Source organism: Acinetobacter sp. YH12120, assembly GCF_013418795.1.
In the GTDB taxonomy this organism is placed as follows: Bacteria; Pseudomonadota; Gammaproteobacteria; order Pseudomonadales; family Moraxellaceae; genus Acinetobacter; species Acinetobacter towneri.
Map to the genome: position 1 here is coordinate 57672 of NZ_VPBI01000004.1, position 115343 is coordinate 173014.

The 115343-nt window shown below is 40.3% G+C and carries 112 protein-coding genes, 3 tRNA genes and 3 pseudogenes (1 of these 118 only partly in view); 46 read left to right on the forward strand and 72 right to left on the reverse strand.

Going from position 1 to position 115343, the window contains the following annotated elements; genetic code table 11:
* Nucleotides 1-539: 539 nt before the first annotated feature.
* From FTU58_RS03945 to FTU58_RS03960, 4 genes are all read left to right on the forward strand, one after another.
* Entirely contained in the window at nucleotides 540-1271 is a 732-nt protein-coding gene (locus tag FTU58_RS03945) for a Fic family protein (protein WP_180062069.1), read from the forward strand.
* Between the two features lie 153 nt (nucleotides 1272-1424).
* Nucleotides 1425-1769, forward strand: a complete 345-nt coding sequence (locus FTU58_RS03950; RefSeq protein ID WP_180062070.1) for a DUF4236 domain-containing protein — start codon at nucleotides 1425-1427, stop codon at nucleotides 1767-1769.
* Nucleotides 1770-1844: 75 nt separating this feature from the next.
* Nucleotides 1845-3506, forward strand: coding sequence for an ATP-dependent RecD-like DNA helicase (locus tag FTU58_RS03955; RefSeq protein WP_257222325.1), 1662 nt, complete (start codon nucleotides 1845-1847; stop codon nucleotides 3504-3506).
* Between the two features lie 2 nt (nucleotides 3507-3508).
* Complete coding sequence (locus FTU58_RS03960) at nucleotides 3509-6082, forward strand: ATP-dependent helicase (RefSeq protein ID WP_180062072.1); 2574 nt, start codon at nucleotides 3509-3511, stop codon at nucleotides 6080-6082.
* 32 nt (nucleotides 6083-6114) lie between these two features.
* On the opposite strand, the gene FTU58_RS03965 is transcribed toward FTU58_RS03960, so the two are convergent.
* Nucleotides 6115-7764: a hypothetical protein gene (locus FTU58_RS03965; protein WP_180062073.1), complete on the reverse strand. Its 1650-nt coding sequence runs from the start codon at nucleotides 7762-7764 to the stop codon at nucleotides 6115-6117.
* Between the two features lie 145 nt (nucleotides 7765-7909).
* Nucleotides 7910-9083, reverse strand: a pseudogene (locus FTU58_RS03970) (IS3 family transposase).
* A 240-nt stretch (nucleotides 9084-9323) separates the two neighbouring features.
* On the opposite strand from FTU58_RS03970, the gene FTU58_RS03975 reads away from it, so the two are divergent.
* The gene (locus FTU58_RS03975) at nucleotides 9324-10043 is read left to right on the forward strand and encodes a hypothetical protein (protein WP_180062074.1); all 720 of its coding nucleotides are present in this window, start codon (nucleotides 9324-9326) and stop codon (nucleotides 10041-10043) included.
* Nucleotides 10044-10468: 425 nt separating this feature from the next.
* Here the strand turns inward: FTU58_RS03975 and FTU58_RS03980 are convergent, their stop codons facing one another.
* The 11 genes from FTU58_RS03980 to FTU58_RS04030 all read right to left on the reverse strand — a co-directional run bounded on the left by FTU58_RS03980 (nucleotide 10469) and on the right by FTU58_RS04030 (nucleotide 25105).
* Entirely contained in the window at nucleotides 10469-11488 is a 1020-nt protein-coding gene (locus FTU58_RS03980) for an Eco57I restriction-modification methylase domain-containing protein (RefSeq protein WP_180062075.1), read from the reverse strand.
* Nucleotides 11488-14745: a DEAD/DEAH box helicase family protein gene (locus tag FTU58_RS03985; RefSeq protein ID WP_180062076.1), complete on the reverse strand. Its 3258-nt coding sequence runs from the start codon at nucleotides 14743-14745 to the stop codon at nucleotides 11488-11490. Before FTU58_RS03985 ends, FTU58_RS03980 begins: the two co-directional genes overlap by 1 nt.
* Nucleotides 14742-15653, reverse strand: coding sequence for a restriction endonuclease (locus FTU58_RS03990; protein ID WP_180062077.1), 912 nt, complete (start codon nucleotides 15651-15653; stop codon nucleotides 14742-14744). The genes FTU58_RS03985 and FTU58_RS03990 overlap by 4 nt, the downstream gene beginning before the upstream one ends.
* Before the next feature lie 369 nt (nucleotides 15654-16022).
* The gene (locus tag FTU58_RS03995) at nucleotides 16023-16253 is read right to left on the reverse strand and encodes an AlpA family transcriptional regulator (RefSeq protein WP_179989423.1); all 231 of its coding nucleotides are present in this window, start codon (nucleotides 16251-16253) and stop codon (nucleotides 16023-16025) included.
* A gap of 79 nt (nucleotides 16254-16332) precedes the next feature.
* On the reverse strand, nucleotides 16333-17217 hold the full coding sequence (locus FTU58_RS04000; protein WP_179989422.1) for a hydrolase or metal-binding protein: 885 nt from the start codon (nucleotides 17215-17217) through the stop codon (nucleotides 16333-16335).
* A gap of 194 nt (nucleotides 17218-17411) precedes the next feature.
* Nucleotides 17412-18470 carry a YqaJ viral recombinase family protein gene (locus FTU58_RS04005; protein ID WP_180062078.1) on the reverse strand — a complete coding sequence of 353 codons (1059 nt, stop codon included), beginning with the start codon at nucleotides 18468-18470 and terminating at the stop codon, nucleotides 17412-17414.
* Nucleotides 18471-18656: 186 nt separating this feature from the next.
* Entirely contained in the window at nucleotides 18657-19691 is a 1035-nt protein-coding gene (locus FTU58_RS04010) for a DUF932 domain-containing protein (RefSeq protein WP_179990636.1), read from the reverse strand.
* A 22-nt stretch (nucleotides 19692-19713) separates the two neighbouring features.
* Complete coding sequence (locus FTU58_RS04015) at nucleotides 19714-19992, reverse strand: hypothetical protein (RefSeq protein WP_179990634.1); 279 nt, start codon at nucleotides 19990-19992, stop codon at nucleotides 19714-19716.
* A gap of 104 nt (nucleotides 19993-20096) precedes the next feature.
* Nucleotides 20097-20966, reverse strand: coding sequence for an inovirus-type Gp2 protein (locus FTU58_RS04020; protein WP_180062079.1), 870 nt, complete (start codon nucleotides 20964-20966; stop codon nucleotides 20097-20099).
* Nucleotides 20967-21254: 288 nt separating this feature from the next.
* Nucleotides 21255-23519, reverse strand: coding sequence for a hypothetical protein (locus tag FTU58_RS04025; protein ID WP_180062080.1), 2265 nt, complete (start codon nucleotides 23517-23519; stop codon nucleotides 21255-21257).
* A 353-nt stretch (nucleotides 23520-23872) separates the two neighbouring features.
* Complete coding sequence (locus FTU58_RS04030) at nucleotides 23873-25105, reverse strand: integrase arm-type DNA-binding domain-containing protein (protein WP_120367211.1); 1233 nt, start codon at nucleotides 25103-25105, stop codon at nucleotides 23873-23875.
* 357 nt (nucleotides 25106-25462) lie between these two features.
* Here FTU58_RS04030 and FTU58_RS04035 point away from each other — a divergent pair, with 357 nt between their 5' ends.
* Both FTU58_RS04035 and FTU58_RS04040 read left to right on the forward strand, forming a co-directional pair.
* Nucleotides 25463-26449, forward strand: coding sequence for a site-specific integrase (locus tag FTU58_RS04035; RefSeq protein ID WP_180062081.1), 987 nt, complete (start codon nucleotides 25463-25465; stop codon nucleotides 26447-26449).
* Nucleotides 26450-26500: 51 nt separating this feature from the next.
* The gene (locus tag FTU58_RS04040; protein WP_180062082.1) at nucleotides 26501-27073 is read left to right on the forward strand and encodes a hypothetical protein; all 573 of its coding nucleotides are present in this window, start codon (nucleotides 26501-26503) and stop codon (nucleotides 27071-27073) included.
* Nucleotides 27074-27105: 32 nt separating this feature from the next.
* On the opposite strand, the gene FTU58_RS04045 is transcribed toward FTU58_RS04040, so the two are convergent.
* From FTU58_RS04045 to FTU58_RS04255, 43 genes are all read right to left on the reverse strand, one after another.
* Nucleotides 27106-28053 (reverse strand): hypothetical protein, encoded by a 948-nt coding sequence (locus tag FTU58_RS04045; protein WP_180062083.1) that lies wholly within the window; start codon nucleotides 28051-28053, stop codon nucleotides 27106-27108.
* A 2-nt stretch (nucleotides 28054-28055) separates the two neighbouring features.
* Entirely contained in the window at nucleotides 28056-28586 is a 531-nt protein-coding gene (locus FTU58_RS04050) for a Panacea domain-containing protein (RefSeq protein ID WP_257222326.1), read from the reverse strand.
* 429 nt (nucleotides 28587-29015) lie between these two features.
* On the reverse strand, nucleotides 29016-29597 hold the full coding sequence (locus FTU58_RS04055; protein ID WP_180062085.1) for an N-acetylmuramidase family protein: 582 nt from the start codon (nucleotides 29595-29597) through the stop codon (nucleotides 29016-29018).
* On the reverse strand, nucleotides 29578-29865 hold the full coding sequence (locus FTU58_RS04060) for a hypothetical protein (RefSeq protein WP_180062086.1): 288 nt from the start codon (nucleotides 29863-29865) through the stop codon (nucleotides 29578-29580). The genes FTU58_RS04055 and FTU58_RS04060 overlap by 20 nt, the downstream gene beginning before the upstream one ends.
* The gene (locus FTU58_RS04065; protein ID WP_180062087.1) at nucleotides 29862-30230 is read right to left on the reverse strand and encodes a hypothetical protein; all 369 of its coding nucleotides are present in this window, start codon (nucleotides 30228-30230) and stop codon (nucleotides 29862-29864) included. Before FTU58_RS04065 ends, FTU58_RS04060 begins: the two co-directional genes overlap by 4 nt.
* A 58-nt stretch (nucleotides 30231-30288) precedes the next feature.
* On the reverse strand, nucleotides 30289-30519 hold the full coding sequence (locus FTU58_RS04070; RefSeq protein ID WP_004973696.1) for a hypothetical protein: 231 nt from the start codon (nucleotides 30517-30519) through the stop codon (nucleotides 30289-30291).
* Nucleotides 30512-32590, reverse strand: a complete 2079-nt coding sequence (locus FTU58_RS04075; RefSeq protein ID WP_180062088.1) for a hypothetical protein — start codon at nucleotides 32588-32590, stop codon at nucleotides 30512-30514. The genes FTU58_RS04070 and FTU58_RS04075 overlap by 8 nt, the downstream gene beginning before the upstream one ends.
* Before the next feature lie 17 nt (nucleotides 32591-32607).
* On the reverse strand, nucleotides 32608-32994 hold the full coding sequence (locus tag FTU58_RS04080; protein WP_180062089.1) for a hypothetical protein: 387 nt from the start codon (nucleotides 32992-32994) through the stop codon (nucleotides 32608-32610).
* The gene (locus tag FTU58_RS04085; RefSeq protein ID WP_180062090.1) at nucleotides 32991-33302 is read right to left on the reverse strand and encodes a hypothetical protein; all 312 of its coding nucleotides are present in this window, start codon (nucleotides 33300-33302) and stop codon (nucleotides 32991-32993) included. The genes FTU58_RS04080 and FTU58_RS04085 overlap by 4 nt, the downstream gene beginning before the upstream one ends.
* The gene (locus FTU58_RS04090) at nucleotides 33299-34591 is read right to left on the reverse strand and encodes a hypothetical protein (RefSeq protein WP_180062091.1); all 1293 of its coding nucleotides are present in this window, start codon (nucleotides 34589-34591) and stop codon (nucleotides 33299-33301) included. The genes FTU58_RS04085 and FTU58_RS04090 overlap by 4 nt, the downstream gene beginning before the upstream one ends.
* 55 nt (nucleotides 34592-34646) lie before the next feature.
* Nucleotides 34647-36263: a hypothetical protein gene (locus FTU58_RS04095; protein WP_180062092.1), complete on the reverse strand. Its 1617-nt coding sequence runs from the start codon at nucleotides 36261-36263 to the stop codon at nucleotides 34647-34649.
* 11 nt (nucleotides 36264-36274) lie between these two features.
* On the reverse strand, nucleotides 36275-38245 hold the full coding sequence (locus tag FTU58_RS04100) for a hypothetical protein (protein WP_180062093.1): 1971 nt from the start codon (nucleotides 38243-38245) through the stop codon (nucleotides 36275-36277).
* Nucleotides 38245-38646 carry a hypothetical protein gene (locus FTU58_RS04105; RefSeq protein WP_075315823.1) on the reverse strand — a complete coding sequence of 134 codons (402 nt, stop codon included), beginning with the start codon at nucleotides 38644-38646 and terminating at the stop codon, nucleotides 38245-38247. Before FTU58_RS04105 ends, FTU58_RS04100 begins: the two co-directional genes overlap by 1 nt.
* Nucleotides 38646-42158: a tape measure protein gene (locus FTU58_RS04110; protein ID WP_180062094.1), complete on the reverse strand. Its 3513-nt coding sequence runs from the start codon at nucleotides 42156-42158 to the stop codon at nucleotides 38646-38648. The genes FTU58_RS04105 and FTU58_RS04110 overlap by 1 nt, the downstream gene beginning before the upstream one ends.
* 67 nt (nucleotides 42159-42225) lie before the next feature.
* On the reverse strand, nucleotides 42226-42852 hold the full coding sequence (locus FTU58_RS04115) for a hypothetical protein (RefSeq protein ID WP_180062095.1): 627 nt from the start codon (nucleotides 42850-42852) through the stop codon (nucleotides 42226-42228).
* A complete protein-coding gene (locus FTU58_RS04120) occupies nucleotides 42849-43136 on the reverse strand; it encodes a hypothetical protein (RefSeq protein WP_180062096.1) in 288 nt (95 codons plus the stop codon). The genes FTU58_RS04115 and FTU58_RS04120 overlap by 4 nt, the downstream gene beginning before the upstream one ends.
* A gap of 51 nt (nucleotides 43137-43187) precedes the next feature.
* Nucleotides 43188-43757: a hypothetical protein gene (locus FTU58_RS04125; RefSeq protein ID WP_180062097.1), complete on the reverse strand. Its 570-nt coding sequence runs from the start codon at nucleotides 43755-43757 to the stop codon at nucleotides 43188-43190.
* 72 nt (nucleotides 43758-43829) lie between these two features.
* A complete protein-coding gene (locus FTU58_RS04130) occupies nucleotides 43830-44591 on the reverse strand; it encodes a hypothetical protein (protein WP_180062098.1) in 762 nt (253 codons plus the stop codon).
* Nucleotides 44591-44758 carry a hypothetical protein gene (locus FTU58_RS04135; RefSeq protein ID WP_180061106.1) on the reverse strand — a complete coding sequence of 56 codons (168 nt, stop codon included), beginning with the start codon at nucleotides 44756-44758 and terminating at the stop codon, nucleotides 44591-44593. The genes FTU58_RS04130 and FTU58_RS04135 overlap by 1 nt, the downstream gene beginning before the upstream one ends.
* A 9-nt stretch (nucleotides 44759-44767) precedes the next feature.
* Nucleotides 44768-45190 carry a hypothetical protein gene (locus FTU58_RS04140; RefSeq protein WP_180052050.1) on the reverse strand — a complete coding sequence of 141 codons (423 nt, stop codon included), beginning with the start codon at nucleotides 45188-45190 and terminating at the stop codon, nucleotides 44768-44770.
* Complete coding sequence (locus FTU58_RS04145; RefSeq protein ID WP_180062099.1) at nucleotides 45165-45662, reverse strand: phage virion morphogenesis protein; 498 nt, start codon at nucleotides 45660-45662, stop codon at nucleotides 45165-45167. The genes FTU58_RS04140 and FTU58_RS04145 overlap by 26 nt, the downstream gene beginning before the upstream one ends.
* Nucleotides 45663-45669: 7 nt before the next feature.
* The gene (locus FTU58_RS04150) at nucleotides 45670-46110 is read right to left on the reverse strand and encodes a gp436 family protein (RefSeq protein ID WP_180062100.1); all 441 of its coding nucleotides are present in this window, start codon (nucleotides 46108-46110) and stop codon (nucleotides 45670-45672) included.
* A 5-nt stretch (nucleotides 46111-46115) separates the two neighbouring features.
* Nucleotides 46116-46295: a hypothetical protein gene (locus tag FTU58_RS04155; protein WP_180062101.1), complete on the reverse strand. Its 180-nt coding sequence runs from the start codon at nucleotides 46293-46295 to the stop codon at nucleotides 46116-46118.
* Between the two features lie 10 nt (nucleotides 46296-46305).
* The gene (locus FTU58_RS04160; protein WP_180062102.1) at nucleotides 46306-47385 is read right to left on the reverse strand and encodes a major capsid protein; all 1080 of its coding nucleotides are present in this window, start codon (nucleotides 47383-47385) and stop codon (nucleotides 46306-46308) included.
* A gap of 3 nt (nucleotides 47386-47388) precedes the next feature.
* Nucleotides 47389-47754, reverse strand: a complete 366-nt coding sequence (locus FTU58_RS04165) for a hypothetical protein (RefSeq protein ID WP_004973656.1) — start codon at nucleotides 47752-47754, stop codon at nucleotides 47389-47391.
* Nucleotides 47755-47757: 3 nt separating this feature from the next.
* The gene (locus FTU58_RS04170) at nucleotides 47758-48720 is read right to left on the reverse strand and encodes a hypothetical protein (RefSeq protein ID WP_180062103.1); all 963 of its coding nucleotides are present in this window, start codon (nucleotides 48718-48720) and stop codon (nucleotides 47758-47760) included.
* Nucleotides 48721-48773: 53 nt separating this feature from the next.
* Nucleotides 48774-49979, reverse strand: coding sequence for a phage minor head protein (locus tag FTU58_RS04175; RefSeq protein ID WP_180062104.1), 1206 nt, complete (start codon nucleotides 49977-49979; stop codon nucleotides 48774-48776).
* Nucleotide 49980: 1 nt separating this feature from the next.
* Nucleotides 49981-51468, reverse strand: a complete 1488-nt coding sequence (locus tag FTU58_RS04180) for a DUF935 family protein (RefSeq protein ID WP_180062105.1) — start codon at nucleotides 51466-51468, stop codon at nucleotides 49981-49983.
* 10 nt (nucleotides 51469-51478) lie between these two features.
* A complete protein-coding gene (terL, locus tag FTU58_RS04185) occupies nucleotides 51479-53041 on the reverse strand; it encodes a phage terminase large subunit (protein ID WP_180062106.1) in 1563 nt (520 codons plus the stop codon).
* A complete protein-coding gene (locus FTU58_RS04190; protein WP_004973644.1) occupies nucleotides 53019-53495 on the reverse strand; it encodes a DUF2280 domain-containing protein in 477 nt (158 codons plus the stop codon). The genes terL and FTU58_RS04190 overlap by 23 nt, the downstream gene beginning before the upstream one ends.
* Before the next feature lie 46 nt (nucleotides 53496-53541).
* On the reverse strand, nucleotides 53542-54171 hold the full coding sequence (locus FTU58_RS04195; RefSeq protein WP_373886000.1) for a putative metallopeptidase: 630 nt from the start codon (nucleotides 54169-54171) through the stop codon (nucleotides 53542-53544).
* Nucleotides 54172-54350: 179 nt separating this feature from the next.
* Nucleotides 54351-54554, reverse strand: coding sequence for a hypothetical protein (locus FTU58_RS04200; RefSeq protein ID WP_257222327.1), 204 nt, complete (start codon nucleotides 54552-54554; stop codon nucleotides 54351-54353).
* A 472-nt stretch (nucleotides 54555-55026) separates the two neighbouring features.
* Nucleotides 55027-55103 (reverse strand) — tRNA-Arg (locus FTU58_RS04205).
* Between the two features lie 544 nt (nucleotides 55104-55647).
* Complete coding sequence (locus FTU58_RS04210; protein WP_075174457.1) at nucleotides 55648-56202, reverse strand: hypothetical protein; 555 nt, start codon at nucleotides 56200-56202, stop codon at nucleotides 55648-55650.
* The gene (locus FTU58_RS04215) at nucleotides 56199-56603 is read right to left on the reverse strand and encodes a DUF559 domain-containing protein (RefSeq protein WP_180062153.1); all 405 of its coding nucleotides are present in this window, start codon (nucleotides 56601-56603) and stop codon (nucleotides 56199-56201) included. The genes FTU58_RS04210 and FTU58_RS04215 overlap by 4 nt, the downstream gene beginning before the upstream one ends.
* On the reverse strand, nucleotides 56596-56946 hold the full coding sequence (locus FTU58_RS04220) for a hypothetical protein (protein WP_180062107.1): 351 nt from the start codon (nucleotides 56944-56946) through the stop codon (nucleotides 56596-56598). Before FTU58_RS04220 ends, FTU58_RS04215 begins: the two co-directional genes overlap by 8 nt.
* A gap of 2 nt (nucleotides 56947-56948) precedes the next feature.
* Nucleotides 56949-57185 carry a hypothetical protein gene (locus tag FTU58_RS04225; RefSeq protein ID WP_180062108.1) on the reverse strand — a complete coding sequence of 79 codons (237 nt, stop codon included), beginning with the start codon at nucleotides 57183-57185 and terminating at the stop codon, nucleotides 56949-56951.
* Nucleotides 57182-57469 (reverse strand): hypothetical protein, encoded by a 288-nt coding sequence (locus FTU58_RS04230; RefSeq protein ID WP_373886001.1) that lies wholly within the window; start codon nucleotides 57467-57469, stop codon nucleotides 57182-57184. Before FTU58_RS04230 ends, FTU58_RS04225 begins: the two co-directional genes overlap by 4 nt.
* Nucleotides 57470-57542: 73 nt before the next feature.
* On the reverse strand, nucleotides 57543-58898 hold the full coding sequence (gene dnaB, locus FTU58_RS04235) for a replicative DNA helicase (RefSeq protein ID WP_180062109.1): 1356 nt from the start codon (nucleotides 58896-58898) through the stop codon (nucleotides 57543-57545).
* Nucleotides 58891-59688 (reverse strand): helix-turn-helix domain-containing protein, encoded by a 798-nt coding sequence (locus FTU58_RS04240; RefSeq protein WP_180062110.1) that lies wholly within the window; start codon nucleotides 59686-59688, stop codon nucleotides 58891-58893. Before FTU58_RS04240 ends, dnaB begins: the two co-directional genes overlap by 8 nt.
* Nucleotides 59685-59846, reverse strand: a complete 162-nt coding sequence (locus FTU58_RS04245; RefSeq protein WP_165492556.1) for a hypothetical protein — start codon at nucleotides 59844-59846, stop codon at nucleotides 59685-59687. The genes FTU58_RS04240 and FTU58_RS04245 overlap by 4 nt, the downstream gene beginning before the upstream one ends.
* A gap of 43 nt (nucleotides 59847-59889) precedes the next feature.
* Nucleotides 59890-60156: a hypothetical protein gene (locus FTU58_RS04250; protein ID WP_180062111.1), complete on the reverse strand. Its 267-nt coding sequence runs from the start codon at nucleotides 60154-60156 to the stop codon at nucleotides 59890-59892.
* A gap of 12 nt (nucleotides 60157-60168) precedes the next feature.
* Nucleotides 60169-60387 carry a hypothetical protein gene (locus tag FTU58_RS04255; RefSeq protein WP_180062112.1) on the reverse strand — a complete coding sequence of 73 codons (219 nt, stop codon included), beginning with the start codon at nucleotides 60385-60387 and terminating at the stop codon, nucleotides 60169-60171.
* A gap of 127 nt (nucleotides 60388-60514) precedes the next feature.
* On the opposite strand from FTU58_RS04255, the gene FTU58_RS04260 reads away from it, so the two are divergent.
* The 15 genes from FTU58_RS04260 to FTU58_RS04330 all read left to right on the forward strand — a co-directional run bounded on the left by FTU58_RS04260 (nucleotide 60515) and on the right by FTU58_RS04330 (nucleotide 69248).
* Nucleotides 60515-61183, forward strand: a complete 669-nt coding sequence (locus FTU58_RS04260; protein ID WP_180062113.1) for a LexA family transcriptional regulator — start codon at nucleotides 60515-60517, stop codon at nucleotides 61181-61183.
* A gap of 21 nt (nucleotides 61184-61204) precedes the next feature.
* Nucleotides 61205-61408 (forward strand): hypothetical protein, encoded by a 204-nt coding sequence (locus FTU58_RS04265; protein ID WP_180062114.1) that lies wholly within the window; start codon nucleotides 61205-61207, stop codon nucleotides 61406-61408.
* Between the two features lie 65 nt (nucleotides 61409-61473).
* Nucleotides 61474-62406, forward strand: coding sequence for a hypothetical protein (locus FTU58_RS04270; RefSeq protein ID WP_180062115.1), 933 nt, complete (start codon nucleotides 61474-61476; stop codon nucleotides 62404-62406).
* An 8-nt stretch (nucleotides 62407-62414) separates the two neighbouring features.
* Entirely contained in the window at nucleotides 62415-63326 is a 912-nt protein-coding gene (locus FTU58_RS04275) for a hypothetical protein (protein ID WP_180062116.1), read from the forward strand.
* Between the two features lie 198 nt (nucleotides 63327-63524).
* Complete coding sequence (locus FTU58_RS04280) at nucleotides 63525-63965, forward strand: hypothetical protein (protein WP_180062117.1); 441 nt, start codon at nucleotides 63525-63527, stop codon at nucleotides 63963-63965.
* On the forward strand, nucleotides 63962-64495 hold the full coding sequence (locus FTU58_RS04285; protein ID WP_180062118.1) for a hypothetical protein: 534 nt from the start codon (nucleotides 63962-63964) through the stop codon (nucleotides 64493-64495). The genes FTU58_RS04280 and FTU58_RS04285 overlap by 4 nt, the downstream gene beginning before the upstream one ends.
* A 2-nt stretch (nucleotides 64496-64497) precedes the next feature.
* The gene (locus FTU58_RS04290; RefSeq protein ID WP_180062119.1) at nucleotides 64498-65619 is read left to right on the forward strand and encodes an ATP-binding protein; all 1122 of its coding nucleotides are present in this window, start codon (nucleotides 64498-64500) and stop codon (nucleotides 65617-65619) included.
* Nucleotides 65616-66290 carry a 3'-5' exonuclease gene (locus FTU58_RS04295; RefSeq protein WP_180062120.1) on the forward strand — a complete coding sequence of 225 codons (675 nt, stop codon included), beginning with the start codon at nucleotides 65616-65618 and terminating at the stop codon, nucleotides 66288-66290. Before FTU58_RS04290 ends, FTU58_RS04295 begins: the two co-directional genes overlap by 4 nt.
* Before the next feature lie 4 nt (nucleotides 66291-66294).
* Complete coding sequence (locus FTU58_RS04300) at nucleotides 66295-66483, forward strand: hypothetical protein (RefSeq protein WP_180062121.1); 189 nt, start codon at nucleotides 66295-66297, stop codon at nucleotides 66481-66483.
* A gap of 139 nt (nucleotides 66484-66622) precedes the next feature.
* Complete coding sequence (locus FTU58_RS04305) at nucleotides 66623-67375, forward strand: hypothetical protein (protein ID WP_180062122.1); 753 nt, start codon at nucleotides 66623-66625, stop codon at nucleotides 67373-67375.
* On the forward strand, nucleotides 67375-67740 hold the full coding sequence (locus tag FTU58_RS04310) for a hypothetical protein (RefSeq protein ID WP_180062123.1): 366 nt from the start codon (nucleotides 67375-67377) through the stop codon (nucleotides 67738-67740). The genes FTU58_RS04305 and FTU58_RS04310 overlap by 1 nt, the downstream gene beginning before the upstream one ends.
* Nucleotides 67741-67746: 6 nt before the next feature.
* The gene (locus FTU58_RS04315) at nucleotides 67747-68004 is read left to right on the forward strand and encodes a hypothetical protein (RefSeq protein ID WP_180062124.1); all 258 of its coding nucleotides are present in this window, start codon (nucleotides 67747-67749) and stop codon (nucleotides 68002-68004) included.
* Nucleotides 67997-68584, forward strand: coding sequence for a hypothetical protein (locus tag FTU58_RS04320; protein ID WP_180062125.1), 588 nt, complete (start codon nucleotides 67997-67999; stop codon nucleotides 68582-68584). Before FTU58_RS04315 ends, FTU58_RS04320 begins: the two co-directional genes overlap by 8 nt.
* Nucleotides 68581-68985 (forward strand): hypothetical protein, encoded by a 405-nt coding sequence (locus tag FTU58_RS04325; protein ID WP_180062126.1) that lies wholly within the window; start codon nucleotides 68581-68583, stop codon nucleotides 68983-68985. The genes FTU58_RS04320 and FTU58_RS04325 overlap by 4 nt, the downstream gene beginning before the upstream one ends.
* Nucleotides 68982-69248, forward strand: a complete 267-nt coding sequence (locus FTU58_RS04330) for a hypothetical protein (RefSeq protein WP_180062127.1) — start codon at nucleotides 68982-68984, stop codon at nucleotides 69246-69248. The genes FTU58_RS04325 and FTU58_RS04330 overlap by 4 nt, the downstream gene beginning before the upstream one ends.
* 81 nt (nucleotides 69249-69329) lie before the next feature.
* Here the strand turns inward: FTU58_RS04330 and FTU58_RS04335 are convergent.
* Nucleotides 69330-69405 (reverse strand) — tRNA-Arg (locus FTU58_RS04335).
* 179 nt (nucleotides 69406-69584) lie between these two features.
* On the opposite strand from FTU58_RS04335, the gene FTU58_RS04340 reads away from it, so the two are divergent.
* The 7 genes from FTU58_RS04340 (at nucleotide 69585) to FTU58_RS04370 (ending at nucleotide 75719) form a co-directional block, all read left to right on the forward strand.
* Nucleotides 69585-70520 carry an ABC transporter ATP-binding protein gene (locus tag FTU58_RS04340; RefSeq protein WP_096902394.1) on the forward strand — a complete coding sequence of 312 codons (936 nt, stop codon included), beginning with the start codon at nucleotides 69585-69587 and terminating at the stop codon, nucleotides 70518-70520.
* The gene (locus FTU58_RS04345) at nucleotides 70517-71290 is read left to right on the forward strand and encodes an ABC transporter permease (protein ID WP_004972812.1); all 774 of its coding nucleotides are present in this window, start codon (nucleotides 70517-70519) and stop codon (nucleotides 71288-71290) included. The genes FTU58_RS04340 and FTU58_RS04345 overlap by 4 nt, the downstream gene beginning before the upstream one ends.
* The gene (queF, locus tag FTU58_RS04350) at nucleotides 71290-72105 is read left to right on the forward strand and encodes an NADPH-dependent 7-cyano-7-deazaguanine reductase QueF (RefSeq protein WP_004972810.1); all 816 of its coding nucleotides are present in this window, start codon (nucleotides 71290-71292) and stop codon (nucleotides 72103-72105) included. The genes FTU58_RS04345 and queF overlap by 1 nt, the downstream gene beginning before the upstream one ends.
* An 18-nt stretch (nucleotides 72106-72123) precedes the next feature.
* Nucleotides 72124-72774, forward strand: a complete 651-nt coding sequence (locus FTU58_RS04355) for a hypothetical protein (RefSeq protein ID WP_168461179.1) — start codon at nucleotides 72124-72126, stop codon at nucleotides 72772-72774.
* Between the two features lie 353 nt (nucleotides 72775-73127).
* A complete protein-coding gene (gene mltB / locus FTU58_RS04360) occupies nucleotides 73128-74129 on the forward strand; it encodes a lytic murein transglycosylase B (RefSeq protein WP_168418071.1) in 1002 nt (333 codons plus the stop codon).
* A gap of 294 nt (nucleotides 74130-74423) precedes the next feature.
* Nucleotides 74424-75032, forward strand: coding sequence for a septal ring lytic transglycosylase RlpA family protein (locus FTU58_RS04365; protein ID WP_004972798.1), 609 nt, complete (start codon nucleotides 74424-74426; stop codon nucleotides 75030-75032).
* A 231-nt stretch (nucleotides 75033-75263) separates the two neighbouring features.
* Complete coding sequence (locus FTU58_RS04370; protein ID WP_004972797.1) at nucleotides 75264-75719, forward strand: DUF962 domain-containing protein; 456 nt, start codon at nucleotides 75264-75266, stop codon at nucleotides 75717-75719.
* Nucleotides 75720-75753: 34 nt separating this feature from the next.
* Here the strand turns inward: FTU58_RS04370 and FTU58_RS04375 are convergent, their stop codons facing one another.
* From FTU58_RS04375 to rpsB, 3 genes are all read right to left on the reverse strand, one after another.
* Nucleotides 75754-76275: a DUF3465 domain-containing protein gene (locus FTU58_RS04375; protein ID WP_104852266.1), complete on the reverse strand. Its 522-nt coding sequence runs from the start codon at nucleotides 76273-76275 to the stop codon at nucleotides 75754-75756.
* A 192-nt stretch (nucleotides 76276-76467) separates the two neighbouring features.
* Entirely contained in the window at nucleotides 76468-77343 is an 876-nt protein-coding gene (gene tsf / locus FTU58_RS04380; protein ID WP_004972793.1) for a translation elongation factor Ts, read from the reverse strand.
* A 143-nt stretch (nucleotides 77344-77486) separates the two neighbouring features.
* Nucleotides 77487-78233, reverse strand: coding sequence for a 30S ribosomal protein S2 (gene rpsB / locus FTU58_RS04385; RefSeq protein WP_004972791.1), 747 nt, complete (start codon nucleotides 78231-78233; stop codon nucleotides 77487-77489).
* A 208-nt stretch (nucleotides 78234-78441) separates the two neighbouring features.
* On the opposite strand from rpsB, the gene map reads away from it, so the two are divergent.
* The 5 genes from map to FTU58_RS04405 all read left to right on the forward strand — a co-directional run bounded on the left by map (nucleotide 78442) and on the right by FTU58_RS04405 (nucleotide 82759).
* Nucleotides 78442-79269, forward strand: coding sequence for a type I methionyl aminopeptidase (gene map / locus FTU58_RS04390; protein ID WP_004972787.1), 828 nt, complete (start codon nucleotides 78442-78444; stop codon nucleotides 79267-79269).
* Nucleotides 79270-79609: 340 nt separating this feature from the next.
* Nucleotides 79610-80686: an OmpW family protein gene (locus tag FTU58_RS04395; protein WP_179991606.1), complete on the forward strand. Its 1077-nt coding sequence runs from the start codon at nucleotides 79610-79612 to the stop codon at nucleotides 80684-80686.
* A 241-nt stretch (nucleotides 80687-80927) separates the two neighbouring features.
* Entirely contained in the window at nucleotides 80928-82139 is a 1212-nt protein-coding gene (locus FTU58_RS04400) for an MFS transporter (protein WP_180062128.1), read from the forward strand.
* Nucleotides 82132-82266, forward strand: a complete 135-nt coding sequence (locus tag FTU58_RS14035; protein ID WP_019836563.1) for a hypothetical protein — start codon at nucleotides 82132-82134, stop codon at nucleotides 82264-82266. The genes FTU58_RS04400 and FTU58_RS14035 overlap by 8 nt, the downstream gene beginning before the upstream one ends.
* 67 nt (nucleotides 82267-82333) lie before the next feature.
* Nucleotides 82334-82759 (forward strand): VOC family protein, encoded by a 426-nt coding sequence (locus FTU58_RS04405; RefSeq protein WP_180062129.1) that lies wholly within the window; start codon nucleotides 82334-82336, stop codon nucleotides 82757-82759.
* 131 nt (nucleotides 82760-82890) lie between these two features.
* On the opposite strand, the gene sthA is transcribed toward FTU58_RS04405, so the two are convergent.
* Nucleotides 82891-84306, reverse strand: coding sequence for a Si-specific NAD(P)(+) transhydrogenase (sthA, locus tag FTU58_RS04410; RefSeq protein ID WP_042068765.1), 1416 nt, complete (start codon nucleotides 84304-84306; stop codon nucleotides 82891-82893).
* 287 nt (nucleotides 84307-84593) lie between these two features.
* On the opposite strand from sthA, the gene lipA reads away from it, so the two are divergent.
* Complete coding sequence (lipA, locus tag FTU58_RS04415) at nucleotides 84594-85607, forward strand: lipoyl synthase (protein WP_096902386.1); 1014 nt, start codon at nucleotides 84594-84596, stop codon at nucleotides 85605-85607.
* A gap of 211 nt (nucleotides 85608-85818) precedes the next feature.
* Nucleotides 85819-86205, forward strand: a complete 387-nt coding sequence (locus FTU58_RS04420) for a carboxymuconolactone decarboxylase family protein (protein WP_004972770.1) — start codon at nucleotides 85819-85821, stop codon at nucleotides 86203-86205.
* 77 nt (nucleotides 86206-86282) lie between these two features.
* Here FTU58_RS04420 and FTU58_RS04425 read toward each other — a convergent pair whose 3' ends face one another.
* Entirely contained in the window at nucleotides 86283-86543 is a 261-nt protein-coding gene (locus FTU58_RS04425) for a hypothetical protein (protein WP_004972768.1), read from the reverse strand.
* A 205-nt stretch (nucleotides 86544-86748) separates the two neighbouring features.
* On the opposite strand from FTU58_RS04425, the gene FTU58_RS04430 reads away from it, so the two are divergent.
* On the forward strand, nucleotides 86749-87261 hold the full coding sequence (locus FTU58_RS04430) for a tetratricopeptide repeat protein (protein WP_131261573.1): 513 nt from the start codon (nucleotides 86749-86751) through the stop codon (nucleotides 87259-87261).
* An 89-nt stretch (nucleotides 87262-87350) separates the two neighbouring features.
* Here FTU58_RS04430 and FTU58_RS04435 read toward each other — a convergent pair whose 3' ends face one another.
* Entirely contained in the window at nucleotides 87351-87857 is a 507-nt protein-coding gene (locus FTU58_RS04435) for a cysteine peptidase family C39 domain-containing protein (RefSeq protein ID WP_178319510.1), read from the reverse strand.
* A 220-nt stretch (nucleotides 87858-88077) separates the two neighbouring features.
* On the opposite strand from FTU58_RS04435, the gene ahcY reads away from it, so the two are divergent.
* The 6 genes from ahcY to FTU58_RS04465 all read left to right on the forward strand — a co-directional run bounded on the left by ahcY (nucleotide 88078) and on the right by FTU58_RS04465 (nucleotide 98049).
* On the forward strand, nucleotides 88078-89460 hold the full coding sequence (gene ahcY, locus FTU58_RS04440; RefSeq protein ID WP_004972762.1) for an adenosylhomocysteinase: 1383 nt from the start codon (nucleotides 88078-88080) through the stop codon (nucleotides 89458-89460).
* 183 nt (nucleotides 89461-89643) lie between these two features.
* A complete protein-coding gene (metF, locus tag FTU58_RS04445) occupies nucleotides 89644-90480 on the forward strand; it encodes a methylenetetrahydrofolate reductase [NAD(P)H] (RefSeq protein WP_004972760.1) in 837 nt (278 codons plus the stop codon).
* A 42-nt stretch (nucleotides 90481-90522) separates the two neighbouring features.
* Nucleotides 90523-91239: a 16S rRNA (uracil(1498)-N(3))-methyltransferase gene (locus tag FTU58_RS04450; protein WP_180050823.1), complete on the forward strand. Its 717-nt coding sequence runs from the start codon at nucleotides 90523-90525 to the stop codon at nucleotides 91237-91239.
* 188 nt (nucleotides 91240-91427) lie between these two features.
* Complete coding sequence (locus tag FTU58_RS04455) at nucleotides 91428-94304, forward strand: EAL domain-containing protein (RefSeq protein ID WP_180062130.1); 2877 nt, start codon at nucleotides 91428-91430, stop codon at nucleotides 94302-94304.
* 139 nt (nucleotides 94305-94443) lie between these two features.
* Entirely contained in the window at nucleotides 94444-96723 is a 2280-nt protein-coding gene (locus FTU58_RS04460; RefSeq protein WP_179996087.1) for an NADP-dependent malic enzyme, read from the forward strand.
* Nucleotides 96724-96813: 90 nt separating this feature from the next.
* Nucleotides 96814-98049: a multifunctional CCA addition/repair protein gene (locus tag FTU58_RS04465; RefSeq protein WP_004972751.1), complete on the forward strand. Its 1236-nt coding sequence runs from the start codon at nucleotides 96814-96816 to the stop codon at nucleotides 98047-98049.
* Between the two features lie 170 nt (nucleotides 98050-98219).
* Here the strand turns inward: FTU58_RS04465 and epmA are convergent, their stop codons facing one another.
* Together epmA and FTU58_RS04475 are read right to left on the reverse strand one after the other, a co-directional pair.
* Nucleotides 98220-99200, reverse strand: coding sequence for an EF-P lysine aminoacylase EpmA (gene epmA / locus FTU58_RS04470; RefSeq protein ID WP_096902381.1), 981 nt, complete (start codon nucleotides 99198-99200; stop codon nucleotides 98220-98222).
* On the reverse strand, nucleotides 99197-100264 hold the full coding sequence (locus FTU58_RS04475) for a 4-phosphoerythronate dehydrogenase (protein ID WP_004972744.1): 1068 nt from the start codon (nucleotides 100262-100264) through the stop codon (nucleotides 99197-99199). Before FTU58_RS04475 ends, epmA begins: the two co-directional genes overlap by 4 nt.
* Nucleotides 100265-100315: 51 nt before the next feature.
* Here FTU58_RS04475 and FTU58_RS14040 point away from each other — a divergent pair, with 51 nt between their 5' ends.
* Nucleotides 100316-100447, forward strand: a complete 132-nt coding sequence (locus FTU58_RS14040) for a hypothetical protein (RefSeq protein ID WP_256732322.1) — start codon at nucleotides 100316-100318, stop codon at nucleotides 100445-100447.
* A gap of 26 nt (nucleotides 100448-100473) precedes the next feature.
* On the opposite strand, the gene purL is transcribed toward FTU58_RS14040, so the two are convergent.
* The 4 genes and pseudogenes from purL to FTU58_RS04495 all read right to left on the reverse strand — a co-directional run.
* Entirely contained in the window at nucleotides 100474-104310 is a 3837-nt protein-coding gene (purL, locus tag FTU58_RS04480) for a phosphoribosylformylglycinamidine synthase (RefSeq protein ID WP_180062131.1), read from the reverse strand.
* 331 nt (nucleotides 104311-104641) lie between these two features.
* A complete protein-coding gene (locus tag FTU58_RS04485) occupies nucleotides 104642-105409 on the reverse strand; it encodes an OmpA family protein (RefSeq protein WP_180008701.1) in 768 nt (255 codons plus the stop codon).
* Nucleotides 105410-105411: 2 nt separating this feature from the next.
* The gene (gene tagF, locus FTU58_RS04490; protein WP_180062132.1) at nucleotides 105412-106371 is read right to left on the reverse strand and encodes a type VI secretion system-associated protein TagF; all 960 of its coding nucleotides are present in this window, start codon (nucleotides 106369-106371) and stop codon (nucleotides 105412-105414) included.
* Between the two features lie 37 nt (nucleotides 106372-106408).
* Nucleotides 106409-109228 (reverse strand): annotated as a pseudogene (locus FTU58_RS04495) (ImcF-related family protein); the annotation flags it as partial.
* Nucleotides 109229-109329: 101 nt separating this feature from the next.
* Here FTU58_RS04495 and FTU58_RS04505 point away from each other — a divergent pair.
* A pseudogene (locus tag FTU58_RS04505) lies at nucleotides 109330-109983 on the forward strand (IS66-like element ISAba25 family transposase); the annotation flags it as partial.
* A 727-nt stretch (nucleotides 109984-110710) separates the two neighbouring features.
* Here the strand turns inward: FTU58_RS04505 and FTU58_RS04510 are convergent.
* Together FTU58_RS04510 and FTU58_RS04515 are read right to left on the reverse strand one after the other, a co-directional pair.
* Nucleotides 110711-110800, reverse strand: a tRNA-Ser gene (locus FTU58_RS04510).
* Nucleotides 110801-110929: 129 nt separating this feature from the next.
* Entirely contained in the window at nucleotides 110930-112963 is a 2034-nt protein-coding gene (locus tag FTU58_RS04515) for an NADPH-dependent 2,4-dienoyl-CoA reductase (protein ID WP_004972684.1), read from the reverse strand.
* Between the two features lie 611 nt (nucleotides 112964-113574).
* Here FTU58_RS04515 and argG point away from each other — a divergent pair.
* The gene (gene argG / locus FTU58_RS04520; RefSeq protein WP_004972682.1) at nucleotides 113575-114918 is read left to right on the forward strand and encodes an argininosuccinate synthase; all 1344 of its coding nucleotides are present in this window, start codon (nucleotides 113575-113577) and stop codon (nucleotides 114916-114918) included.
* Nucleotides 114919-115027: 109 nt separating this feature from the next.
* Here the strand turns inward: argG and FTU58_RS04525 are convergent, their stop codons facing one another.
* Nucleotides 115028-115343 carry the end of a GGDEF domain-containing protein gene (locus FTU58_RS04525; protein WP_180062133.1) on the reverse strand. The gene runs 944 nt beyond the window's last position, so only the last 316 of its 1260 coding nucleotides appear in the window; its start codon lies beyond the right edge, outside the window; the stop codon is at nucleotides 115028-115030.

Sequence of the window (115343 nt, forward strand, 5' to 3'; positions counted from 1 at the left end):
CTTTTATATATGAATATTCGAATATGCGCAATATGGAATATATGATTAACTACAAGTACCAATAAATAAAAAAAAGCTCCTGAATCAATCAAAAACCTCCCATTTAGGTATTTCTGAAACGGTGTCAATTAAATTAAGAAGCTAAAGCTTCTTTTCGGATTCTCAACTCACATTAGGAACATCCCTCATCTAACAAACTGAATATCTTAAGGACTTTTTTAATTATATTTCTCTTAATAAAAGTCAATAAGTTGATAAGAGCGAAATTGAGATGGTGTCGATTGAACTCAGAATCTAAACTCATGTTTTTAAATATTAATTTACATAATAGATAAATTTTGTACCCAATTTTTACCCAAATCAGATTTAGTGCATTGAATACTAGAACTAATTTTTGTTCAAATCCACCTTCAGGATTTGAACTTGACTACCGATATCAACACCTGTGAACCCAATATAAAATGATATGTTATATCATTACTTTCATATGTTTCTTTTTTTCATGTATCATTCAATAGTACAATTTCAGGGACAAGGTTATGTTTGAAAATATTGATGCTTTAAAAACGAAATTAGATCAGCATCGTCCTCTTTCCCCTGCAATTGTAAAAAATCTACAAGAAGACCTTATTGTTCGTTGGACATATCACTCAAATGCAATCGAAGGCAATACACTTACATTGCTAGAGACCAAAGTGGTTTTAGAAGGCATTACGGTTGGTGGAAAAGCATTACGAGAACATTTCGAGGCAATCAACCATAGAAATGCTATCTACTACGTTGAAGACATTATTCGAAAAGAAGAACCATTTTCTGAATGGCAGATTCGAAATATCCACCAGCTCATTCTAAAAAATATTGATGATGACAATGCTGGACGTTATCGCCAGCAAAACGTATTGATTTCAGGTGCTACGACTACCCCACCCGACTATACATCACTAAATGACAAAATGGCTCAGCTAGTTGATTGGTACAGTTCGGAAGCACATAAGCTTCATCCGATTGAACGTGCTGCTAAAGTACATGCTGATTTTGTTGGCATTCATCCATTTATTGATGGCAATGGACGTACATCTCGTCTCTTGATGAACCTTGAGTTGCTTAAAGCTGGATACCCTCCTTGCGTTATTACTGTCGAAAATCGCTTAGCCTACTATGAAGCATTGGATCAATGGATGGCTTATGGCGAAACTGAGGCTTTTATTCAATTAGTTTCAGAGGCCGTTCTAGAAGGGTTTAAACCATATCAGGTTGTATTAGGTATTTAGTAAGCTTGTACAAAATATATAAAAACCTTATGTTTGAACAAATATTTATATCCAATAAAAAAGGGACTAGAATTTTTACAGTTCTTTAATTTTCGGATTGTTCATTCAAGATAGGATAAAATCCTTAAAATTTATACTTTGTTAGATAGAATCATGTCATTCCGATTTAAAAAAAGTCTTAAAATTCTTCCAGGTATTAGGCTAAATATTTCTAAAAATGGGCTTAACAGTGTAACCATTGGAAAACCAGGAGCATCTGTCAATATTTCAAAAAAAGGGAAACAGGCTACTGTTGGGATTCCTGGTACAGGTCTATCATATTCACAGAAATTACCTTCTCGCACAGATACACGTTCAAGATCTCCTTCTACTCCTTCTACTCCTTCTACTCCTTCATCCGTAGAACCGAACTCTAAACAGACAATTAGTCCAACAAAAATAATTGTGATTGGCCTTCTAGTAATATTTGCTTTCTTAATAGGTGCTGTTTTTTTCTAATAATGAGTTAACGACTAGTCAAAATTTACCGTTAACCATAAACTAATTCGATACTTCATTCGCAAAATTAAGAACATGCATATTCAAAATCAGATAAGAGACTTTTTGACATCAACCACCGCAAAAACACTGGTTATTACTGGTAGTGCAGGAACTGGAAAAACTTCTCTAATTAAAACAATTGTCACTCATCTAAATAACCAACACTCAGAATACTACTTACTATCAACAACTGGCAGAGCAGCACACAATTTACAAAACCATGTGTTTGAAGTGGCTAAGCTTTCCCCGACTACTATTCATTCTTTTTTATATAAAAAAGATGATGAGTCAACTCAAGAGATTCCTGAAATTTTAAAATTTTCAGTAACAGAAGAAAAAATAGAAGACGATGCAGTAATCATTATTGATGAGGCTTCCATGCTTTCACATGAGGCAATGAGTGAAAAAGACTTTCTCCAATTTGGCTCTGGAAATCTATTTAAGGATTTAACTAATTATTTAGATTTATCAAATTCTAACCGTAAATTAATCCTCGTTGGCGATCCATGCCAACTTCCACCCATTAATGTATCGCAGGCTGAAGTACTCAATATAGACTATCTAAAACAGTATTTTGAGACAAATCATATAGAACATATACACTTAAACGAAGTTCATCGCCAACTTAAAGATAGCGCTATTTTAAAATCTGCAACAGCCTTAAGGGATAAACTAGAAGATAAAGACTTTTTACAACTGCCGATTGACATAGATCATGATGAAATTCATCACTTAAATATGGATGATGCTTTAGATAAATATCTATGGGTGTATGGAAAAAACTCAATATTTTTATCTTATACCAATAAAGATGTACATAACATTAATCTTGAATTTAGAAAACTTCTAAACCTCAACCCTAGAAAATTAGAGAAAAAAGAACGTCTCATTTTAATGAAGAATTCTTGGGTCAATTCTCAATATCTATATAATGGTGATTTGTTTATTATTGAAAATTTGGGAGCTATAGAAAGTTTTACAATCAATGTTCCTCAAAAACAAGAAAGTCCTATTTCTATAACTTTAGAATTTCAAGATATTGAGTTAAGAAAAGAAGATTCATTTTCTAGTATCAAATGTAAAGTTTTACATGACAAAATTTGGAATGAGGAAAATGACACTTCTACTAAAGAGCTTCAAGCCTTAGTGATTCACTTTAAACAACGCTATCCTCATTTAAAACGTGGAACTCCTGAATATAAGCAAGCGATTCAAAATGATCCTTATATAAATGCCTTATATCTACGTTTTGGCTATGCTATGACTTGTCATAAAGCTCAAGGAGGTGAATGGGAAAATGTATATATTAATTTAGCTCGTCCTCAAAATGACTTAAAAACATTAAATGGATTCAAGTGGACCTACACAGCTTTAACACGGTCAAAGAAGTATGCTTATTTAATCAATTGCCCTGTTAATAATAAGGCCTTTGATCCTCAAAAACCTTTCGACATATTAATAGCTAAAATCCAAAGTCAATTAAATCAGAATGGCTTTCAACTGATATCAACCAAACCTCTTGAATATGAACTTCAGCTCTTTATCCAAAAAGATAATATCAATACTAGTTTTAAAATCTATCGGAATGGCAAAATGAAAATTACTCGTCTCATGGCTATGCAACATTCCATTCATTCCAAAGAATTAGAAGTTTTATTGAATACTTTTGTTGATACGTCTTTGGTGGAGAATTAAAAATGAATACTAGCTTTTTAGATGAACTTAATGAATCACAGCGCAAAGCCGTTGAAACCACTGAAGGGTATATTCGCTTAACTGCAGGAGCTGGTTCAGGTAAGACTCGTGCATTGGTTAGTCGCTATCTTTATCTCACTGACATTGATGGTATAAGCCCTGACAATATTTTATGTATTACTTTTACTCGTAAAGCTGCTGATGAGATGAAGAAGCGCATTAGAGATATCAGTACTACCAATCTAGAAGGTGCTTTAATTAGTACATATCACGGTTTTTGCTACAAAGTTATTCGTGAAGATGCTCATCGCCTACACCTGAAAAAAGAATTTGAGATTATTGATGATAATAAATTAGAAAAAACCTTTAGGGATATTTATAAAGAGTTAAATCTCACCATAAAAGATGGTGAACTAAAACTGTTACAAAAAGCACTCTTCGAATATAAATCAAATTTTTCTTATGTCACTAAAATGACAGGATTAAGCAATTATACTTATGCAGAAAATGTCTTAAATTTTAATAATCAATTAACCAATTTATTATCCCAACCAAATTATCGCTACCTAGCGGATGAAATCTCACGTTATTCAGGTGTTTTAGGTCATTATTTAGCTCGACAAGTCGAGTATGCGAATTACGACTTTTTTGATTTACTAGAATTTACTTTACACCTATTTGAAACTGACCCCTATGTATTAGATAAATGGCAAACTCGCCTTGAATACATTATGGTAGATGAGTTTCAAGATAGCAGTCCTCGTGAAAACACCTTAATTTCTTATTTAGCTGGTAAACATCAAAATCTTTTTGTCGTAGGTGATCCTGATCAGTCTATTTACTCGTTCAAGGGTGGAGACATTTCTGTTTTTTTAGATTTTAATAAAAACTATCCTGATGTCATAGATTTGCAACTCTATGAGAATTATCGATCAACTCAGCAAATTGTTGAAGTTTCAAATCAACTCATTTCAAAAAATGAGATACGTATAGATAAATCGAGCATTCCCAAACGTGGTAAAGGTGAAGATGTCACACATTTTCATTGCAAAAAAGATAAACAAGAAATGCAATTTATTGTTGATGAAATTAATAAAATCATTAAGGAAAAAACATATCAAGCAAAAGATAAAAATATTCCATATTCATGGAAAAATATTGCTATTATCGTCCGTTCACATCGTTCAAAAAAACCTATTGAAAGTGCTTTTGTTAAAGCTGGATTCCCCTATACCATTGCTGATGGTATAAAGTTCTATGCGAAAAAAGAGATTCAAACAGCAATTGCCTATATTAAAATGTTAGACAATGATTGCAATGACTCATTTCTAAAAACTATTAAAGAACCCAAAAGACGTGTAGGAGAAATCTTACTTAAAAAAGTTGAGCATACCTCAGATCTAAAACTTTGTAGTTATTACGAAGCTCTTAAATACTTACAACAGACCAATGATCCTGATTTCAATAAAACTTCAGCTAGAGAATATATTGAAGTCATAGAACTAATGCGCAGTAAAAAAACATCAACAAAACTTTCGACCCTAATTCATGATGTATTAAGAGCATCAGGATATCTCAACTATTTAAGAGAAGGTACTAACGAGCAACGCATTATTAATGTAGAAGATTTAATTGATTCAGTTTTACAACTCGAAATTCGCAGGCAGCAGGATGTGCCATTATCAGAATACATCGATATTCTTAATGAGCATACCCATGAAGCTGATGAAGATGAAGAGAAAGATGAAATCCAAATTATGACCATCCATTCTTCCAAAGGCTTAGAGTTTAAAGCTGTCTTTTTACCTCATTTTAACGATGGATCTTTACCAAATGCAAAATCTCTTTCAGATAGAATCAAACTAGAAGAAGATCGCAGATTGGCTTATGTTGCTTTTACACGTGCTGAAGACTTATTGTACATCACTGAATCTGAAGGTCTTACTGAAAGAGGATCGAATAAAATCCCTTCACGTTTCTTGTTTGACTTTGATCGAAGTTTATTAAATGAACCCTACCCTCTACCGCAAAAATTTATCGAATCATTGCTTAAAGAGTTCTCGCAGTCATCAGGAGATGTAATAGCTCAGAGTGAATTAAATATTGGGGATCAAGTCAAACATCATAAATTTGGACTAGTAACAATTAAGGCAGTGACTGATGCAAATTATATTATCCAATTTGGTGATTCTCCTGTTAAAGAAAGAACTATCAGTAAAAACTATCAATTTTCTACAGGTGACGTAGCAGCGGCCAATTTCAGCTTAGAGAAAAACTCAACTAATAACATACTAGATGTATCAGATGTATCAGATGTATCAGATGTATCAGATGTATCAGATGTATCAGATGTATCAGATGTATCAGATGTATCAGATGTATCAGATGTATCAGATGTATCAGATGTATCAGATGTATCAGATGGTTCTGCCATACATCAAAATTCAGTACAACATCCATTATGGGGTATAGGTTTTATCACCTCCTCGAATGAGTCTTACTTTCAGATCAGATTCCCCGAGATTAATGAAACCAAAGAAATTCCTAAAAACTCTAAAGCTATAAAATATATTTAAATAAAAAAAGCCACTCTATCCGAGTGGCTTTTTTATGAAATTGATATTGCTTTCCAACTATAAGTATCTTTATCTTTTTGCTTACTAAAGATAGCCTGTACATGGATGAGTGCTTTATCTTCGGTATCCTTGATAAGATTTGGTGATATAAAGATATCGTTAACAAAACCAAATCCTTTTGGATTTTTACGCAACTCCCCTTTTTCTTCCTTCACATCAGTAATTTTTGCACTACTAGCCCATTCCACATGTGAAATTTCAATCCGCTGAGATTTTGCATTAAGTGTCGAAAAGCATTTCAATTTAGAGCCTATCGATATCTGATCTTTTAAGCCCCTTAATATATTTGGATCTAACTTCAATTCTTTGTCTTTATTAAGAAAAACTTTCACATTCTCATAATCATCACTGATATAACTAATGATACCAAACTGCTGGTGAGTACACTCCCATTCACACCCATCCATTCGCTCAACAACGTTTACGACTAAATTCTGATTGGAGTCTTCTTGAATACCTAAAGTAACCAATGCTGGAGCACCTCTCTTCATTTTGAGATGATTAAAACCATTAGCAAGTAATGACTCAAAATTATTACCTTTTTTAATAGAAAATTTGGCAAACTCTTTCGGCTTTTTACCATCTCTTTTTATTTTTAACTGACCTAGATATGTTGCTGAAACTTTCCTAATTTCATCAAAACATAAAGATAAGGCATCTGATGCATGCTCTTCATAAAATTCTTTAGCTGCCTTTAAGTCATTCTTATTAGGATCAAACCAATTGTTTTGTGTTAAACGATTTAACTCTTCCGGTAATTTCCATTGATTCTCATTTCTAATTTTAATTGATTGATTGATTTCAAAACTAGCTTCATCAAACATCTCAAGACTAATTAAAAGTTTGGCAAAATCAAGATGAGTAGTAACTAAAAATTTTTCTTCTGTTTTACAAAGCATAGCTTTACAAAAACATGCTAAAGCTAAATCTTTCTGATCAAATTGATAGATCCTAGCAGCTTCAGCCCATACCCAAAATTCAGATTTTTTCAACTTTAGAACAGATGATAGAACTTGACTTGCATTTTCATAATTTTCCATACGTCTTAAGACAGCGACAGCATCCCAATCTAACCAAATGGCATCCTCATCTGATAATCTAGATCGCGCCTGATTAGCCCACTCCAAGCAAAAATCTGCTTGTTCCTTCTTTAAATCTTGAGTATTTTTCGCCCACTTACATAGACCTCTAGCTACTTCATAAGCTATAGGAAGGTTGCGACGCTCTTTACCTTGCTTATCTACATAAGTAGTAACTTCCCAATCTTCTGCCCTCAATGCAGTTTTGCCAAACCAATGTACATAATTATAAAAATCAGGAAAATGTATTGCATATGGACTGATCAATTGCAAAATCATTGAAAATGCCATTTCTGGGCGACGCGTTTCCCCTTTAATATAATCTTCATATGTTTTTATTAATTGTTGTACAAGTCTTTGATCCACAGGCTCAGACTGTTTTAATTTAGTGGTAATTTCTTTTATTTCAGAATAATACGTCCACTCAATTTGGCTTTTGAGTTGAAGAGAATTTGGGAATTTCTGCAATTCTACTCTTGCTAAATCTCTAGCTCGTAGATAATCACCATTCTTTCTAATTTGACTAATTTCTTGCCAATTCATCTTAAACATCACAATTGATCAATATTTTTAAATTATATTCTAATATTTAAAACACTTCTTTCAAAAGTAATTTTTATTACATTCTACCAATGCAATCTAAATTGGCACCGCCAACCTTATAGAGAGTTTACACAGCACACTGATCCTAGACAGTATCGTGGACAATCGATCCCTCTAAACTTTTAATATATTTCTGTTCAAAGGCTTCTGGACTTAACCAACCGTTTGCAGAATGCCTTCTGACCCGATTGTAATAAATCTCAATATAGTCAAACAAGACCGCATTCGCCTCTTTTCGAGTGACAAACACACTGCCATGCACCACATGGCCTTTCAATGTATGAAAGAAGCTTTCAGTCACGGCATTATCCCATGAGCAGTATACTGCGCAAGGCCGCGTCTAGACATACTTTGAATACAATCATTTGTCAGCAAGAGTGCTCTAAAATCACGACTACAATACTGACTGCCTTGGTCCGAATGAACCATAACACCTGTTGGATAGCCCTGACGAGCCATTGAATAATGAAACGCATCACACACCAATTGGCGGTCTATTCGATGGCTGGTTTGCCATCCCACGATACGACGACTAAATAGATCCAGCATCACACATAAATACAGCCAACCTTGCTTAGTACGGATATAGGTAATATCCGTTGTCCAAACCTTGTTAGGCTGCATGACTGTAAATTGGCGATCTAACAAGTTTGGTGCTGTAGGCAAACGATGGGTTGAATCAGTCGTATGCTTGTATTTACGTGCAATCTTGCTCCGTAGACCAAGTTTTTTTAGCATTCTTCCAACGGTTCGTTCGCTCATGGTGTACCCTAAATCATGCATGTCATGTACCAATGAAGGTGCACCCAATCGTGCATGATGCTGCCAATATACGGCTTTTAAATCATTATATTTCTGCGCTGGATTGGCCTGGCGTTTTCGCCAGGCATAATAGCCTGAAGTGCTGACACCCAGGCATTTACAGGCAGAAGATACAGTGACTTCATTCACATCCAGATCTTGAATTACCGTGTACTTTTCTTGGCATGATCTGTCAGAAAGTACACATGCGCTTTTTTTAAGATGTCATTGGCTTCCCTGAGCTGTTTGACTTCTTTCTCTAATTCTAAAATCCGCTGTTGTTCTGGTGAAAGTTGGCGTTTGCTTGAACCCGCCGGATTGATTTCACGAATCCATTTATCCAATGTTGAATAACCAACACCTAATTTCTGGGCGATTGCAGCTAAAGATTCGTGCGAGTTTGAAAGTGCATAATCAATTGCTTGCTGTTTAAATTCAGGACTAAAACGTTTAGCCATTTCTTGAATCTCCAAAGATTAAAGTTACGTTATCTTTAGAGGGACGTGCTGTCCATTATTTTGGCTAGGATCACACTGATCAATGGATCATAGTATTCCCATTTCTGTAAAATACATCTGAAAGCATATGGGGATTACTCATTTCTATAATAATGAGTGATCCCCATATACTTTTTAAATTGAAAAATAAATTATTTTAGTATATAAATGGTTGATAAATCTAAATATTATGGGTGAACTTTGTTTTTTATTATTTTTATCGCTATTATTATTTATATTATCTATACTATTACTAACACTAGTAATAGTACTACAGATGTTGTTTCCCCCTCAAATATAGATTCTTCTCAAAATTTAGACAAATATGAACTACTCTATGAAGATGAAAAGCAAAAAATTTGTTTAAATAAAGATCCAAGAAAACTTATACATTACAACAAATCCACAAAAATTATTCAATCAGAGTACGCATCGTATCCATCGGGTTTAATTGATAAATATTACATTCCTAATATTACTCAATATCCTAACTACGACACTAAAACAGCTGAAATAGTCGATCGCTTCATTATCCTGAAACAATTATTTTCATTAGAGTATGTGGAATGTTATGGCTTCACTGATAGCTATAAAAATAATAAGGTTAAGTACTTTGAAACTTGGAGTCAACGTTGGGATAACTCAGGTGATGTTATAGATGAGGGACCTGATACACCTATTTTAGTCTTTTATCAAAAAGAAATTTATTCACTCTCTGAATACTACTCTCTCTATCTTTTAGAAGATCAAACCTTACTTTCTGTATTCAACCTAGATCGTACAGGTTACGATAAATGCGCTTACCATTTAGATAAAGATCTAAAATTATTAAATTATGAAGAAAATACTCTTAGTCATCGTGATGCACATGCTCTAGAAATTCTTAGAAAATTAATTACAGAAGATCTGCTCTATCCCTGAGGTGGTGGCAATTGAACTCACCCAAATTTTTTAATGAAATCTAGTTGTTAAAAAAATTTAAACTTTAGAATCTTACCCAATATTACCCACACAATAGAGAAGACTATGGCTAATGCCATAGTCTTCTCTATTTATTTTTAATTCGCTGATAATTTACTAGCTTAGACTGCTCAGGATCAAAAAACACTGTTTTAATTACTTATCCCTTCACATATTCTATAACTTCATTAATTAAATCAATTAAAAGTAACAGCCATTCTTTTGGTCTAATCGGTTTTTCAAATCAGTGAATATTCGACACAATTAAAATCATACTAAAAATAACTATGCGAAATTTTAGTAACCTATTCCTGTAAAAATTATTCCGAATACCATACTACCCATTTAAGTAAAAGATATTGAAAATTAATCTGCTTTGAAATTAATTATTCCATTTGCTTTACATTTGTCTCAATAAAATCAATTTCATCTTGCGAAAGACCATATTTCACATAAAGCTGTTGATCAATTTCAGGAATTGATTGATTCCAATCAATATCTGAGTTTTCAGTAAAATCTTGCAAAGGAACCTTAGACCATGTTTCTTTTGACATGTTTTGAGTAATTTTCAAAACACCCAACATAGTACGTGCAAATTTAGTTTTTATATATTTTAGAGTATTAATAGCTTCTATTTCTGTCTCAAAACTTCCAATAGAAATAAAAGTTTCTGTAAATCCAATATATGGCTCACCTATAAAGGGATTACTAATTACTTCTCCCAACTTACCAGAACCACTTGCTTTAGGAATTACTACTTTAAATTTTTCAAAAGATTGTGGCGCTACTAAAAAATCTTTTCTAAACCATCTGTATGCACGCTCATTTGATATACGACCACAAATTTGTACATACTCAATTTCATTACAAGGCTTGTTTATAGTAAAAAATTCTGGAAATCTATCAAAAGCACTTGGCGCAATCCTACGGTCTGACGTCCTTTCCATTTCGTTGGGATATTGATTATATATTAAATCAGAATATCTGTATTGACCACGATTCGTAACAATAGAGTCAATTGTTTCAAATATTCTTTCCACAACTTTTTTAATAATAGATCTTAATGTTTCAGAACTTACAAATATTTCTATTTTTCCAAACTCATAATTATTATCTCGGTATAAGATAGCAACCCCGCCTTTAATTTCCGTAGTTGGAAAAATTTTCTGAGAAATCTGCTCAAAATGAATAACCTTTAAATGTTTATCATTCAACATTTTATTATTCCATTCCTCAGGCGTCTTTCCAGCCTTAAATAGAAATCGAGCAGGAGAAATTAAACAGTATTTATTACTAATTTTTTCAGCTAACTCATAAAAATGATGATAAATTGAACCATCACTAAAATTATCACCAACAGATTCTTCCTGATATGGAGGATTTCCAACAACAACATCAAATTTCATTATTTCTTCACTCCAAACAATTCATCACATTTAGCTGCAAAATCACCTTCCCCTTTTGCAAAAGGTGTCGTGTCTAAACAAACAATATGTGAATCATTAATATTTTTAGCCTGTTCATCAAAACCAAAGATAAAGTTACGAGCAATACGGTAAATAATCTCAGTTGGGGCAAAACCATAAATTTGGTTTTCCAAGATATGCTTTAAACGTTGCTGTGGATTTGGAATTTCATCCTCCAACCCCACATACAATCGTTTTACAATTTCTGTTAAATATAAACCTGATTTCACATACAAATCAGCAAAGGTTTTTTCAGAACTTTTAAATAAATTTGGAGATTCTGCCTGCAATTGATCCACCATCATTTTCACCACCTTTTTAGGTGTAAAAATTTGGTTGTTCTTTTGTGGTGGGATATAGTCAAAAATATCTTCGGTTTGCGTTTCATCAAAATAATTTGCGAGTTCACGACGTTTTTTTAAAAACTCTTGTATCGAATGATTAAACACCATGGCATCAAAGAACTGATATGTATCCCTTAAGGTTCTAAACTGCTCTAGAGTAATTCCTGTTACTTCTTTAAATACCTTGTCTTGGATAGTACTATCAAAATTTTCTAAGGTCGTGCTCTCCTCTCCATACGCCATTAAAAATGAAGGAATTGTTCGAGCAAATCCACGTAAACGAGCACGAACATCATCTTCAACATGGTTTTTCTTTTTCTCTTCCGCTTTTTCAAGAATTACCTGTGTTGTTTGTTGGGCTAATTCCTGTGTCTTGGTTGCAACAGTTTGTTGAACCTCTTGTTTAAATGTTTCTTCGATTTGTTGCTTTTTCTCCTCATATTCAGCTTTCGCTGCTTCGACTTCCACAAAATTATTTTGAGATTGAGACACTACTTTGGCGTACTCAACTTCCGCTTCTCTCAGCTTAATTTCTGCATGTTTTTGTACAACTTCAACTTCACGAGCAATAACATTGGCTGATTGTTGAACCACTGCTTCAGCAACTTTTGCAGATAATCCCTGCTCTTTGGCAAGTTCTTTGACAGCATCTTGTGCATTATCCTTAAAAGCATTTGCGACTGTGCTAGCTAAATTCGGACTTGCCGTATTGGTAATATTTTCGACACTCGCTGTAACGTCAGCATACACTTTTTCACCAAAATGTGCTTCCGTTTTTGCAACCACGATTTCATGTGAAACAACAACATCACCTTCTTCATCTACTTGAACATCTTGTGTATTAATAGGTTCATCAGTCTGACGTGGCATAACCTTGCCTGTATCTACAGGATTGAGTTGCTCTAAAATTTCTCGTACCTCATGTGAAGCAAAAATACCCGACACATTTTGGAATAGGAGATTAGACATAAAGCCACGTTTAACAACCTCCTGTGCTTTTAGAGTTTTAGGTATCGTTAAAACTTGCTCAACATCTAACTCAACCATTTTCCCTGCATGATCTTCTGCAATAACAGGGAAAAAGTTGAGTAAAATTTTGATGTTATTCTTACGATCATCACTTGTACCACCACCATTCGTGGTTTGATTCGATAAATTATTTGCAAACTCATCGTAAATAATCAAAGTACGTTCAGGCGCAAAGTCAAATACATAGGCATTTTCTTTTTGCCTTACTTCTCCATCTACTGTATATGTCCATGGATTTTGTGCCCGAAATGCAGCTTGCATATATAAACTAGGTGATTTCATATTGGATAACATAAGTACAGCTGTCCACTCTGGAACAGTTACACCTGTGGTTAATTGCCCAACAGATAAGGTGATCGTTTTTTCTTTAGTCTTGATTGCTTCACGCACACGGTGAAGTGAATTTTGGTTGATGGTTTGGTCATCCTCATCACTATTACGCCCATCACCAGCAGCCAATATAATTTCGTAGTTCTCAAAGACTGGATGTTGCTTAAGTAACTTTTGTAAAGCTTTAGCACTTGCAACCCGATTTAACAACCAAAAGGTATGTTTTAATTCATCTCTTAATGCTTTAGTTGAAAATGGATACTTTTCATTGCGAGTAAGTGAATCTAACCATTTATTCACATCAGCTTCATGAACAAATTTACCTTTTTCATCCGTTTCAAAGAACTCATTAAGATCAAATGCAAAATCTATATTCTGACCATCGATATCAGCGCCTTTATTGACTGTATCGCTAATCATTTGACTCATTTGGTACGAGAACAAATTTAAGCGAGGTAGTTTTTCGTATGGGTTATTTTCCTCAGGATCATCCCATAGAGCCTTAGCTTGCTGCTCGTCACTATATGTCCAGTTATAGATTTCTTCCTCGGTAAATTTACCCGAGGCAACTGCTTTAAATGGTGTGCCTGAGAGATGCAATGTAAAATTACGATTGATGTTGTCAAATGCGATATCCGTTTTAAATGTATCTACACCTTCATGTGATTCATCAATAACCAATACATCCCACTCGTAATCTTTTACCCATGATAATTTATCGTAACTCCCACCAAATGAAATCGCCCCTTTTAAATCTTGCAAAGAAATAAAAGTAATAATACGTTTCTTGCCACTAGCTGTTTGGGCAAGAAATTCTTCACGAGTCAATACAGGTCTATCTTTCAAAGAATCACTTGTTGAGACAAAAGCAAAATCAGTTTGCCATTCAATAAAAGCTTCAAAATCATCAAACCATGAATTGGCAATTGTGGGACGATTCGTAACGATTAATACTTTCTTAGCATCGAGTTGATGCACAAAATCATACGTAGTTAGCGTCTTGCCAAAACGAGGCTTCGCATTCCAAAGAAATTCTCCTTTTGGATTATTTTTAGCATAAGCAAGAGTTTGCTCAACAGCTGCTTGCTGCTCTGCACGCAATTTATAGGTTAATTTTTGATAACTTTGATCATATTTTCCATTTTTAAAGTCTTTAAGATCTTCAAGTGCCTTTCCTGGTGAACCATTATAAAAAAACCATTCAGTAGACTCACGCTGTTCAATCTTTTTAAATGTACGCAGATAAGCATGAAATTGCTTATCTTTAAACCATTCATCTGAAATATTAAATTTTGCAGCTTCACTCCATAAAACTTCGTAATCCAGACTAGCTGTTTGAGTTTGTTGTTTAATACGGTCAACTACATTTTGTTTTTCCGTATAACCAATTTTTATCCATCCTTCATTTTTAGCGTAGTTAGGGGTGATATAAGCATAGATTTGCGGATAAACTGTTTTAGTTGTTTTAATTTCCACTGATAGATTTGCTTTCATTTTACCCCCTTATCAAAAAATTCCATCTTTTGTTTATCCCAATTCATAATCTTCACACGCTTACCTGGATGCTTAATCCATTCTTCTTGTTCTCCTCCAAGAGGGAGATTCAATTGCTTAATTAGCTCAAATTTCTCTGATAAAGGAACAATATATTTTAGACCATCCATTTGAAATATATTATAACTAATTATTTCTGCGACATTTTTTAATAACCCTAAAGTCGGTTCATACCCCCATTTAGAAAAATAGTAATCTTTATAAGTATAAAGTAAATTTTCACGCGCTAATAACAGCGAGTCTCCATTCCACTCAAACCCATAACTCGATTTATAAGCTTCTTCAACAAGTCTCTGCCATTCTGCTTTATCATCTATTTCCCTATTAATTCGTTGCAATTTACGATCAACAAAACCTACACGCTCATGAAGTGAAATTTCTCTCCCTGTTTCCATGTCATAACGTGTAGCCATATAAGGGGCTTCACCGCAAGCTATTTCTAACCATTTGCGCTTCACATACGTTTCAATATCATCGTTTAAGTAATTTTGCTCAACCGCATCATTTTGCTTTTTAACAACCCATAAAGGCGTAAAAACTTCTGCTTTTGACTTAGTACGCAACTTCTGAAGCTCACGTGTTTTTAAAGCACGTGGTTTAATAATGCCTCCCTTTTCACCCGTAATGAGTTCTGGTTTAATTTGGGCAGAAGGAACATAATTTTGACCATAGCTATTGTAATTTTCATTCGCCCAAATAATATTTTTCTTCGATCTAGGCGTTGATAATGTTCGATCAATTAAGAGTATATCGAGAATTTCAGGGAGCTGGCGGCTCATTTCATTTTCTGAAATATCAGCCATGAACTTGTAATTATGATTGGAATTATCTGGACTTAATTTTTGCATAGAAATTAATCAAACGGGGGTATATCAACTTAAAAACATTGAATCGCATCGCATTTTTTAATAATACGAAAAGCAATCTAAACGAATTGTATCAGCAAATAAGGGATAAATTATTGAGCTACTCTTCAATCCCTGTGCTTTTCGACATACTACCATAACGCGAATGATCCGCTATCTTAAAATCATGGTCAGCTGTTTTAAACTGATGGTGGCCTCAAATCAAACCAAAACTCTGAGGACTGTTCAATTTCTTGCAGATCATCCTAAAATCTTGCTATCAGATCTCCTTGTCTAGGCTGACCAAATGCCATGCTAAAAATCAAACTTTTTTTATTAAAAAACAAAAAAATAAGGGAGCTGATGCTACCCTTATTCTCGTTCCGCTAACTTACTTTCAATCCATTGATGGATCTCATAAGCTGACCAACCGATACGGTTTTGGGTGATTTTGACTTTCTTTGGGAAAGTCGGATCGTAGTAAGGTGAATTCTCATCCATCATTTCATAGATGGTGGAACGTCCAACACCAACTAGCTCTACGACCTGCTTGATACTAATCAGTTGGTTCATTTGGAATGTTTGTCCTACAAATGTACTCATGGTGTTTACTCCGATCTCATGATGTCGAGCAACTCGCTCATGAGATACGGCAATCTCGTAAGGTTTTACACTGTCCGATTCAATTCAACGCAGTCACTGAGCCTTTTAAACCCTGTTGAATATTAAAAGACTCATTTTGAACAACTGACTGCTGTTGCTCCTCTGTCTGATAAAACTCCTCTACTACATCCAATCCTTCCTCTAGATCCATTTCAAACTTCGCATTAGCAAAGCCCTGTCGTGCCATCTGATCAAGCGCCTCTTGATTAAATCCTGCCTGCTTACTTTGCTGATCAATTTCACGTGCGGTGTGAATCGCAGACTGTAAATCCACACCCTCTCTTAATGTTAAATCCACGTAATACACAGGCTGACGATAGCTTTGAGTCGTACTTTTACCTCGTAATGTCAGTTGCAGTGGCAAGCACGAAAGCAAACCATTCGATGCTGCATGGTAATAGCTCAAACGAGCTGCCAAAGTCCGAATACTGTTAAAGCCTGTGGTTCTAAAAATGAATGTGCCAAATTCATCCGACTCATCTAAGTTCACGTGCAAACGTCCATAGGGCTTGCAATGCCCGCCCTGAGCTAATGGACACAAATCAGGTGAAGGACAAGGGTGCTGTTCAACGCCTTGGTTGGTTAAACGCTGACAAGTTTGACCATCTCCTACACAGATAGGTCGTCCAGTCTGACGATCAAATAAGGTGTACTCTGCCCGTAAATTCAAATCAGGATCATTAAAGATCATCCTGACAGGGATCGAGCGGAGTTTCTGATTCGGTGCATTGGCTCGAAGCTGTTCATCTAAGGGATGTTTAACCCATCCATCTTTATTTTGAATTTGTGAGGTAATAGTGAATTGGTCATCTTTTTCAGGTAGACGTTTGCCATTCTTTTCCACGACTCGACCAATACTGATACGTCCAAGTGTAGGCGGTGTGATCGCTAGACCTTTGATCATGGTGATACTCCTATATTTAATTCCTTACAGATTTGGGTGCTTCTATGTAGGTCAGAACACGGACCAAATAAGTTACCCAAATGTTAAAAAGCTGAGTTTTAGCTACAAAGATCGCGACCGATTTGCTCTCTACACATGATGTAGAGAGCGGGGAGCGATTTTTGTGCATTTTTGATGAGGTGAATAAAATGGGCTTAATCGGTATAGATATTGAAGCGACGACTGCCCTGTCTTTTTAGTGGATATTGTTCAATGAGATCAGGCTGATGTTTGAGTAGAGCTTTAGTATCTAAGCTGATACTGTCATTGGCTTTCTTCCAAACCACCGAACCACGACTAAACGTGGCACGCTCTGCATCCTTCATCATCATTTGGATTTGATGCTTCAGCTCATCGAAGCGTTCTTGCTTATGCTGAATCTCTTCTTTGAGTTTGATCAGCTTATCGAACATGAGGTTGGCTGTTTCATTCTGCGATAGATCTTCAATGGTCAGTGGGACATGACTTGGATACAACTGCTGAATGGCTTTGGCTGCCGATTCACTTGCATCCACTGAAGGCGGTGTATCCTTTTCCACACATTCCCAGAAATAACGTTCTGCATTAATGATGTGTTCAATTACAGATTCAGAACGAGTGACTTTAAAGATTTTGGTTTCATGCCCACAAAGCAATACACACACATGGGCTGCCTGTTTTCCTGTCACTGCCAATTGGTGCTGTACCTGACAAAGTACATAGAGTGGCACACCATCACGCCACAGCTTCGCCCCATGTTCCCCTGCCGTTTTACATTCAAGGATCTGAACTTCATCACTCCCTACAACAGAGTAATCTAAGTTTGCCAACATGAAATGCTTATCAGGATCAGGGTGCTGTAACACGGCATTGACTCGACGTACCTTATTGTTGGTGTGCATGCTGTAATACTCAGCCACCAATGGTTCAAGTTGCTTACCCCAATACAGTGGTGCAACACCTGTGCTTTCATCTTCAATGGACTGAGTTTGACGACCTGTTTTAATCAGCCACAGTTCTAGCATCGACATGTATGGGTTTAATCCACATGCAGTCGCTGCATCACTACTGCCAATGCCTTGTTTACGGACTTCAAGCCAATCTTGATATGCCATATCTTTGGTGCTGACTAAGCGTTTTGCAGCACTTGCTCGCTTAGTTGTGGTTAATGGGTTTAATGCTGTTTGCACACCTGCCTGTACAGATTGATTTGAAATCGGTGCGATTTGATTCATGGTTCTATCCTTATAAATTTCAGTTTTTGTAAATAAGAAACGCATAAAAAAGCCATACCCGACACGAGGTCGGGTATGGCGATATGCATGCTGATTCAGATTGTTGATTGTAAGTTGAGAGAAGCGAGTTACGTGTGTGCTGTACTCAGCGATTGTTGAGACTTGCGGGGTTAGGTTTACCTGAGCTTAGGCTATCAAAGATAAAGCCTGTTCGAGTCCACGTTGTTTAAGACCTGCGCCTGCACCAAACCATGCTGAATCGAGACGATGATCTGTACTCATGGCACGACGTTCATGATCAACAAATTCCGTGATCGAACACAGTAAGCCATAAGCCGTACCTTTAGCAGATGAAAGATCCGCTCCACGCCCCTGACCATTAAACATGTCGAGTGCTTTGGTCATAGCTCTTCCATTTGGTTCAGTTTTATTTTGCTGTGGTGGGTTACTTGCCACCTGACGGTAGAACTGAATGATGTTCTCTTCAGGATCAGAAATTGACATGGTGCTATTGTTGAATACAGCATGAAAGTAAGCCTTCGCTTCCTGTTGACTGACTTTACGCTGCGAGAGCTGTTTCATTTCATACATGTGTTCATCCCATGCACGCACTGAAATACCCAATTGCTGTTTCACTTTCTCTGCATCGAACTTGGTGCTATGCGGTACTTTCACTACGCCTGAACTTGCAGTTGCACCTTTCAGAGCAATCGCAAGCGTGTTGTTACACACAACTCGAATACTCGTAAATTGTGCTGTGGTTGCTAAAGTGCCATCACACGCAGAAGCCAGCAGAATATAACCATTGCTAACATCCTTGCCCTTCAATGCTGTGCTTTGTCCTGTACGTGCTAAAGCCCAGAACTTCTTACCGCCTTTCAACACGCCTGCAGTTTCAAGCTCAAAGCCTGATTGTTCTGTCAGATCACGGTAGAACTCCAAAATCTCTTTCGGTTGTACTTCCTGATAACGCTGACTGACCACAGATAAGGGTGCATGTGTATCTGAGCGATACAGGACACGCTGTTCTTCAAACGGCATGATGATGCTTTGACCACGTTCATTCTGAGCCATGTAACTAACATCAGATGATTCGATACGCCAATCCATCCCTGCTTGTTGTGCCCAAACTTCAAGGGGTTGATTAGGACTGAGTTGATTCCCTAAGCCATGCCAAGGGGTTTCGCCAACATAGGCGATTTGTTCGATTTGATGTGCCATCGTTCTTATCTCCTATGATGATTCAACGAAAATTCTGCTGACAGTGATTGCAGTGATAGTAGGTCAGGGTGATCGGCTTTTTCGACTCATCAAACATGCTACTAAATAGGCCACCAATGACTGCACCTGCAATACCACCAATGAATGGAGATACAGGCAGTGGCAAACCCTTTGAAATGGATGCACCGATGGTGGCAAACGATGCAGATGCGGCTAGACCTGTAGAATCAGAACCATTCACTTGTTGATTCACCACTTGGATGACTTGATCAGATAGGCAGTAAGGACAAATTAAACTCATAATATACATCTCCAGAAATGACAAAGGCTTACCGATTGGCAAGCCTTGCAAAGTTAAAAAACTCGTTTTCATCTAGATGATGTATATCTGAGATTTTTTTCAAATCATTGGAATGTCCGCATTTTTGGACTGAGCTTCACTCTTAAATGTTGGGCTTCTTTCTCAGGGTTTACTAGATAAGCACCTGCATTACGAAGGTTACGAACTTCCACTGGATTATCCCGATGTATTCTACCGATACCAAGAATACCAAGCTCTCTATACTTGGCTATTTGCTCTGGATCATGACAGTTGAAATAACAACCCTCATCATTAGTAATCTGCTTCCACAACTTCCCGACCTTATCCGCTATAGCCCATCCTTTTTGACGTTGATGTCCATTAAAGATCAACAGCAAATGGCAATGATAACCTTTGGTTTCACCCTGCTCTAAAGCCCATGCAAAATCTACTAAGTCATGAAACGGATCTTTACGCTTAGATATCGCTTTACGCAATTCCTCTAAATCTTGGTAGAACATTTGGATATCGACGATACTGTGACAGCTCTGCAAATATGCAATATCTATTCTCACTACTTCTGACTTTGAATACCGACTAAGAGCTCTACCTAATTTTTTCGATAAAGATTCTAGATTACGTTTTTCGTTCTCACGATGCCTACGGAGATCTTTCAGCTGTCTACTCTGATACCCCTTAAAGTAATCTTGATAGTAATCAAATGATTCACATTTCAACTCATCGACGACTTCATCAAAATCTAAATCATCAATATCATGCTCATCTAACCAATCACACCATGCATTGATATAACCAAAGTACTGAGAGCCTGTACGATAAATCTCATCAAACTGTATTACTAACTCTGCAAACTCCTCGTAGAAATCTAGAGGTTGATTCTCTGCTCTAATCCAAAGCTCAGTTACAACTTCTAGTTGAATTGTTAATTTAGACTCGTTAATTGATTTACTCATGTTTAATACTCAATATGGAAATAGCTCCATATGACATGGGTAAACTGTATAAATATAAATTTTAGTTAGATTGTACTTAATGCTATAAGCTTATGAGTAGTAAGAGTATTAATCTCTATATGATATATATTTAATAATATTAATAACCTGCCATTACAAATTTGAATATTTGTTAGCTAAACAACATGTTCAACCAATATTTTCAATTTTTTTCACAATATTTGAAGCTCTATTGATCCACAAGCATAATCGACAGAGCCTACTTTTGAAAAAGTTATGCGGTGAATATCAAGCATCAGCTTTATTTGATTTAGTGCTAGGCTTTCGCTTTTTTTTACGAGGTAACGTACCTCTGATAAGCCATTTAGGAGTATCTGAATAAAATGTATTATCTAACAGATCCTTATATACTATGTAAGGAACCAAGTTATTGATAATACTATTTTTTAGTGGTTTATCAATTGATTCTACTAGCAACTCTTGATATGCCAACCCTTCTACAGAATTAAATATTTTTTTAACTCGGCACGAAGCCTTTAAATCTAATGGCGGTTGAAATGCCTCACTAGCCTTCTTGAGCGTTTCCTGCCATCTTTCACTAACGACATCCGCTAAATTAGAATAATTATTCAGTACTTCACGATCAAATACAAAAACAATATCGGCAAAGAATCGTCTTTTATCTGACATTTGGCTTGTATCATTTTCAACCCATGCCCCTACATACGCCCTAAGCTTAGATAATGGTGCTCTCCGTTTTCCCGCATGCAACATCTGATATAAAGCAGAACTTAGCCCTTTTTGTTTCATAAAGCCGTTCTTCATCTCACAGCTAAGTGAGCATCTAATTAAAACGCAATCGCGCTTAAAAGCCCCTCTCAAATAATTTTGGATTTTCTCGACTCGTTGCTCATGCCTTGGAATATTTATGTGCTTATTTTGCCCTAACGTAATAGCTGTGGGACTATATATTGATTGAAATAGTCCCCCATAGTACTTAAAGTCTTCAATCTTAGATTTATAAAAATTAGCTCGTGTATGATCAAAAGGAAATGACAAAAAATCCTGATAGTCATATTTTCTGAACTGCCCGAAAAAATAATGCAATAGCCTTGATCGATAAACGCCCCCAATTCGAGTTCCCAGCGTAATAATAGAATCATGTTGCATGAGCAAATCTACAAATTGAAACAGAGTTCTTTCAACTATTTGCTGCGCTCGCATTTCATTAGGCTGCAAGGATCGCGAATATTTGACCGATAGCATAAAAATTTCAATTTTTTCTAGAAGCTTAAGTTCTGCTTCCGTCAACTTAAATGTTGCGTAAGATGACAAATTTTCTTGATATTGCAAAATAATATTCTTCAAATAGTTTTTGCTATAAGCATCTAAATGATTTTGTACCCAACACAAGTCGAATAAAGTATATTGAGTTAAATCACCTAATACACGATGTGGGTTAGGGTGCTTTTTGAACTTTTGTATAATGATATGCACGTTTTCATTAAAATTAATTTCGTGATTTTCCCGCCCAATAATGTCATCATTTGTAGACTTGAACATAAAGTCCTGATCCAATCTTACAAGAAAATCTAAACAATTCTCAATGAATATAGCTTTATTCTTTTCATCGTAAAGGCATAGATTAAATTGCTTATTGAAGACTTCACTACTTGAATTAAAGTTATCATTCCAATTCATAATACTGACATCAATATTCAAGTCATATGATTTTAGAAGCTCATGGCACTGTGTTTTGATCTCACTTATTGTTCTATGTTCCGTGTAATCAGATGTTGTTTCAAATACCCATATACAGAAGTAGTCTAAGCCATTATTGTGACCATTCAAGCAAATATAATAACTACGTAATAACCCCTCAACTGAGATCTGCCCTAAAAGCTCATATCTCTTGCTATGAAGTTTTGCAATTTCATCATCTGCATTATTGCTATCAATTCGAATTACAGTACTTAAAACATGTAATTTTTTACCTATCTTAAGCAGCTCGTCTAAATCACTTAGTATTAAACTTTTCGTTTCTGAGAATTTTTCAGCTGGTATGCCATATCGTCTTAAATTATCAATGTAATGTTCATACCATATTTTCAAGAAATCATTCTGCCAACTCCCAGCATAAAATTGTCTGAATTGTTCCTGCCTCAGGAAATGTTGCTGCTGTTTTAGATTTGTTGATTTAGCAGTCCTATGGACAAAACTATCAAAGATTCGACCGAATTCAGTTAGTCTTTTATTTTTTAGACCCATTTGTAGCTGATCAAAGTTAGGCATTACATAAAGTTGATCTAGCGCTTTTCCTATACCCAATAGAAGCTGCTGACTTCTATATCGGCCTACTTGATTCGTTTGCTCACCGCAATGTAAGTGCCGAAACTCCGTTTCGATCTGTTCACACCACTGCAAAATATTTACCAATAAATTAATTGTTTCTTTATATGCACAACCTGCCTTGGGTTCTTGAGAGGAGAACGTATCCTTCATAGATTTAGAATACATGTAACCTAATAATTTATTGTAATTTGAAAGCTTCATACTATAAATATAACCATTTAAATAATCTAAGTTGTTGATAATATAAATTATAAAAACACTTTAAAACAGGTTTATCACATGTATTTTAAGCAAATTAAATCATTTTTCACACATAGCAAATAAGCAATAAATATATTTATTAATATACTAATAATTAAGCAATACAGAAATGTTAGGTATAAAAAACCACGCCATCAGGCGTGGTTTTTTTACATATACTGAGTGACTTACCTCATCCATTCCTGCACCTTCCCCCCATACCACTCCATAATCATTACTCGTTCATCCCAATACTGTGCTCGGTTATAAGCAGCATGAATGTTGTTTTTGTCGCACAGGTGCAAGCTTACTAATCAATCCATAGTCTTATGCATCAACCGATCTAAATAGTCAGACCATGATTGCATCATCACCGTACGTTCTTCTAAATATTTTGTACGGTTGTATGCTCTTCCATGCATATCACGAACCTGATGAGCCAATTGCTGTTCAATCCGCTCAATTGGAAATTTTAGAACCTCATCCAAGAGTGTTCTCGCAGTCGCTCTAAAGCCATGACCTGTCGTCTCACCATTTTCAAAACCATATTGTTTCAATCGTTTGTTAATCGTCGATTCGCTAATCGTTTTGGACTGATCCCGCATCGACACAAAGCAATACTCCGTATAACCTGTTATTTGGTGTAATTCTTTAAACAAGGTGATAACCTGATCTGACAGAGGAACAATATGCTGTAATGCGGTCTGATTCTTCGTTTTAGGAGGAGTGTATTTCCAAACCCGATTTTCAAAATCAATGTCTGCCCACTTGGCTCCTCTCAATTCTCCTGGGCGTACAAAAACATGGGGTAAAATTTTTACAGCATAATCTATCGCAATGTCACCACGGCCAACACTATTATTAATATTACTCAATAACTGTCCTAGCTTCTGCTCATCTGTGATCGCAGATCTATGCTTGGTTTTACCAACTTTTAAGATCCCACTAATTTGGTCTGCCACATTAAATTGACATAACCCTAAAGCAATCGCATAACGAAAGACTTGGGATGCTTTGCTTCTCATGCGCTTTGCTGAATCTGTCTTACCCTGCTTCTCGTAAATGCGGCAAACTTCTAAAATTTGCGTAGGTGTGATGTCAGTAATGAGCTTATCACCAATTGCCGAATACAGCTTATCCCAAACAAACTGATTTCTACGCTGCGTACTAGGCTCTAACTCTTCAGTTTTGCGGTATTCATCTGCGATCGCTTTAAAAGAATTTTTTTTACATTGAGATGACTCACGCTCTCTCTTTTTCTGAATGGAAGGATCAATATTCTGAGCAAGCTGTTCTCTGAATTCATTTCGTTTAGCCCGAGCTGTCGCCAATGAACAAACTGGATATACACCAATAGCTATAGTGGCTCTTTTCTTTGTTATAGGCCGAACATAATCAAAGCGCCAATATGCACCACCTTTTTTATCTAAAAGTAAGTAAAGACCTCCACCATCAGATAGTTTGATATTTCTATCTAATGACTTCTTATGCGTTGATATTGCTGATTTAATTTTAGAGTCAGAAAGACTGAGAATAACTTTTGGCATTTTTTTACGGTATATTTTTTCAAAAAACAGGATGTACCGTAAAAAATACCGTAAAAACTTGCGATATCCTAAAACGCCTTCGGACATTATCGGACAATAGATAGATATAAGTTATTAATTTTTAATAATATTAGGATTAAGTCGGATGTGATCAAACAGGAAAATGGTGCGCTCAGCGGGCACTTTCCGAAATTTAAGGTTTTCTTACTATTCCCTACTATTCCTTATTTTTACTTTATTATTATAGTTTTAGGCACTGCTATTTAACTCTATAGTTTCATGTTTCCTTATTATTCCCTATCATTCCTTATAAATCGATTACGCCAAAATTACGCCAAGACTTATTGAGAGAAAATTATGGCCACCTTTAGACAAAGGGGTGATGCTTGGCGGGCTGAGATTAGTGTGAATGGTACTCGGGAAAGTGCGACATTCGACACTAAGACTCAAGCTCGCGCATGGGCATCAAAACGTGAAACTGAATTAAGAGAGTTATCACGCGGAAAGCTACCTGATTATACATTAAATTGCGCAATTGAAAGATACATTGCGGAAGTGTGCCCAAAGCACAAAGGCTGCGATTCTGAAATTAAGAGATTCAAGGCATTTCAAAAAAACTTCCCTAAGCTATGCAAAAAGCACATTGCCAAAATTACTACAGATGACTTTGTGGTGTGGCGTGACACCAGGCTAAAAACAGTCAAGCCTGCATCGGTTAGACGCGAGGGAAATATACTGTCAGCTTTGTTTACAGTAGCACGCACAGAATGGAAATGGGTCTATGAGTCACCAATGAGTGATTTAAAGATGCCACCACCGCCTGCGCATCGTGATAGACGAATCACAGAAGATGAAATTGATCGGCTTTGCCTTGCGGCTGACTTCAGTAATCAGACACCTGAAAACTTTACTCAGCAGATTATAATTGCCTTTTTGCTTGCGCTTGAAACAGCTATGCGAGCTGGTGAAATTCGTGGACTAACTTGGGATCGAGTGTATTTAAAAGATAGGTATGTCACGCTTGATGAAACAAAGAATGGTACAAAGCGACACGTTCCACTTTCTAGGCGTGCTGTTGAACTACTTGAGTTAATGAAGGGAGTAGATGGCCATAACGTATTTACTGTGAAAGATGCTAGTTTTGATACGCTTTGGCGAAAGTTAAGAGATAAGTGTGAAATTGAGGATTTGCATTTTCACGACTCAAGACATGAGGCATGCACCAGACTTGCTAGAAAACTTGAAGTTTTGGACTTGGCTAGAATGATTGGCCACAAGGATTTACGCAGCCTCATGGTTTACTACAATGCAACTGCAAGCGAGATTGCAAATCGATTGGATTAGTATTTATCCACATTTTAATAATTTTATTTTTCATTTAGGGGTTTTTATTACGTGGTCGATCCAAGTATTAACAGTGATGCCATACAAGCTATTGCAGCAATAGCAAACCTTTTTGTCATTATATTACTAGCATTTTTAAACCATAAAAGCCAAAAAGAAATTAAAATACAGTCTTTAATAATTCAATTTCATCATGAGTTAAATAACAGCCTTGTGGCTATCAATGATGTATTGGATTATTTTCATGATCAGCATAAAAGAAGTTCAGAGTATCTGTACTCACTTGAGCAATCTGGTGGCTATGACCCATATTTAAGTGAGCTATCTAATAATGATATATTAAACCAAGTGAAAATTATTGAAGAGTTGAATAAGTTAAAAACACAAATTCATAGTATGCAGACATTGGAAGGTATAACATCCAATCGAGATGACGTTATTTTAAAAAATGTTAATAAGCTTTTAAGTTTCCAGAACTGTCTTGCGGAAAGTAATCCAATGAAAAAGTATAATTTGGTTAAATATGGTGCCGAAGGTATATGGTGTGAACCTGAGGATTTTATAGAAACCGCATACAATGCAGCTGCCACATCAATAGAAAAACTAGCTAAAGAATTACAATAAAACTTTTATAACGAGTTTAATTTAAAATACAGTTATTTTTGATTTAAATTTTCAACATTCATTAATACAACATTGCTTTTATTATGAGAATTAGTTGTCTCCTCTTTAGGTTCTGGTTTATTTACTTGGTTGAAAATAACCACTAAACCAGAAAGTACAACAATTACGATAAACCAAAAAATTGATTTCTTAAAAAAACTCTTAGGGCTACTAACTATAACCTTATCCTCTTTGAAGTTATTTAGTGAACTAATCCATGAAGTTAAAGTCCGAATCAATACAAGCAAGCAGATCATTAAAAATGAAACAACAAAAACTAAATATGCTAGCTTACTATTTCCTTCTAACAGTTTAACTGTTGATCCAATAATGTTGATGCCGCCAAATACGGTAATAATAATGGTCGCAAAGATACCCAAGATAGTCACGTAGTTAATCATCATAGATTCTGATGTTTTCTTTGTTTCTTTGATTTGTTCGTTAGCCTCATTCGCCAACAATTGTGCCCTACTTGCTACATCTTCGGCTCTTTTTGCTGATTGTTTTGCGTGTTGTAGAGTTTCATTTGCTTGAGTTGACATGTTAGTCGCTTTTTTTGCTATTTGTTCAGCTTCTTCTGCCCTGTTCAATGCATCATTTGCAACTTTTTGAATATAATACTTTTGTGTTACAGCCAGCGAAATATTTCTTCTAAATTTTCTAAAGCAAATTGTAATATCATTTCTTTCAGTATCTAATTTTTCTAGTTTTAATTCGATAGCATCCAATACGATATTAATATCTTCAATCCGTATCTCTGTTTTATAGTTATAAATAAACTGAGTAATATCATGGTACGGGATTGGATGTCCTTGTAAACATTTATAAAAATGCAGAACTCCATAAAAAGCTTTAATTAACTCATCAATTAGAGCTTCATCAGAAGGTTTCTCAATTGCAGCTTTAAGAAATCTTCTTAGAAGCTCATTACCATCAATCATGTTTATGAATTTTCTGCTTTACTGGAAAAATAATTAATAAGCTCTTGGTCGGAATAGATTAAACCTCTGTCCCCTCGAAGAATACTCGGAGCATCTTTTTTCCATGGATCCTCTCTATGTGTTCTTTCAACCAACACAAAAGGATCTTCATCAATAAGTTCAGCAACTTTATCTCTTATTGCTTGCTTGATTTTAGCATCCAAAGCAATTGAATCACTTACGAATGGTATTTCCTCAAAAACAAAACCATTCTCCCCCTCATCAAACATAAAACTAGGTGGTGCTTCTTCAATATGTCGCACACCATGGTTTTTAAAATTATGGTATACCGAACTAACTACTGGTCCAAATTTCCACTTTTCTATAGGCGTGTCAAAAAGTTTCACTTTGTGATTTACAAGGCAATCCACATATACATAATAAAGAATTTTTTGTAGTTTAATTGGAGTTAAACTACCAATTCTAGATGGTAATTCATTAGCATAAGTAATAATTAAGTTTGAAATATCTAATGCAGAGTAGTTATTATTCATCATTCACCTCCAAAATTTACGCTCACACCAATAAGACCAAAACAGATAAAAAATCTAGGGCTTAACATTGCTGTCAGTGAGTAAAGGTGTTCATAATATTTCCAAAATCAATATTTTATAGTCAAAAAAAGACAGATCGGAACTTATTGTTCACTATACTGCCCTTCACTCTATTTAATAACATATACCGCAAATATGCAATACTGTGGAACATAATTGTTTCACAGACCGCATTATGGTCAGCCTTAACACTACGTTTTTTCCCCGAAAACCCCTTGGAATGCTGTGCTTTGCACAATATTCCAACTACCTAGCCGCCAAAAGCCCATCAAAACAACTTAAAACTCGCTAAATCTTTTGATCTTGATGAAGAATTTATGATTGAGCGCTTAAAGGAAATTACTGCATAATTTGAAGAACAGCCCGCACTTAGCGGGCTTTCTTATACGCATTTCCAAGTTTTACATCATATGAATTCTTTGCGTACGCAGGGCCATTGTAGCCACGCGCAAATGCTTTCCAGTCCTTATTCTTTAAAGCATTAATCAGCTTGTTTGTCACAATGAAACGGCACATTGCTTCAAGCTGTGATGCTTCGTCACGGTACATGGCATTAATGAATTTCTGCAAAGTTGGATAGCCTAATGCTTTCCAGTGATAACCCATCACCTGACCGATTCCCCAAGATGCTGACTCTAAAGCCGAATCGCGATGATATTGAGCAGCTGCATTCAAACGTCCGTGTTGTGCTGAATATAAGCCATAGTTACCCGTGGTTTTGCTGCACAGATCAGGACGCTCTCGCATGGCTTTCTCTGCTGTTGCTGCTTTACCGTTAGCAATCAGCCGTTGCCGAAATACATGCCGCTCAAACAGAATCACTGGCGTGCCATCTACATTAAAGCCTGAGCCTTTGCACTCAACTTCAATCACGGCTTTTAATGCTGCGACTTCGATACCAAGTTTTGAGGCTTGTGCTTGAATTTGTGCTTCAGTTAGTTTTTTGCTCATCATTGTCTCCATGCAATTCAGGCTGATATTTCAAGCGCGAAAAAATACTTAGCACATTGTTTAAAAAGCCAAGCCATAACACCCAAGAGTGTGGCAATAACTCTTTAATTTCTTGTGGTACTGCTGCCCAAAATTGCGGGAAATTAGAACCAAACAGCCAAAGCAGCTCAAAAGCCGCATACATCAAGACGTAAAAAAAAGCGCTTAATGCGCCTACTTGTACTGACTTGAGTTTCCAAGCCTGCTTCCAGTCGTCAATTAGTTTCATTTGCCACCCCCTACAATTGCAATAAACGCAGACTTAACTTCTGCAATGACTTCTGCAATTGATTTACCCTGCATCAGCGCAATAGACTGATAAACGATACCAATCGTCAATAATCCAAACACAGCAAAAATCAGCATCACAAAGCCTTGTGCCATGTGTGAATACTGGCTTAATTCGTAGTATTCAATGAATGCCGCACCGCCATATAAACTGACCGACACACTGAATAAGAATTTACCGATCACGCCTAACGTGACTTGGATTTTCCCGTCTTTATCAATATCCCCGCTAAGCACTAAAGCAAGGATCGCCCCCACAACTGCTGGAACTAATTTAATGACCCACGGTAACGTGTTTTCTTGCATTGTCTTTTCTCCAGACATAAAAAAACGCCCTTTCGGACGCTTGCTTCAATTTAAATTTTCACACTTCAATCTGTACCACATCACCGCTTGCCGCCAAGCGTTTAATCTCCCCATCTGAAATGAAAACCGTTGAACCGACGTTGTAGCGAGTCGTACTGGTACACATAACCAAGCCCGACCCATCCACAACCAAAACTTTATAATTCGGATGATTCTCATGCGTGATTTGCCCCACAAATTCAGGCGCTTTTGGCATTAAATCAATCAACCGCTGCAGTGCATTACTCACGATTCACACGCTCCACTTTGACAGTTTGGTTCACCTTTGCATGGCTGAATGACACGCTGACACTTTCAACAATGCCCCACCACTGGGCATTAAATGCAAAAACTTCACCCGGTGCACATTCACTCACTTCTGCAGAAATCGGCATAGTTAATGTGTGTGTTTCAATCATGCCTGCTTTGGCCAACTTGGATTTACCGAATGCACCCATACTAACCACATCAAACAAAGGGTTGTTTTCAGGTGGCAATAGCACGTCTGCTGCTGTGCCTGTGCGTTTAACTTGCGCTTGCTTGCCTGTTCTATCGTTTGTAAGTGTGATGCCGTTGTAATCGGGATAAAGCTCATAGTCTGTGGACTGGCTTGTAACGAGTGAATCAGGCACTAAGCGGTCATAATCATCAACTGTGAGCGCATCCCAAAATGTCTTTTTATAAAGCGGTTTAATGGAGAGCGTATTACTGCCCTTTTCGCTATAAACAAAGCCACCGCCACTTTCTGCAATCAGTTTAATCGCAGCGATTGGCGCAAAGTTGGAATAACTTAAACTGTTGTTTGCTACGATCCAGCCTAGATCATCAATCAATTGCCAGTTCAGCACAGTATCGCTAAAAACACGGTCTAATTCAGCTTGAGCAAGTTGTACCGACGTGCGCTCATTCTCTTGTAAAAATGAACGCAAAGGTGCATACGGCGCATCAAGTAAAGCGGTTTGACTGCGACCTGTGAGTGTATAAGTAATATTGCCGAAATTGCGTGAACGTGTGCGATTCTCAAGTAGCATGTGATGCTCATGCCCATTGACCATAATTTTAAGAATTACAGGCTGTCCATTGATTGGCTCAAGCTTTGCAATTTCAGTATGTGGCACAGTTAAGCTATACGACCACGCCCAGCTACTGCGGTCAGTACGATAGTTGCCGTCATACACTAAAATTTCTGCACCATTATCAAGCCGTGTCACAGATAAACTATTCAAGATAAACCACCAGTTTTGATTTGGAATTGCGGGAATACAGTCATCAACCCCAAAGTTGAGAATGACGTTATGCGCATCGACTTCATTGCATAGACAAACGAAATTTAAATCGCCTGTGCCTTCATATTGCGGCAATTCAGGCTTTGGCCATGGTTGAATCGGATGCTTGCGATAATGAATCGCCTTGGCTTTCTCCCAAGCTAAATCGTCTGTTGTGACCAGCTCTAAGCCTTTGTCCCACTCAAACGTAAAATGCTTTTCAAAGACGTGTGCCACTTCATGTGAGTATGTGACCGTGCGACGCTTACGAATCATTTCGTGCCAGTCTGTGACTCGATTGATACGCAGCTTTAGCGTTTCATCAAATAAATAGCTCTGGTGAATGAATCGCTTGTCACCTGATTGCCATACCAAATACGCATCGGTCTGCAGATTAGTGGCTTTCTCATGTTCAATACGGACGGCTTGTGCGAGTGAGTTTGAACGATCAAACCCCGCCATAGCTTGCTGACTGAGCACCAAACCTTGGTCATAAAAAAGAGCCTCATTTGAGACTCTTAAAATTGGTTTTGCCCACGGTATTTCCGTGACACTTAAAGCTGCGATTGCCTTTTGATAACTGGTATCAAATGCATAAGACACACCGACGATGTGATTAATATCGAATACAGCATCAATTTGAAATTGAAATGCGGTATCTAAGGCAGTATCAATCGTGCAAAGGTTTTCAGTGAATTCAGCAACAATCTCAAAGCTAAAACTGGTGTTTAGGACGGTATCAATCTGCCCAATGACATCAATATTGTCTTTAAAGACTGCGACAACTTCAAAGCTGAATGCAGTATCCAGCACCGTGTCTATGACTGCAGTATTTACACCACTGTCGGCATAAATTGCAGTGACTTCAAAACGAAAATCAGTCGCTAAAACTGTATCAATGTCTGCAGATACATCATCCCCAAAGTTGAGATTAGTCGAGCCATCGGCTTGGTGCTCAAAATTGAGAATGATGTTGTGGCTGTCGGTATTTTCAGGCTTAAAGTTTAGGTTTAGGTTGTGCGCATCAACGGTGCCGAGCTTATTTTTAAAATCCACATGAGCACCCTTTTTAGTTAAGGTCTTAATTTGATGGACTGGATAAACAACGTGCCACCCACGACTAAATTGGTATTTGCTAAGCTGATATCAGTACCCACGGTTAGATCAGCAGCCACTTCGCCTGCACCGTTATATATCCGTGCCCAAGTGGCTGTACCAGTCTTAATAACCGAGCCTGTATCAGTAGGATGTAATTCAACATAAGTTGGCGTGGTTTCTTTAATGCAGGGTTCAGGAAAAACCAAAGTGACTAGAGCATTGTTTGAATCTGCTGCAATTGACGTATCAGCAGGCTGCACACCTTCATAAAAAGTAACGGTAGCGCTTTGGCTACCGTTATCCATAAATTCTGAAAAGGCTTGAATCATAGCAAGCCGAGCATTGACTGAAGTTTTACTCATTTTGGCACCACGTTATCTTGAATGACGGCGTTGAATTGCTGTTTTTGATCAAAAGCTACGACAAAGGTTTTTATATCTGTGTTTAAGCCTAAAAAACTATAATTTCCATTTTCATCAGGCCTTCTAATTGCTAATGGAAGTAAGGTTGCTTTGTCATATAGCACCACATTTGAATTAATGTAGGCTTGACCGAGTTTTTTTACCGACCCTTGGACTTTGGCAATTGTTTTTTTAAGACCAAAATTTTGTGACAAATCTCCACTAAACCATTTTGATGATGACATTACTTTTCGAGATACTGGTTTCATTCCAACTCCCCTAGATAAAAGTAAAAAGACCCTTTTGCACCATCTACAACCATTACACTATCGGCGATATACATGCTTGCACTTGCAAGAATGGGTGTTGCCTGATTGTCGTTTAATAACTTCCCACTGTAATACAAGTGAGGAACTGAGCCGCGCAAAACATTGTCACTGTCAAAAAATGGAATTTCTAGCGCAGGAACATCCGTCCCTAAGAACTTGTTTGAAGCGCCACTTTCATAGTCAATCATAATAGGCGTTGCCGCAATACTGCTTGCAAGGGAGAGTAACCCTTTCTGCTTAGTCACTGCAAATTTTGAAAAACGGTCTCCATAAGTGAATGGTAAAGACCCTTCAAAAGGGATGGATTTCACAGAGAAATCCATACTGGTTGAAGCAGGTAGGGAATGCTTGCTTGTAGCTAAAAACCAATGGGGAAATGCATATTCTATTGTTGCGTTATATCTGCCCAAACCATAGATCATTTTACGGTCAAACCCGTAAGCTGCTGCTACCAAAGAGTTTAAAAAATAAAAAGCATTTTTATCACCGATTAACGAGAAGTATCGGTTACCGTTTTCGGGTGTTTCTGTTTCTGCGGAAGAGTTATAGGCATCCTTGCTTCTAGCCCAATACCATCTTGACCATCCTCGAACACAAGCTGCACCTGTTCCTACAATCTTCCAGTTTTTTGAGGGGTCGGTCTGATCAAAAGGCAACTGCAGCACATCAGGATTTTCGTAATCATCAATATGTTCCATGTGCTCAAGTAAGCCAACCATGGCATATTTTGCATAAGTTGATGTATATACGCCTGTTGTACCATCTGGACTTGTTAAGCTTTCATCCACACGAATAAACGGATGCTGTGCCGTTGGATTTTTAGCACGATAAACACGCTTTACATCGTTTGTATCGCGAAAAATAATTTCATAACCCAGTGATGCTAGTTTTCCTGCGCCAACTGTTGTGATATTTGTTTCAACAATTGCAGCATGTGGTTTTAAAATCAGCTCGGTTGCGCTTGGTACGCCTTTGATTCTGTATTTCTGGTTGAGTGATGCGGGAGTAAAACCTGATAGCTCAACCACCTGAAACAACATGGCATTATGCGCTGCGTATAGTGTGATATGCACATCACCTTGAGCATCAATTGAAGCTGCTGTAATTTGAGTAAAATCAACGCCTGTCACCAAAGCTTTATCAAGCAAGCGAATCAAGTCACCCCAGTTACTGCCAAGGGTTAAGCCATTTAAGTGGCTAAAGTATTGAACATCTACATCTGTCGCCATTTTTATTCACTCATAAAAAAAAGACCGCATCAAGCGGCCATATTTGATTTAACTTTCAAACCACGCGGTCAATATCGCCACGCAGCATGATTTGGAATTGATCTGACATAACAGTTGGCTCAGATTGCTTCACTGTACGAATCACCCAGACTGGGAAATTTGCAGCAACGGTATTAAAGCGCAGCACGTTACCGTTTGCCCAACCTGCACCCCAGCCTTCTTTCTTCACTGTGAAATATGGCAAGCCAGTCACAGGGTTAATCGGTGCAAAATCTGCGTTCACACTACCCGTACCAATCTGACCTGAATATTCACCAACACAGCGGAAATTCGTGTTATCCGTGAAAATCAAAGCCCAGCGTTCCTGAATTGCACCTTTGTTTGTTACAGTAATTGGGTATAGCGCATCGTTATAGTTGGCTGAAATACCCGCACCTGTGGCTTCATCTGCCCATGCGTTATTCCACGTTTGCTGCACAAATTTTCGTGTGTAGCGCGATTGCATATCACCAATGACCAATGCCGAGCCCACAATCGTATCTGCTGCATCGTAGTTATGGGTTAAAGGCTTGGTAAAGGTCAGTTGTCCACTAATCTGCACATCACGAATTAAGCCCATATCTTGATAACGATACTTGGCCACAATCGGTGCAACCAATGTATTTAGTGAAAAATCACCGTTTAGCGTCACTTTGCCATAGTCATAATCAACTACATACATATCAAATGGAACTTTGGCACCTTGGCTGTCCTCAAGCTCACACCACGAAATGCGTTGATCGTTTAAATCGTAGGTTTGACCTGCAATATGACTCGGCAATTCCTGTGTTTTGCTTGAGCTGACGATACCAATGTCACCAACTCGGAAAATCGGCACACGGCCATCGAGAGGCAGACGTGTTGCAGACAAACCTAGAATTTCAGAATCAAGCGGGATATAGGTATAAGCAATTGCGTTATAACGCACCGATGAACCATCAATCCAAACTGGCACGTTAATGTATGTTTTGCCCGCTTCCTCGTATTCCATGCGCGCGTCGTACCAATCTTTGGCGATAATCTCAGCGCGGTTGGCTTCAGTAATTTCGGTTTTATCGTAGAAGTAAATATCCACAAAACCCGTGTCGTGATTGATCTTGCCGTGTGCAAGACTTGTTTCAATCACCCCGTTTTCGTCAGTGGTCAGTGTCAATTGACCATGCTCTAATGATGCTACAACCACAGTCAATGACTGCGGGCGTATTGGAATCACAGGAGTTCTAAAGCTGACTTGGTTCATCGGTGGCAAGTCGGTTGTTGTAGTGAGTGAATCCAAACGGACTGTGTTATCACCGTTTGGTGTCCATGACTCAATTTCAACTTTTCCTGTGCCGTATTGAATCAAACCCGATGCAATACCACTGTTATTTGATGGGTCTACATTGCGATATAGAATCCCATCACGATCTAAGAAAGTATCAGCGCCAACTCTAAAGCGTGCTGAGCCTGTCAAAATCTGCTCGTCATAACCCGATGATAGATCAAGCCGTAACTTATCAGCCACAGCTACCGTGGTGCTTGAATTAACACCTGAATCATCACGATATTTCACATTAATTGTGGTTTCGTTGTACGCCCGAAATACGTGGGTAGTTCCATTAATTTTAGACGTCACTGGAGAGTAAAAAGCCATTTAGATCACCTTTATGCAGACGCATAGGTTGCTGTAAATCGTGCCTCATACACATAGTTAAATGTCTTGTATGAAGCTATTGGTGTCACAATGCATTGACCTGTGTTGTAATCAATCGTGCCTTGAATATCGCCTGCATCGTTAATTAAATTACCCATATTGCCGCCTGTTGGGTCGTCTTTAAGATGCACAGTAAGCGTATTTAGACCTGATTGATCTGTCACTGGAATCTCTAAAACCACGCTACTTGGTTGAATGTTTGAACCTGTACCAATGGTAAACGTCAGTTGTTGGTTGGCATCGGGTATCGCTGACTTAGACTGGTCGAGCTGTGGGCCATAGTTATACGTGATATTGAATTGCGTATTTTTCTGCGGAAGCTTGCTTGGAATGATTCGACCTGTGCCTGTGGCGTAGTTGATATATCCTGCTGCATCACCTGTAAACATGCCTTTTGAGTTACTAGAGGCTGTTTTGGTTTCACCTTCTAATACCCAAGTCACAGTAATGCCTGTGGCAATACCTGTTTGCCCAAGATCAAAATCAAAGCCTGCTTTCTCTACAGGCAAACCCGCACGCACGAAAGTTGCAATTGGTGTGCCCCAGTGTGCCAAAATTGGCGTCTCAACATCAGGCAATGCACCTGTGGTTAGCAAGAATGAACCTGTTTCATAGTTAATCATGCCTGAGCCAAAGGAGCTGTGAACACCCTTTAACTGACCCGAACCATCATCTTTCAACTCGTAGAACTTGCCTTGTGACATATACGAAAGCGACAAACTACCAGGTGCAGGAATTGGAATTAATACGCCCGTCCAGTTGGTGCTTTGGCTGTTTTGCGTCACAGGAATGGCATAGCTTTGAAAATATTGTCTTGGCGCAGCAGCAGGCGTAAAAGTGATTTCTAATGTGGTTGAACCTGCACCCGCAGCAGAAGTCCATTGAATCAAGCCACGTTGATAATCAATTGTTCCGACCTGTATGCCCTGACTGTTTTTAAGCAAGCCACCCTGATCGCTAACAGGCTGACCAAACAGCGTAAACGCAATGCTTGACGGCATCACGCTTGAGCCTAAATACAAGTTTTGACTCACACCGACTGTAGTTGGAAAGTTAGCAGTAATGCTGCCATCATTACCAGGCACCAAAATAATGCTTTCGCCTGCCGCATTTACATCAATAATCGGGGTTTCAGTCTGTGCAGATGGAATCAACTGTGTGAACATGCTAGACGCATTAACAGTGAACTCACCCACTTGCGCATCCGATGCTAATTTTACCGATGCACAATATTCGCCTGTGTCAGCCACCAATGATTCACGAATGATGGTTTTAGACTGTGTGTTGCCACCGTACCACTGCCGTGCTGTTAGTCCGACAAAATCACGCTCAAGTGGGTCGTTGATGGTGTACGTGGCAATCTTGTATTCCACGTTTTTACCATCAACCACCATAATCGCAATGCGTGTTTCAACCTTAGTGATACGCACATATTGCTCAAATTCAAGTGCTTTGCCCTCATCGCTGACAAGTACAATGGTATCGCCAACGCTAGACTCAGCCTCTTGCAGGAACATCGCCACTTGCAACTGCTTCATGCCTTGCCAATGTGTATCTAATGGTGTGCCTGCAATCTGCCCACCTTTAGCCAAGTAATTTTCTACTCGGTTTTGGGCACTACGGCGTTCATCCGTCCAGTCTTTGGTACTGAACAACAATGCTGACACGTTTGGATCTTGCGGGTTTTCAGAGATGAATACCGTTGCACCCATGAGTGAATCTGTATCCTCAGTAATCACCGCTGGAAAGATTTTACGCATAGACACGTCGCCCATGGTTCGATCCATTTCAGACACGTCATTGAACAGGTTATTACTTTGGCCATCAATGATGACTTGACCTGAATACTTACCGCCACCATCGTCTGTGTCAGTTAATCGCTCTGATTTATAGAGCACCAAGTCTTTTGTTTCAATTGCCATTATTCGCTCCAAAATCTTAGCGTTAAACGCATCATTTCATCTGAACTGGTTGCTGGTGAACCCCACACGCTGACCGCTTCAAGTGCTGTATCTTGATGATTAAAAATCACATCAAATTGCCGATTGTCATGTGGCCATTCAAACTGCAATCGGAACTTCTCGCTTAAAGCCGACCATTCCTGTAGCTTGCGCACATCACTTAACTTTGCCCAACCACGATTGCTGTCGGGGGTTAAAGTGATAGGTCGAGCACCGACTTTGATGCCTTCCTGAATAATGGCCGCACCACTAATGGCACGCTCCACGGTTTGTTCTTTAGGCTTCCATTCAAATTCATCAGACCATAAAAAACCGTCTTCTAATGAGACGGTTTCAGATGTTGCTAAGCGTATTAATTTCATCACATTGCCTTTTTCAGCATTTCAAATTCACGCAAGATGCTTTCCATCATGTCTCCATCTTCCTGCGAGCCTTGCATTTCAAAGCGTTTGCCGCCTGATACAAACTCAAAGCGCACGTTTTTGGTTGGTGCGTCATTCTGCAGATCGCGGATTTTTGGTTCAGAAATATTAGGTGCATAGTCATTGACCTTTGGCGTGCTGCCCGTGCTTCTCACATCAAGATTACGCAGTAATTCATTAATCTTGTTGGTACCGTGCTGTGTCGTTAAGCCTTTCGCTGCAGCATTGTTAAACTCTTGCTCGATGAGTTTATTCATCGCCAAGTTGCCGCCTTTGCCGTATGCAGCAAATTTGGCATCACGATCTGTAGCCATGGCTTGTGACCAGATTGACCCTGCCAATTTCTTCGCCAGATCTTCACTGTATCCCATGCTTTTAATCTGAGAAATTACATCGTTCTTACTCATTGATTGATAGCCTGAGATAGCCGCGCTCAAACCTTTGGACTGACGTTTCATTTCTGCATCCCATTTCTGAGCCGCTTCCTGAGATGCCTTATTCCATGCGATTTGTGCTGCATTGGCTTCTTCGCGTGCAATCTTCCCTGCTTCACGATAACCATCACCAATACTGCGAGCAGATTCACGTACACGGTGGTTGGCTTCTGTCAAGTCATCCATTGCTTTAACAGAGGCTTTGCCTGTTTCGTCAATTTCGACGCGTAGGTCACGACCTGCACCTGCAGCATTAGCTGATGCAATCACTGCCTGATCACCAGATAGAGCAGCTGCTTGTGCTGCTTTTTCATAAGCCTTTTGGATGCCTTCTGCCGTAGCCTGACCACTATCACGGATAGTGATGTAATCCATTAACGCCTGTTGCGCAGAAAGTTTAAGATTCTCCTTGGTCTCAATCCCTAATCGCTTAAAAGCAGCCGTTACAGGATCAATATCATCTGGCAAACCTTGTGCTTGATTCTTAACTGCAATCAAACCTTGTTCAACCTGCGAAGTTGATAGCTTGCCTTGTTCACCAAACTGCTCAAGCTTGGCTTTGGCCATATCAATTTCAGCTTGGCTTTTGGCTGTTTCGAGCCATTTAAGCCATGCTTGGTAAGTCACGTCACCAGCCTGCTTCCCTTCTGCACCCAAGCCCTTTAAGCCAGCAACAAATGCATCGATTTGTTTTTCATTTTCACCAAATTTTTCAGAAACGCGATTAAGTGAAACATCTAAATCCAAACCTAGTGCTGCTGCGGCTTTGCGTGCTTTTTCCGTAGCATTGCTTTGCGCATCTGTAGCAACAACACCATCATCCATTGCTTTTACAATAGCTTTGCCTGTGCCATCAAACTCAAGTTTTAGACCCTGTGCTGCGAGATATGCCTCTTTCTCCTTACTGATTACTTTTGATGTCTGCTCATCCATCGTAATCATAGAGTCTATATATGCCTGAGCCGCTTCAATCTTAGCATCGGTAATCTTTTTACTTTCTGCTTGATATGCTTTTTCTTTGGCATCAAGATCAGCTAAACCCTTAACAGCAATATCTATTGCAGCCTGATTGCCTGACTTTCTGGCCTCATGTAGCTGCTGCTCTAGTTTAATGCGCTCATCACTAATGGCTTTATAGTCAGCACGATGCTTTTCCTCTTGAGTTTTTAATTCATCAAGGGTTTTTTGACTGTTAGCAATTCGCTCTTGGTTTTTTTCCTCATCTGTTTTACGAATATCCTCCAGTGCTGCAATCGTTGCTGACTTTGACTCTAAAGCAAGTCTATTTGCTTCTTTCGCATTTTTTTCAGCTTGTGCAAATAGGCGATCGGATGCATCTTGTGCTTGCTTTGCTAGTGTGTCGAAGCCGATAAAATCAAGCACCTTCGCCTGTAAAGCGGTTAGGCCGCCTGCTAGAAACTGCAGACCTGACAGTAAGAGTTTAAGCCCAATATTTAAACCAGTTGCAGCATCTGAAACCACACCTAAAGCTACACGAAACACATTAAACAATGTGGTTAAGCCGCTAACATTTTGCTGACCACTCAGCATGGCATTAAATAACGGCGAGATGGCATCAAGTGTAGAAGTGAACGCACTCCATGCTGTTTCAGCTATACCCGCCATGCTTTTGATTAGGTTTTTAACCACATCATAGGCATCAGATAGTGCTGATCGTATTGCATCAATAGTTGCAGGGTCAATTTCAGCTAATTTATCTCTAAACCACCCAATGCCATCTGCCACATCATCAAAGAATACTTTCAAAATTCCTAAGTTATCTGCAATGGTGGATAATGCTTCTGCCACAGCAGAGCTTGCACCATGCGCCTGATCCATCTCACCAATCAGTATCTGCCAAGATGTAGCAATTTTTTGTAAAGCATTACCAATGGTTGTTGGGAATTGGTCATAAGTTGATTGGACTTGTGCAGCTTGGCTTTGCAGTGCTTTCGCCACACGTTCAGAAGTTAGCTCTCCATTTTCAGCCATTTTTCGGAGTTCACCTGTAGTGACCCCCAAGCCTCTAGCTAATGCCTCAGCTAAGCCATAGCCGTTTTCCATAATTGAGTTAAATTCTTCACCACGCAAAACACCGCCTTGCATAGCTTGAATAAACTGGGTAATTGCCGCCTCACTGGCTTGAGCTGAACCACCACCAATCTGAATTGCTTGTGTAACAGTCTTGGTTAGGTCCAACGCTTGTTGCTGCGTCATACCCATTTCTTTACCGACTGCGTCAATACGAGTGAATAAGTCACCAGTCGCTTGAAGACTTGAATTAGTGGCTAAAGCAACCTGATGCACGCCAGCCATTGCTGATTCAAAGTTACCGCCATCTTTGGTGGCAATCTGAATGCGTGCAGAAAGTCCAGTGTATGCGTCAGCGGCTTCTGCTAATTCACGCAAACCTAGCCCAACACCCAAAGCAGCCATAGCACCAACAAGCGCATTAACTGCAAACTTAGCTCCATCTAAACCTTTTTTAGCCGATGCAGCCGCAGAATCTGTCTCTTTAAGTTGGGTATTCGCTCTACCTACTTCTGCCTGAAAGTCGTTAAATGCTTGGTCAGCCTGTTGAACTTCTTTTTCAAGTTGATCTACCTGGCGTTGTGCAACTTCAATGTCTGCAGGTGACGCATTGGAATTGGAAAACTCTTGCAGTTTTTGTTTAGCACTTGTTAAGTCAGCTTTTAATAGGTCTAAAGCCTTATGTGATTTGTTGCCAAAATCTGTGAAGTTGCCCGCAGTAGACTTTGCATTATCGCCTGCATTTTTAATGATTTCAGTGGCGCTGGATAATGATTTAGTTAAACCTGCAGCTAACTCACTTGTGCCTTTTGGGATGATATTTCCAAGCTCTTTTGCAGCTTCAGCGGAGCTTTGTTTTAATTTTTCAGATTCGGCTTTAATTGCTTCAAATACTGACTTTGCAACACTTTCAGATTGTTTTACACCGCTAACAAAACCTTTATTGTCAGCATCCATAATAAGTTTAAAAGTTAAATTTTTTGACATGCTGACCTCGAATTTTAGGTATTAAAAAACCCGCCAAAGTGACGGGTTGATTTTCAAAAAACTGCTATTAAAGAGCTTGTTTACACGCTGTGTATATCTCTAATGATGAAGCTAATTTATTATAATAATTAATTTTCTCTTCCGCTTGCTTCTTCCATAGCGATATATCGTTTTGCATAAAATACACATAGTTAAATATCGCTGAATCCATAGCTTCAAGTAGATCTTTTTTTGCAGGATCTAAACAGTCATAAAACTTCTCTTTCTGAAGACTTTCTCTAATTTTTCTCAGTTCAGTAACCTGATTCCCGAGAGCAACTCTAGCTGTAGAGCCTGCAATCAAATCAGCTCGTGACCAATTATTAGAAATGTCCATATACTTTTGAAGCATATCTTTTTTAAGTTGAGTTTCTTTAAGTTTTGCTTGTTGCTGCTGTTCAAAAGCCTGAGCTTGGTTTTGACTATTCAGTTTATCTTGTTCCGCTTTCAATGCTTTGGCTTTTTCAGCCTGCAAACGTCTCAGCTCAGCCTCTTTTTCATACAACATAGCATCTTCTTTTTGCTGCTCAAGTTTCTGCTGATGCGCAATTTCAGCCTGTTTTAAACGCTCTGCATCTGCTTTATTGCTTTCAGACATAAAATAAAAAGCGATAGCTATGACTGCTATCGCGGCTAATATACCGTATTTCATCATTCACGCTCCCAACCAATGCTATAGACTTTTCCATCTACAACAGTAATTTCGTAGCGTGCGTTATTCATGCGATATGTGTAAGTTGTGGCTTTGTGCGGCCAGCCTTTTCTATCATGGATTACGTGATTATATGATGACACTGGTCTACCTAAGGCTTCCATCATACGACCTTGTGAATGCCCCACTTCAACAATCATGGTACTGCCACGCACAGCATTGGTATATTCCAAGGCAAATACAGATGATGACGCCAGTAGAACTGCGGCGACTAAAAGCTTTTTCATAAAACACCCTCAAAATTTATATAATTTTCAGGCATTTTAACAACTGGTTAATCAATCAACAACTTTTAAATCTTCCATAAGTTTTTTAAATTCACGGTTTTGAGCATGTTGTGCTGAGCGCATTAAATTGACTTGTGACCGCATTTTTCTAAGCTCACTTCTTTGTGCGGCTTTTATATACTGCAAGTACGCACCGTATGACATATTCAAAATGTCATCGTGACGATGCCCAGACTCAATTAAATACTGGAACGAATCAAACCAAGTGCTTTTCTCATTACTTGGCTTACTGCCACGTTTAGGCTTTTCAGGCTTGAAATATGCTGTATTCACAGTCAATACAGCACGCAGCATGTCTAAAAATAAAGCCTGATCTTTTGCCACATCAAAAACACGGTCTGCTGTTAAATTGGTGGTCATGACGCAGGTTTGAATTACTTCAACCGTGTGAGCCTTAAATAACTCAATCAAAATTTCATCTGAATAATCTTTGTCTTTCAAATATTCTTTGACTGTTTCAGCATGTCTGCAGAATAGATCCAGTGACTTCACCTGAATCTGCTTTACTTCAATTTCGCCAATTTGAAACGTGCGATTATCTGCTAAGAAAAAATCATTCATGATGGAATCTCAAAAACAGGCACAAAAAAAGACGCTTGTACGTCGTGGAGTTTTCTTGTGCCTGTATAGGTTTTAAGGTGCTTGTACCGATGGAATCGTTACGATATGACCATACAACCCAAGCGCTGCATCACTTTGTTTTGAAACGTCTGACAACGCTTGACCTGAAATAGAGTATTGCCCTAATTCTTCATGAATCAGTGGGAATGTGGTTTCAGGTGACTTCTTAGTACGCCATAAACGAACTGCCATGTGCTCGCCAGTAGCCGTATTAATGCCTTTGAAAAACAGCTCGTATTCTGTTTCAAAGTCCGATGCTAGTGTTGTATGCGTTACTGCACCAGTAGTGTAGCTTGCCAAAAGTGGCATGGTGAGACCTGCAACATCGTTAAAAACAACCGTACCGAACTTTAAGTCCACTGTGTACTTTGTTGGGTCTACTGTAACCGCTGTTCCAGTTGTTGAATCCTTAAATGACACGGTAGACAAGTTATAACCGCCAAGCTTAATTTCCTGACCTGCCACCACAGTGCCAATATTTGCATCAGTAATGGTTTGAGTGGTCACTTCCGTGGTTTCACCAGAAACGATGTATTTCAGGTTTTCTTTATCCACTTTTTCAAGCTGACCAGAGAAGTTTACCGCTGTAGTTTGAACCATGGTGAAGTCAGTTGTACGCTTGCCTGTCATCGATTCAACATGCTCTAGCACTTCAGCACTGATTTCCAATTCAAACTCTGGTACGTTGCCCAGATGACGCATTGCACCTGCCACACCATTAGTGATTTTAGATAAATAAAACTCACCTTGTAGCGAAATGTATTGAGTGCTCATTATTTAGCATCTCCCGTAGTTTTCTTTGTTGTTGCAGCTGTGGTTTTCACTTCTTGAATGACACCATCAGCAACTAATTTTTTGATCTGATCTTCATTCAGACCACCGACCAATTCGCCAACCTGAAAGCGACCTACAGGCTTTAAGGCTTTATATTGTTTCGCCATGTATGGCTCCTAGATAAACTTTTCAGATTCAAAAATAATGGTGATGTATGCAAAACTTGAGCTATATCCATCACGCACAGACAAAAACCGCAATGGAATACGCGAAGATGATGGCTTCCATCCCGCCAAAAGCTGAATGACTTTTTCAGTCAATGCGCCCGCCTCATCTGCTACAGCACTACCATCATTTAACTGTGATTGCGCATTGCGACATGCAACCGTAACCGACCATTGCTGACCGATCTGATTCAACTTGCTGTTGCCTTTGGAGTCTTTCAGGTCGATACGCACAAAGTTCACATGGGCAGATGGTGTGACCTGTGACATTTCAGTCACGTTTACCGAATTAAGTGGTGTATAAATTTTCCGTAGTTCTGGAATTTCATCCAATTTTTCGGCAATTTCATCACGCACCGCGAAGAATGTAGTCATCTATAAAACTCCCAACAATATCTAAGACTGTCGCCTCATCTTCTGAGTTAATACCAAGAAAAGTACGAGAAGGAATATTCACCTCTTTTACCTTTCGATATTGTCCTGCCACTGCAAACGTAATGTACTGACCGTTCTTAGGGATGATATGAGCGCCATAATGAAAAACATGCGCATAGGTTTGATTAGCACCCCACTCTACGCCATTGTTCAGGACGTTGTAGCTCATACCATTGAGTAAATGTCCATCATTACGTCCTGTCTCCCCACCTTGCAAACGGGCACGCCATGACACCTTCCACGGGTTACCATCAACATCACGCTGATACTGAAATCGCTTTCTTGTCGCATAAAGCATGCTATCGCCAATGTCGTTAAACATCTCTGACTTATCAGCATCGAACTGATTTAAGTGTGCAAAGATCGCCTCAATAGGTGAGCTATCAGCTTTAATCGTGATTGCAAATGCCACACACACCTCACTTGATGCTAGGCATCATGTCTAAAGTGGAGTCACCAAACACACCACCTGTGTAGCTGGTACCAATTGGCATTGTGGATGGCTTGTTTACTGGTTTTTCTTCAGTGACTTGGTTTTCAGCATTGAGAATATTTAGAACAGCCTTACCATCTGCAACCCGCTTTAAGAAATCAATGTCCGCCTTATAGCGGCTCTCAACCTCTTCAGTTGGTTGCTGAAAGTAAAGACGGTAGCGCGCAATGTTGCACGCCACACGTTTTAATGTGCTCGGAATGCTAGGTAATGGCAGTTCATACTTAACCGCAACATAACTATCAATTTCCTCTGCTGCATCCTGCAATGCGTTTTCAATGGCTTTACTCATTGTTTGCATTGCTTCTAAATTCTCTACCTCATGTATGCCGAACCGAGCTACTAAATCCTCTCGTGATGCATACATAAGACTTACTCAGCTGTCGAGCGAGTACGGCGTGCAGGCTTTTCCTGAGTTTCCTCTTGATCAGCTTCCACTTCTTTAATCGCACCCATAATTAAAAGGGCCTTAGCACGTTCTGCACTAAGACCCTCGACTGTTTCGCCTGGTAGATACTGACCTACGGACTGCGTTGCAATGTATTTAGCCATACGTCACTCCTTATACCGTGATGAAGCCAGTACCACCGCAAATACCATTTTTGTTTGATGGTACAACCAGTGGAGCTGATTCAGTCATAAGTAAGATGCCGCTTGGATCTTCTTCATACCATTGACGATCAAAGTATTCTAAAGCCAAGCCATTTGCATGGATGTTTTCGATCTTACATTGCGTCACATAACCATTGGTGTCAGAAATAAGCGCAAAGTAATCCACTGGAATGAAGCGTTTCACCTGCCCTTTGTGGCGGTACGTTGCGTCATACGTCCAAATTTCAATATCACCCAAGTAGCCTTTGAACTTCGCAGAACGTGAGGCGTTTAGACCTGGGCGATAAGGAACGCTAATACCTGCATACGGCTCAACAAACTTGGCTTTGAATGCTGCGTTCTTTTCCAACACTGACCACACTTTGCCAGTTGTAAGAATCATGGTTGCATCACCACCACCTTCATCCAACATGCGTTGTGCCATGGTATCCATGTCTTCAAGCGGTGTAGCACCTGCCTGATCCCAAGCGGTTGTAGGGGTAAATGCAAGTGATGCATCGCGACCAAAAGACACCACGTTTTTAGTGTAGTCGTCTGACTCAAGCACAATCTGACCAGTTGTGACTAATTCAGTCGCCATCAGGATTTTACGATTATCAATCGAGTCGTGGTTACGCTTGATCGTTTCGATCTGAGCAATCATGTATTGCTCTGCTGTGCTCAACTGATTGTTGCCTGTTGAGATAATGCCTGCATCACGCAAGCGCGCCAATAAAGCGGTATCCCAAGCGGTTGCAGGTGTGACTTGATTCTTTGGTTTCAAGTAAGCTGGCTGTACGTGGCTTACTTGGATTGCTGTGGTGCGGTCAAATGGCTTACCTGGCACCTGTGGTGCAACCAATGGAGCAATGTCTGATTCAGTTTCAAGCTCAGCAATAGGCACCACATTTGTCGTGAATGATTTGCGACGAGGAAATAGCTTGTCCAAAAGCCATGTATCCATCGGCTCATAATTTGAATGAATTAATGCTAATTCATCAACGCCCAATAGCTCCAGCGGAGCACCATCAATAGTAAAACTTTGTGGCATGATTTACACCTTTGATAATTCAATGTTGTTTTTAGATGCTTTAGCGCGTGCTGCATCGTATTTGCTTGTTGCGAGTGCTGTGCCAGCAATTGATACAGCCTCAATATTGAACACCCCACCGTTATAAACAGGGATTTCAGTACCGTTTGCAGCTGCTGCAGTAGCTTGTGCAGCTGTTAGTGTTGCACCACAAATAACATCCCAACTTGACTCATCGGCCGCTTGGGTTAAGACGTTTGCTGCAGACAGCGCCAGTAAGTCGCCTTCTTTGTATGCAGTAGCAGTTGTGACTTTTGCATTAACACGGCGTGTTTTACCCACATCCAAATTAAATGGACGTGATTCATGTGTAGCTGAAACAGTAGTCATGGATTACTTCCCCTTTTGCTGAGCTGCAAATGCTTTAGCGCCTGCAGATAATTGATGCTCTTGATTGCCCGATGGTTGCATGCCACTTTGAGCGTTTGCTTGATGAGTGAACAAGTGAGCAAATGCTGGATTTGCTAACGGCATTTGTTGCTGTTGTTGACCAGCTGGTGGTTGCTGATTACCTGCAGAAAATTGGCGTAACTGCTTTGCTGTAAAGGCAAAGACCGAGTCATCCATATTTGTATATGCAGTTTTATCATCAGCACTGAATTGTGTTTTAAGTTCAGCTTCAAGCGCTGCAATATCTTCAGCACGCTTTTGCGCTTTGAATTGCTTCAGCTCTGCCTGAGCATTATCACGCTCGGTTTCAGCTTTCTTTAAGGCTTCTTTTGCTTGCTCTAATTCGGTCACGTCGGTGTCCTCTTTCGGTTGATTTAAGTTTGGCTTGCCTGAAAAGGCTTTAATGGACGTATTCCGATCTGCGCCTGTTGAGCAAATCGTAAATTCACGAATACGGTTATTTCGGAATACTGCAACTGGTCCTGTAAATGATTGGCCGTTCACTTGGACTGTTTGCCCTTGTGAAACTTCCTCAATAGAGCCCGGGTCAATAAACATAGACATTTGAAATGGAAAGCCATCGTCGCTGTCTTGTGTGAATTGCTGTGCTTCAGGATTGGATAAGAAAATACCCTCCACATGAATGCCATTACTGGTACTAACTTGATTCACCACACCGATGCGGGACGTACTGAAATGCTCACCTAGTAATGGAGTTGGTGTCGGAATCTCAATGCCTTCAAGATCAAATACGACACCACTGCGTCCCCAGAACCAATGCCCATCGACACGCCCACCTGCATAGGCGGTACCCTTGAAAGTTCGCTTTTTCCCTTCTTCAGCTTTTGCAATATCCAAAGCCGAAACGGCAAACAGGAACTTATTTTGCTCGTTGTCTGTTTCCATATATCACCCATAAAAAAACCGCCCCATAAGGAGCGGTCATATTCATATTTAATTCAGTTCAGCAAAGGCTTGAGCGTATAGATCAGCTTGCCTTGACTTGTTTCAATCGAAACCACCTCAAACGACAAGCCAAAAGGAATCAAAACCCCTTGCCCTGCATTTAACTTGCTTAAATCAATGCCTAGGCCTTTAGCATTCTCAATCTGAATTACAACGTCACCTGCAGAATCAGCCATCAGCAACGGCGCATTGAATTGAACCGTCTGCCCAACTTGATACGCTGCCACTTGCTGAATTGTTGCAGTACCCACCACAGTTGAAGCTGTATTGCTTGCCACAGCTTGAATTGCTGCCATGTCAGCACTTAGCCACCGTTTCAGTACATCATCAGCCAGTGAAGCTGCAGACGCATTTAGATACGCGCTTAGAGCCGTGTCGTTGCCCTGCACATAATCAATAAACGTCCGAATCGCTGTTGGCCTGATCTTTGGATCAAGCGGAATGACTGTGTCTGCAATCGTGTTGAATAAATCCCGACTCTTATCATCCATAGGTGCAAACAAACTTGTCAGCTTTTTGGATGCTGTCCACTCGGCTTGAATGACTTGCTTTTGCTCAAGCAAGAACTCTTTATCCAGTGATGAATCAGCAATCTTTTTATCGACCAATGATTCAAGCTCACCGAACTGCAAAGGATGCGATGACCAATCCAAAACTTCAGCAACATCAGGCAACTTGTCGTCAGGCGTAATACCGTATTTCAATGCCTGTTTTTCGGTTAAAGCAATCACGGTGCACCGACAACGGAAAGAAATTGGCGGGTAATGTGTCAGCCAAAAAGGATGCTCAAATGGCAAAACAATCTTATCTAAGGCCAAGTGGCTTGGACGTACCCGACTGTCATTGATAGCCGAGTACATCAAGTAAGGACGTTTAGCCTTATTTCGGTTTTGCTGGATCCATCGCCCATGACCGTAAGCATTTTGGATATTGGTACGAAATACGTTGTCCAGATAATGCTTAGGCAACTCGATACCTTCTTTTTCAACCAACTTTTGAAAGTCACGAAAGGTTGAACCCTCAGCAATGGCTTTATTGACTGCCTTAATGACCGTTTCAATTTGCTCGAGGCTCGACAAAAAGCTAACCGTAGTTGCCATTTGCCGTGTTTTTAAATCCAGTGAGTAAAACTCATCAGGCAATACAATCTTGCGCTGCCGAGCATATTGCAAGGCTTCAAGAAAGGTAACTGGCTGCATGCTAAACCCCTTCACTTGCTGCCACATACCCGATCATATCTGCAGCATACAAAGCCTGATCTAACTTGGCTGTGAACTCGGTTTTAGTGGCTTTCGGAATAAGCTGTGCAAGATTGAAAGCCAAAGACTCAGGACTATCCGATTCACTTAACAATTGCTGGATTTCAGACACGCTCAACAGTGATAATTCATCTTGGCCATCGGTCAGTTCTTCAACTTCCTGCTGAGCACCTGACAACTTATTTGGCTTAGCTTTAAAGTTGAATACCTGCTTAGGTACGTGTGTGAATTGATGAGGTACCACTGGAGTCGGCTCAACCAGATCACCATCTTGCAACCCATATTCACGGATGAAATAGGCGTTTGAGAAATTTGCTCCTGCGCCTTTCAGCTTCACATCACGTTCCGCCTTTTCAGGTTCAAGTGACTTTTCCTCACCAAGAATAATCTGTCTGCGCTTCCAACCATTCAGATCACACAATGCATTAATAATCGCCTGCACTGTTGGGGTAATCATCCGAATGTCTGCACGGTATTTCGCATTTTGGACTTCCAAATGCACATCACCCAAAGCACGTGAGCCTGCGCCATCTGTACCACTGGTGAGCGTCTGACCTAAAACTACCTTTTGAATACGGCGTTCCAAATTCTTGTCGAATGTTTCATACGCTTGCGAGCCATTACCTACAGCCGATGCACTATGCAGTTCTACAGAGTCCATACTCGAAATCGCTAGAACAGAAGTTGCATGTGCTTTTAGTAATGCATCCCGCATATCTTGGTTGTGGCCAGTAGATGACTTGCCCACCAACAATGGCATACCGTACTTTTCTACAAATTTTGACCAGAACTTAAAGCCATTAGTTTTAAAGAACCAAACCCAGTACAAACGACTAAGCAATGCCTCCCCATAAGGATTTTCAAACGTAGATTTACAGCGTGTTAAGAAATGCTTAAAACGCTGATCTACTTCCTGATCCTGGTGTGTGTGGTTGTAGTTCTTTAAAAGAAGCAAACTTCCATTACTCTTTGGCTCATACCATTGCAGAGGCTTTTCACCAATCCATTCAAAGCCTATGAAAGGTGTGACAGTATCACCTTGAATATGAACCCTTGGGTTTTCAAGTTTGGAGTAAATTGCCTCAAGCACAGAATATCCGTACCATCGTGCATTTTGTGCACCTAAAATGATTTCAGACCACCATTCACGAAGATGTGCATACAGGATTTCAGTTTCTATACCTTCTGCTGGCTCTAGCCGCCATGGAGCACTTTCCAGTTTATCCTGTCGCTTCTCAATTGCCTGATAAACTTCATCGTCATACATCATGACTTTTAAGCGGTGTCTTGTGATACCTGCTTTACGCAGTACCTCATCCACATCAGGCATTTTAGTCAAATAATTGAGTAGCGCTTGTTCAGCCTCATGCACACTTAAGTTACCCGACACAGGCTTTTGACTTTCGGGATTGCGTTTTTTCTTAGCCATATTTAAAACCTTATGCCGCTGGTGGGCTGTAATTCAACATCACGACTGAATCTTCAATCGCATCAATTAAGGTATCGACTTGGTCGTCGTGATCATGGGTCATTTGGGCGTTAAATGCCTCACACTCATCTAGGAAGGATTGCTTCCAAGTTGCATTTCGAGGCAGCATGACAAACCTGTTTTGATTTTCAGGGTAAACATCAAAGTTGTTCTCTAGGTGTGGTGCTACATCCATAAAGCGAGTCAATTTGTCCTTTTCACGTTGAACAGGAATAATTGGAATACCGCCATATTTCTGCCATGACTGCACCAGTTGAGTTCCATGCGCCTTATCCTCAACTTTCATGTATCGAAGTGGCTTTGTTGTGAAGTCATACGCTTTATGTTTATCGATAAATGCTTTCGCTTTTTTATTCATCTCAGGCGCTTCCCATTTGCCGCGCAAAAGATCAATCAAATAAAGCTTGCCATCTACCCCCATACCAACCAAAAGAAAGACAGTGAAGTCATTTTCTTCTTTGACCTTTTGAGCGGTATCCACATATACAGCACGCCAAACCAGTTCAGGTAATTCGTGATATTCACCAAACCACTCGCCCTTGATTAGATCGCCACCTAATTTCTTAGGTCGCTGCATGTATTGGCTACTGAACGTGTAACGTGAAACTGTTGCGCCATCTTTGTCTTGGCCACCTTTCTCCAATTGCAGCAAAGACTGCAATGATTCTTTCAATGGCCAATAGCTTTGACGCCCTTTTTCGTCTCGCTCAACGTCACGCGGTACCTTCTTTTGAATATGCTCAGGCAGTGACTGAATGTAATCATCATCAATCAAGGCAGGGATTGAAATTTGATGCCATTCGCCTGGTACGTTGCCAGTCATAACAAAGTTAGTCGGATCCTCAACGTGCAAACGCTGCATGATCAAAATAATCGGTGTCGATGATTTAGCTTTACGTGAGTTCACCGTGTTTAGAATTTTACGGTTTGCTTTGTTACGTGCTGTCTTACTGAATGCATCTTCTGGTTTAAGTGGGTCATCAAGAATGATAGCCCCTGTAAACCCAAGATCAGCTAAGGTACCAGCACGACGCCCTGTAACCTGACCACCCATCGAGGCGCTATACACATGCCCCGCCTCATACCCATCTACTGTGGTTTTCCATGATGCCTTTGCATCGGTACTGGTTGAAATTTTGACTGGCCATAAGGCTTGAAAGTCTGGTGACTTCACGATATTTCGAGCTGTGGCCGAAACATCCTCAACCAAAGACTGTGAAAATGATAAATACAGAAAGCGTGAACGCTGGTTACGCCCAATCCCCCGTGCAATCAAGTTGGTAAGTAATTCAGTTTTACCACTGCCTGGTGGTACGTTAATCACAAGATTGGGAATTTCACCACTGATAACTTTATCAATCGCATCAGCAATATATTCATGGTGCCAATTCACCAAGAATTTAAACCCCATACGTGGCAGGAAAAATGCCCGAGTAAAAAATAAATGCTCATCTTCACATTTGATTCTTTTTGCTTTTAATTTGACTGGGTCAATATTCGCTCTCGAGTTCATTTATCGCCTGCCTTACCTGCTCATCAGTGGCAGTAACAACTACTGTATTTTCGTTCTGAATCGGTCCACCACCTGCGCCTGTGATTTCTTGTTTATTTGTAAACTGCCCACCGCAATCCTTTGCAGCCTGTTCAAGAATCTTGAGTGACATCACTGTGTTCTTTGCATTGCGCTCTAATTGCTTCTGATACTGTTTTAAGCGGTAATGCTTGTTTGCAATCGGGATATCAATTAAGCCAGCATCAAAATCTGCGCGGGTTTTATGAAACAGCTCGACGAATTTTTTTGATAGGTTTTTGCCTGCCGCTTTGGTTGGGTCATACGAAGCGACCTGAACACGATCAATAGAAATTTTAAATTCTTGTTTAACGAGCTCAGCAACTTCTTGGGGTGTATCACGACAAGCAAGAGACTGAACTATAAAGATTTTTACAGGCTCTTTAAGTGTTGCCATAAACACCCCTTCGTATAACAACGTATAACAAAGCAGGCAAAAAAATTTAAGCCAACTTCAATAAACACGTACCACATGCATGAGCAATTTTTGCCTTGCCGATTGTTGGACCATCATTTACCAGCTCCACCATTTTTTGAACGTCTGGTGATGCACCGTAACGCTGAACGACACCGTGAAATTCTTCTACATCATGTGGTCTTAGGTAATACTTGTACTCACCTGTAGACGGGCTGATTTGGTAGTTACCATCTTCATCTTTTTTAGCACCCACGTGATACAGCTCATGTTCGATCAATGCGCAAAAATCAGTATCACTGGCATTGTGTGCAAACCATGCATCAATCGTGATGATGAAATTCGGTACACAACCAAACCAGTCAATCATCTGTTTTTCTTGACGCATCTTTCGCCAGCCGCCCGCCATCGGCGCAAACTTTTCAGTCTGACCTAAAACAATTTTTTCAGACTTTTTAAATCCACTTGATGCCCATAGCACCATGAATAAATCATCATCCCACGGCGATATATGCATGTGATCAGGGTTGTGTAGCTCACCATCCTCATCAATGAATGTTTTTAAAATCCATTCTTTTAGTTCGTGTGCTGCCTCAAACCCCATAGGGTCTTCAGGATCAAGATTAAGTAAGCTTTGAGGCGGCATCGGTCGTTTCACAGCAACACATTCCGTAAGTTTCTAATTCGCTCTTTCAATCGGCGCATGATGCCGTCTATCGCTAGCATCTCAACACGCGTCAATCCCGATCTACTGAGATTTTGATACTTAGACAGCTCAGCACTGCAAAATTCTAAGTCTTGTTTCGCCTGTACTTTGTCTGTCATAGTGAGAACCCCTTATTTATGCTTTCCTTGACGACGCGCATTCAGCCGACGTTTCTTTTGACTAATACGATTTGGTTTTGATTTATATTTTGAAGGCTGGGTTAATCGCATAGCTTGAGATAACGCATCCAAGCTATTAGCAGCTCGATTCATTCCATCACCAAAAGCCATTGCACCAATTGATGCTAAAGCTATACCAAAACTCATTCGACTCATTCGCATATTCACCACCATTAAGAAAAGAAAAACCCCTCAACATCTAGAATGCGAGGGGCTTTGATTGCCGTAATACGTCCGGCGAATTTTAGTCAAAAAAATACCCACACCATTGGGGTCGATGTGGGCGAAACTTTAAATTCAAAATGTGGAGATTTTTGAACACTTGGTAATATACAAAATATTCCAATTATCTCCATTCGTCAAAGCCATTTTGGAGCAATTTACTGATTTATCAATGAATATAACGATTATATTAATCGCTCTTGCCACTAACCTCTTTCAAACAATCCCGACACACTTTGATTTCTTCATCATCAATCGTGTAATCTCAGTCGCACCATGCAGGCCGAATAAACAGAATAGGAATTGGAGCATGCGGATCACCTTATGTGTGGAGCTCTATATGTGGAGCTAAATCCATTCCGATATTTGTAGTTTTAAAGGTTTCGAATTCGATAGGTTTAGAATCTGGCACGCCATGCAGGACTCGAACCCGCAACCAATGCAATAGAAGTGCAATGCTCTATCCAGTTGAGCTAATGGCGCAATAATTGACGGCATTCAATTTAAACCACTACGATTAAAGGAAGCCGCCATTGGTGCCTTGATATTGCTTTCACAGAACATTTCTCAAGGCATTAAAAAAGCCCTTTTCGCAGGGCCAAACGCTACTCATTAATCCATCATCTCGAAATGGGCTATCAATCTGGTTTCTTAATTTTCGTTCCGTATTAGTCGGGTTGTCATCCCAGATCTAGTATTTCTCTTGGGCCCACTCAGTGCGTGACGAAATCCCACTGGATTCAAACCAATTTATACGGCTGGTTTCAGCATCCCACCGTTTGCGCTTTTAGCTGAGCAAATGAATGCATAGCGTCACAAATCCAAGTTGCCAAATGGCTGACGTTATTTCATAAGATCACCAATGAGTCAGGTTTGTGGAATTTTAGATAACAAAAAAGCCCACATTTCTGTGAGCCTTTACTATCAGTCTTTCCTGATCGTCATTTGCTTTCGCTTTTTAAGCTAGATAGCCATAATATGACCATCTTATAAAAACTATACCCTAGTTTTCGGAATAACGAAATACTTATGCTCGCAATTCTTTGTAAGTATTTTTTTTATACTTTTCAATTGCCTTTGATGCCTCATCAATTGCAGATTCAATAGCCATAACCATAAGTCTTTCATAGGTTTTCCATGTCATCCGATAATTATCTACCGTCATCTGGTGGCAATTAATACCCGCGTAATACAAACGCCCCTGTGCTGTGAAATTAGCCTCAAGCTGAGGATCCAATGCAAAGTCTATGACCATACGCGCAATCAGGTACGCCATGTGATTTATTGTGATGTGTTCAGGTTCGCGCTTTTTATCTGCCATGGCGTTTTTAAGCATGATATTTACCAGATGCCCACGAACATATTCGTAATCACTCTCACATTTACCATCAAATACAATCAAAGCCGTAACTGACTTGGCTAATTGCGTCTCCATAGATGCAATAGCACCCAAGCGATCTTCATAATTCAAAGGCTTCTCTCCAGTGCCACGCACATTTGGTTCAAAATTTGGCGACTTAGCCGTAATGCCATGAGTCAGCCATTCAAATTGTTCAAACTTTTCCGCCACTGCTGCATTCATCCCTTCACCAACCCTTCAATCTGTTTAATTGCAAATCCGCTTGTCACTTGCTCTGTGCTGAACCGTAAAACCTGAAATCCCATCATTGTTGCTGCGTTATATTTTTCCATGTCCCCTATGTAGCCCTTGCCCCTTGTGTGACGCCCACCGCTCCAAATACCGCCTTCAACTTCGATCAGCAGCTTCGTATTCTTGATATGAAAATCTGCCCGCCATTTTCGTGTTGAGTGAAATTTAAATTCCTGCACAAATTCAATTTTTAACGCTCTGAGCTGCTGGATCAGCGCTGCCTCACCCACACTTTCCACCTTTGCGCCTTTGACCTTTTTCTTACGCTTAGTGGCAGTCTTACGACCACCGCCATAAAGTTTTCTGTATTCAGCAAGTGAGATGCTAGTCACCATCACCTCGCAGGGCTTGCTCAAGCTCCGCAATACAGGTTCTCAAAACTGCATCTACGGTGCATTCATGCTGATGTGTGTGCTCCGTATATTCACCCCTCCAATTCATCAAAACAGCATCAACAGCCTCAACCTGCTTCTTCTTCTCGATGTAGCAAGCCTCCATGTTGTTGAGTTGATCAATATTGACTTGTTGTTTACCCCAAACCCGATAAGCCAAACGCACAGTCAGATTTTCAAACTCACCATCACGTTGAATGAACAGACGCTCACCGTGTTGGAAAACTAAGGTTTGGTATTCAGGCGTTGTTTTTAGCCATTCTTGGAAGTCATTCGCTTTCACACTCAATCCCCCTGCACAATCGTCATGGGTGAAATGTGATTGCGAATATCACTTACATAATCGGTGCGGTCGTGGTCGGCTAGAGCGGCGCGGAGGTCAGAGATTAAAAAGCTCTGCTGACCAGTCATATTTGGGAAGCTCCACATTGAAATGTGGTACTCATTTCTTGTAATCCAGAACACAGCCCAATCAGGCGCACCATCCACAATTTTCCGCATCTGTTCGATTGTTAAATTCATCCCTTCACCTCAAATAATTCCTTGGCCATTCCTGATAAGTAATATCTATGCCCACCACTCCCACTGTTTCCGATGTGTCGAACTAACCCCATGTTTTCCAAATTTCTCAAATAACGCTGTACAGATCGTTTTGACATGCCTGGTAATACCTGCGCTCGAATCACGTCAACTGATGCAACTTTGGTGTTTTTAATAAAAATTAGAACTGCGATACCGCGTGTTAACTGCGATACGCCCTTGGATCCAACCAAATCCATTGTTGAAAAATCTTTAGGATGCTTCACACCCCACCCCGCTTAACCAACGCAGCACCAATCGCCATAAATACAAACATCAAAACTTTGTTTGGGTCTTTCATCACAAGCCCTCCATGTGTGAGTAATACTCAGGGCTTAAATCTGTAAAACTTGCTTTGGATAAATCCGTTGCCAACCGAACCGTTCCAGTTGATCCGTTACGCGCTTTACCAATGATAATTTCCGCAGTACCCGCTTCTTTTGAATCCTTGTTGTAAACCTCATCACGGTAGATAAACATGATGATGTCTGCATCCTGTTCGATTGCCCCTGACTCACGAATATCTGACATTACTGGGCGTTTATTTGGTCGGTTCTCTAATGAGCGATTTAATTGCGACAAAGCAATCACAGGGCACTCGAAGTCTTTTGCAATCTTTTTCAAACCCCACGAAATATCGCCAATTTCCTGAACCTTGTTTCCTGATTTTTCGGGTGGTGTCATGATTTGCAGATAATCAACAACAATGGCGTTTAGGCGACCACCTGTTTTTTGCTTCACTTTGCGCGCTTCTCTGCGAATATCTGCGAGGCTTGGTGATGCCTTGTCATTAATGAAAATCGGGCATTGCTGAATGGTTCTAACAGCCTGATAAATACAGCCCGCATCTACTTCATCAAAGAGAGCTGAGCGCACTTTTTTCAAGCTAATCTGACCCACACCAGAAATCATGCGCTCCATGATTTGTTCTTTGTTCATCTCACCAGACATAAATAAAACCACTTCACCCTGATTCACAGCGAGGTCAAGCATGATGTTCTGCGCAAGCGTGGTTTTACCCATTGATGGTCGTGCGCCAATAATTACAAGGTCTGTTCGATCTATGCGGTCAAGCTTGTTGTCCAACTCAGTGAAGCCTGTCTTTACGCCAACTTTGATCTCAATGCCTGCGTGTATTTTTTGGTGTCGATCAAGGATGCTTTCCAAAACATCTTTGGATACATCACCTACAGAACAGGTTTCGTTTTGAGTCACCTTTCCATCTAGGCCAGCAGCAAGCGTCTGAACTTTTTCAATAGCCGTTTCACTGGTATAGCTTTCGGTATCGCTTGCAATCGTGGCAATGGTTTTACTCAAGTCTTGAATCTTGCGTCGCACTGCAAGGTCTTTTAATTTCTTGACATGCGTCCCAAGTAAGCCAAAACGAGCAATCGTTGATGTGAGCTCAAGGAAATATTCTTCTGTGCAATGTTGGGCATCCTGTGCGTTTCTACGAATCATCTCCCAAATCACAAGCGAGTCGTGCGACTCACCCTTGTTGTATTGGTTTTTGATGTGGTGAAAAATAACTTGGTGGCGTGTTGCGTAAAAATCACTTTCGGTCAGTTGTTCAATGTAATCACCTGAACCCTGCTCGTGATCCATGAGTGATGAAAGCACCGCCTGTTCAACTGGAATGGAATACAACTCAGACATCACTCATCCCCTTGAATTTTTTCACCACGCCCTTGAACACGGGTTGTGTTGGGTTTTCATGTGGCAAAGGTGACTGGGCTGGCTGAAACTCAGAAAGATTGATGTTTGACAACCAACTTGCGTTAAACCCCTTCCAGTCTCGAACAATGCAAATTTCAAGAATTGTGTTCAGAGGTAATTTTGATTTTTCGACTTGAGTCATAAAATTTTTAAATGACGTTTCACTGTTCGATGCTTTTTTGTTTTTACGAACAAGCATCCAGTCGTTAATCATTTGGTTGTCAGCACCAAGTTTTTTTAACTCATTTGCGAAGCTAAATTTCGCTGGTTTTGCAGTATTAATATTTATAGATTCATTGATAGGTTCTATTGGTAGATTCCCTAACCCGTTTTTGGGTTCGTTACCCACCCCAAATTTGGGTTCGTTACCTATACCGTTTTTGGTATCGTTCCCAATTTTGGTACTGTTCCGTTTTTGGGTTTGTTTAACTGCCCCGTTTTTGGGTTCGTTACATTCGCGTGAATCAACACCAATTAACTGCAAAACTCGAATCTGATTTGTGTTGCCTTTGCGCTCACCAGTATCAGCAATTAAGCCCAATTCAATTAACTCGCAAACCGACTTTTGAACAGTTTTGAGATTAAGCATCGTGTCTTCAGCTAATCGCTTATTGCTTGGGTAGCACGTGTGATGCTCTCCTGCACGATCAGCAAGTGATAACAAAATAAGGCGCTGAGTGGCGTTTTTAACAGGCGCTCTCCATGCCCAACGAGTTGCATCAACACTCATAACATCACCTGCATTGCAAATTTGCATAACTCAATTTTCGCTTGTGCTACAGCTTGAGAATTGGCAACTGTCTTTTCTGCTGCATATCGCTCAACTGCTTTCTGAAATAAATAAATCTTTCGATTCATTTCTATTTCGGTTAGTATTTGTTTGTTCAATTCGATTCTCCAATCAATGGACACTAAAGCCTGATTTCACGGATCAGGCTTTTTCTTTGTCTGCCGAGGTAGCCGAAGTTTCCTTGGTCTGCCCCCATAGTTTTTCCATACGATGAAACTCACGCTTACGAGCAACGAGGTTCTTTATGGCTAAATCTCTTAACCACTCAGCAACAGTTACGCCTTGTGCGTTGCAAATGGTTTCAATCGCTTGGTTTGTGTTGTCGTTAAATTTCACAGTCACAGGATTGCAAAGCTTCCCTTCTAGGAATCCTGCTTCCAGTGCTTCATTCATATCGTCCACCCCCATGTGTTCACCTCATTACACAGCCAGAGCTGCGAATTCTTTAAGTGACGGGCAAAGATCAACAGCTTTAAAGGTGCCCTTGGTTTCACGTTCGGCGCGAATAGCAACCTTTTCTGACATATTCCAGCGGCCATTCACGTAACCACTAATGGTTGACTGGCTTACCTTAAGCGCATCACCAGCTGCTTCCTGCCCACCAAAATGTTCAACTAATTCTTGGTAGAGAGTATTCATGATGTTCCCTATAAATATAAGTACACCATAATATTATTAGCATTCTAATATTAATTCAATAAGTATTCTAATTTGATTTCATATTAGTTGGCTAATATTCTTATAAGAATTGATTGAGGTACGTGTAATGCTTAAAGACAGACTTAAACTTGCAAGAAAAAATGCCAAGAAGTCACAGCAGGCTGTTGCTGATGCAATAGGCGTAACTCAATCCGCATATAGTCAACTTGAAACTGGACGTGTGGATTCGAGTTCCTTCCTACCTGCGATAGCCAAGTTTTTAGGTGTTGATGCCTACTGGCTACAAACAGGTAAAGAATCAGAAAAGTTTGATCCGTTCATTACTGTGGATTCAGTTGTAGCAACCGAAGACTATAAAGATGAATTTATCTGGATTGATGTTGTTGAAGCTGTGTTTTCCTGCGGTGTGGGTGAATCAATCGAATTCCATTTCGATACGATTAACGGAAAAATCCCATTTTCCCCATCATTCATGAAAGATAAGAATGTCACTGATAAGACAATGAAAATCATTAAAGCCAAAGGCGATAGCATGGCTGATTACATCAAAGATGGTGATTTGGTTGGGATCAATTTAGCCCAAACAGAAATTATTGATGGTGAAATTTACGCTGTCTATTTGGCTGGAGAAGGCATGCTCAAGCAAATTTTCAAGGAGGCCAACGGATCCTTGGTGCTTCACAGCCTAAACCCAAGATTCCCAGACAAAATTGTCAGCGAAGAAAACGGAAAGAACTTTAAAATAATGGGCCGTCAGTTTTGGCGGGCGGGGTAAATTTAAAAATAGAGAATACTTATGCATCCACAACAAATTATGAATCAAATCATTGAGCGTATAAACAAGGCTTCAGCTGCTAACGAACCTCTAACGCTAAACCCTGAAGAAGTCAAAATTCTCTCAGAAGAAATTGGCGACCTTCATTTCATTCCTGTGCTTAGTAATGAGCAATTGATCCAGCTATGCAATGAAGGAAAGTTAGGTCAAAAGATGGTTGATTAAAAATACTAAACGAACCCGACGCAGTCCTTTTGAGCAGATCGGGATAATATTTTGGAGCGGGTGAAGTGAGTCAAATATTACAATACTTAGCATTTTCAAACTATAGGAAATACTTGAGACCAGCAGTTGATGGTTGTATGGGGCTCATGACTCATGTGGCTGAAATTACATGGTCTGATGGGATTCAACGAGAATCATATGTGAAGTTTTACGGTGAGCAAAAGAGGCGTGCTTTATTAAATGAAGCTATTGGCTACCTTTTGATAAGCGGGCTGGGGTTACCACAACCAGAATTTGCTGGATTTCTTGAGTTTAAAATATCAGAAAAGCTCACCCCTGAAATATGGGAGAAAGTATCTGATGTTGATAGATACAGAGGGATAACCTATGCTTGGGTGTGCACTAACACAAATGGCATCAACAGAAGAATAGAATTAGATAATGCCAAATCACCAGAAATTAAAAGCTACATAACAGCACATATAGTTGAATCATTGAAAAGTTGGGAAAAATTACCCAATCTCATCATGTGTGACGATTGGTTAGCTAATAATGATCGTAATTTGGGTAATTTATTAGAATTGCCAAACAGAACTTTTACCTTAATTGATCATGGCGGGATCCTGTACGGGGACAATTGGTCGCCTTGGGATATTATGCGAAATGCCACAATTAGTGGTGACCTCCAAAAAATGTATATGAATTTATTTAAGCAAAAGTTTGAAGGATTATTCTGGAAAGAGAATTTACTTGCTGAGTTAAAGAGTGCAAAACAGGAACATGAATCTGCATTTGAACTTGTTAAAGACGAAATTTACCAATTAATAGTTGATTTCCTTGGTGAGGAAAAAATAAATACAGGACTACCTCCAAACCCAATACAAAATGTGAGCAATATATTACAAGATTTTCTTGCGTCCAATGCTGTACAAGTTAGTAGTATTGAAGCAAAATGCGACTTATGGCTTTCTGCAACACCGTGCAATGTTGCTAAATAGGTAACATTATGAATTTTAAAAAATTTGAAGAAAAATTTAATACAAATTCTACTGCTGTTGAGCTAATTCAAGCCTCATGGTCTCAGGTTAGGTTTACACCTGATTTGGTTACAAATGAGCAATTAGCTGTAGGCGTACTTATAAATCATGATGATATAATTCATACAAAATTCATTGAAGATTTTTCAAGAATTGAATGTGCTTATGGTGCTGATGTTGTTGGGTATATTAAATCGTGTATAGGGCTCTTCGAAGATTTTCTTCATTGTAATTACGAAGATTCTTTCTCATCTCAATTGATTTTAGAAAAAAGAGGATTTATACAAGGTGAATCAATTGACGAACTTCTTGATGATTTATTGGTAAGAGCTGTTCCATTATCTCTACCCCACCATAATAAAAGCTCCTTCAGGAAGCAGTTTCATACAGTAAAAACAGTTAAATTTCATTCTGATGTTAAAAGCTACATTAAGAATAAAATGGGTGAAATTTATAAGGAAATATTTGCTGGTAATGAAACAGTACTTGTTGGCGATCCTTCGATTGGATTCAGAAGACTGCCGGTTGCTATCAATATCGAGCAGGATAATAAAATTGGCGATCTACTTTCGACCGTATATGCCACGCCAGACACTATTGAGATAAATTGCCTAAAAACTTTAGAAAATTTAAGAGCTGTAAAAAAATATACATGTAAAGACAGTGAATTTAAACTATTCATGTTGTCTCCAGATGAACCCAATATGGATCTATTAACTAGAGCAGATAAAAATAAACGAAAAGAAATAATTGGTAACTTTAAGTGGAGTCTACGTTCTGAGGGGATTGGTCTAATTGAGGAGCATTCTGTAGATGAAGCATCAGAACGACTGATAGAATGGTCTGGAATTGATAAGCAAAGAAAATTGGAAAAAATTTAAGATTCAGATTTTTTATAACAACCCACCCTAGCGGTGGGTTTTTTATTGCTTAGAAAAATAAATATTAGCAAAATTATAAAAAATATAAGCAAAACTATTGACCACTAATATTAGTATGCTAATATTTATCTCGTAAACACAAAAAAAGCACACCGACCGTCAAATCATGTGTGCTTTTTCCAAAACTGCGAGGTAATTATGAATACAACAAACCAATCTTTCAAGTATCCAATTGTAGCTATGGCTGCTGCAGTTGCCACAGTTGGTGCTTTGGCTGTCACCTACACACCAGAGCCAACGACTTACACACCCGCTTTTACAGCGAACGCTGCACCGTCTCAATACGAGCTATTACAGCTGCGTATGACTGACGCCAACAAAGGTCAGGCGGTAATTCGTTTAGATGGTTTCCGCATCACTACAACTTTTGAAGTTGAAGCATTTGAAGACAATTACGGCGTTCCAGGATCTGAATTTACCGCTGTTGATGTCACCAGTCTTGATGATGTTCAGGTCTTTGATGCAACTGGCAAACGCTATAACGACTTCACCGATCACATCGATCACCGAAACATGAATGCTCTAATCAAAGCACATATCGAAAAACACCGTTTAGTTACCGTGGGAGATGAATCATGAATTTTGCAACTCCAGAACAAGTGTTCACTGCCCTTGGTGATGGCAAGGACGTGTATTGGTCAGAGGATGGTTCAAGCGATTGGACTCCTTTGAACCAAAAGTCACAGCTTAACTTTTCAGACTTGTACTCAGGCTTTTTAAAGTTCCGAGTTGAGGATCTTCCGAAAATAAACATGCCGATTGAAGTTACTGACACACAGTACTTTTCAGCCTTTGTACGACATGAGGGCAGCTTTGAAATTTACCGTGTGGGCACAACAAAAACACGTTTTTATGCACTAAAGCTGAAACGTAATGTGCGCTCTGAAAACTACTTTTCAAACATTGATGTATTTGCAGTTAACACTGACGGTAGTTTGAAAAAGGTGTTTAGAACAGTTGCTAATGATTGGGTATTTAGTGCTTTGGAAACGGCTCGCAAGGCGAATCGTAACCGCGAATATAACCAAATTCTGCAGGATGCAGGCTTCTTTTCCAGTAAAGAATATGGCGACCACAGACGCAGAAGCCGCCGCATGGGAGGAATGTAATCATGGCATTACCGATTATTACAGCTGACCAGCCGTTAATTGTTCAGGCGATCATTACCTACATCTATGCGGATCCTGGTCTTGGTAAAACTTCTATGGGTTTTACAGGTGACAAAGCCATATCTTTTGACTTTGACAAAGGCGCACATCGTACTGGTGAGCTACGTCGTGGTGCCGTGGTTCCTGTTCAGCAATGGTCTGATGTTGCAAATATCACCCTGCAGGATTTAGCACCGTATAACACTGTTGTGATTGATACCGTGGGTGCAATGCTTGAAAGCATTAAAACCCACCTACTTGGCAACCGTGAAAACCGTCAAAAGGATGGCTCACTTAAGCTTAAGGCGCAGGGTTTGGCCAACAACATTTTTACTCAATATGTGAACAACTTGGTCAGCTCGGGTAAAGACGTTGTATTCATTGCCCACGCATCAGAAGACAACTCGGGCGACCAAGTTATTTACCGTCCAGACTTAGGCGGTAAAAACAGAAATATGCTTTATCGCATTGCAGACATCATGGGTTATTTGACCACTGTCACTACCAGTGAAGGTAAAAGTGCACGTGTAATTAGCTTTAAGCCATCCCCTACTCACCACGCTAAAAACTCAGGTGCTTTAGGGGGTGAAACGGGCGAGGTTTGGGTACCTGATCTGAAAGAGCACCCGCGCTTTTTGGCTGACCTAATTAATCAAGCCAAGGGTCATATCAACACACTAACCCCTGCACAGCTTGAAGAGCAAAAGGCTCAGCAAGACTTGGGTAACTGGGAGCAGAGCTGCAATGAAGCAAAGCATGCTGGCGATATTAACGAACTGACCGCTTCTTTGGTTAAAGAGCATCGTTACTACGAAGTTATGCGCAAAACTCTACTTCACCATGCAAAGCGACTGGAATGCACATTCAACAAAGAATTGAACAAATGGATTGGGCCAAAAGAGTTTTTAGGCATCACGGATGAACAGCGCGATGAACTCCAAGACTTACTTGCCCAAAACAATGTTGATGTTATGACGTTCTGCGAAGAACAAGGAATTGACAGCCTTTTAGCAATCAATGCCGCTGACTTCCAGGCAGTAAAAGCACACATCATGAATAACTTTAAAGAGGCCGCTATTGCATGAACGCAGTAATTTTAGACACCGAAACTCACGACATGAACGGATATCCGATTGAGATTTCGTATTCGCCTTGCGACTTTGTAGATGGCGCTTTGCACGTGGGGCATGAATTGAATTTTGATGAATACTTTTCATGCCCAGAACGTATCTCTTTTGGTGCGATGGCAGTGCATCACATTTTGGAATCCGACATTGCAGGCAAGCCAAGCTATGAAACATTCCGCCTGCCTACCACAGTCAAATACATGATCGGTCACAACATTGATTATGACGTTGCAGCGGTTAAAAAGTGCGACCCAAAAATTGAAGTGAAAGCAATTTGTACTTTGGCTTTATCGCGCATGTTATGGCCAGACGCAAGTCACTCACTTGGCGCCTTGTATTACCAAATCAGTGAAGACAAAGAAAAGGCTCGTAAGCATTTACGCAATGCTCATAACGCGAAATATGACATTTACTTCACTGGTGTATTGCTTGAGGTGTTGGTTGGCGAGCTGGGCATCAAAGATATGAACTCGCTTTACATGATGTCTGAAACAGCGCGTATTCCGAAAATAATCACATTCGGCAAACACAAAGGTACTTACATTGAAGACCTGCCAAGTGACTACAAAGCTTGGCTACTACGTCAGGATGACTTGGATCCGTATGTACGCAAAGCGTTAAAAGGGTAAGAACATGAAGAAAAATTATGTTTGGAGCTACAAGGCTAAAGTGCAAGGCGGCCGTGGCTACATCACTGGGCAAGTTGAAGCGCCCAATTACAGCCAAGCTGAACAAATGGTTATTGATGACAATTTATTGGTGGATTCGGTTGAACTGAAATTATGCCGCAATGTGAAACCAACACAAGAGTTTGCAGCATGAAATACACATATTCCTCAATTACCCGCACCTTAACTGTGTGTGGGACCAAGATGACACACATATTTAACAACGTGAGTTTAGGTGAAATTGAAAGCCTAATTCTTGACGCAAAATTCAAAGAAGCGAACTGGAGAGAATAATGAATTCAGCTGCTGATATGAGACGCTTTCATGAGCAGACAGCTCTACAAAAAGCAAAAGACAAGGTAATTGATGCTTTAAAGAATGACCCGCTTGGCTTATCTGCAAACCAATTAATGACTGTTTGCCGCTTGAGTATCAAGACAGTGAAAAACATCCTAGCAACGATCGATGTGAAAGAAGAGCATGGTGTTTATTTCCTGTCAGGTGTGGCTAAAGCAGAAATTTCAACTGAGCCACAAGCAGAACAAGTCACACCTGTGGTACGGGGAAAGGTTCATGATGCAATTTTGCAGTACTTGCATGACTTCCCTGCTGGTTTAACAAAGCCTGAATTGATGGCTGCTTTGCAACTGAATGACAAGCAATTCACCAATGGCATTTATAAGCTCAATAAAGATGGTGCAATTATCCGTACTGGTAAATTCGGCAGCTACAAATACCAATTAAAAACTAATGGCCAAGAAATGAATACTGAAGTTATTGCGGCACCAGCTGCTGAAGAAAATGTGATTAGTGTGCAGCCTGTTGTAGAAACACCAGCTCAGGATCCACAGCCTAGTGAGCCTGATGCCATCGCTTTATTAAAAGACCAGGTTAAAACAGTGGTCACACGTAAAAGTGAATTGACTATAAAGCAAGACCAACTGAGTGAACTTTTATCAAGTGTATTCGGTTTAAACACAGTCAATTTTTGTGTTGAAGGTAGCCGTTTAGTGGGTGTGCATCTTTCTCAAGAAGAGGTGGCGTGATGGATTTGCAGAAAGATTTCTTAAACATGCAGATAGCATACGAAAAAAACTGCGCTATTCGCTGTAACTGCTCCTATGAGGAACTCAAAGCTCAGCTTGATAGATCGGAGTCCTTATTTGGCACTCGGTATCTGGAAGGAAGCCCGCGTCATGAAAATTGGCTGTTATGGGTAGAGGCTTGGCAAGCAGCCAAAGCCCAAGCGATTCCTAATGGGTTTACGGTTGTTCCTATTGAGATAACTCCCAAGCAGATTGAAGCATATATGAAAGGTAAGGTTTTCCCCGCCTCAATGGGTGAACATAGAAAGTTTGTAGAGCGCTTATCAAAAGATTACAAAGCCATGATCGAAGCAGCGCAGGAGTAAAAAGTAATGGGAATGCTTGGACGATATGAAGCGCACTTTTACTGTGATTGCTGTAATGACTTTATGGAAGTTGGCGAATACGAAACACGCAGTGAAACAGTAAAAAATGTGAAAAAGTTTTGGCTGCTTCGCAAGGATGGTGTGGTTCTTTGTGAGAAGTGCAAGGAAATCGAAAACCTCACCTTAATCCCCGAATACAGCCGTGAAGGAGGCGCATGGAATTGGAAAACACATTTGAAAGCACAGGAGCCAGCCAATGATTAAAACTAAAATGCAATTGGCGCATGAGATGGCTTTAGCAATACAAGGCACAAAGCTGCTTCATGATATGGAACTTGTTTCTGATATGGCTTGGAAATACGCCGATGCAATGCAAGCCGAAGTAGATAAGCGTGAAAAAGAGGAAGCAGCGCAAAAACGCAAAGAAATCCGCGAAATGTTAAACGCTCCAAATACATTTGTTGAGCGTGAGGGGCAGCATTTTGATGATGTGTGCAGCGATGAAATGCAGGCGCAGCGAGATGCTGAATTATATGGAACTGGCTTTTTGAAAGTAACCTATGATTCTAATGGGGTTAAGTATGAGAGGTTAGACCCAGAAACAATCTCTATGTGTTCTTCTAATATTGGCCTTGATAGTCAGGTTTTGAAAGAATGGCAACCCGATTGGAGTCAAGCGCCTGAGTGGGCAAAGTATTGGGCAGTAAGAGATGGTAGCAAAATGGCTTTATGGTGCATCAATAAGCCAACCGTAACAGACGATTGCTTTTTATCTCATGGCGGTTGTAGTCCCGCCCCATCATTCGGCCTAACAGGTAGTCGCATCGTGGAGCGTCCAGAATGAATTTAATTGAACAGATTGGTGGGTATGGGAAGGCTAAAGAAATTGCTTTTGATCCATTGCACCCACAAATGACGCATGTATCAAATGATGGTCGCCACTGGGTTAATGAGGAGTTCTCGCATATTCCAGAGATTCAAGAACAGATACCCACAATGATTAGAATTAAGGATATTCGAAAAGCCCTCCTCGAATACCGCCGCCAGCACAATATTTTTGAGGAAAGCGACAATATCGTATTCATTGATGATTTTATGCACGGTGACTTGATGACTGTTGCATGGACTCGAAAGGGTGAAGTGTGGATGGATGAGGGCGCAAAACGCTGCACCGACCTTTCCATGATTCGCCACGCCACAGATGCAGAAATCAAAGCGGGTAAAAGATTGGAGGTGAATCAATGACAGCAATGGCAAACATGGGCAGCTTGGTTGTTGCCCTGCCCCCTGCGGATATTTGGCTTACAGATGAACAGGCGGCAGATTTTTTGGGTTATGCGGGCACTTATTTCAAAGCATCTATTATTTGCTTAAAAGGATTCCCAAAACCAAGATACATTACAGACAATTCTAAAGGTCGCAGATGGAACTTAAAAATGCTATCTGATTGGTTGAATGACAGACCAGAGGATTTGAAAAAAGCCGTAGGCAGACCCCGCAAAATATAGCGGGGTTTTTCTTGTTTAAAATATGGATTACGCCAATATTACGCCAAAGTAGATATAAGTTATTGTTTTTATAGTATGTATTGGTGCGCTCAGCGGGACTCGAACCCACGCCACAGGCTTCGGAGACCTGTACTCTATCCAGTTGAGCTATGAGCGCGCGCTGCACATCATAACAAAAAATTGCTGAAGGTAAAGCAACTATATATAAGTTACGTATTTTTATGCTTATGCTTTAAACAATGTTCCAAACTTGCAACATAGAATTCCATCTAACTTACTTGGTTTATTGGCGCAGATCGCTCACAATAGTGGCTCTATTCCTCAAGTGAGAATTTCATGACTGATGCATTGACGTTAAGGGACGTGTCAAAGACCTATCGAAATGGTTTCCAAGCACTGAAAGGAATTAATTTGACCGTTCCTGAAGGCGAGTTTTATGCCCTACTTGGACCCAATGGTGCAGGTAAATCTACAACCATTAGCATCATCAGTTCTCTTACCAAAAAAACTGCAGGTACCGTCGAAATTTTTGGGCATAATCTAGATACCCAACCATCCCAAGCCAAGCAATGTTTAGGGGTAGTACCGCAAGAATTTAACTTTGGTCAGTTTGAAAAGACCTTTGATATTTTGGTCACACAAGCAGGCTATTACGGCATCCCTAAAAAAGTTGCCGAGCAACGTGCCGAAGAATATTTAGAAAAACTGGGTTTATGGGATAAACGTGCCACTCAAGCGCGAATGCTGTCTGGCGGTATGAAACGTCGTTTAATGATTGCACGTGCCATGATGCACGAGCCGAAACTGCTTATTTTGGATGAACCCACTGCAGGTGTAGATATTGAGCTGCGTCGTTCAATGTGGGATTTCTTGACAGAAATGAATGATAAAGGCACTTCAATCATTCTCACCACCCACTATTTAGAAGAAGCGGAAATGTTGTGTCGTCGTATCGCGATTATTGATCGTGGTGTGATTAAAGAAGACACTTCAATGAAAAACTTCTTAAACCAGTTAAGTGAAGAATCTTTTATTTTTGATTTAGCTGAACCGATTCAACCCATTCATTTAGATATTATTGGTGTACGTTTCAACCTAATTGATGCAGTGACCCTAGAAGTTACCATGGATAAAGCTCATACCTTAAATGATTTATTCCAACTTTTAGAAGCGCAAGGCATTCGCGTGCGCAGTATGCGCAATAAGTCCAACCGTCTAGAAGAGTTATTTGTCAAAATGGTCGAAAAGAATTTAGATGGAGCTGCGCAATGAATTTTACCCAACTGCGGATTGCACTCTATACCTTAGTGCATAAAGAAATTCGTCGTTTTATGCGCATTTGGCCACAAACCTTGTTACCACCTGCTATCACCATGAGTTTGTACTTCGTGATTTTTGGTAATTTGGTCGGTTCGCGTATTGGTGAAATGGGCGGCTTTAGCTATATGCAATTTATTGTGCCCGGCTTAATTATGATGGCAGTCATTACCAACAGCTATGCCAACGTATCTTCAAGTTTTTTTAGTGCAAAATTCCAGAAAAGCATTGAAGAACTAATCATGAGCCCTGTACCTTTGCATGCCATTTTATGGGGCTATGTTTTGGGTGGTGTTAGTCGTGGCGTATTGGTCGGTATTATTGTCACCACCATGAGTCTATTCTTTACCGACCTTTATATTACCAATTGGTTTGTTACCATTTATACCGTATTAATTACGTCCTTTTTATTTTCATTAGGCGGTTTTATTAATGCTGTTTATGCCAAATCATTTGATGATATTTCTATTATTCCAACTTTTGTACTGACTCCACTGACTTATTTAGGTGGTGTATTCTATGCCATTAGTGCCTTAAGCCCTTTTTGGCAAAATCTCTCTTTAATTAACCCTGTGGTGTATATGGTTAATGCTTTCCGTTACGGCATTTTAGGACATAGTGATGTCAACGTGACGATTTCATTATCTGTGATTACACTATGCTGTGCAGTGCTTTATGGTATTGCCTATCATTTACTTTCTCGTGGTTCAGGAATGCGTGAATAATGAGTGTTGAACAATCTCTTCTTGGTAAAGACACCAATTATCCTACAGAATATCAACCCGATATTTTGTTCCCTATTTCACGTGCTGCTGCACGTGAAAAATATGCAGATGTTGAGGGAATTCAACTCGGGCAAGACTGGTGGCACGTTTTTGAAATTTCGTGGTTGAATGCCGCAGGTGTTCCACAGGTTGCGATTGGTCGGATTACGCTACCTGCTTCATCACCTAACCTGATCGAATCAAAATCATTAAAGCTCTACTTTAATAGTATGAACTTTACTCGCTTTCAGTCTGAAGCCAATTTCATTGAAACTGTTGAGCATGATTTAACGGCTGCAGCACAAGCACCTGTTACGCTAACTTTATTTAAGGTTGATGATTTGGCAATTAGCCAACCTGAAGGTATTTGTATTGATCAGCTCACGCCTGAGCGTTTAGAGCAGCATCCTGACCCAAGTTTATTGCAATTCGATTTAGAACAAGCGGAAGATATAGAGGTACAACTTTTCTCACATTTATTACGCAGCAATTGTCCTGTCACAGGACAACCTGACTGGGGCACGGTTTTTATCCGTTATCAAGGCAAAAAACCTTGTTATCGCAGTATTTTGGCTTATATTATTTCTTATCGTCAGCATAATGGTTTCCATGAACAATGTGTGGAACAGATGTTTGCAGACATCTGGCAAAAATTCGCACCAGAAAAACTGATGGTATATGCAACCTATACACGTCGTGGTGGTTTAGACATTAACCCTTGCCGTGTATCGGACTTAACATGGATGCCTCGCCCTATTCGTTTAGCGCGACAATAACAACATTGAGGTTGAACAATGCCATTTTTTGGATTCATTCCATCTGCAGAATTATTAAATACAATTGAAACTGCACAACAGAAAAAAAATTCAAGTGAACCGCTGTACCCGCTTCGTGACAAAACAGCACTCATGATTAATGATGAAATCATTGATGCAATTTTAACGGAGTTGGTACGCCGTTTTCCTGCCAGTGATAAGCGTGACACTGCCGAAAAACTTGCGGGTTATATCAAATCTACCGTTGCGGTATTGCTTAAACAATTATTAAGCAAAGCACCAAATGATGTCGTCAAACAATCGATTGAATTTTCTGAGCGTAGTAGCTTTAAAGATGCGGCAGGCAATGCACGCATCGGAGAAACACTAGATGCGAGTTTGGTGACCAGCCTTAAACACAACTATGCCGAAATTCAAGCAGGCAATGAAGTCAATAAAGCGGCTTTAACTGAACTGTATAAACAGTTCGCAGAAGCGACAGTACGTCACTTTATGAGCGACTTTAATAAAACCTTAGATTTAGGCATGATTAAACGTAAAGCTGCAGATATCGGTGCTGCTGCGGTAATTAAAGCCGTTCATATTGCTGTTGATAAAATCATTCCAAATCTTAACAAAGAAGAGCTGATGGTATTAGCGGAATATCACGACACTTTATTCCATCCTTAATATAGATACGTACATACATCTTAATCATGTAATGAACTGACAAAATGCCTGATTTCGATCAGGCATTTTTATTCGGAGAATAAATACTGTCAAATCTGTCCGTTTTTAGACAATTGCAGCAAGTTTTTGTGATGCGTTTTAACTTTGTTACAAATCCTGCGCGCTTTTTACACATTCTTTGTCTATTTTTGTATAAGTTTTTACAAAGCAAGCGCGCTTGAATGCTATCTTAGCCGCTGACTTCGCTTTAGCGCTTTAAGGTCAATCTAAGACCTCTTCTTCTATATAAGTACAAACTTATTTACTGCATATAAATAAGTTGTGCAAATCATCAATTTGGAATTTTGCCCAATATGTTCAAACTTGATTTTTATAACAAACTAAAACGTGTTTCTTTACTGATCGGTGCATTTTCTATCACCAGTTTCTGTCAGGCCAATGATTTTCAGCAACATCCGTCTTATGCCAGTTTTAAACAAAAAACGATGCAAACTTATGGCTTGAGCGAAGCGCAAGTTGACTGGGCAATGAATGGTTCTAAAAATTTACCCAATATCATCAATATTATGAACCGTCCAGGCGAAAGTAAGCCTTGGTATGCCTATAAAACGAATTTCCTTGCAGAAAGCACTATTCAGCGTGGTGTACGTTTTAAACAGCAGTATGCAGATACACTCAATCGTGCTGAGCAGCAGTTTGGTGTGCCACAAGCCATCATATTAGGTATATTGGGCGTAGAAACAGGCTTTGGCAGCAATAAAGGTTCATTTATTACTCGTGATGCTTTAGCAACGTTAGGTTTTGGCTACGAACGTCGTGCTGAATACTTCAAAGATGAACTCGCTGCACTCATTGCATGGTCATATAAAGATGGTATTCCAACCTCTTCTGTGGTCGGCTCTTATGCAGGTGCAGTCGGCTACCCTCAATTCATGCCAAGCAACATTCCAAAATTTGGGGTGGATTATGATGGCAACGGTCATATCGACCTTCGTAATTCAGCAGTAGATGCGATTGGCTCAATTGCAAATTACTTGGCACAGCATGGCTGGCAGCGAAATCAACCCATTGCATTTGCAGCACGTTATACAGGTAACAATCCTGACAGCGTGATTGCCAAAGATTTAACCTTACCTACACCTTATGGTGTCTTAAAATCGCAAGGCATCGCACCGCTGAATCCTATTGTACAAATAGATGATCTGGATTTGGTGAATGTCATTCAATTGCAAGAGAATTATGGGCCAATTTACTATATTACTTACCCAAATTTTCAGGTGATTACGACCTATAACCGCAGCCGTATGTATGCAACTGCGTTATGGTTACTCGGTACTGAAATTGCCAGCCGATAAACCCCACACCCAAACCAAACAAGTAAAGTCAAGAAATATTTTTAACAATTTGATCACAAAATCATCTTTTTAAATATATTGTTACAATATTGATTATTTTTTAATCAAACAAAGTTGTTTTTTGGTACTTTTTGTCATTATTTTCGTATAAAGACTAGACACCTTTGGTAAGGGATGAATATTATCCATTTCGTCAAATGTAGTCAAAAAAGTGAAATTACAGACAGGATTACCACTATTTCAATCAGTTAAGAGCGAAATAAGTTAAAAATTCTGTCTTCAGGAGTTCAAACCATGCATAGTTCACTTAAATACTTACTTGCACTTTCTGCAGCTGTTGCCCTAAGTCAGTCGCAAGCTGAAATGGTGCAATCATCATTCAATAATGATAATGAGTCATCTAGCCTTGCTGCACGTGTACTCAATAAAGAAGCTCAAAGTTTTAATTCACATTTCTCAAATTTAAACAGCCTTTCAATCACCGAACGTTCAGGCGACCAAATTCGTCGTCAAACGATTGCAGCGAAAATTGAAATTCCTGCAGAAGAGCCTTCAGTGATTGAAAAGTTAAATACAGTGGCATCGAACACTGTACGTAAATTTAGCCAAACAGGTATGGCATCTTGGTACGGTCGTCAATTCCACGGTCGTAAAACTGCAAGCGGTGAAACGTTCGACATGAACGCAATGACTGCTGCACACCGTAGCCTGCCGCTAAACTGCTATATTCGCGTAACCAATAAAAACAATGGTAAAAGCGTTGTAGTTAAAGTAAATGACCGTGGTCCATTCCATGGCAACCGTGTACTCGATCTTTCTTATGGCGCTGCAAAACAATTGGGCATCACCAATGCAGGTACTGCCAAAGTAAGCATTGAGCGTATTGACGGTCCAAACTCTTAAGATTCGCTTACACGACTTCACATTTGACTTGAAAGCCACAGCAATGTGGCTTTTTTAATGCCTGTAAGATTTACAGTCATCCCATGCATGTCTGCACAAAGATGATCCACACAAATTTTGTTGCCACTTCATTTTGAAAATATGAATACTGTTTTGACCGCCTCACTGTTCTCAGTTATATTTTAGACAGTCAAACAATAACAACGGATGATCGGTCTACAGGAGTAGCACATGAAGACAGTAAGCGAGTGGCTTGATGAATACAGCGAGAGCCATCAAAATAAAACCAATAAATTAATTCACTGGGTGTGCGTACCTACGATCTTTTTTTCGATTGTCGGCATCTTGGCGCATTTCAGCGCTTTACTAACAACATTACTTCTGGTGCTCAGTTTTATTTTTTATGCACGTTTAGACTTGGTTCTTGCAGTTGCAATGGCAGCATTAATGCTGGTAATGGCATGGCTGATTTATGTTTTGCCTGTTGGAATGGGTTTTTATATCGCAATTTTTGTTTTGGCGTGGATTGGGCAGTTTTATGGTCACAAAGTTGAAGGGAAAAAGCCTTCATTCTTCAAAGACCTCCAATTCCTTCTCATTGGCCCAATTTGGTGCATGGATGCGTATTTAGGTAAAATCCTACCCTCTTGGAAAACACGTCGTAAAAACAGCATTATGAGCATTTAAACGCTATATCCTATTTTCATTATCGGAAGAACCGTTATTGATAGGTTCTTCCTTGATGTTTTAACCATCCGCCCACGTGTTTGTTTGCTGGATCATGATGCGTCCAGTGAATCACCCCACCCTTATCTGAGTATTCATATTCACCAAAAAACTCAACAGTATCACCTTTTGCAATATTGGTAATTCGTGGTGCAAGATCAATATTATGTGCAACCAATACAGTTTGCCCATTATTCAGTTTTAAAATAAATTTTTGATGACGTGAGCCTTCGTTGTCATCCGCTAACACTGCAATGACCTGCCCACTCGCACGGACTTGTAAATCGCTCTGTTTGCGCTCAAACGCACGTTCAATCAGCTGAACACCCTGAGCATCATCTTGCAGCGTATCTCGCTGTACGTCTAACTGCTCTTTTTCATCTTGTGATGTGCGAGCAGTGCTTGTAGTTGGCGCGCTTGATGTTTCAGACTGAAACTGTTGTAAATCTATGCCAAAAAATGCAGCAATTAACACCACAATAATTGCGCCAATGCTTAAATTCTTTTTATTTGCCATATAACCTCCTTGTTCTGATTCCACCCTATACGATTAAGTCAATTATTCGTAACATACTGATTTAAAATTAATATCTTTAATCTTCATCTCAATATTTATGCCACGATTGCATATTGCCAAAATCTATATTCACAAAAAAGCCCCAAAATAAATTGGGGCTTTCCTTACAAAATATTTTACCTTAAGTAAAAATTATTTTGCAGCAGCTTGAGCAGCAGCAACTTCTTCAGCGAAGCTCATTTCTGCTTTTTTCTCAATACCTTCGCCTACTTCGAAACGAACGAATTGAGCAACAGTTGTACCAGTTGCTTTTAATACTTCAGCAACTTTCTTCTCGTTGTCAATTACGTACATTTGACGATCAAGCGCAACTTCGTTCAAGTATTTTTCAACTGAACCAGTTACCATCTTCTCTACGATGTTTGCAGGCTTACCAGATTCAACTGCTTTCGCTTCTGCAATTTCTTTCTCTTTAGCGATAAGATCAGCAGGAACTTGTTCAGCAGTAACAGCAACTGGGTTGAATGCAGCAACGTGCATTGCAATACCTTTACCAGTCGCAGCATCACCTGTGTAAGAAACAACAACACCGATTTTTAAACCGTGCTTGTACACAGCAAGGTTTTCACCTTCAACGATTTGTGCACGACGAACTTGGATGTTTTCACCAATTTTTTGAACAAGTGCAACACGTGTTTCTTCAACAGTTGCGCCATCTTCAAGTTTAAGTTCAGCAATTTTAGCAGCATCAGTTTCGTTTGCAGCAAGAGCAGCAGCAGCAACTTTCGCAGAGAAACCAGCAAAGTTTTCGTCTTTTGCAACGAAGTCAGTTTGACAGTTTACTTCTAAAAGAATCGCTTTGTTGCCTTCTTGAACGATTGTGATTGCACCGTCAGCAGCAATGTTACCTGCTTTTTTAGCAGCTTTTGCTTGACCAGATTTACGAAGGTTGTCAATCGCTAATTCGATGTCACCGCCCGCTTCTGTTAATGCTTTTTTACATTCCATCATTGCTAGACCAGTACGATCACGCAATTCTTTAACCATGCTTGCTGTAACTGCAGTCATGTTTATCTCCTAAAATCGGTAGAAAATGAATTCTTTTTTTAACAGAAACGGCCCAGAGGGTGTCTCTTGGGCCGTCTGCATACATGACGCTTACTTTGCCACCATCACATGTCGCAAAAATGACAAGCTTACGTCAAAACGCATTAAGCCTCAGAAGCAGGAGCTTCTTCGCCTTTTGCTTGAGCATTGGCTTGAGTTTGAGCGTATTCTTTACCAGCAATGATCGCATCAGCCATTGAAGAAGCGTAAAGTGTTACTGCACGGATCGCATCGTCGTTACCCGGAATAACGTAGTCTACGTTGTCTGGGTTAGAGTTTGTATCAACGATACCGATTACAGGAATACCTAAGTTTTTAGCTTCTTTAATTGCAATTGCTTCGTGATCAACGTCAATTACGAATAATGCGTCAGGTAAACCACCCATGTTTTTCACACCGCCTAAAGCGCGCTCAAGTTTTTCCATTTCACGGCTACGCTCTAAAGCTTCACGTTTAGTAAGCTTAGCAAAAGTACCGTCAGTAGACTGAACTTGAAGATCTTTTAAACGGCTGATAGATTGGCGAAGTGTTTTCCAGTTCGTCAACATACCACCTAACCAACGGTGATCTACATACGGTTGACCAGCGCGTTGAGCTTGTTCACGGATGATTGCAGAAGCAGCACGTTTTGTACCAACGAACAAAACTTTGTTCTTTTTGCTAGCCAATTGGTTTGCAAAGTTCAAAGCATCATTTAACGCAGGAACAGTGTGTTCAAGGTTGATGATGTGAATTTTGTTACGCGCACCAAAGATGTATTGACGCATCTTTGGGTTCCAGAAACGTGTTTGGTGACCAAAGTGTGCGCCAGCTTGAAGAAGGTCGCGCATGCTTACGTTGTAATCTGCCATTTTCTTTACCTTAAATGTTTGGGTTAGGCCTCCATATATCCGCATTCTCCACCCCAAAGGGCACCCAGAGTAATGTGACGATATATGTGCGGATTTTTAATTTCCCTTTTACCAAGCTCTTTGAAACATATTCATAAAAAGCATTTGATAAAATGGGCGGCTATTTATACCATAGTCACACACAAATTTCCAAAAGTTTTTAAAGATCATGAACACAACTTATCAAGCACCTCGTCGACTCATCAAAACCGCAGAAGATATTGAAAAAATGCGCGTGGCAGGACGACTGGCGGCAGAAGTTTTGGAGATGATCAAAGCACACGTTAAACCAGGCGTTACTACGCTCGAACTGGATACGATTTGCCATGACTATATTGTCAATCAACAACAAGCTATTCCTGCCTGCTTAGGTTATGGTGCTGCTCCGGGTCGTCCAGCATTCCAACACACCATTTGCACATCGGTTAACCATGTGGTTTGTCACGGTATTCCGTCAGAAAGTAAAGTGCTGAAGAAAGGCGATATTTTAAATATTGATGTCACAGTCATTAAAGATGGTTTCCACGGCGATACCAATATGATGTATATCGTGGGTGGTGAAACTTCCATTTTAGCCAATCGTTTATGCAAAGTTGCCCAAGAAGCGATGTATCGCGGTATGGCAACCGTTAAACCCGGTTCAACCATTGGTGATATTGGTCATGCGATTCAAAAATATGTTGAATCTGAACGCTTTAGTGTCGTGCGTGAATATTGCGGTCATGGTATTGGGACGACCTTCCACGATGAGCCACAAGTATTGCACTATGGTCAAGCCAACACAGGCATGATTTTAGAAGAAGGTATGACTTTTACCATTGAACCAATGGTCAATGCAGGCGTATGGCAAACCAAATTACTTGGCGATAAATGGACAGTGGTGACCAAAGACCACAAATTATCGGCACAGTTTGAACACACCATTTTGGTCACCAAAGATGGCTTGGAAGTGCTAACTGCCCGCCCTGATGAAGATTTATCACGCTTTACTGCATAACGTGTTTGCAGCCAAAATCTGTCATTGGCTAAAAATTTAACCCGTATGTCAAAAAGATCAGTTCCGACTGGTCTTTTTTATTAATTTCAACGCATACAATTTCTATAAAATCTTTTTATTTCAAACCAATAGAACTTTAAAGCCATCCAATAAAACAAGCATTTTCACGTATTCAACAGTTTTGGATTTAACAAAACACCTGCACACTTTTCCAGTTATTCACAAAAGTTTAAAAAAATATCTTGTAAAAACAACAGTTTTATTTTCCTACACCATTTCATAATGCCTCACATAACATAATCGCAAATAACAACAAGCACAATGGACATGGAGTTCCGTTATGAAAAAAACCTTATGCTGCCTTGCAATCAGCAGCTTACCAATTGTGAGTTATGCTAATTCACCCTACTTCAGCTTACAGGATGGCGATGGTTTTAAACGCTTTTCTGTTTCGGTGGGAGCATTGCACGTTATGCCGCAAGGCAAAGCACAACCGTTCCAAGTGGGTACTGCTGTAAAAAATGGTGAAGTAGCGAATAATGGTGCCATTAAAGTTGATACTGTTATAAATAATTTAAATGGCGATGTTGATCAGACTCTGCTCGCAAATGCGCTTAAAGCGATTGGTACACTGTCTGGTGGAAATTTGAGTGCTGGACTCAGTGGAACTTCAGCAATCAATGGCTTAGAAGGATGGAGTAACCCTGGTACAGGTTTAGAAGCCGATGATGTCACCACCCTCGGGATTATGAGTAACTATTTCTTTACCGATAATGTCTCTTTTGAAGTCAAAGCTGGGATTCCCCCAAAAGTCGATTTACAAGGTAAAGGAAAAATCTATGCACCTTTCTCTGCCATCGCAACGCCACAACTTGCTAACTTGCCGTTAGAGTTTATGAATATTGATTTGAAAAATAATATTTTCATTACCGATTTAGAAGCACATGGCCCTGCTGCTTCTGCCCGTGCTTGGACACCTGCATTTGAGTTTCAATACCATTTTGGCAAAACAGGTGTAAATAAATTCCGTCCTTATGTCGGTGTCGGGTTAATGTATGCTTATTTTAATGAATTAGAAATTAACCCACGCACTGAACAAGATCTGATTGCCGCAGGTCACATGATTGCCAATATTAAAGAAGGAAAAGCGGGCGCATCTTTAGAAGGCACACCAAGTGCAGCCAATCCTAAAGTTGAGTTAGATGCGACCGATGCGTTTGCGCCAGTTGCGACTGTAGGTTTTACCTATGACTTCAATGAAAAATGGTTTGCAGTTGGCTCACTATCTTATGCACACCTTAAAAATGAAACCACCATTACGGTGACCGATGCCAAACACGGCGAATTAATTCACTCTAAAGCAGATATTGAAGTGAATCCAGTGATTGCCTATGCAGGTTTTGGTATGCGTTTTTAAGCATTAATAGCAGTCTTTGATCAGTCCTATTTAAGACGATAATCCCCTTCACTTAATCCTTCTCCCACAGGGAGAAGGATTTTTCAATATCCATTTGGCTTGTAGCTCATGATCATTTTTTGCTTAGAATATTCAAACTAATATCTATAACCAAATTTTATCATTTGATGAATTTTATTTTATCGCGATCTGCGGCTGAATCGACTACCATAACAAGCTGTTAGCCATACGTGGATGCCTTATGTCGAATGCTCAATTTTCCAAACCTCTAATTTATATGTTAATTGGAAGTGCCATTATTTTGGCATTATCGCTTGGGGTTCGGCATGCATTTGGTTTGTATTTGGTGCCTATGAGCCATGAATTTGGCTGGGGACATAATGTCTTTAGTTTAGCCATTGCCATGCAAAACCTAATTTGGGGTGCAGTCCAACCCATCACAGGTGCTTTTGCAGACAAATACGGTAGTAAAATTGTAGTTGCAGTTGGTGGCGCACTGTATGCACTCGGCTTATTGCTCATGGCCGTCAGCTCGACAGGCTTATTGCTAAATTTAAGTGTGGGTTTAATTTTAGGTTTGGCACTTTCTGCAACCTCTTTCCCTGTGCTACTTTCTGCAGTAGGTCGCGCTGCTCCTCCAGAAAAGCGTAGCCTTGCAATGGGTATTGCCAGTGCTGCAGGCTCGTTTGGGCAATTTATCATGTTGCCATCGACCTTATTGTTATTACAAAGTGTAGGTTGGTCGGGCGCATTAATTGTCAGTGCGATTTTAATTGTCTTGATTGTTCCTTTGGCATGGATGCTCAAAGCACCCATGTATCAAAACCCTAATGCAAGTTCAGTCAGCCAACCCGCTTTAGGCTTTAAACAAGTTTTGGTGATTGCCAAAAACCATAAACCCTTTTGGTTTTTAGCTTTGGGCTTTTTTGTCTGTGGTTTTCAAGTGGTGTTTATCGGGATTCACTTACCTAGCTACTTAATCGATCATGGCTTTAATGCAACCACAGGCACAGTTTTTCTAGCACTCGTGGGTTTATTTAATATTGTAGGCACTTATACGGCGGGTTGGTTAGGTGGTCGCTATTCCAAACCACACTTGCTGATGTGGCTTTACGGACTACGCGGTATCGCCATTATCGCCTTTTTAATCCTGCCTTTAAGCATCTGGACAATTTATGCATTCGGGATCATTATGGGTTTGTTGTGGTTATCTACAGTGCCTTTAACCAATGGTATTGTGGCAAATATGTTTGGAATTAAATACCTGACCATGCTCAGTGGCATTGTGTTTTTCACACACCAAGTCGGCTCTTTTTTTGGTGGATGGCTTGGCGGTTTAAATCACGACCTGACAGGTAACTATAATGTTATCTGGATTGTTTCTATTGCTTTAAGTGCGTTTGCGGTCTTGGTCCATTTTTGGGTAGATGAGGAGCACGTCATTCATGATTAATTCTTTATTGAATTTTAAAGTATTGCTCACACTCGCAATCACTGCCCTTTTTGGCTTGTCGATTTTTTTATGGATGCAAACGCCACAACTGTTTGAATATTTTAATCAGGCGTTTTGTGCGCATTAAAACCCAATCTCTAAAATATTAAGTCTATTTTGCTATTCAAAATTCCGCTTTAGACATGGAGCGTCTTATGCAGATTCAATTGCATCGTGGAAGACTGATTGACCATATTCATCTTGTGGTGAGTGACCTTGAAGCAAGTCGAGCATTTTATACCGCCATCTTGGCAGTGTTGGATATTCCAGTTATGGGAACAGCCAATGATCACTTTTGGGCAGATGAACTCTTTATCTCGTCAGTAGAAAGCCCTGCCGCACAAGGTACACTCACTGGGCGTCATCATCTCGCCTTTCAAGCTAAAAATCGTCAAATGGTCAATGCTTTCTATCTTGCAGCATTGGCGCATGGTGGTAGATGCAATGGCAAACCTGATGAACGTGCTTATCATCCTGGTTATTATGCAGCTTATGTGCTTGATCCTGATGGTAACAATATTGAAGCTGTTTTTCATGGCGAAGCACAACGCAGTGCAGCATCGGTCATGATTGATATTTAATACTCTATGTTCCACAAATCAACTTTCCCTCAATGCATAAATTTTCCTACAGCAAGGCAATAAAAAACACCCCACAAGAATGATCTTATGGGGTGTTCTAAATTTTCTATTTTGCAGTCAGCAGAATCTGCTTAAAACAAACGATTCATCCCATTCAAGGTCGCCACACGATACGCTTCCGCCATGGTTGGATAGTTGAATGTGGTTTCCACAAAATACTTAATGGTATTGTTCGGGCTGTTCATCACCGCCTGACCAATGTGGATAATCTCTGCCGCATTATTACCAAAGCAATGCACACCCAATACTTCTAAAGTGTCACGGTGGAATAAAATCTTCAATTCACCCACTGTATCACCCGTAATTTGCGCACGCGCTAAATGACGGAAAGATGCCTGACCAACTTCATAAGGAATTTTTTCTTCCGTCAATTCCTGCTCAGTTTTACCAATCGAAGAAATTTCTGGAATGGTATAAATACCTGTTGGAATATCGGTCACAGGCGCAACATTTTCTTCGCCACTCATATTTGCACCCGCGCAACGACCTTGGTCATAGGCAGCTGATGCTAACGAAGGCCAACCAATTACATCGCCCGCAGCATAAATATTCTCTACTTCGGTTTGATATTGATCATTGACTGTTAACTGACCACGGCTGTTTGGCTTAAGTTCGACATTTTCAAGACCTAAACCATCGGTATTACCCGAACGACCGTTACACCACAAAATCGCATCGGCTTTGATTTTCTTGCCACTTTGCAAATATAAAACCACGTGATCATCAAAAGTTTCTAAATGATCAATTTGCTCATTGTGGCGAATCAGCACCCCTTGCGCACGCAAGTGATATGACAAGGCATCTGAAATTTCATCATCCAAATAGCTGAGCAATTTGTGCTGAGTATTAATCAAATCAACTTTATGATCTAAACCAATGAAGATGGATGCATATTCACAACCAATCACACCCGCGCCATAAATAATAATTTTTTGAATCGAGAAATCCAAATCCAAAATTTTGTCTGAATCAAATACACGTGGATGGTTGAAATCCAACATTTCTGGACGATATGGACGGCTACCTGTCGCAATCACAATTTGCTGACACATAATGGTTTCTTTAATGCCATCTGCACCAAATACCAAGACCGTATTTTTATCTTGGATATAAGCACGACCATGATAAATCGCAATTTCATTACGGTCATAAAAGCGAGAGTGCGTTTCAACTTGCTGCTGAATAACTTTATGCGCACTTTGCAACACTTGCTTCATGGTGAACTGACGCCAATCGCCCATTTTTTTAAACATTGGGTCACGGCGATAACGGATAATATTCGACACTGTCTGACGCAATGCTTTACTTGGAATGGTACCCACATGGGTACAGTTACCGCCAAGCTGCTCACGAACATCTACAATCGCAACACGCTTACCAGATTTGGCAAGTTTCATTGCCGCGCCTTCACCCGCAGGGCCTGAACCGAGAACAACCGCATCGTACTTCACGAAAGTTCCACTAACGACCTCTTTTTTACGTGGCATTCAACGCTCCTTTTCTTTAAATCTGTCTTTTCAATGGGCTATATTATGACGTAAATCTTTTGAATTTTCTGTATTTACTGTGCATATATTACGTGATAACCACATTTTTTATATGAATATCGTTTTTACCCAATTTAAGCACAATTTCGTTATAATAACCGTCTTATGATGAAGTTAAGGTGACATTTTACTTTTGCACTTAGATTCGGTTTAATCAGACTCTATTTCACGTAAAATCTAGCCTACACTAAATCTCTCCCCTTTCAAAAACAGTGGAAAAGTTGAATATGTCTGCAAACCGTAAACCAGAACAGGGTGTCAAACTTCGTGGTGCTGAAAAAGTCGCACGTATTCCTGTAAAAGTTGTTCCTACGGTTGAAACGCCTCGTAAACCTGACTGGATTCGGGTCAAAATGACGGCACCAGAAGAAGTTCAACGTATTAAAACCACTTTGCGTCAGCAAAAATTGCACACCGTTTGTGAAGAAGCCGCTTGTCCAAACCTTCCAGAATGCTTTGGTGGTGGTACAGCAACCTTTATGATCATGGGTGATATTTGTACCCGTCGCTGCCCGTTCTGTGATGTTGCGCATGGTCGTCCAAATGCACTAGATCCTGAAGAACCTCGTCACATGGCAGAAACCATTGCCAACTTAGGCTTAAAATATGCCGTGATCACCTCTGTAGACCGTGATGACTTGTTAGATGGTGGTGCACAACATTTTGTCGATTGTATTAAAGAAGCCCGCTCTTTAAGCCCAAATACGTTGTTAGAAATTTTGGTACCAGACTTCCGTGGTCGTATGGATATTGCACTACGCATTATGACCGAATGTCCGCCAGATGTTTTTAACCACAACATTGAAACTGTGCCACGCTTATATAAAGCCATGCGTCCGGGTTCAGACTATCAGCACTCTTTGAACTTGCTGAAAATGTTTAAAGAATATTGCCCAGATATTCCAACCAAATGCGGTTTGATGGTAGGTATTGGAGAATCTGAAGAAGAAGTTATTGCACTGTTAGATGATCTTAAAGCGCACGATGTAGATTATGTGACCATTGGTCAATATTTACAGCCATCTAAAGAACATGCGCCAATTGACCGCTTTGTAACACCTGAAGAATTTGAGCGTTATACAGCGCATGGTCAAAAGTTAGGTTTTAAAAATATTTGGGCTGCGCCAATGGTACGTTCAAGTTATTTTGCAGACCGTCAATATTATGGTGAACCTGTACCAACAGTACGTCGTAAAGCCGACCCTGCTAAAAAAATTAGCGTGCAAACCATTGAAGCTTAACACTCGCTTATTTCAAAATTTGCGATAAAGCTAAAACAGCCCCGACTTTATGTTCGGGGTTTTTTATACCTTGTGGATATATTAAAAATAGATAGATGTGAATATTTTTTGATGGTCTACGACCAAGTGCGCATGGTGTCATCGCCATAAATTGTTAATCTATGCACTTAATCTATACACCGAGCTCAAACAATAAAACAGGGATAGTAAAATGTCACAACAAGACTATGACAATGGCTTAAAAGTTCGCACTGAAGTCATGGGCGAAAGCTTTGTAAAACGCGCACAGGACAACACTGTACCATTTACCCAACCTTTGCAGGACTGGATTAATGAACATGCATGGGGTTCAACTTGGCAACGTGAAGGTGTGTTACCACGCAAATATCGTTCCTTAATTACTATCGCCTTTTTAACTGCTTTAAAAAGCCCGACAGAGCTTAAAGGACATATTCGTGGTGCGCTAAATAACGGGGCAAGTGTCGAAGAAATTCAGGAAGTCTTGTTACACAGCTTGCCTTATTGTGGCGCACCTGCAACTCAGGAAGCTTTTCGCGCAGCGTTGGAAGTTTTGGCAGAACATACTGCAAATACTTAAACGCAATCTAAATCAAAAAATATAAACGCTCGACATTTCACTAAAACTATTTGGTGAAATGTCGGTAGAGTTGAGTTTTAAATCCAATACACATTAAAGCTATAAAAGAACTCATTTAACTCAAAGCGCACCTGATAACCCAAATCAGTCAGCTGTGCCGATAAATTTCGAATATCTTCTAAAGGTAAATGTTTTGGCAGCACAGTAAAAACTGCGGTATTGCCCTGCTTGGCATTCTCTTCGATTAAAGACGCCAAACGCTGCTTATATAATTCAATATCTAGCTTGGCATGATCTGAATAAACTTTTGCTTGTTCAGCAGTTAAAAAATTTGCCATCTTATTGTTCTCATTATGACCATGTTTAACATTCAGCATATTGAAACTTGACGATATGGCTCAAGTGATTTTTTGTTATTGTCTGCATAAACGCATGATCAATTAACCCTAATTTTTAAAAAAAATCACACCGAAGATGGCTTTTTCCCAGCAGACCTTTTAGGCTATCGCACAATCTTATGTTGTAATTTTGCTGGATGACATTATGTCAGAATCTGTTTCAATCTCCCCTGCGCTAATGAACCGCGCCATTGCAGGACAAGCCGATGCCCAATTTGAAGTGGCGGTGCTGTATATGCAAAGCGATTTTAATGAAGATATTGAACTTGCCGAACAATGGGCGCTCAAAGCTGCCGCAAACGGACATATCGAAGCCATGTATTGGCTTGGTGAAGGCTATACCGTATATGCCAAAGATGTTCTAGAAGATGACCCTGAAGATGCTAAACAACATTTTGAAGATGCTTTTGTCTGGCTCAAAAAAGCCAGTGATGCACAACACCCTGCCGCTATTTTAGAGTTGGCAGGCTACTACCGTCGTGGTGATGTGGTTGAACAAGATGTCGCTCGCTCTGTGGCATTGGTACAGCAAGCAGCAGAATTGGGCGAAGTACAAGCCATGCGTGACCTTGCTTTTATTTATGCAAATGCTTTGGGTGTAGATGCTGACGAAAATAAAGCTGAATATTGGACACAAAAAGCCGATGCAGCGGAGTAATTTATTTGTCTAGCCAATCAATTGATGGGCTAGACAATTTTTGCATGACTCGAATCGTCATTGAATAAAGCTTAGACTTTGAATAACACTTAGACTTCGACCACAATTACTTGTCTGCAAATGCCCTCTTGCTGACGCTGTTGTTCAAACACAGCCGCAGGCATCGGCTCAAAACTGTCAAAGAAACAAATTTCAGCATCATCAATAGAATATAGCAATGAGTGATTGCCCACGCCTTCTAAAGTGTCGTAGTAGACAATTACAAATTTATTTTCATCAAATGCGTGCTGAATTTGCTGATAGCCGATTGCCGCCAATACAGGCAATTTAAGCTGTTCAGCTTCGGCATAACTTAACTTTTCTGCATCTTGTAAATCTGGGTCAGGGTCAGTATAAAACTGCACATTAAAGCCAAACTTTTTCAGTCCAACAGCCAAACCAATTGTGGTTGTGCCCTGCTCTGGCGTATAACCACACACTTCAATCAATTGTTGAATATCGGCATCAATTCCTAAGTGTCGTAGCAACATCCACACTGCGTAAATCCCGCCGTTGGCTTCTAAATTTGCCAACTCTTGAGGAAGCTCTAAAGCCATCATTCAATCTCAAAAATATGTTTGTAGTGATAATAAACAAAACATGATTGGAACTGAATCAATTTCCAAGTACAATATCGCGCTAGTCGAGGGATGCTGCGACGTTTTACAGGCACGAAATGTAAAATCGCCAGGCTCGACCAGCATAGCAACGCGTTTGCTATGCAAGAAACGGCATCCGCGAACTGAATGATCAATTGTTTTTTATAAGGAGATCGTGATGAACGCGGTTAATGCTTCATTTACAGATTATAAAGTTGCCGATATCACACTAGCTGATTTTGGTCGTAAAGAAATCAAACTTGCAGAAGCAGAAATGCCAGCCCTTATGGGTTTGCGTAAGCGCTACTCAGCTGCAAAACCTCTTGCAGGCGCGAAAATTCTCGGCTGTATCCACATGACCATTCAAACTGCTGTTTTAATTGAAACGCTAGTTGAATTGGGCGCAGAAGTTCGTTGGACTTCTTGTAACATCTTCTCTACTCAAGACCACGCTGCTGCAGCAATTGCTGCTTCAGGTGTGCCTGTTTTTGCTTGGAAAGGCGAAACTGAAGAAGAATATGTATGGTGTCTTGAACAACAAATTAATGTAAATGGCACACCATGGGATGCCAACATGATTTTGGACGATGGCGGTGACTTAACTGCACTTGTTCACGAAAAATACCCTGCATTATTAGAGCGCATTCACGGCATTACTGAAGAAACCACTACGGGCGTACAACGTCTAATTGAAATGTGGAAAGATGGTTCTTTAAAAGTGCCTGCAATTAACGTCAACGACTCTGTGACTAAATCTAAAAACGACAATAAATACGGTTGCCGTCACTCACTCAACGATGCGATTAAACGTGGTACAGACATGTTATTGTCTGGTCGTCGTGCATTGGTTATTGGTTATGGTGATGTAGGTAAAGGTTCTGCACAATCTTTACGTCAAGAAGGCATGATTGTTCGTGTTTCTGAAATTGACCCAATTTGTGCAATGCAAGCATGTATGGATGGTTACGAAGTTGTATCTCCGTACAAGAATGGCGTACAAACAGGCAATAAAGCAGACGTCAACCTAGAGCTTTTAGAAAATACTGACTTGATTGTGACTACAACAGGTAACTATCACGTGTGCGACGCAGCAATGCTAGATACACTTAAAGCAGGCGCTGTTGTATGTAACATTGGTCACTTCGATACTGAAATCGACACCAACTACTTACGTGGTTATAAGTGGGTTGAAGTGAAGCCACAAGTACACCAAGTGTATCGTTCAGAAAACGAAAACGATTATTTAATCTTGCTTTCTGAAGGTCGTTTAGTGAACTTGGGTAACGCAACAGGTCACCCATCACGTATTATGGATGGTTCATTTGCTAACCAAGTATTGGCACAAATGCACTTATTTGCAGAGAAATTTGCCGATCTTCCTGCCGATCAAAAACAAGCGGCAATTCGTGTTGAAATCTTACCGAAAAAACTAGACGAAGAAGTTGCTGCTGCAATGGTTGCTGGTTTTGGTGGTGTATTAACACAATTGACTCAAGTACAAGCGGACTACTTAGGTGTAGCTGTTGAAGGTCCGTTTAAATCGGATGCTTATAAATACTAAGTTTTTAATCCTTCTCCCTAACCCTCTCTCATAGGGAGAGGGAATGATTCATTGTTTAATGAATGTATTCGAGGGTAAGTCCTCTCCTGAGCAAGTTTAAAGCACTGCTTTTAAACCCAGCGCAAGAGAGGATTTAGGAGAGGTGAAAAAATATAAATAAGTATTTATAACAAGGATTTAATCATGACCAAACAAGTTCCTATTTCATTTGAATTTTTCCCATCTAAAACCGATGTAGGTGCAGAAAAACTCAAAGTTGTGCATCAAGAATTACAACTTTTAAATCCAGAGTTTTTTTCTATCACTTATGGTGCAGGTGGTTCTACTCGTGAACGTACTTTATCGACCATTAGCGACTTCAATGGCAAAGGCACACCTGTAGCGCCGCACCTGTCTTGTATTGGTGATGACAAAGCGCGTATTGCTGAATTGCTTGATATTTATAAAGCACAAGGCATTGACCGCATTGTGGCTTTGCGTGGTGATTTACCTTCAGGTCAAGTTGGTTTAGGCGAATTGCCGTATGCGTCTGACTTGGTACGTTTTATTCGTGAACATTCAGGTGATCATTTTCACATTGAAGTTGCGGCTTATCCTGAAATGCATCCACAAGCAGACCACTTTGATCAAGACATTAAAAACTTTGTCACCAAAGTAAATGCTGGTGCCAATGCTGCCATCACCCAGTTCTTTTTTAATCCAGATGCGTACTTTTACTTTGTAGAACGTATTCAAAAGCAAGGTGTGAATATTCCTGTTGCGCCTGGCATTATGCCGATTACCAATGCCAGCAATTTAATTCGCTTTGCAGATGGTACAGGTGCAGAAATTCCACGCTGGATTCGTAAGCAATTAGCAACCTATGGTGATGACACAGCTTCAATCAAAGCCTTTGGTCATGAAGTGATTATTAAACTGTGCGAACGCCTGATTGCTGGTGGTGCACCAAGTTTGCATTTTTACACCATGAACAACACCGAACCGACTCGTCAATTAGTGACAGATCTTGGTTTGGCTTAAGCTGTATTTTTCATATTTTATTGACTTGAACGAGTAATCCCTATGCCCCGTTTTTATATTGAGGCTGAATTAGCAGTAGATACGCAAGTTGAACTGACTGAAACAGTATTTCATCACTGGGTGAAAGTACTACGCGCACAAGTCGGTGAAACCGCCACCTTGTTCAATGGGCAAGGTGGTGAATATGAAGTGGAACTGGTTGAAGTTACCAAAAAAACAGCGCAAGTGCAGATTAAAAGTTTTAATCCAGACAATCGCATCCCAAGCTTTAGCGCCTTATTAGGACAAGTAATGAGCAAAGGCGATCGTATGGATTATGCGATTCAAAAAGCGGTAGAGCTTGGCGTGACTAACATTCAGTTGCTCACCTCTGAACGCTGTGAAATGCGCTTAAAATATGACCGCGATCAAAAAAAATTAGATCATTGGCAAAGCATTGCCATTGCAGCCTGTGAACAATGTGGCATGAATATCGTACCGAAAATTTTAGCCCCACTACGTTTAGAGGACTGGCTGAATAGCGACCTTCCTGCCACCAAACTAGTGTTAGCACCGAATAAAGATCAAGTAGATGTACTAAACAATGCCAGTAAAGATTTAGCTTTATTAATTGGGCCTGAAGGTGGTTTAAGCGAAGCAGAAATTAGTGCTGCCAATGCCGTTGGCTTTCAAAACTGGTGTATTGGCTCTCGGGTATTACGCACTGAAACCGCCCCTGTGGTTGCTTTAGCTCTCTTAAATTATCGCTTGGCTGAGTAATTTATCCGTTTTTACAGAAATCGATTGCCAATAACATTGCAATTTATAAAGTACAGGATTAATCTCGAACAATATATTAAAAAATTTGCATAAAATTTAAACACAAAACAGCAATATTTTATGCATGAACGTGATGTTATTTAAGAAAATATAAATGTTGGAATCATTTAACTAGATTTTGGGGAAGTATGTCAGACGCTCAAGATGAATTGTTGCAGCAATACTTAGATGCTGCGCAAATCACCAATACCATTCGGCTTATTCGATTCTTTTTGGTCAGCATCCTGATTGTTTGCCTGTATGTGTTTTTTATTTATCAAATTTCTTTCTCACATTCATCACCCTACCTCAATATCTGGTTTATTCTCACTGAACTGACCATTGGTTCGTGTTTACTGCTCACAGCAGTTCACTTTAAAGCGGGACAATATCAACTCCAACAAGCACATCGTTGGTTAAAATTGGTGTGTTTCTTGATCGGAACAGCAATCGCGGTTGGGGTAAGTTTACTGTATTACTTTTTACCTCAGCAAAACCCTGAACTGAGCAACTATGAAGCGATTATTTTAGCGACCTTATTAATTATTGTGAGTCAAACCTTTGCCCTCACCTTTTTAACGCAGCGCTTGAGTTATTTTTGCTGGGTATTCATTCCAGTGATTACACCCTATATTGCCGCACAGTTTTTAGTTCACTCCGAAACTTCCGCTTTCTTTTTTCTCGCGACAAATTTTGCCTTAATTACCTTACTGATTTGTGCCAATACTTCAATGCACATGCATCGTCGTTTATCGAGCGTCTATTTTAAGAACGACCAATTCAAAAAAGCCGCAGAGCAACAAGTCGGCTGGACAGATCAACTCTGCCAACAATTACAAGTTGAAATGAACAAGTCCAAAGATATTGAACTTCAACTGCAATTTAACAATCAAATGCTAGAACAAAAAGTAAGAGAACGTACCTTTGACTTAGAACAAACGCACCAAGATTTAATCAATCAACAACATAGTTTAATTTTAGCGCATGAAGCCGCAGGTCTAAAAGCATGGGACTGGAATATACGGCAACGCAGTATTGTCTTTGGTGGTGGCGCACAGCAAACTCGTTTAGAGAATACCAAACAGCATCGGAATAAATTACAGCAACTGATTCACCCTGATGATATTCCGCACTTTCACCAAACCATGAAACAACATTTACGGGGTCTAACTGAACGCTATCAAGCCACATATCGCGTACAACATAGTTCAGGTCAATGGTATTGGGTGCATGATATTGGTCGGGTGATTGAGCGTGATCCTGTCACCAATAAACCTTTGCGCATGGTGGGGATTCGCCGTGACATTCACCAAGAACGGATTGGGCAAGAACGCTTAAAACTCACTGCCAGCGTACTTGAACAGGCAGCCGAAGGTATTTTTATTTTAGATGAAAACTTACGTTATATTGAAGCCAACCCATTCTATGCTCAAATGAGCGGATTTAAACGCGACCATATTTTAGGCAAATATCTGTTTGATTTGGTCGAGTCCCACAAAGCACATCAACGCATTACGCAAGAAGAAATTCTTCAACAATTGCTCAGCACAGGTAAATATGATGCTGAAATGAATACAAGATTCCGCTCTGGTAAAGAACTCGCAGTTCGTGTGCATATCAATGCCGTCACCGATGAGCAAAACCGCATTATTAATTATATTGGGATTGTGTCTGATTTAACCGAACATAAACTACAAGAACAGCGTCTATCCTATTTAGAAAATTACGACCCACTGACCGACTTGCCTAATCGCTTTTACTATAATTATCAACTACATCAATATCTTATTTCGCAGCAAGATTCATTGCAGCAATTGGCGGTCATTCGACTCAATATTGACCGTTTCAGACCTTTAAATGAATATTTAAGCAATAATGGTGGCGATGAATTACTCCGTCAAGTGGCGCAGCGTTTACGCATCACCAATGCCGAAGCGCTGTTTGTCGCGCACTTAAATGGCGATGATTTTGCAATTGTGTATGAAATTTCTCATATTCGCCCTTCTATACAGCAGCACTGTGAACGCATCGCCAAAGCCTTTAATTTGCCGTTTAATGTGCAGGGACAAGAACATATTATTACCCTGTCGATGGGGGTTTCCCTCTATCCTGAACATGGACGCCAGCTGGATTATCTGAATAATTGTGCAGAACAAGCCTTGTCTGAAGCCAAGCGTTTGGGTGGTAATACCGTTAAATATTACGCTTTAGACAACACCAAACTGCTAGAACAAGATGTGCATTTAGAGCGTGACTTACGCCAAGCCATTAAAAATGATGAGTTAATTGTATATTATCAACCTAAAATTGATTTCCATAATTATCAGGTAGTTGGGTTTGAAGCATTGGTGCGCTGGAAACATCCAACCAAAGGCATTATTCCACCGAACCTATTTATTCCTATTGCGGAACAAACCAGTTTAATTTCCGATATTGGTCGGGTTGTAATTCAACAAACTGCCAAGCAAATTCGTGAATGGAATCTGTTAGGTTTTGATCATATCCAAGTATCGGTTAATGTAGTTGCACAACAACTGCAACGTGGTCAATTGCTGCAAGATTTAGATGATGCGATTAATACCTATCAAATTTCAGGTGCAAGCTTAGAATTAGAAATTACCGAATCCTCTTTAGTGGAAAACTCCACAACCGTGAAGTCTTTATTAGATGAAATTAAACAACGTGATATTCATATCGCCTTAGATGATTTTGGTACAGGCTATTCTTCACTTTCTTACTTAACAGACTTCCCAATTGACAGTTTAAAAATAGACCGTAGCTTTGTTTCTAAAATTGGAAATACCAAACAAGAAGCCATTGTTAGTGCCATGATTGCTATGGGCAAAGCCATGGGCATGAGTGTGGTGGCTGAAGGGATTGAAACTGAGCAACAACTGCAATATTTGCAGAATTTAAATTGTGATATTGCGCAGGGGTATTTATTCTCTAGGCCTTTGCCTGAAAGTGAAGCGACCCAATTTCTAAAAGCCAATTTAGTATCGCGCGCTTATCGCTCCTTAATCTGAAACTAGACCCAAAAGCTCTAAGTTTGTTCTAAAAATAAACAGTGACGTCTGTGCTAAGGGGGCAAGTAATGGTATATTCGATAAGATTCATAAAAAAACCACCAGCATCGCTGGCCAACTTGTCACACACGAGATTCAGATGGACGATCAATCATTAAAACAGCAGGCACTTTACTATCACGAATTTCCAACACCAGGAAAAATCAGCGTTACTCCAAGTAAGCAGCTGGTCAACCAACGTGACTTAGCGCTCGCTTACTCACCAGGTGTCGCAGCACCATGTTTAGAGATTGAACGTGATCCTTCAACAGCTGCACTTTATACCGCTCGCGGTAACTTGGTTGCTGTCGTTAGTAACGGTACAGCAGTATTAGGTTTAGGTAATATCGGTCCTTTGGCGTCTAAACCTGTGATGGAAGGTAAAGGCGTACTCTTTAAAAAGTTTGCTGGTGTCGATGTATTTGACATCGAAATTGCTGAAAATGATCCAGACAAAATTGTAGATATTGTTGCAGCACTAGAACCAACTTTTGGTGGTATTAACCTTGAAGACATCAAGGCACCAGAATGTTTCTACATTGAGCAAAAACTTCGTGAACGCATGAATATTCCTGTGTTCCACGATGACCAACACGGTACGTCAATCATTGTAGGTTCTGCCCTACTCAATGCCTTGTTACTTAACGGCAAGAAGATTGAAGAAATCAAAATCGTTGCTTCAGGTGCAGGTGCAGCCGCACTGTCTTGTTTAGACCTGTTGTGTGCATTGGGCGCGAAAAAAGAAAATATCATTGTTGCAGATTCGCGCGGTCTAATCACCACCAAACGTGAAGGTTTGGATGACTCGAAAAAACGCTATATGCAAGACATTGAAGGAACGCAACTTGCTGATGTAATTAGCGGTGCGGATATGTTCCTTGGTCTTTCTGCAGCGGGTATCTTGACCAAAGCTATGGTCAAAGAAATGGCTGAAAATCCAATTATCTTTGCTTTGGCTAACCCAGATCCAGAAATCTTACCTGAACATGCGCATGAAGTACGTCCAGATGTGATTATGGCGACTGGTCGTTCGGACTACCCGAACCAAGTTAACAACGCACTTTGCTTCCCGTATATTTTCCGTGGTGCATTAGACGTTGGCGCAACTACCATCAACGAAGAAATGAAAATTGCTTGTGTACACGCAATTGCACGCATGGCACACATTGAAGCAGATGCTGCGACTTATGGTGAAAAATCTGCATCATTCGGTCGTGACTATTTAATTCCACGTCCACTTGATCAGCGTTTAATTCTTGAAATTGCACCTGCAGTTGCTCAAGCGGCAATGGATTCAGGTGTAGCAAGTCGTCCAATTCAAGACTTCTCTGCATACCGTCAGCGTTTGTCTGAGTTTGTATATAACTCGGCATTTATGATGAAGCCTATTTTTGCTCAAGCAAAAACTGACCCTAAGCGTATTGCTTATGCAGAAGGTGAAGACTTACGCGTACTTCGTGCAGTACAAATTGCAGTGGATGAAGGCTTGGCTAAACCAATCCTTGTAGGTCGTACCTCAGTGATTGAAGCGAACATCAAAAAGTTAGGTTTACGTCTTGAACATGGCGTGAATATGGAAATAGTAGACCAGGAAAGCAACCCTAACTACGAAAAATTTGCAGATGATTACTACACCATCATGCAGCGTAAAGGCGTTACACCTGAATACGCGCAGCGTGAAGCACGTCGTCGCTCTACCCTCATTGCAGCAATGTTAGTGAAACATGGTTTAGCCGATGGTATGTTATGTGGTACTTATTCTAGCTACGATATTCACCTTGATTTCGTGAAAAATGTGATTGGTCTAAAAGAAGGTCGCACTAACTTCTTTACCCTTAACGCATTGATGCTTGAAGATCGCAACTTGTTCATTGCCGACACTTATGTCAACACTAACCCAACTGCTGAACAGTTGGCTGAAATGACACTTTTAGCGGCTGAAGAAGTACGCCGTTTTGGTATGACACCACGCGTTGCTCTACTTTCTCACTCAAGTTTTGGTTCTGACCAACAAGACTCTAGCGCACAAAAAATGCGTAAAGTCTTTGAAATCTTGAGTGAGATTGCACCTGAGCTTGAAGTTGAAGGTGAAATGCACGGTGATGCAGCATTAGACGAAAATATTCGTCAATTTGCTTTCCCGAACTCACGCTTCAAAGGTTCTGCAAACTTGTTGATTATGCCGAACTTAGATGCTGCCAATATTTCATTTAACTTGTTGAAATCGACTTCAGGTAACAATGTTACGATTGGCCCTATCTTGTTAGGTGCAGCAAAACCTGTACATATTTTGACTCCGACTGCAACGACACGTCGTGTTGTGAATATGACTGCACTCACTGTTGCTGAAATTCAACAAACAGCACAAGTTAAAGCATAAACCTATATTTCTGAGTGACTGACTCAGAATTATAGACTTGAGAAAACCTCTATTCTGTAGCATGATTGCTTGAAGAATAGAGGTTTTTTCATGCAAGTTTATTTAGTAGGCGGTGCAGTTCGAGATCACTTACTCGGGCATCCATATCACGAAAAAGATTATGTTGTGGTTGGCGCAACGCCCGAACAACTTTTGGCTCAAGGTTTTCAACCTGTGGGCAAAGATTTCCCTGTTTTTCTTCATCCTGAAACCAAAGATGAATATGCACTTGCTCGTACAGAGCGCAAATCTGGACATGGTTATCACGGTTTTGAATTTCATACCGACCCAAGCGTGACTCTAGAAGAAGATTTAATCCGCCGTGACTTAACCATTAACGCCATGGCAATGGATAGCGATGGCAATGTTTATGACCCTTACGGTGGACAGCAAGATTTGTGCAATAAAGTGCTGCGCCATGTATCCAATGCATTTGTAGAAGACCCGTTACGAGTACTGCGCATTGCCCGTTTTGCGGCACGTTATCATGCTTTAGGCTTTGTGGTTGCCCCTGAAACCTTGTTATTAATGCAAGAATTGGCAGAATCTGGTGAGTTACACGCGCTGACACCTGAACGCGTGTGGAAAGAAACTTCACGCGCCTTAATGGAAGCACGTGCCGATGTTTATTTTGAAACGTTGCGTGCCTGTGGTGCTTTAAAAGTTTTATTTCCTGAATTAGATGCTTTATTCGGTATTCCACAGCGTCCTGAATATCACCCTGAAATTGACAGTGGTGTGCACACCATGATGTCACTACAACAAGCCTGTCGTGCCAATTACTCACTCGATGTACGCTTTGCAGTGTTATTGCATGATTTAGGCAAGGCCTTGACCCCTGCCGATGAATTACCACGGCACATTATGCATGAAGAACGTGGGATTCGACCTGTAACGGAAGTGTGTGAACGCCTGCGCGTACCGACCAATACCAAACAACTTGCACTTGCTGTATGTAAAGAGCATTTAAAATGCCACCAAGCATTGAGCTTAAAGCCTGGCACGTTATGGCGCTTATTACAGCGTTTGGATGTCTTGCGTCGTCCTGAGCGTGTAGAAGCCTTTGTACAAGCCTGTGAATGTGACTCTCGTGGGCGTTTAGGTTTGGAAGATCGTGACTATCCGCAAGCGAGCTATATTTTGGAAGCGATTCAAGTGGTACGCAGCATTAAGGCGCAAGACTTACCTGCCGATGTCCAAGGCCCCGATATTGGTGAAATGCTGATTGAACGACGCATTAAAGCGATTGAGCAATTAAAGGCACGTCACTTGGCTGCTACTGCTTAGGCTATTTAAGTCTATAGAACGTCATTACATGCGTTCTTTGATCTATCATTCTTAACCTATTTAAGTCAGCCTAAATTTCTGATCGAAAAGCCGTAATCTTCTAAAATATAGAAGCTACGGCTTTTTAGCTCAAATAAATCCTTCTTGAAATAAGAAACTGTCTTTTGCTTTTAGGCAAGCTGCGCAGGAAAGCTAATCACTTGCTCTAAACGCATCTGCTCAGTTGCAATCATCAATAAGCGATCTATGCCCAAGGCGATACCTGAACATTCAGGCATGTTCGGCAACGCAGCCAATAAATATTCATCAATTGGCATCACATGTAAACCAAGTTGTGCGCGTTCTGCATTATCGGCTTCAAAACGAGAACGCAGCACAGTAGCATCAATCAATTCATCATAGGCATTGGCAAGCTCTAAACCTTCGATATATAGCTCAAAACGGGCTGCGACCAATTCCCCATCATCATCTGTTCTGGTTTTAGCCAAAGATGCTAATTCAGGTGGAAAATCGGTTAAAAATACAGGAGCATCAAAGCCCAAACTTGGTTCTACAAAATGTGAAAACAATAGGTCGATGTAGCCTAGACGGTCATCACCCAAATCCAGATGCAAACCCACACGATGACAGCAGTCTTTCAATTGTTGCAGACTTGCCTGTAAAGGATTTAAATCCAAACGATCCATAAATGCGTGTTTATAACTCAACACTGTTGGACGTACTTCGCCAAAGCGTTGTTTTAACGTCAGATTAAGTAAATCTGTCACCTCAAACATAAGCTCTTTCAGGCTAAATTCGGGACGATACCATTCCAACATGGTAAATTCGCTGTTGTGTTTACGTCCATGCTCATCATCACGAAAGACTTTGCAAATTTGATAAATAGCACCACTACCACTGGCCAATAAACGCTTCATGGCAAATTCAGGTGAGGTCTGTAAATAGTGCGTATGCAATTTGCCCTGCACATGGCGCTGTGCTTGTACTGAAGCCAAATGCACATCTGTCACTCCTGCCTGTGACAAAATTGGCGTTTCAACTTCAAGTACTTCACGTTCCGCAAAAAACTGGCGTATTTGTGCATACAATTGTGCACGTGCGCGCATGCTGTTTAAGTCGCAAGTTGGTTGATATTGGAGATTTGAACTCATGCTTGCGGGCCTCCGTGTGCTGCCCATTCACGACGCAGAGGATAGGTTTTTCTTAAATGATCAAAAGCCTGCTGCTCAACTTTGCCCGCTTTGACACAGGCACGTAAATTGGCATCATCCTGTGCAATATCATAAATTTGACTTAAATGTGCATGCAGACTATTTTTCAAATCTTGGGTTTTGAAATATTGCGCGCAGCTTGGCAATTGAGTTTCAAATTGTTTTGTGGCATCTAAACCAAAATTTTCACAAAAAGCCTGATAAATCATTTGTGTGCCGCGTGCCTTGCCTTCTAGGCTATACCCTGCAATATGCGGGGTTGCCAAAGCAAGCAAATCTAATAATTCTGCAGAGATTTCAGGTTCATATTCAAAAACATCTAATACCACTAAACGCTGAGTATGTTGAATATCCTGCATTAAAGCCGCTTCTTCTACCACTGGCCCACGCGCTGAATTAATCAGAATGGCTTGAGGCTTCATACATGCCAAACGCGCTGCATTAATTAAATGATGAGTAGGATGTTCACCAGTTTCTGTTAATGGCACATGAATGGAAATTGCATCTGCCTGTTGTAATAGTGCATCTAAGTCACATTGCTGCACATTGGGCAACTGCACAAATGGATCGTATGCGATGACATCCCAACCTAATAATTGTGCCATTTTGACCAAGCGCGAGCCGACATTGCCCAGTCCAATAATGCCAAGTTTAAAGTTTTGATTGGCATGTAGTAATTCAGGCTCGAGATGAAGCAATGCGGTAATCACATACTCACTCACCGCCTGCGCATTACAACCTGCCGCATTTGACCATGCAATGCCCTGCTGCTCGATGGCTGGGATATCAAGGTGGTCTGTGCCAATGGTCGCGCTGCCAATAAATTGAAGCGCGGTCTGTTGAATCAATGCTGCATTCACTTGGGTGACGGAACGAACTAGCAGCGCATCAGCATCTTGCACATCTTGATGCGTTAGACGGCGTCCAGCCTTGTGCTCTATTTCTGCCAAATCTGCAAAGAAATAATCGGTATATGCCAGATTTTCATCTGCAATGATTTTCATAACGCCATCCCATGTGTGTTTGCTTGTTTATGATAGCTTGAGTTGTCTAGGATGACTATGATTGTTGAGATTAATGCAGAATTGTTGAACAGCAAGCCGACGATTCATTTAGGTGGAAACATGCACGTCTATATAAAAGTTGCATATTCACAGCAAAAAAATCAGCCACCCGAAGGTGGCTGACTGCTATAGATTAAGCGAGTGAAATCTTAACCAATAAATTTACGCGCATTGCGGAACATACGTAACCATGCACCATCTTCAGTCCATTCTTCAGGTTTCCAAGAATGTTGAAGCGCACGGAAATTACGTTCAGGGTGCGGCATCATAATTGTTGCACGACCATCTTTTGAAGTTACGCCTGAAATACCTTCTGGCGAACCATTCGGGTTCATTGGATAATGTTGAGTCGCATTTCCGTGGCTATCGACATAACGTAAAATCACTTGGTTACCTGCATTTAAGGCTGCCAAATTAGCTTCAGGTGCAACGACACGACCTTCGCCATGCGCCACCGCGATTGGTAAAATCGAGCCTTCCATATCTTGCAATAATACAGAATTCGATTTTTCCACGCGTACATTAACGCTACGCGCTTCAAACACTTCTGAGGTATTACGATGGAAACGTGGCCACGCTTCTGCACCTGGAATGAGTGGTGCTAATTGTGACAACATTTGACAACCGTTACAGATACCCAGTGAGAATGTTTCTTGACGGTTAAAGAATTTCTCAAACTGGTCACGTAATTTCGGGTTAAACAAGACTGACTTTGCCCAGCCACCGCCCGCACCTAAGACGTCACCGTAAGAGAAACCACCACACGCAACCAAGCCTTCAAAGTCGTCTAAATCGACACGCCCTGCAAGCAAGTCACTCATGTGTACGTCAACGGTGTTAAAGCCGACTTTGTCAAATGCTGCCGCCATTTCTACATGACCGTTTACGCCTTGTTCACGTAAAATCACCATGTTAGGACGACGTGTGTTGATGTATGGCGCTTCAACTGGCTCATTTAAGTCAAATGTCGGTTGAGCAATTAAGCCTTTGTGGTTCTTATCTGTAATCAAGGCAAATTCTTGATCAGCAGTTTCTGAGTTGTCACGTAAACGCTGGATTTGGTGTGATACTTCACTCCAAGCCGTTTGCAAATCAGCACGCTCAAGCACTAAGCCATTTACAGCAAGTTGGTCGGTGTTATTAACTGTACCGACTACCGAAATTGCATCTTTCAGAGTAGATGCAGCAACTTCAGTAACTAAGTCAGCCCAATCCGCTTTAGAAATTTGTAGTACTGCACCAATTTCTTCAGCAAACAATGCCGCAACAGATTGATCTTCAAGCGCTACGCCTAAACGCGAAGCGAACATCATTTCTGTCACAGTTGCCAATAAACCACCATCACCGATGTCATGGTAAGCTTGAATCAAGCCGCGGTTATTCCAGTCTTGTACCAAAGCAAAGAATGCTTTGAATTCGTCAAAGTTATCGACATCTGGTGTTACTGAACCAATAGCTTTATAAACTTGCGCTAAAATTGAACCGCCTAAACGGAACTGACCTTTAGACAAGTCAATACGTACCAATACTGAATCGGTATTTTTCAATTCAGGGGTTAGTGTTTTACGTACATCGGTCACTGGTGCAAATGCAGTAATTACACCTGACATTGGTGAAGTTACAGATTTATCAACACCTTCGTCATTCCAAGTGGTACGCATAGACAATGAGTCTTTACCTACTGGAATTGCAATTCCTAGCGCAGGACACATTTCCATACCAATGGCTTTTACACCTTCAAACAAAGCTTGGTCTTCGACTTTTTGACCTGCTGCTGCCATCCAGTTTGCAGATAATTTAATGTCGCTGATCTGGTCAATTTTGGCTGACATGATATTGGAAATAGATTCTGCCACTGCCAAACGCGCAGATGCTGCAGGGTTTAATAAAGCTACAGGTGGACGTTCACCCATCGCCATTGCTTCACCTGTAAAGCCTTGCAAGCTGGTAGTGGTTACTGCTGCATCTGCAACAGGCACCTGCCATGGGCCAACCAACTGATCACGTGCAACCATACCTGTAATTGAACGGTCACCAATCGTGATTAGGAATGATTTAGAAGCAACAGTTGGATTCTTGATGACACGGTAAATCGCATCTTTCAGATCAGTAACTTGAGCTGCATCAAAATCATCACCTTGACGCTCAATGCTTTCATAAGAACGGCTCATGCGTGGCGTACCACCTAACAAGACCTGCATTGGCATATCTACAGCTTTGTTATTGAACAGTGGATCTTCAACCGTTAAATGACGCGCTTCTGTCGCTTCACCCAATACTGCAAACGGACAACGCTCACGCGCACAGATTGATTCAAATAATTCTAAAGAACTTGGACGGATGGCCAATACATAACGCTCTTGCGCTTCGTTTGACCAAATTTCCATTGGTGACATGCCTGGTTCTAAAGATGGAATCTTACGCAAATCAAGTACAGCACCTAGTTCGTGATCATTCACCAACTCAGGCATTGCGTTTGAAATACCACCTGCACCCACGTCATGCACTGATACGATTGGGTTAGCATCTTCCAAACGCCAGCACGTATCAATTACTTCTTGGCAACGACGTTCCATTTCTGGGTTTTCACGTTGTACTGAAGCAAAGTCAAGGTTTTCACCCATGGTTCCGCTATCTACAGAAGATGCAGCGCCACCGCCTAAACCGATCAACATCGCAGGGCCGCCTAAAACGATTAATAAATCGCCTGGCTGAATTGGGTCTTTTTCGACATGGTCTGGACGAATGTTGCCGTAACCACCTGCAATCATGATTGGTTTATGGAAGCCTTTTACTTCACCATTCACGTTTTGCTCGAAAGTACGGAAGTAACCATTTAACGCAGGACGACCAAATTCGTTGTTAAACGCTGCACCGCCCAATGGGCCTTCAATCATAATTTGTAATGGCGATGCCATACGTGAAGGCTTGCCATAGTTTTCTTCCCAAGGCTGTTCAAAACCAGGAATATTTAAATTCGATACTGTAAAGCCTGTTAAACCTGCTTTTGGTTTACCACCACGACCTGTCGCGCCTTCATCACGGATTTCACCACCCGAACCTGTCGCAGCACCTGCAAATGGTGCAATTGCAGTTGGGTGGTTGTGTGTTTCCACTTTCATAAGAATGTGGGCAGCTTGGCTCTTATATTTATAAACGTAGTGACCTGTTGCAGCATCTTTTTTCGGATAGAAACGCTGCGTATCAAAACCAACAATCACCGAAGCGTTGTCTTTGTAAGCCGACAATACGTCTGTTGGTGATTCTTTATAAGTATTTTTGATCATTTGGAACAATGACAATGGCTGTACTTCGCCATCAATTGTCCATTCAGAACCAAAGATTTTGTGACGGCAGTGCTCAGAGTTGGCTTGTGCAAACATCATCAATTCAATGTCATGCGGATTACGGCCTAACTTGATAAATGCTTCGGTTAAATAATCAATTTCTTCATCAGACAAGGCAAAACCAAACTCACTGTTGGCTTTTACCAATGCCGCTTTGCCTTCACCCAAAATATCAATGCTATTTAAAGGTTTTGGTTCAGTTTCAACAAATAACGCTGCAGCATCGTTAATGTGGTTAAACACACTTTCGGTCATGCGGTCATGCAATACTTGTTTTACTTCGTTTGAAACGTCTGCAATACCTTTTAAGGTAAACAAAACACCGCGTTCTAGGCGGTGTACAGGCGTATTACAGTTGGCAAAAATATCGGTTGCTTTTGATGACCAAGGAGAAATTGTGCCCACACGTGGTGTCACTAAAATTTGAACTTCATCACTTGCAGCTTGGCGTAATTCAAAAGATGCACCATCGTTTAAAAGCTGTAAAGCAGATTGCTGTTGTTGCTCGTCGAGCGCTTGGTCAAATAAATAAACCCATTGGCTATCGAAAGATTGAACAGAACTCATTGACGCTAAACGGTTTAAGAGTTGAGTTTTCTTAAAAGATGAATGTGCAGGTGCACCGGCAACGATAAACATGCTGATTTTGGCTCCACGGGCTGATCTTTTGGACCATGCCACAATGTGACTTGAAGAGAGCGCATATTCTACTGTGAAATGCCATAATCAGCTAGATGGAAAATGGTTTTCTTGGCGCGTTTCGGCAGTAAAACTTCCGAATGTTGATTTAAAGCCTCTATTTCAGATCAATGTATTCAAGATTCGTGCTTTAAATTGCACAAAGCACTCTCACTGTGGAAATTACTGAATGATTGATGCTGTTTTTATTTTCTATGCCATCTGTTTACACACAGATGCTCTAAAGATCAGGACATGACGCTCAACTTCCGCCTTGCTCAATATCAACTAATCAAAGCACCTCAAATTCAATACGTCGATTTTTCTTACGTCCTTGTGGCGTTGTATTGTCTGCGACAGGCTGATTAGAACCTTGACCTTCGGTGCTTAAATGCGTTATCGCAATACCTTTATCGATCAAATAATTTTTTACCGCGCCTGCACGTGATTGGCTTAACACTATATTTTTATGCGCATCGCCCGAACTGTCTGTATGTCCAACAATTTTCACTTTTTGGGTGCCAACTTGCTTCAATGCCACAGCCATTTCATCCAGAATTTTTTGCCCTACGTCAGTCAAAATTGCACTGCCCGATTCAAACTCAACAATCCTGTTTTTGAGCGCAGCATCCAGCATTTTTTGTTCATACTGACTCCCCGAAAGCTGTGTGTTCAAACGATAAGGCTGCTGTACCAAAGCCTGAAAATTTGCTGTCGTGGCTTGAATTTGATGAGCAGCATTCACTTTTCCTTTCAAATCAACTTGAGTCCCTTTCACACGTAACTGCCCTTGAGAAATCTTTTTTAACTCTGCTGTAATCATACGAGTGACTGAATCATCCCAACCATTCGGTGCAGCAACTGCACGGACTTGAATTTTATCTAACACCTGCGATTCACCATACACAGCTTGCATTTTCGCCAAAATGGCTTGTTTACTTGCTTCGTTTGGCACCACACCTTCTATAACAATGGGCGCTGCATAGATCAAATGACTTTGGACTAAAAAACACAAGCCAATAAGTAGACTTACGCGAATACGTTTTTGATTATTTTTCATATTTATTCATCTAAAAAAATTTTTCTAAACAGCTTTAATGCTTGGTTAAGATTTAACTGCCGCTGACAAAGTAATTGTTCCAATGTTGCAAGACCTGCATTTTGTTCTAAATAAGCATCAATCCAAGTGGCTTGAATTAAAGAAACCCAATGTTCACCCTGCATATTTTGAATAAATAGATCGCGCAGCGTCATGACATCAGCCCCCTGAAAATCAATGATCAAAATGGGTGCCTCAAAATGTAGTATCCCCAGCAAAATTTCAGTATGATGCGCGCCTAAAAACCGCCCGATCATGCCCATCCAAAATGCTGCGATTTCAAAGCAATATCGCGGATGATTCAGCGGTAAAATCATCACTTTGTTTAAACGACGAGTGCCATTTTTGAGGACGGGTTGCAGTAAAAGTCCCAACCCAATCATACTCTGAGCCAAGTCATTGACACTGATTTTCATTAATTGTGCCAATGAATGCGTGCTGTGTTTTTCATAAAAGTCTTGGTATTCTTCTGCACTCAAAAGTTGAACCCTATTCGGCAATTGATTCAACAGTTCAAATGACATATTGGGATCACAGATATTGCTTAAGACCTGATTGCGTTGCAATAAATCAGTCCAAATAGCTTTGTAAAAAAACGGCACAAATAATAACTTTTGACTCGGCTGTTCGACCTCAAACAACTGCCCCAGTAGCATTGGAAATGCCCGCCCCGAGCTATCTTGGCTCGCCTTTAAATTAACAGCTAAAAACATTGGTTCTGCTGGATGGGCAATCAAAAAATCTAAAGCAGGCAAAGTTGCATAACGCTGTTTAAAATCTGCGCTCTGCATGGCATGTTCCAGTGCATTACTAATCCACTGATCGAGCTGCTGAATGAGTTCCGATTGCCCTTTAGACTTTATAAAATCACCACGGGCAGGTATTTTTCCATAATATAAAGGTACGGTTTTTACTGCTTGCATACCCACCACGCCTTTTGCCAAGTGTTATTTCTCTTGATCATTGCGGAACGCCTCCCACTTGTGCAGACATTGTAGTTTTAGACTGCGTAGCCGCTGTTTGTGCGGGACTCATTGCTGTCGTTTGTGCAGCAACCACAAGAAGTGCTTTGGTCGTGGTGACTTGATCGACCAACTGCAACCCCACATAACCACGACTTGAACCAATATTGCCCGAGCTATGTCCGCTAATGAGTCGGAAATTCACTTTTAAAGATAAAGATGGTTCCGTTTTACTGACCCAAGTCATTTCAAAGTGACCGTTTTGCTCTTTGCGCTGTGCAGCATCAATTAAACGGTTAATGCCATATTCGCCCGGTGCTTCAAAAATAGTATGCGACTGACCGTTTAAATCGACTGCACTAATACGCACGCCGGGAATTGCGCCTGGATTGGGCCACACAAAGTTGACCCATTGTTGAATTCCATTTTCAAACTGCATTCGCTGACCATCAATATCGATGCTATACGATAAAAATTGTGGGTGTTGTAATGGATAAAATTGGAAATTGGATTGATTTGAAACAGCAGATGTTGCAGGCTGATCTAAACGTCCTGTTGCCATACCATGAATTGGCGCAACATATTGCGGAAATGCCATCACAAACTGAGGATTTAAATTTAAGCCTAAATCTTTCCATGTTTTTGAAGTTAAGACATAACCACGACGAATCAACAACGGATCTAAAGTGTCTTTGACAAAGCCAGCAATACTTCCTGTTTCACCAAAAATTTGTCCCATTTCCTGACTGGTTGCCTGTAAAGTCCCCCCTGAATGAAATGGATATTTCTGACCTAAATGTGTTGCAAACGGTTGATAGGCTTGAATACGCCATAATTTATTAATTTCATCTTGTGTCGGTACAATTAAACTTGCAAAAGATTGAGTTAGCGGTGTCATCAACAGTTTTTGTAATAATTGTTGGTCAGCCTCTTTTAAACCCACCATCATTTTTTCATCGACATATTTTTGCGTTGTATTAAAGACCGAGTTTTGATCATGGATGGTTTGTTTGAACAATGCCATTGCACTTGGTCCAATTTCCCCTGCCGTTTGAAGATCATTTAACTTGCTGCGCACCTGTGCAAGGTTGTTCATATACACATCAAACAGAGATTGATCCTGTAAATCGTCACGTTTACGCAGCAGTTGATAAAACATTTGGTATTCTTGAGAAATCGCACCTTGCGCTTTTAGAGCTGCCTGCGCTGCAGCTTTGTCATTAGATTGACGCAGCACTTTGTCTTTAAACCACGCCATAAATCCTTGTTCAGGCACAGCAAGTTCAGCTTGCACAATTGGATTATCCCAATTGGTTTCCACTGCAATACGTTGCAATAACTTGCGAATTGGCGAGTTTTGCGGCTCTCCCAACAAATCAAGCTGTTTCACTTGCTGGCTGAACTGATCTGTTTTGGCATAGTGAATACCATTTAGGAATTTCTTCCATTCACTTACATATTCTTGCTGATACAAGCTCAGCAATTGTTTACGGATTTGTTCAGGACTTCCTGAAAAAGTCAGATCATCTGACTGACGGCTATTGAGTACCCAATCTTTGCTGTCCGTTGGCTGATTGGCTGCCTGATCAATTGCTTGTTCGACATATTCACTCCACGCCTGCTGCGTAAAAATGCCAGGCAAAGCATGACTGCCTAAAACAATGCGACTGTGTTGCTCCCCCACAATTTGACTGACTGTTAGCGCAGGAAAACGTACTGCTGCACGCATTTTTATTTCGTTATATACCCGATCTCGTGCAGGCATTCCCTGAATGACCGACAACAGCACTTGACGAGTTTGATCGACCATTTGTGCATCACTTTCCAGTACAGGAAAATCGTCCTGATGAGCGAGTGTCATGGCATAAGACAGGATTTTTTCTGCCTGCTGAATCATGTCAGTACGTGGCATTTCCCCAAGATGAGCATCCAACCAAGTGCGCCAAAAACGTGAAATCTGATCACTTAAATGACTGTTCTCCCGATATTCAGGATTCGTCAGCATTAAATAAGCCTTTAACGCATTATAAGCATCTTGCGGATTTTGCACGGAAGGCTCTAAATATGGTTGAGTTTTCGCAACTTGCTGCGTTTTTGCATGTATATGATGCGCTTTGAGTGTTGCCGCATCTTGTTGGACACGCTGTAAGTATTGCGCGATATTTTGCTGGGTTGGCAACAATACAATCTGCTGAACGCCTTTTAGATATTCAACTTTGAGCTGTTCGCGTAACTTCTTGCCCTGATATAAGCCAAAACTGAACTTAAGTGGACGTTGTTCGAAAAACCCATCCAACTGTTGCAGACGTGCTTGTAAAATTAATAAGCTTTCGAGTTGTGTGGATAAAACCTGTCCAAAAGTTTTTTCCAGTCGTATAACTTGATCTAAGTCTGCCTGAACATCGGCAATGAGTTGTTGGTTATGACGATATGACCACACCCAAACACTGAGCAACAATCCAACACCAAGTAATGCAGCAGTAAACGCCATATATCGCTGACGTTTTTTCGCAGGATTAATATGTTGTTTCACCAAATGTTGATCACGCAAAATCACATTGGAAAACAAACCTTGTAAAAAATAACCATGATTTGGGGCAATCGAACTTTTTTCTTCGTCCTGAAAAGGGCTTGCAAGCTGCTGCAGTTGAAATTCTTGTGCAATACTTTCTGTCATCGGGCTTTCGATGCTGCATTCCTGTAAAGCACTGGTAAAATAAAAACCTCGAAAAACAGGTTGGAATTGATACGGATTATCTTCAAATAAAGTACCAATAAAACTTTTTAATGCTGGCTTTAAGGTTTTAAATTCCATCGGGTGAGAGTTATCGTTTGAAGGATAAAAAAAGAATAGGGATTCAGCCACAGGTTGAAACTTAATACGAGATCAAAGGGGTCAGTTTTAAATTGCCGTTGACAGAGTTCTTGAAAGGCTGGCAGGGCTATCTAGTCTGTGATGATTACAGTGGTTATAAAGCACGCTTCAAATCAGGCCAGGTCATTAAGGTGGGCTGCATGGCCCATGCACGTCGTAAATTCCATGAACTGCATGTGACCGGGAAAAGTCAGGTCGCTGAACAGGCATTAGTGCTGATTCAGAAACTGTATGCCATAGAAGCAGAACTCAGGAAAAAGACGGATGGTACAGCGGAAGACCGCCGCGAATACCGACAACAGCATAGCCAACCGGTGATGCAACAACTATATGAATGGCTCAACCAACATCATCTGACGGTGCCATCGAGTTCTCCCACCGCCAAGGCCATCAATTACACTCTGAAGCGTTGGCCAGCCTTAAGCCGCTATCTGGATGATGGCAATCTACCGATATGCAACAATTGGGTAGAGAATCAGATGCGTCCCTGGGCGTTGGGGCGCAAGAACTGGCTGTTTGCAGGTTCGCTGCGCAGTGGTCAGCGAGCGGCGAATATCATGACTTTAATCTAGTCAGCAAAGCTGAATGGCTTGGATCCGTATGCCTATTTAAGTGATGTGCTGAAAAGGCTGCCGACACATAAAGTGACCCAAATTGAAGAATTGCTGCCGCACCGCTGGAAACCTGAATCGAATTAAAAAAAGCTATGGGGTTCAGCGGATGCTTACTGTACTGAAAAGGCTGCCGACGCATAAAGCGACCCAAATAGAAGAATTACTGCCACATCGCTGGAAATCCAACTCAAATTAAAAAATAGGCATGGGGTTCAGCGGACGCTTACATTTAATTTTTCTAGCCCGTTGAAAAGCATTACAATTGATCGCCATTTGTTCAATATTTGAAGGAAGTACTTGTAATAACTGTTGAAAATGAATCATGATACGCCACGGTAGTTGTGTTTTGTGTTAGCGCATTAATAAATACAACCACCTTTTTTATTTTTCAAGCGATAATTATAATATATTTCAACAATTTAAGCCTTAAGTTGGCGCGTATGCTATCATGGGTCTTATGCACCTTGTTCTTCATATCATAAAATTTTTCATCGGTGCCATAGAGATCAATAGCTACATACTTCAAAAGCCCTTCCCAATTAAAAGAGTTATTTAAATATCGAAGACTTAGACCAGTACCCACAAATAAAACTGGGTGATTCTTGTAACTACTAACAAACTCAAAAATGTCCATAACTTAACTTCTAAATTGTTGTTCTGAAGATAAGCACATCTTATATATTAGAAACAATTCAAGCAATTTGATAATTAGTATTTCAAAATTAAATATTTTTTGCTTACTACAGGCTTACGTTGCATAACCCTAGAAACAACAAAGCCCTGAATATGTCAGGGCTAAGTCATTGATATTTGGCGGAAGCGGTGAGATTCGAACTCACGGAGGACTCGCGCCCTCGTCGGTTTTCAAGACCGGTGCATTAAACCGCTCTGCCACGCTTCCATGTGGGCCATGATACGAAGCTTTTGATTTGATGACAAGTAAAAAATACCACTCAAGCACTCAAGTGAATATTGTTTCACCAAATCAGCGCTAAAGTTCATCAAAACAACAGCATAGCCACCTCACTTTTTAAAGTTTAGCAGCCAATTCAGCCCCTTCACGTATCGCACGTTTTGCATCTAACTCTGCAGCAAGCTTTGCACCACCAATAATATGATAGTTAGCCAAAGTATTTTCATCTGCCGCAGGCATTAAATCTTTAACCGACTCCTGCCCTGCACAGACTACAATGCTATCTACACGTAACAATTGGTCTTGACCTGCCATTTCAATCCACAAGCCTTCATTGCTGATGGCTTTATATTGCACACCACGTAGCATACGCACCGCATGTTTTTTCAACTGTGCACGATGTACCCATCCTGAAGTTTTACCCAAACCTGCACCTAAAGCTGTCGTCTTACGTTGCAATAAATAAATTTCACGGACTGGGGGATGAACTTCTGGAGCAAGCATACCACCTTCAGTCACATAGTTAGGATTCGGATCGACTCCCCACTCACGCTGCCAATCTGCCAAAGGCTGCGGTTGTGGCTGATGTTCAGGTTTCAGTAAAAACTCCGACACATCAAAACCGATACCGCCTGCACCAATCACAGCGACTTTTTGTCCAACAGGTGCACCACGTAATACTTCTGCATAAGACAATACTTGCGGTGCATCGCTGCCTTCAATTTTTAAAGCACGTGGTACTACACCTGTTGCAATGACCACTTCATCAAAACCTTCACGTTCGAGTTGCTCGCGGTTGACTTTGGTATTTAAACGCAAATCGACCCCAGTTTTTTCAATTTGCACTTTAAAGTAGCGAATGGTTTCGTGAAATTCTTCTTTGCCCGGCACGACTTTTGCCAAGTTGAATTGACCGCCCACTTCGTTGCTGGCTTCAAATAAAGTCACATGGTGCCCACGACTAGCAGCAACTGTAGCAGCAGACATTCCCGCAACACCACCACCGACAACTGCAATACGCTTCGGTTGCTTGGTTTTTTCATAGACCAATTCAGTTTCATAGGCTGCACGCGGATTGACCAAACAAGTCGCACGCTGATTTTTAAAGGTATGATCTAAACACGCTTGGTTACAGGCAATACAGGTGTTAATTTCATTGACACGATTGGTCGCAGTTTTATTGACCCAAAACGCATCTGCCAACAATGGTCGTGCCATTTGAATCATATCAGCTTTACCCGCTGCCAATATTTCTTCTGCAGTATCAGGCATATTAATACGGTTGGATGCAATTACAGGAATCTCAACGTGTTTTTTCACTTCTGCGGTGTAATCAACAAAAGCTGCGCGTGGCACAGAAGTCACGATGGTTGGAATGCGCGCTTCATGCCAGCCAATCCCTGTATTGAGCAAGTTCACACCCGCATGCTCTAAGGCTTTGGCAACGGTAATCACTTCGTGCATGGTATTGCCATCGTGGACTAAATCCAGCATCGACAAGCGGAAGCAGATAATAAATTTTTCACCCACTTCGGCGCGAATGGCTTTGACTACTTCTAAAGCAAAACGCATACGGTTTTCAATCGTACCGCCCCATTGGTCTTCACGCTGATTCACATGACGGCTTAAAAACTGATTCAGTAAATAGCCTTCCGAACCCATAATTTCGACACCATCGTAGCCTGCCATTTTGGCTAAACTAGCTGTTTTCGCATAATCTTCAATGGTATTTAAAATTTGTCTTTCACTCATTTTACGTGGTTTAAATGGTGAAATTGGAGATTTAATCGGACTTGCAGACACCACAAATGGTTGATAACCATAGCGTCCTGAATGCAGAATTTGCATTAAAATTTTCGCACCATGCTTATGTACGGCATGTGTCACTAATCGATGTGGTGCAACATCGCCCAATGTATTCATAGTACCGCCCGCAGGCAATAACCAGCCTTGACGGTTAGGTGAAATACCACCTGTAATAATTAAACCCACGCCACCTTTGGCACGTTCGCCAAAATAAGCAGCCAGTTTTGGATAATTATAAAAACGATCTTCCAAACCCGTGTGCATTGAACCCATCACGACACGGTTTTTAATGGTGGTAAATCCTAAATGTAATGGTTTTAGAATATTTGCATAGCGAGTTGTCATGATGAGTCCTTATATAATGAGCTTTGCAACTTGTTGCATGAATACTTTAACCGATTTTTATAAACTGTTTATGACTCTAAAGTTCGACTGTGTGGCGCAAACGTCAATTTATAGGGTCTGTTGACACTTCTTCTATGTTTGCGACGTGAGAGATATATCTCGCAAGGTTTTTTAGCTGATATAAGGCATGAGGCAGGAAATTTAGTCATTCTAAATGACTGACTCATAACGCAATAGCAGCAAAAAATATGCTTGTCCCCTTGCGCAGCAAACAAAGCAGTGCTTTGTTCTTGCTCATGTGGCTAAAACTTTCTCAGATTGCGTTATGAAACTTGGCAATAGACCCTAACTATTCTTGATATAAACTTGATATAAAACCGCCCAAAAGTAAAAGTGATTTTATTCTGCACCATCCCAATTGCAGGTTTTGATCTTCAACATCTATACCAAGTTTGCCATTTCTAAATGAAAATTTAAGCCTGAACCTGATTTTTTTATCAAATGCGCTTTTTTAACGAAAACAAGCATTTTAAAGAGTGCTATAATTTGCAGTTTAGAATTCTCCTTGGCCACCAAATGTGGTGCCTATTTTAAAAAAGTTAGGACTAGCAATGACTGATAATGCAACTATCTTGCAGAATGTACCAGTAGGCAAAAAAGTCGGTATCGCCTTTTCTGGTGGTCTAGATACTTCAGCTGCTTTATTGTGGATGAAGCAAAAAGGCGCTGAACCATATGCGTATACCGCAAACTTGGGTCAGCCAGATGAAGATGACTATGATGCCATTCCAAAGAAAGCCGAAGAATACGGTGCGGTAAAAGCAGTCTTGGTTGACTGCCGTATGCAGTTGGCTTTGGAAGGTATTGCTGCCATCCAATGTGGTGCATTCCATATCAGCACAGGCGGTATACCTTACTTTAACACCACCCCGCTTGGTCGTGCAGTAACAGGTACAATGCTAGTGACTGCCATGAAAGAAGATGACGTAAACATCTGGGGTGATGGTTCAACCTATAAAGGTAACGATATTGAGCGTTTCTATCGTTATGGTTTATTGACTAATCCTGCGCTTAAAATTTATAAGCCGTGGTTAGACCAAACCTTTATTGATGAATTAGGCGGTCGTGCGGAAATGTCACAATTCCTTATCGACAATGGTTTTGACTATAAAATGTCAAAAGAAAAAGCTTATTCAACTGACTCAAACATGCTAGGTGCAACACACGAAGCGAAAGACCTTGAGTACCTAGATGCTGGCATCAAAATCGTTGATCCAATCATGGGCGTGGCGTTCTGGAAAGATGACGTTGAAGTTAAAGCCGAAGAAGTGTCGGTTACCTTTGAAGAAGGTATGCCAGTTGCATTAAACGGTCAGCGTTTTGAAAACCCTGTTGAGTTGATTCTTGAAGCGAACCGTATTGGTGGTCGTCATGGTTTGGGGATGTCTGACCAAATCGAAAACCGTATTATTGAAGCAAAATCTCGCGGTATTTATGAAGCACCAGGCATGGCGTTATTGCACATTGCTTATGAGCGTTTGGTTACGGGTATTCACAACGAAGATACTATTGAACAATACCGCATTAACGGTTTACGTTTAGGTCGTTTATTGTATCAAGGTCGTTGGTTCGATTCTCAAGCGTTAATGTTACGTGAAACTGCGCAGCGTTGGGTGGCTAAAGCAATTACTGGTACAGTGACTTTAGAATTACGTCGTGGTAATGACTATACCATTATGAACACTGAATCTCCGAACCTCACTTATGAAGCTGAGCGTTTAACTATGGAGAAAGGTGATTCAATGTTTACGCCAATGGATCGTATTGGTCAGTTAACTATGCGTAACCTAGACATTACCGATACACGCGCTAAATTGGGTCTTTATACCAATTCTGGCTTATTGTCGATTGGTTCAGGTTCTGCAGTGCCACAATTGAAAGACAAAAACAAATAATCACTTGGTGATGATTTTGTGAAATCGAAAGCCGCTCAAATTGAGCGGCTTTTTTATTTTTGAATCAGAAACTTACTACCTGTAAAATCTTTTTAAGTACAAACAGTTTTTAAAGCATCTCTTCCACTTGCAAAGTGTGATAATAAATTTGATTACGTCCCAACTGTTTCGCACGGTACAAGGCTTGGTCTGCACGTTGTAAGAAATCGCTTTTAAAAATGTCCGCCTCACCTTTATAGACGGTAAAGCCCAAACTGATGGTGACATTACTGTCAACCAAAGATTGACTATGTGGAATCGCTAAACGCTCAACCGCTTTAAAAATATTGGAAGCCACAGCATACGCACCATGCGCATCGGTTTCTGGCAATAACACCACAAATTCTTCACCACCATAACGCGCAACAAAATCCATGTGACGAATT

Bases quoted from the DNA above. Each gene is read 5' to 3' on its own strand.
- FTU58_RS03945 (WP_180062069.1), top strand. From the start codon at position 540: ATGTTTGAAAATATTGATGCTTTAAAAACGAAATTAGATCAGCATCGT.
- FTU58_RS03950 (WP_180062070.1), top strand. From the start codon at position 1,425: ATGTCATTCCGATTTAAAAAAAGTCTTAAAATTCTTCCAGGTATTAGG.
- FTU58_RS03955 (WP_257222325.1), top strand. From the start codon at position 1,845: ATGCATATTCAAAATCAGATAAGAGACTTTTTGACATCAACCACCGCA.
- FTU58_RS03960 (WP_180062072.1), top strand. From the start codon at position 3,509: ATGAATACTAGCTTTTTAGATGAACTTAATGAATCACAGCGCAAAGCC.
- FTU58_RS03965 (WP_180062073.1), bottom strand. From the start codon at position 7,764: ATGAATTGGCAAGAAATTAGTCAAATTAGAAAGAATGGTGATTATCTA.
- FTU58_RS03980 (WP_180062075.1), bottom strand. From the start codon at position 11,488: ATGAAATTTGATGTTGTTGTTGGAAATCCTCCATATCAGGAAGAATCT.
- FTU58_RS03985 (WP_180062076.1), bottom strand. From the start codon at position 14,745: ATGAAAGCAAATCTATCAGTGGAAATTAAAACAACTAAAACAGTTTAT.
- FTU58_RS03990 (WP_180062077.1), bottom strand. From the start codon at position 15,653: ATGCAAAAATTAAGTCCAGATAATTCCAATCATAATTACAAGTTCATG.
- FTU58_RS03995 (WP_179989423.1), bottom strand. From the start codon at position 16,253: ATGAGTACATTTGTAGGACAAACATTCCAAATGAACCAACTGATTAGT.
- FTU58_RS04000 (WP_179989422.1), bottom strand. From the start codon at position 17,217: ATGATCAAAGGTCTAGCGATCACACCGCCTACACTTGGACGTATCAGT.
- FTU58_RS04005 (WP_180062078.1), bottom strand. From the start codon at position 18,470: ATGAATCAAATCGCACCGATTTCAAATCAATCTGTACAGGCAGGTGTG.
- FTU58_RS04010 (WP_179990636.1), bottom strand. From the start codon at position 19,691: ATGGCACATCAAATCGAACAAATCGCCTATGTTGGCGAAACCCCTTGG.
- FTU58_RS04015 (WP_179990634.1), bottom strand. From the start codon at position 19,992: ATGAGTTTAATTTGTCCTTACTGCCTATCTGATCAAGTCATCCAAGTG.
- FTU58_RS04020 (WP_180062079.1), bottom strand. From the start codon at position 20,966: ATGAGTAAATCAATTAACGAGTCTAAATTAACAATTCAACTAGAAGTT.
- FTU58_RS04025 (WP_180062080.1), bottom strand. From the start codon at position 23,519: ATGAAGCTTTCAAATTACAATAAATTATTAGGTTACATGTATTCTAAA.
- FTU58_RS04030 (WP_120367211.1), bottom strand. From the start codon at position 25,105: ATGCCAAAAGTTATTCTCAGTCTTTCTGACTCTAAAATTAAATCAGCA.
- FTU58_RS04035 (WP_180062081.1), top strand. From the start codon at position 25,463: ATGGCCACCTTTAGACAAAGGGGTGATGCTTGGCGGGCTGAGATTAGT.
- FTU58_RS04045 (WP_180062083.1), bottom strand. From the start codon at position 28,053: ATGATTGATGGTAATGAGCTTCTAAGAAGATTTCTTAAAGCTGCAATT.
- FTU58_RS04050 (WP_257222326.1), bottom strand. From the start codon at position 28,586: ATGAATAATAACTACTCTGCATTAGATATTTCAAACTTAATTATTACT.
- FTU58_RS04055 (WP_180062085.1), bottom strand. From the start codon at position 29,597: ATGAGCAAAAAACTAACTGAAGCACAAATTCAAGCACAAGCCTCAAAA.
- FTU58_RS04060 (WP_180062086.1), bottom strand. From the start codon at position 29,865: ATGAAACTAATTGACGACTGGAAGCAGGCTTGGAAACTCAAGTCAGTA.
- FTU58_RS04065 (WP_180062087.1), bottom strand. From the start codon at position 30,230: ATGCAAGAAAACACGTTACCGTGGGTCATTAAATTAGTTCCAGCAGTT.
- FTU58_RS04080 (WP_180062089.1), bottom strand. From the start codon at position 32,994: ATGAGTAAAACTTCAGTCAATGCTCGGCTTGCTATGATTCAAGCCTTT.
- FTU58_RS04085 (WP_180062090.1), bottom strand. From the start codon at position 33,302: ATGAAACCAGTATCTCGAAAAGTAATGTCATCATCAAAATGGTTTAGT.
- FTU58_RS04090 (WP_180062091.1), bottom strand. From the start codon at position 34,591: ATGGCGACAGATGTAGATGTTCAATACTTTAGCCACTTAAATGGCTTA.
- FTU58_RS04095 (WP_180062092.1), bottom strand. From the start codon at position 36,263: ATGGCTTTTTACTCTCCAGTGACGTCTAAAATTAATGGAACTACCCAC.
- FTU58_RS04100 (WP_180062093.1), bottom strand. From the start codon at position 38,245: ATGGCAATTGAAACAAAAGACTTGGTGCTCTATAAATCAGAGCGATTA.
- FTU58_RS04105 (WP_075315823.1), bottom strand. From the start codon at position 38,646: ATGAAATTAATACGCTTAGCAACATCTGAAACCGTCTCATTAGAAGAC.
- FTU58_RS04110 (WP_180062094.1), bottom strand. From the start codon at position 42,158: ATGTCAAAAAATTTAACTTTTAAACTTATTATGGATGCTGACAATAAA.
- FTU58_RS04115 (WP_180062095.1), bottom strand. From the start codon at position 42,852: ATGATGAAATACGGTATATTAGCCGCGATAGCAGTCATAGCTATCGCT.
- FTU58_RS04120 (WP_180062096.1), bottom strand. From the start codon at position 43,136: ATGAAAAAGCTTTTAGTCGCCGCAGTTCTACTGGCGTCATCATCTGTA.
- FTU58_RS04125 (WP_180062097.1), bottom strand. From the start codon at position 43,757: ATGAATGATTTTTTCTTAGCAGATAATCGCACGTTTCAAATTGGCGAA.
- FTU58_RS04130 (WP_180062098.1), bottom strand. From the start codon at position 44,591: ATGAGCACTCAATACATTTCGCTACAAGGTGAGTTTTATTTATCTAAA.
- FTU58_RS04135 (WP_180061106.1), bottom strand. From the start codon at position 44,758: ATGGCGAAACAATATAAAGCCTTAAAGCCTGTAGGTCGCTTTCAGGTT.
- FTU58_RS04140 (WP_180052050.1), bottom strand. From the start codon at position 45,190: ATGACTACATTCTTCGCGGTGCGTGATGAAATTGCCGAAAAATTGGAT.
- FTU58_RS04150 (WP_180062100.1), bottom strand. From the start codon at position 46,110: ATGTATGCATCACGAGAGGATTTAGTAGCTCGGTTCGGCATACATGAG.
- FTU58_RS04155 (WP_180062101.1), bottom strand. From the start codon at position 46,295: ATGGCTAAATACATTGCAACGCAGTCCGTAGGTCAGTATCTACCAGGC.
- FTU58_RS04160 (WP_180062102.1), bottom strand. From the start codon at position 47,385: ATGCCACAAAGTTTTACTATTGATGGTGCTCCGCTGGAGCTATTGGGC.
- FTU58_RS04165 (WP_004973656.1), bottom strand. From the start codon at position 47,754: ATGACTACTGTTTCAGCTACACATGAATCACGTCCATTTAATTTGGAT.
- FTU58_RS04170 (WP_180062103.1), bottom strand. From the start codon at position 48,720: ATGGAAACAGACAACGAGCAAAATAAGTTCCTGTTTGCCGTTTCGGCT.
- FTU58_RS04175 (WP_180062104.1), bottom strand. From the start codon at position 49,979: ATGCAGCCAGTTACCTTTCTTGAAGCCTTGCAATATGCTCGGCAGCGC.
- FTU58_RS04180 (WP_180062105.1), bottom strand. From the start codon at position 51,468: ATGGCTAAGAAAAAACGCAATCCCGAAAGTCAAAAGCCTGTGTCGGGT.
- terL (WP_180062106.1), bottom strand. From the start codon at position 53,041: ATGAACTCGAGAGCGAATATTGACCCAGTCAAATTAAAAGCAAAAAGA.
- FTU58_RS04190 (WP_004973644.1), bottom strand. From the start codon at position 53,495: ATGGCAACACTTAAAGAGCCTGTAAAAATCTTTATAGTTCAGTCTCTT.
- FTU58_RS04200 (WP_257222327.1), bottom strand. From the start codon at position 54,554: ATGAGTCGAATGAGTTTTGGTATAGCTTTAGCATCAATTGGTGCAATG.
- FTU58_RS04210 (WP_075174457.1), bottom strand. From the start codon at position 56,202: ATGAATGCAGCAGTGGCGGAAAAGTTTGAACAATTTGAATGGCTGACT.
- FTU58_RS04225 (WP_180062108.1), bottom strand. From the start codon at position 57,185: ATGAATTTAACAATCGAACAGATGCGGAAAATTGTGGATGGTGCGCCT.
- dnaB (WP_180062109.1), bottom strand. From the start codon at position 58,898: ATGTCTGAGTTGTATTCCATTCCAGTTGAACAGGCGGTGCTTTCATCA.
- FTU58_RS04240 (WP_180062110.1), bottom strand. From the start codon at position 59,688: ATGAGTGTTGATGCAACTCGTTGGGCATGGAGAGCGCCTGTTAAAAAC.
- FTU58_RS04250 (WP_180062111.1), bottom strand. From the start codon at position 60,156: ATGGGGGTGGACGATATGAATGAAGCACTGGAAGCAGGATTCCTAGAA.
- FTU58_RS04255 (WP_180062112.1), bottom strand. From the start codon at position 60,387: ATGAATACTCTCTACCAAGAATTAGTTGAACATTTTGGTGGGCAGGAA.
- FTU58_RS04260 (WP_180062113.1), top strand. From the start codon at position 60,515: ATGCTTAAAGACAGACTTAAACTTGCAAGAAAAAATGCCAAGAAGTCA.
- FTU58_RS04265 (WP_180062114.1), top strand. From the start codon at position 61,205: ATGCATCCACAACAAATTATGAATCAAATCATTGAGCGTATAAACAAG.
- FTU58_RS04275 (WP_180062116.1), top strand. From the start codon at position 62,415: ATGAATTTTAAAAAATTTGAAGAAAAATTTAATACAAATTCTACTGCT.
- FTU58_RS04280 (WP_180062117.1), top strand. From the start codon at position 63,525: ATGAATACAACAAACCAATCTTTCAAGTATCCAATTGTAGCTATGGCT.
- FTU58_RS04285 (WP_180062118.1), top strand. From the start codon at position 63,962: ATGAATTTTGCAACTCCAGAACAAGTGTTCACTGCCCTTGGTGATGGC.
- FTU58_RS04290 (WP_180062119.1), top strand. From the start codon at position 64,498: ATGGCATTACCGATTATTACAGCTGACCAGCCGTTAATTGTTCAGGCG.
- FTU58_RS04295 (WP_180062120.1), top strand. From the start codon at position 65,616: ATGAACGCAGTAATTTTAGACACCGAAACTCACGACATGAACGGATAT.
- FTU58_RS04300 (WP_180062121.1), top strand. From the start codon at position 66,295: ATGAAGAAAAATTATGTTTGGAGCTACAAGGCTAAAGTGCAAGGCGGC.
- FTU58_RS04305 (WP_180062122.1), top strand. From the start codon at position 66,623: ATGAATTCAGCTGCTGATATGAGACGCTTTCATGAGCAGACAGCTCTA.
- FTU58_RS04310 (WP_180062123.1), top strand. From the start codon at position 67,375: ATGGATTTGCAGAAAGATTTCTTAAACATGCAGATAGCATACGAAAAA.
- FTU58_RS04315 (WP_180062124.1), top strand. From the start codon at position 67,747: ATGGGAATGCTTGGACGATATGAAGCGCACTTTTACTGTGATTGCTGT.
- FTU58_RS04320 (WP_180062125.1), top strand. From the start codon at position 67,997: ATGATTAAAACTAAAATGCAATTGGCGCATGAGATGGCTTTAGCAATA.
- FTU58_RS04325 (WP_180062126.1), top strand. From the start codon at position 68,581: ATGAATTTAATTGAACAGATTGGTGGGTATGGGAAGGCTAAAGAAATT.
- FTU58_RS04330 (WP_180062127.1), top strand. From the start codon at position 68,982: ATGACAGCAATGGCAAACATGGGCAGCTTGGTTGTTGCCCTGCCCCCT.
- FTU58_RS04340 (WP_096902394.1), top strand. From the start codon at position 69,585: ATGACTGATGCATTGACGTTAAGGGACGTGTCAAAGACCTATCGAAAT.
- FTU58_RS04345 (WP_004972812.1), top strand. From the start codon at position 70,517: ATGAATTTTACCCAACTGCGGATTGCACTCTATACCTTAGTGCATAAA.
- queF (WP_004972810.1), top strand. From the start codon at position 71,290: ATGAGTGTTGAACAATCTCTTCTTGGTAAAGACACCAATTATCCTACA.
- FTU58_RS04355 (WP_168461179.1), top strand. From the start codon at position 72,124: ATGCCATTTTTTGGATTCATTCCATCTGCAGAATTATTAAATACAATT.
- mltB (WP_168418071.1), top strand. From the start codon at position 73,128: ATGTTCAAACTTGATTTTTATAACAAACTAAAACGTGTTTCTTTACTG.
- FTU58_RS04365 (WP_004972798.1), top strand. From the start codon at position 74,424: ATGCATAGTTCACTTAAATACTTACTTGCACTTTCTGCAGCTGTTGCC.
- FTU58_RS04370 (WP_004972797.1), top strand. From the start codon at position 75,264: ATGAAGACAGTAAGCGAGTGGCTTGATGAATACAGCGAGAGCCATCAA.
- FTU58_RS04375 (WP_104852266.1), bottom strand. From the start codon at position 76,275: ATGGCAAATAAAAAGAATTTAAGCATTGGCGCAATTATTGTGGTGTTA.
- tsf (WP_004972793.1), bottom strand. From the start codon at position 77,343: ATGACTGCAGTTACAGCAAGCATGGTTAAAGAATTGCGTGATCGTACT.
- rpsB (WP_004972791.1), bottom strand. From the start codon at position 78,233: ATGGCAGATTACAACGTAAGCATGCGCGACCTTCTTCAAGCTGGCGCA.
- map (WP_004972787.1), top strand. From the start codon at position 78,442: ATGAACACAACTTATCAAGCACCTCGTCGACTCATCAAAACCGCAGAA.
- FTU58_RS04395 (WP_179991606.1), top strand. From the start codon at position 79,610: ATGAAAAAAACCTTATGCTGCCTTGCAATCAGCAGCTTACCAATTGTG.
- FTU58_RS04400 (WP_180062128.1), top strand. From the start codon at position 80,928: ATGTCGAATGCTCAATTTTCCAAACCTCTAATTTATATGTTAATTGGA.
- FTU58_RS14035 (WP_019836563.1), top strand. From the start codon at position 82,132: ATGATTAATTCTTTATTGAATTTTAAAGTATTGCTCACACTCGCAATC.
- FTU58_RS04405 (WP_180062129.1), top strand. From the start codon at position 82,334: ATGCAGATTCAATTGCATCGTGGAAGACTGATTGACCATATTCATCTT.
- sthA (WP_042068765.1), bottom strand. From the start codon at position 84,306: ATGCCACGTAAAAAAGAGGTCGTTAGTGGAACTTTCGTGAAGTACGAT.
- lipA (WP_096902386.1), top strand. From the start codon at position 84,594: ATGTCTGCAAACCGTAAACCAGAACAGGGTGTCAAACTTCGTGGTGCT.
- FTU58_RS04420 (WP_004972770.1), top strand. From the start codon at position 85,819: ATGTCACAACAAGACTATGACAATGGCTTAAAAGTTCGCACTGAAGTC.
- FTU58_RS04425 (WP_004972768.1), bottom strand. From the start codon at position 86,543: ATGGCAAATTTTTTAACTGCTGAACAAGCAAAAGTTTATTCAGATCAT.
- FTU58_RS04430 (WP_131261573.1), top strand. From the start codon at position 86,749: ATGTCAGAATCTGTTTCAATCTCCCCTGCGCTAATGAACCGCGCCATT.
- FTU58_RS04435 (WP_178319510.1), bottom strand. From the start codon at position 87,857: ATGGCTTTAGAGCTTCCTCAAGAGTTGGCAAATTTAGAAGCCAACGGC.
- ahcY (WP_004972762.1), top strand. From the start codon at position 88,078: ATGAACGCGGTTAATGCTTCATTTACAGATTATAAAGTTGCCGATATC.
- metF (WP_004972760.1), top strand. From the start codon at position 89,644: ATGACCAAACAAGTTCCTATTTCATTTGAATTTTTCCCATCTAAAACC.
- FTU58_RS04450 (WP_180050823.1), top strand. From the start codon at position 90,523: ATGCCCCGTTTTTATATTGAGGCTGAATTAGCAGTAGATACGCAAGTT.
- FTU58_RS04455 (WP_180062130.1), top strand. From the start codon at position 91,428: ATGTCAGACGCTCAAGATGAATTGTTGCAGCAATACTTAGATGCTGCG.
- FTU58_RS04460 (WP_179996087.1), top strand. From the start codon at position 94,444: ATGGACGATCAATCATTAAAACAGCAGGCACTTTACTATCACGAATTT.
- FTU58_RS04465 (WP_004972751.1), top strand. From the start codon at position 96,814: ATGCAAGTTTATTTAGTAGGCGGTGCAGTTCGAGATCACTTACTCGGG.
- epmA (WP_096902381.1), bottom strand. From the start codon at position 99,200: ATGAGTTCAAATCTCCAATATCAACCAACTTGCGACTTAAACAGCATG.
- FTU58_RS04475 (WP_004972744.1), bottom strand. From the start codon at position 100,264: ATGAAAATCATTGCAGATGAAAATCTGGCATATACCGATTATTTCTTT.
- FTU58_RS14040 (WP_256732322.1), top strand. From the start codon at position 100,316: ATGACTATGATTGTTGAGATTAATGCAGAATTGTTGAACAGCAAGCCG.
- purL (WP_180062131.1), bottom strand. From the start codon at position 104,310: ATGTTTATCGTTGCCGGTGCACCTGCACATTCATCTTTTAAGAAAACT.
- FTU58_RS04485 (WP_180008701.1), bottom strand. From the start codon at position 105,409: ATGAAAAATAATCAAAAACGTATTCGCGTAAGTCTACTTATTGGCTTG.
- tagF (WP_180062132.1), bottom strand. From the start codon at position 106,371: ATGCAAGCAGTAAAAACCGTACCTTTATATTATGGAAAAATACCTGCC.
- FTU58_RS04515 (WP_004972684.1), bottom strand. From the start codon at position 112,963: ATGACAACTCGCTATGCAAATATTCTAAAACCATTACATTTAGGATTT.
- argG (WP_004972682.1), top strand. From the start codon at position 113,575: ATGACTGATAATGCAACTATCTTGCAGAATGTACCAGTAGGCAAAAAA.